We start from the raw sequence: 111187 nt of genomic DNA on the forward strand, positions 1-111187 counted from the left end.
TGCGAGGAGACCGAGCCCAGCACCGCCGCCTTGAAACCGCTGTAGCCGCGGTCGCCGACGACCAGCAGGCTGGCGCCCTTGGCCTGGTCGATCAGGGCCTGGGCGGCGTTGCCGCCGACGACGGTGCGGGTCACCGTGGCGGCGACCTCGGGGGTGAGGGCCTGGTCGACGGCCTGCTTCAGGATCTGCTTGGCGAGCCGCTCGGGGTCGAACTCCGGCGGGACGCCCGGCATCAGCGTCGCCCAGGAGGCCGGGTACTCCCAACTGATCACGGTCTCCAGGGAGTCCCCGGTCAGGGCGGCCTGTCCGGCCGCCCACTTCAGTGCCTTCAGGGACGGCGCCGAGCCGTCCACGCCCACCACGATCCTGCCGCCGGCCATCGCCGACCTCCGTTCGTCGTACGGGCCCCGGAGGCTCGCGTCGCCTCCGGGAAGCTCCGTACCAAACGTAACAAACCGATCATTCGGATCGGATGACGCGGATCGGATGACACGTATCGGGCCATGTGGATCGGATCCGGTCGGATCCGGTCGGATCCGGTCGGGTCAGTCGAAGCGCAGGTCCGCCAACTGCTTCTCGAACGGCACGACCTCGTCCACCTCGGCCGACCGCTCGGGCCGGGCCGCCACCAGCAGCGCGAACTCCGCGCCCGCCCGGTCGATCCGGGCCGGCAGGCCCTCGGTGTACTCGTCGCCGCCGCTGCCCCAGTCCTCCGACGCCGCGTAGACGGCGGTCGGCGCGACCGTCGCCCGCAGATAGCCGAAGAGCGGGCGCAGCGCGTGGTCCAGGACCAGCGAGTGCCGGGCGGTGCCGCCGGTGGCGCCGATCAGCACCGGGGTGCCGGTGAGCGCCGCCGGGTCGATCAGGTCGAAGAAGGACTTGAACAGACCGCTGTACGAGGCGGTGAAGACGGGTGTCACCGCGATGACGCCGTCCGCGCCGGTCACCGCGTCGATCGCCGCCTGGAGCTTCCCGGACGGGAAGCCGCTGACGAAGTTCTTCGCGATGTCGACGGCCAGGTCGCGCAGCTCGACCACCTCGACGTCGACCGCGTACTCCTGCTCGGCCAGCCGGTAGCGGGCGGCCTGCAGCAGCCGGTCGGCGAGCAGCCGGGTCGAGGACGGCGAGCTGAGGCCCGCCGAGACGGCGACCAGCTTCACGGTGCGCATGGTCAGACCTCCTGCTTCTGCTGGACGGCCGCGGTGGCCTGCGTGGCCTGCGTGGCCTGGACGGCCTGGACGGCGGGGTGCAGTGGGGCGGTGGCGGGGACGTCGGCGGGGCGCAGGTTCTCGAACTCCTTGCGCAGCACCGGGACGACCTCCTCGCCGAGGGTGTCGAGCTGCTCCAGGACGGTCTTGAGCGGCAGTCCCGCGTGGTCGACGAGGAACAGCTGGCGCTGGTAGTCGCCCACGTAGTCGCGGAACGACAGGGTGCGCTCGATGACCTCCTGCGGCGAGCCGACGGTCAGCGGGGTCTCGCGGCTGAACTCTTCCAGGGACGGGCCGTGCCCGTAGACCGGCGCGTTGTCGAAGTACGGGCGGAACTCCCGTACCGCGTCCTGCGAGTTCTTCCGCATGAACACCTGGCCGCCAAGGCCGACGATGGCCTGCTCGGGGGTGCCGTGGCCGTAGTGCGCGTACCGCTGGCGGTAGAGCCGGACCATCTTCTCGGTGTGCTGCTTGGGCCAGAAGATGTGGTTGGCGAAGAAGCCGTCGCCGTAGTACGCGGCCTGTTCGGCGATCTCGGGGGAGCGGATGGAGCCGTGCCAGACGAACGGCGGGACACCGTCGAGCGGGCGCGGGGTGGCCGTGAAGCCCTGGAGGGCGGTGCGGAACTTGCCCTCCCAGTCGACCACGTCCTCCCGCCACAGCCGGTGGAGGAGCGCGTAGTTCTCGATGGCGAGCGGGATGCCCTGGCGGATGTCCTGGCCGAACCACGGGTAGACCGGGCCGGTGTTGCCGCGGCCCATCATCAGGTCGACGCGGCCGTCGGCGAGGTGCTGGAGGGTCGCGTAGTCCTCGGCGATCTTCACCGGGTCGTTGGTGGTGATCAGGGTGGTGGAGGTGGAGAGGATCAGGTTCTCCGTGCGGGCGGCGATGTGCCCGAGGAGGGTGGTCGGGGAGGACGGCACGAACGGCGGGTTGTGGTGCTCGCCGGTCGCGAAGACGTCCAGGCCGACCTCCTCGGCCTTCTGCGCGATGGCGACGGTGTTCTTGATCCGCTCGTGCTCCGTGGGGGTACGGCCGGTCGTGGGGTCGGCCGTCACGTCGCCGACGGTGAAGATCCCGAACTGCATCGTGCTCACCTCTCGAAGGTCCGCTGGGCGCGGTGCGCTTTTGGTTGAATCTTAAACTGTCACCGTCAACGGCGCCACCCCGCGCCCTATTCCCCCGCACCCACGTAGAGTCCCGCACGTGAACGACGGGACAGGCGTGGCAGGCGCGATAGCCGGAGTGGGCGCGATAGCCGTGGTGGGGATCGGGGCCGACGGCTGGGACGGGCTCGCCGTGGCCTCCCGCCGCACCCTGCGCGCCGCCGAGGTGCTGATCGGCGGCCCCCGCCAGCTGGACCTGCTGCCCGCCGCCGACTGCCCGGGCGAGCGGGTGCCCTGGCCGAGCCCGCTGCGGCCCGCAGTGCCCGGCCTGCTCGCCGCCCACGCCGGGCGCCGGATCGCGGTCCTGGCCAGCGGCGACCCGATGTTCTACGGCATCGGCCGCACCCTCGCCGAACTGCTCGGCCCCGACCGGCTCGCCGTCCACCCGCACCCGTCCTCCGTCGCGTACGCCTGCGCCCGGCTCGGCTGGCCCCTGGAGGCCACCGAGACCGTCTCGCTCGTCGCCCGGCCGCTCGACGCGCTCACCGCCGCCCTGCACGACGGACGGCGGCTGCTGGTCCTCGGCGAGGGCCCCGGCACCCCGGCCAGGGTCGCCGCGCTGCTGCGCGACCGCGGCTGGGGCGGCACCCGGATCCGGGTCCTCGAACAGCTCGGCGGACCGGCCGAGCGGCTGCTCGACGGGACCGCCGCCGACTGGCCGTACGAGAGCACCGACGCGCTGCACGTGCTCGCGCTCGACTGCGTCCGCGACCCGGGCGGCGTGCGGCTCGGCGTCACGCCGGGGCTGCCGGACGCGGCGTACGAGCACGACGGGCAGCTCACCAAGCGGTACGTGCGCGCCGCGACGCTCGCCGCGCTGGCACCGGCCCCCGGCGAACTGCTCTGGGACGTCGGCGGCGGCTCCGGTTCCATCGGCATCGAGTGGCTGCGCGCCCACCGCACGGCCCCGGCCTGCCGGGCGATCGCGGTCGAGCGGTCGGCCGAACGGGCGGACCGGATCGCCCGCAACGCCGCCGCGCTCGGCGTCCCGTCGCTGCGGGTCGTCACCGGGGCCGCGCCCGCCGCGCTCGCCGGACTGCCGACGCCCGACGCGGTCTTCGTCGGCGGCGGCCTGACCGCGCCGGGACTGCTCGACGCCTGCTGGGACGCGCTCCCGGCGGGCGGCCGGCTCGTCGCCAACACGGTGACCCTGGAGTCCGAGGCGCTGCTCGCCCGCTGGTACGGCCTGCACGGCGGCGAACTGGTCCGGCTCGCGGTCGCCGCGGCGGTGCCGGTCGGCGGTTTCACCGGGTGGCGGCAGGCCATGCCGGTCACCCAATGGTCCGTAACGAAGGGTTCGACCCAGTCATGACCGTCTTCTTCATCGGCGCGGGCCCCGGCGCCGCCGACCTGATCACGCTGCGCGGCGCGCGGACCCTGGCGCGGTGCGGGGTGTGTCTGTACGCGGGGTCCCTGGTGCCGCGCGAGCTGCTCGCCGAGTGCCCGCCGGACGCCCGGCTCGTCGACACGGCGCGGCTCGACCTGGACGCGATCGTGGCGGAGATCGTCGCGGCGCACGAGGCGGGCCAGGACGTGGCGCGGCTGCACTCGGGCGACCCGTCGGTGTTCAGCGCGATGGCCGAGCAGATGCGGCGGCTGGACGCGGTGGGGATCCCGTACGAGGTGGTGCCGGGGGTTCCGGCGTTCGCGGCGGCGGCGGCCGCGCTGAAGCGGGAGCTGACCGTGCCGACGGTCGGCCAGACCGTCATCCTGACCCGCATCGCCCAGCAGGCCACCCCGATGCCCGCGGGCGAGGACCTGGCGACCCTGGGCCGCAGCGGCGCGCTCCTGGTGCTGCACCTGGGCGCGCGGTACGTGGACCGGATCGTCGGCGAGCTGGTGCCGCACTACGGCGAGGAGTGCCCGGCGGCGGTGGTGGCGATGGCGAGCCGCCCGGACGAGCTGGTGCTGCGCGGGACGCTCGCGGACATCGCGGAGCAGGTGAAGGCGGCGGGGATCACCAAGACGGCGGTGATCGTCGTCGGCCGCACGCTCGCCGCGTCCGAGTTCCGCGACAGCCACCTCTACGACCCGGCCCGCGACCGCCACGTCTGCTGAGGCGGCCCCGGGCCGGTGGTCGGGGGTGGAGCGGGTGCTGCGAGGTGGAGCGGGTCCTGCGGGGTGGGGGCCCTTAGGGCGTGCCCTAGGTGTTGGGCCGCTTGCCGTGGTTGGCGCCCTTCTTCTTCCGCGCCCGCCGCTTGTTGCCACGCTTCGACATCGGGGTCTCCCTCCGGGGGTGGGGTCCTGGGGACCTGGGGCCCTGCCCTGGCAAGCCTAGGTTCGGTCCGTCCGGCGCGCACGCGGCGAGCCCGGTAGGAACCGGTAGGAACATGTCGTACATGGAGATCACGGCGCGTGAGTTCAACCGGAAGTCCTCGCGGATACTGGCCGCCGCCGAGGGTGGGGAGACCGTCACCGTGACGAGGAACGGGGTCGCGGTGGCCCGCGTCGTGCCGATCGGCGCCGGCGTCCCGCCGTACCCGACCGATCCGATGGGCGAGATCGACCTGCCGGTCCTCGACCTGCCCGATCTGGCCGATCTGAGTGCTCCCACCGACCTGGGCGGTCCCGAGTGATCGCGATCGCGGTCGCCGAGGGCTACGCGAACGCGGACGCGGACGGCGGCAAGGGGCATCGGCCTGGCCGACGCCATGAACGTGGCCCTGGCCGTGGCCCACGGCACCGACACCCTCTTCACCTCGGACCGCCACTTCCGCATGATCCGTCCCCTGACCGGCCCCCCGGCGTTCCGCCTGCTGCCGGAGGACCTGTAGGGCTCAGCCCCCCCCCGCGTCCCGGAGGGCGGTTACACCGTCGTGGTGTGGGTGAAGCCGAGGGAATCGAGGCCTTCGGCCTGGCACAGCCGGTCGGAGGGGCCGTCGACCTCGGTCTGGAGGAGTTGATAGGCAGCGCCGTGGGTCTGGCCCCAGTGCATCGCCGCCCGCCACAGGACGCGGCCGAGGCCCTGGCCTCGGACCTCGGGCAGAACAGCGAAGTACTGGGGCATGAGTTGAGGGCTTCCGACGGCATCGGGGAGCACCTCCAGGGGGCCGATCGCGCCCACGATGCGGTCCTCGACGACGGCGGCGAGGACCGGGCCGCACCGACCGGTCTGCATGTGGGTGTGGAGAAAGGCCAGGCCATCGCCTGCCATGGCCTCGGCGAACGGGGCGAAGGTCTTCTGCACGGCGACCGGCCAGGCGGTGACGGACCGGACCGGACCTCCCGGGTCGGGGCAGGGGTCGACGGTGAAGTCCTTCAGCTGGATGCGGGTGCCGTGAGGGTGTGTGGTCTCGGGGCAGAGGGGGCGTACGACCCGGGCGCCCGCCACCTCGTGCGCGACGGCGAGCTTGGCGGCCAGCTCGGCGGCCTCCTCCACGCCGCTGTCGCGGAGCCCGTAGGCGAAGACCTTCACCGTGCCGCGTCCGCGACGGGTCAAGGTGGGGATGAGAGTGTGCGCGGGCTGGTGCACCACGTCCTCGCGGAGGACTTTCTCGTCCTTCTGTCCGCCCCAGCGCCGGTCCTTGTCGTAGGGCAGGAAGTCGCCCGTGTCGGCCGCTCGCAGGACGTCCTCGAAGATCCCGACGGTCAAGGCGTCGGGGTGGACGGGACCGAGAGTCGGCACGATCGGTGCGGCCAGTTGGGGCCTGAGCCAGTCCCAGCGGAAGAACATGAGCGGCACCCTAACGGTGAGCCGGTCAGGGCTCAGGCCCCGACGCGAGTACGCCGGGGCCTGAACGGAGTTGACCGGATCGTGGCGGTCAGTGGGGGTTGTCGTCACCGGCATCGCAGGAGCACTCCGCGCTCTCCACGATCACGTCGAGGTCCTGGACGGCGGTGATCGACGCGGTCGCGACGGGCGGGGCCGCGCGGCGGGCCGAGGTCGGCGGGCCGGGGAGGATGGTCACAGGTACGGGCGGGGTCATGAGGCGTTCTCCTTGTCTCCGTGTTGGCAGTAGCTGTGCAGCGGCGCCTTCGCCTCCTGGTAGTGCTTGGCCAGGGGGCGGCAGACCCGGCAGGTGCCGGACAGGGCGCAGCCTTCGCACCCACCGGTGCGAAGCATGAGGCGGTCGGCGATGGCGCCGAGCCGGGTGAGGCCGTCGATGCCTTCGGCCATCAGGTCGATCTGGTCGTCGCGGCCGACCTTGCAGATCGACACCTTGGCGTGCGGGTCGGCGTGGAAGAAGGTGTGTCCCGCGTTGCACCCGGCGAACGGCTTGCGCTGCCGCAGGTGGGCAGCGGACTGGGCGAGCAGCGGCTCTCCGCCGCCGTAGATCGTGGGCGTCATGTTCGTGTACGCGTGGTTCTCGACGTTCCACTCGTCGGCGAGGGCGGCCATCTCGTCGGCCTCGGAGGCGTTGTCCTCGGTCACCACGACGTTGATGCGCAGCGGCAGGCCAGCCTCGCGTGCGGCGTCCATGCCGCGCCGGAACGCCTTCCAGGCCCCGCGGCGCTGGGTGAGCGTGTCGAAGGACTCCTCGCTCGCCCCGTACATGCTGACCACCAGCCGGTACGGCGGGCAGTCCTGGAAGAGCTTGAGGAGGTCCGGCCGCCAGAGCAGCGAGCCGTTGGTGGAGATGGTGAGCATCATCCCGGCTTGCCAGGCGTACCGGTAGGCGCCCTGGAAGTGGGGGTCCATGGTGGGCTCGCCGCCGGTGATCTGGAGCCAGAGGACACCGGCCTCGCGCATGATGTCGAGCAGTCGCACCTTGTCCTCCCAGCCGAGGCCGGAGAACGGCCGCTCGCCGAGGTAGCAGTGCTTGCAGCCGAAGTTGCAGCCGAGGTTGATCTCCCAGGACGCCCGGCAGTAGCCGTACGGGGACGGCTCGCGGACCAGTACGGTGCCCTGCGCGGTCCGGCCACCCAGGTCCAGCCCCCACACGTCGGCGGCGGTCCGCACCGCCCAGGTGGGAAGCGAGTCACCGTCGGTGGCGGCCTGGCGCAGGCCCTCGAAGTGGTCGGCGGAGATGCGGGCACCGGCCCGTGCTCCCGGCTTGAGGAGAAGGTGTCCGTCGAGGAACGGGGAGGCGATCAGAGCGTGGGCCATCCGTGGCCCTCCTTCAGGTTCACGGAGCGGGACAGCGAACGGGACTCCTGGCGACCTGCGCGGCAGTGGATCTCGCCAAGGCCGTTGCAGGCGCCGCAGGTTCTTCCGGACGAGTCGGCACCGCTGCCACCGCAGTCCGCGCATCTCTCGTTGCGAGGCGAGCGACAGTGGCGGGTCTTGCGCGGGCTCGCGATCAGCTGGTGCATGAGACCTCCTCCAGGGCGTCTTCCCAGGTGTGCTGCTTGGCGTGGTCGGCGAACAGACAGCAGCCCTCACCGTCAGGACCAGGGGCGGTCACCGGGCAGTCCGGCAGCACGACAGGTTCCGCCTCGTCCGCCCCGTGCCAGCGGAGCCACAGCGCGGTTCCGTACGCGCCGGCGTCGGCGAGGAGACCGAAGTGCTCACCTTCGTGGTGCGAGGACAGCTGGCACTGCACGGCCCTGTCGATGTACGGGGCGGTCGACTTCTCCCGCGCTTCCCTTGCCAGGTCGACGGGCACCCGGCGCCAGTGCACGCACCGCATCACGACACCATCCGGAAGGAAGCGACGGAGTTCCGAGCCTGCTGCGAGCACCGGGGGCAGCCGCACGGCGGGTAGCGGCCCGGGTTCTCCGGGGCCACCGGGTCCTCACCCACGCGTACCTCCGTGAGCGGCCCCCACGTCTGGCCGGAGTCTCGGGAGACCCGCAATGTCATCCGGATGATCGCGCGCCGCTGCGACCTGACCCCGAGCCGAGTGGGCGAGGTGATCGCCGGACGGCGGCAGTTGCTGCACATGGACGTGATCGAACGGATCTCGGACGGACTGCGCATCCCAGGACACATGCTCGGGCTTGCCCGACGCTCCTGGGAGACGCCACCCAGCCTGACGGTCACGCCCCGTGAACCGGTCGAGGTGCCGACCTCGGCCGTCGAACCACTGGCCGCCGGACTACCGGGGGCGGACGTCGATAGCATCCTCGCCCTGGCGGCCGAGCGGGATCTCAGTGCCTCGACGCTGGACGCGCTGCATTCGTCGATCGCGGACTACTGGCGCCGGGACGACGAGCACGGCGGCGAGACCTTACGGCCGGCCGTCGTTGGACAGCTCCGGTACGTCGTCGACCTCCTCAAGGAGCAGCGCCCGGCTCCTCTGCGGGACGGCCTGCACGGCGTCGCGGCCGAGCTGGCCCGGCTCACCGGATGGACCTACTTCGACGCCCGCCAGTACCACCAGGCACGCGCCTACTTCACCGAATCCCTTGGTCTGGCCAAGGCCATCGACGACCGCCAGTTCATGGCCAACGTCCTCGCCTGCATGAGCCTTCAGGCCACCTACCAGGACAAGCCCGGCGACGCCCTCGCACTCGTCACGGCCGCCCAGGACCAGGCCCGAACGGCCGTGGGGACGACACCGCGCGTGCTGGCCATGCTCGCGATGCGCGAAGCCTTCGCTCACGCCACCCTCGGCAACCACGGCGCGACTCACACCGCGATCTCGGAAGCCCACACCCAGTTCGGACGGATCGGCACGGGCGATCCGGACCCGGCCTGGGTCGCCTACTTCGACGAACCCAAGCTGATCGTGGACACCGGCATCGCGCACGGCCGCCTGGGCGAAGCCGCCTTGGCCGAACCCCTCATCGCGGACGCCCTCCGGCGGGAACACGCATCGAACCACCGAGGTCGCGCCTTCCACGCCTTCTGGCTCGCCCGCACCCAGCTCCAACGCGGCAAACTCGACGAGGCGTGCCACACGGCCATGGATGCTCTGGCCCCGGCGGCGGCCGTAAGCTCGCAACGAGTCGCCGGACATCTGCGGGAGTTCTACGAGCAGTTGGAGCCCTTCCGTCGTGAACCGGCGGCGGTGGCCTTCGAATCCCGGCTCCGGGAAGCGCTGCCCCGTCAGATCAGCGGATCGCCTCGTCCATGAGCACGTAGAGCAGCCCGACGAGCGAGCCGCTGCTGACGATCTCCCGCCGGTCGATCATGCCCCGCACGTCGGCCAGCGGAATCCACTCGATCCGGTCCGACTCGTTCTTCTCGGTCGGCGGACCCTCATACGTCGCTCCGTCGGCCCGGAAGACGTGGTGCTGGGAGTCGGTGATGCCGTTGGCCGGCTCGGCGTAGATCAGCGGCCTGATCGATCCGGTCCGCCAGCCGGTCTCCTCCAGCACCTCACGGGCCGCCGCTTCGGTCGGCGTCTCGCCCTCCTCGACGAGACCCATGGGCAGCTCCCACGCCCAGGCGTCGGTGATGAAGCGGTGCCGCCACATCATCAGCACCTCACGCCGCTCGTTGACGACGGCGGCCACGGCCAGGTGCCGGAGCTTGACGACGTGGTGTTCCCAGCGGTTCCCGTCGGGTGTCTCGACGTCGGTGAGCCACAGGTTCACCCAGCTGTTCTCGTAGATCGGACGTTCCCCGTGGATCTTCCACTGCATCGCTGCGGCCCCTCTCGATCGGCCTCCAGCATCGCAGAGGACATGGGGCGAGGATCGACTCTTCGCGGCTCAGCCCACCACTCGGCCCCGCCCCGGCCCCGCCACCGCCGACCGTCCCACCACCACGCCCGCCCGGTCCACGCACACCACGTCCACCGCCACCGGCGCGCCCCGCAGCACCGACAGGGCCTCGTCGCGGGCGCGGGTGGCGACCAGGGTGCCGAGGGGGATCGCGGCGGATTCGGCGAGGCGGAGGGCGGCCAGGCCCGTGTTGGCCGTGGTGATCTCGGCGGCCAGGGACTCCGGCGCGCCGCCCGCGCGGGCCAGGTCCGCCAGGAACGCCTTGTCGACCTGGGAGCGGGCCGAGTGCAGGTCCAGATGGCCCGCCGCCAGTTTGGACAGCTTCGCGAAGCCGCCGCAGACGGTCAGCCGGTCCACCGGGTGGCGCCGCAGGTACTTCAGGACGGCGCCCGCGAAGTCCCCCATGTCGAGCAGGGCGATCTCCGGCAGGTCGTACAGGCTCCGGACCGTGCGCTCCGAGGTGGAGCCGGTGCAGCCGGCGACATGGGTGAGGCCGCCCGCGCGGGCCACGTCGACGCCGCGCCGGATCGAGTCGATCCAGGCCGAGCAGGAGTACGGCACGACGACCCCGGTGGTGCCGAGGATCGACAGGCCGCCGAGGATGCCGATCCGCGGGTTCCAGGTGGAGCGGGCGATCTCGGCGCCGTGGTCGACGGAGATCGTGATCTCGACGTCGGCCGCCGCCCGGCCGTGCGCCACGGCCACCGCCGTCACGTGCTCGCGCATCAGCTGCCGCGGCACCGGGTTGATCGCCGGTTCGCCGACCTCAAGGGGCAGCCCCGGCAGGGTGACCGTGCCGACGCCCTCGCCCGCCCGGAACACCACCCCGGAGCCGGGCGGCAGCAGCCGTACCGTCGAGCGGATCAGCGCCCCGTGGGTGACGTCCGGGTCGTCGCCCGCGTCCTTCACCACGCCCGCCATCGCCGCGTCCGCCGTCAGCTCCTCGGCGGCGAGCGCGAACGCCGGGGTCTGCCCCTTCGGCAGCGTGATCGTCACCGGGTCCGGGAAATCGCCGGTGAGCAGCGCCGTGTACGCGGCGGTCGTGGCCGCCGTCGCACAGGCACCGGTCGTCCAGCCGGGCCGCAGACCGGTGTGCTTCAGTTGGGCTTCCCGCCCGCCGTCCGTGCTCATGAAGGGGCTCCCATGGCCGCCACGCCCGCCAGGCCCGCCAGGCCCGCCACGAACGTGCCGTCCGTGCCGTCCGTGCCGCGCGTGCCGCACATCCTCATTCTCGGCGGCACCACCGAGGGCCGCGTCCTGGCCGGGCTGCTGCACGGGGAGCCCGGTGCGCGGCCCCCGCTCCGGGTGACCAGTTCCCTCGCCGGGCGGGTCGCCAGCCCCCGGCTGCCCGCCGGTGAGGTGCGGATCGGCGGCTTCGGCGGGGCCGACGGGCTCGCCGCCTGGCTGCGGGAGCACGCCGTGGACGCGGTCATCGACGCCACCCATCCCTTCGCCGAGCGGATCAGTTTCAACGCGGCCCTGGCGGCCGCCACCGCCCATGTTCCCCTGCTGGCGCTGCGCCGCCCCGGCTGGGTACCCGAGCCGGGCGACGACTGGCACTCCGTGCCCTCGCTCGACGCCGCCGCCCAGGCCCTCGACGGGCTGTGCCGACCCGACGGCCGGGTCTTCCTGACCACCGGCCGCCTCGGCCTCGCCGCCTTCGCCGACCGCCCCGAACACTTCCTGGTCCGCTCCGTCGACGCGCCCGGCGTGCCGCTCCCGGCCCGCGCCGAACTCCTCCTGGAGCGCGGCCCGTTCACCCTCGAAGGCGAGCGGGAGGTGCTCGCCGGGCACCGGATCGACGTGCTCGTCACCAAGGACAGCGGCGGCGCCGCCACCGCGCCCAAACTGCGGGCCGCCCGCGAGGCGGGCGTCCCGGTCGTCGTGGTCCGCCGACCGCCGGTCCCGGACGGCGTGCCGGCCGTCGAAAGCCCGGCCGAGGCCGCCGCCTGGGCCCAGCGCGCGACAGACCCGGCCGCAGGACTTTGAATGGAGACATGAGCACCGTTCGATGGCTTGCCGCGGCGGGACTCACGGCGCTTCTCGGCGTCACCGCCGCCGCCCCGGGACCCGCTCCCGGCCCCACCCCGGGCCCCACCCCGCCGCCCGCCCAGCCCCCGGCCCAGCTCGACGACGCCCAGGTGCAGCGGGCGGTCGACCAGCTCGACGGCGTGGTCGAGGCCGCGATGAAACGCACCGGAGTGCCCGGCGTCTCCGTCGCCGTCGTCCACGACGGCAAGGTGGTCAAGCTCCAGGGCTACGGCGTCCGCAAGGTCGGCGAGAACGCCACCGTCGACCCCGACACCGTCTTCCAACTGGCCTCCGTGTCCAAGCCGGTGGCCTCCACCGTGGTCGCGGGCGCCGTCGGCGTCGACGGCTGGACCAAGCCCATCGCCCCGAACCTGCCGGACTTCCGGCTGAAGGACCCGTGGGTCACCTCGCACATGACGGCCGCCGACCTGTTCTCGCACCGCAGCGGCCTCCCCGACCACGCCGGTGACCTGCTCGAAGACCTCGGCTACGACCAGGCGTACATCCTGTCCCACCTGCGCTACGAGCCGCTCACCCCGTTCCGGGCGAGCTACGCCTACACCAACTTCGGCCTGACCGCCGCCGCGGAGGCGGTGGCCAAGGAGAAGGGCGTCTCCTGGGACAAGCTGTCCGCCGACACCCTCTACAAGCCGGCCGGGATGAACCACACCAGCTCCCGCTTCCAGGACTTCGTGAACGCCTCCGACCGCGCCTGGGGCCACGTGAAGACCGCCGACGGCACCTGGAAGGCGCAGTACGTGCGCGACCCGGACGCCCAGACCCCGGCGGGCGGGGTCAGCTCGTCCGCCCGTGACATGGCGAACTTCGTGAAACTGCAGCTCGGCGACGGCAAGCTGGACGGCAAGCAGGTCATCGACGCCGAGGCCCTGCAGCGCACCCACTGGCCCGAGGCCATCTCCAACCCGCCGCACGCCCCCGCCGCCAGGACCGGCTTCTACGGCCTCGGCTGGAACGTGAGCTACGACGACGCGGGCCGCCTGAAGCTGTCGCACACCGGCGGGTTCGCGCTCGGCGCGCACACCAACGTGACGATGCTGCCCGGCGAACAGCTCGGCATCGTCGTCCTCACCAACGGCTCGCCGGTCGGCGTCGCCGACGCCGTCGCGCTCGACTTCTTCGACATCGCCGAGCAGGGCAAGGTCAGCCGCGACTGGATCCCGCTCGTCAACCAGTTGTACGAGGCGCAGACGGACGCGCTCCGCTCGAAGACCGACTTCGCCCACCCGCCCGCCGGTGCCGCGCCCGCGAAGGCCGCCGACACCTACGCGGGCACGTACCGCAACGACTACTACGGCCCGGCGGAGGTCCTGTCCGCGGCCGACGGCACCCTCACCCTGCAACTGGGCCCGAAGCACCAGTCGTACCGCCTGACGCACTACGACGGCGACACGTTCAGCTTCGAGACGGCGAACGAGAACGCCATCGGCCCGACCGGGGTCACCTTCACCCCGGACGGCAAGTCGTTCACGGTGGAGTACCTGAACGCGGAGGGCCTCGGCACCTTCACCCGTTGAGAGACTCTGATGTGACGGTACGTCAGACCCGCCAGGTCCCCTGAGGGGCTCGGCGGGTCAGCCGTACCGGCGCGGCGTCCACGCGATCGTCGATCCGTCCGCCCGCTCCGTCACCCGGGTCTGCGAGGAGCCGATCAGGAGCAGGGTGCGCATGTCGACCTCGGTCGGGTCGAGGGTGCCCAGGGTGAGGATCCGTACCGACTGCTCCGGGCCGCCGACATCGCGGGCCACCACCACCGGGGTTTCCTGCGGCCGCAGTTCGAGGAGCAGTTCGCGGGCCGCGGCGACCTGGTGGGTGCGGCTGCGGGAGCCCGGGTTGTAGATGGCCAGGACCAGGTCCGCCTCGGCCGTGGCGCGGAGCCGGCCCGCGATCACGTCCCACGGCTTGAGCCGGTCGGACAGCGAGACGGTCGCGTAGTCGTGGCCGAGCGGGGCGCCCGCCGCCGCGGCGGCCGCGTTGGCCGCGGTCACGCCCGGCAGCACCCGTACCGGCACATCGGCGTACGCCGGTTCCGCCGCCACCTCAAGGACGGCCGTGGCCATCGCGAAGACGCCCGGGTCGCCGCCGGACACCACCGCCACCCGCCGCCCGCGCCGGGCCAGTTCGAGCGCGAACTCGGCGCGCTCCGACTCCACCTTGTTGTCCGAACCGTGCCGCCGCTGACCGGCCCGCAGCACCGGCACCCGGTCCAGATAGGTGGTGTAGCCGACCAGGTCGTCCGCGTTGACCAGCGCGCCGCGCGACTCCGGGGTCAGCCAGGGCGCCCCGGCCGGGCCGGTGCCGACCACGACGACCTCGCCCTTCTCCCGTACCGGCGGCTGCTCGTCGATCCGCGACGGCAGCACGGCGACGGCGAAGTACGGCACCGACTCCGGGTCCACGTCGGTGAGGCGCCCGGTGCGCTCGCCCGCCATGAACGCCCGCTCCACGTACCGGGCGTCGTCGAGCCGCCCGGCCCGCTCCAGGGCCCGCTTCACGGTCGGGAAGGTGCGGCCGAGCTTCATCACGACCGCCGAGTCGGTGCCCGCGAGGCGCGCCGTCAGCTCGTCCTCCGGCAGCGTGCCGGGCACGATCGTCAGCACCTCCTCCGCCTCGCACAGCGGCTCGCCGAGCCGCGCGGCGGCGGCGCTCACCGAGGTGACACCGGGGATGACGGTCGTCTCGTAGCGGTGCGCGAGCCGCTTGTGCATGTGCTGGTACGAGCCGTAGAACAGCGGGTCGCCCTCGGCGAGCACGGCGACCGTGCGGCCCGCGTCGAGATGCGCGGCGAGCCGTTCGGCGGCCTCCGCGTAGAAGTCGTCGAGCGCGCCCCGGTAGCCGCCGGGGTGGTCGGTGGTCTCCACCGTGAGCGGGTACATCAGCCGCTCCTCGATCTGCTCCGGCCGGATGTGCCCGGCGGCGATCGAGCGGGCGATGGAACGCCCGTGCCGGGCCGAGTGGTACGCGACGACGTCCGCGCCCTCGATCGCCCGCACCGCGGCGAGCGTGAGCAGCTCGGGGTCGCCGGGCCCGAGCCCGACCCCGTACAGCCTGCCCCGCGCCGAATTCTGTTCCGTCGCCGGTTCCGTCGCCGGTTCCGTCCCCGGTTCCGTCCGCGTGCTGCTCACTGCTGGATCTCCGCTTCGTGCGCGAGGGCGTTGAGGGCCGCCGCCGTCATGGCGCTGCCGCCGCGACGGCCGCGGACGACCAGGAAGTCGAGGCCGAGGCCGTTCTCGGCGAGGGCGTCCTTGGACTCGGCGGCGCCGATGAAGCCGACCGGGATGCCGAGGACGGCGGCGGGCTTCGGCGCGCCCTTCGCGATCATCTCCAGGAGGTGGAAGAGCGCGGTGGGCGCGTTGCCGATGGCGACGACCGAGCCTTCGAGGCGGTCCCGCCACAGTTCGAGCGCGGCGGCGGACCGGGTGGTGCCGAGCTCGGCGGCGAGCGCGGGCACCGCCGGGTCGGAGAGCGTGCACAGCACCTCGTTGTCGGCGGGCAGCCGCTTGCGGGTGACGCCGCTGGCGACCATCCGCGCGTCGCACAGGATCGGCGCCCCGGCGCGCAGCGCGGCACGGGCGGCGGAGACGACGCCGGGGGAGAAGGCGAGGTCGGTCACGAGGTCGGTCATGCCGCAGGCGTGGATCATCCGCACCGCGACGGTGGCGACGTCGTCGGGCAGGCCCGCGAGGTCCGCCTCGGCGCGGATCGTGGCAAAGGAGCGGCGGTAGATCTCGGCGCCGTCCTTCTCGTACTCGAACATCCTGGTGCTCTCGCTCATCTCGTGTGGGGAACGCGGGCCGCCGCGACGGTCTCGAAGAAGGCCTCGAAGGAGGGATCGGGATCCGGGTCGTACGGGGTGGGGGCGCCGTCCACCTGGTAGGCGCCGTCGCCGAGCGCGAGGACGTCGACCCAGGCGCCGTGCGGATGTCCGCAGCGCCGCTCGCACCCGGAGAAGTGCACGGGCAGCGCGATCAGCGGGCCGGTCACGGGGCCGGTCCCGGCGGCGACCGCCCGGACGTCGTCGAGCGCCTTGCCGCACCCGGGCCGCCCGGTGCAGGCGGTGACGCCGACGCCGGGGGCGCCCGGGTCGGTGAGCAGGCCGAGCCCGGCGAGTGCGGTGAGGGCGGCGGCCCGGTTCTCCGGCCCGGCGTCCGGGTGCGGGTGCGGGTGCGGGTGCGGGACGACGACCGCACCGCGCCACGGCGTGAACCGCACCTCGGCCGCGGGCAGCAGCCCGCGCAGCTGGGCGGCGGTGAGCCGGCCCAGCGGGGCCAGGACGTGCAGGGCGTGTGCGCCGAGGTGCCCTGGCGGCAGCGGCGGGGCGGCGGGCGGGTGCGTGTCGGGGTGGGTGTCCGGGTGCGCGTCGGGGTGGGTGTCGGGGTGCGTGTCCGGTACGGGCTCCGCCGGGACGCCCGCCGCCGTGAGCGCGGCCACCAGGCCGGTCTCCGTCCCTGCGGGAAGCTCCCGTACCCGCCAGGCGCCGTTGCCGGCGACCTCGGCCGCCGCGAGGAACGCGAGGGCGGCGGCCAGCGCGGCGCGGGGCGCGTCGGCCGCCGCGATCCGCAGGGTGCGGGCGCCGACCCGGAGCAGGGCCGCGCCCGGCTCCTCGGCTGCGAGCAACGTCACATCGCCGCCCAGGCCCGCCACGTCCCCGCGCCCGTCGTCCAGGACGAACAGGAACCGGCCCGAGAGAGCCGCCGCGCGCGGCTCCGCGCACAGCAGCGCGTCCAGCTCGCGCACCCACAACTGGGCGTCCGCGTGGCCGAGTCCGTCGAGCCCGGCCGCCGGGGATGCGACCAGATTGCGCACCCGCTCATGGCTCGGGGCGGGCAGCAGACCCACCGGGGCGAGCCGCTCGGCGAGGGCGGCGGCGCAGTCCTCCGCGAGACCGCGCAGCTCCGCGTTGCCGCGCGAGGTGATCGAGACGCCGCCGTCGCCCAAATCCTCGGCCGCGGCGGCCAGGACCTCCACTTGACGCTCCGTCAATCTTCCCCCGGGCAGCCGGAGTCGGGCGAGGAAGCCGTCGTCGGCGCGGTGCAGCCGGAGTGCCCCGGGGCAGGCGTCGCCGCGGTCCCGTATGAGCGGTTCGTCCCGTTCGGGCGAGGTGTGTCGGGTGGCGGGCATGGCGGCGAGCATACCCACGCCCCTGCCCCCGGCCGAGGGCCGACAGGGACCCCCACCGAGCCTCCCGTGGCTCCCGCCGGGACGCCCCGGACCTCGTCGCCGGGCCTCCGGTGGCTCCCCGCGACCCCCGCCGCGCCGCCACCCCCGCTGTGATCCGGCCGACCCCCGCGTCCACCCCCACCCCACCCCCTCACGATCGAGGGCCTGCCCGGTGGATCATGGCCGGGGCCGGGGCGTCTGGCACGGCACCTCGCCGCGTTGCCGAACCGCCCCGATAGCTCCGCTATCGAGACGCTCCGGCGCCTTGCGATGCACCGCACCAGACGCCCCGGCCTGCCCGACCCTGATCCACCGGGCAGGCCCTAGGATGCAGACCGGCATGGGGTCCCAGGACCCCGGGGAGGAAGCCCGGTGAGAATCCGGCGCGGTCCCGCCACTGTGAGCCGCGCCCCGGGCGACCGGGGCCGGTGAGTCAGGAACTCCCGCCGTCCATACGACCACCCGGGGCGCGGACAACCCCGAGGAAGGGCCTGAGCCTCGCCATGCTCCTGCTGCTGTCGCACTCCGACACCGACCTGCTCAGCGCCCGCGCGGCGAACGCCGCCGCCGCGGCCGTCCCCGCCGACGAGTCCCCCGCCTGGCGCTTCGCCAACCCCTCCCGGCTGCCGCTCGCCGACCTCGACGCCCTCCTCGACGGCGCCGAGCTCGTCGTCGTCCGTCTCCTCGGCGGCCTGCGCTCCTGGCAGGACGGCCTCGACGCGGTCCTCGCCGCCGGAAAGCCCGTCGTCGTGCTCAGCGGCGAACAGGCCCCCGACGCCCAGCTGATGGGCTCCTCCACCGTGCCCGTCGGCGTCGCCACCGAGGCCCACGCCTACCTCGCGCACGGCGGCCCGGCCAACCTCGCCCAGCTCGCCCGCTTCCTCTCCGACACCGCGCTGCTCACCGGCCACGGCTTCGAACCCCCGGCCGCCGCCCCCACCTGGGGCCCCCTTGAGCGCACCGCGCGGCAGCTGCCGGACGGCGCGCCGACCATCGCCGTGCTTTACTACCGCGCCCACCACATGAGCGGGAACACCGGCTTCGTCGACGCCCTCTGCTCGGCGATCGAGGACGCGGGCGCCCGCCCGCTGCCGCTGTACGTGGCCTCGCTGCGGGCCCCCGAGGCGGAGCTCGTCGACACCCTCCGTACCGCCGACGCCCTCGTCACCACCGTCCTCGCCGCCGGTGGCACCAAGCCCGCCGAGGCGCAGGCGGGCGGCGACGAGGAGGCGTGGGACGCGGGCGCGCTCGCCGCGCTCGACGTGCCGATCCTGCAGGCGCTGTGCCTGACCGGCTCGCGCGCCGCCTGGGACGAGAACGACGAGGGCCTCTCGCCGCTCGACGCCGCGAGCCAGGTCGCCGTGCCCGAGTTCGACGGCCGCCTGATCACCGTGCCGTTCTCCTTCAAGGAGATCGACGAGGACGGTCTCCCGGCGTACGTGGCGGACGCCGAGCGCGCCGCCCGGGTCGCGGGCATCGCCGTCCGGCACGCCCGGCTGCGGCACATCCCGAACGCCGAGAAGAAGCTGGCGCTGGTCCTCTCCGCGTACCCGACCAAGCACGCCCGCATCGGCAACGCCGTCGGCCTCGACACCCCCGCGTCCGCCGTCGCCCTGCTTCGGCGGCTGATCGCCGAGGGCTACGACTTCGGCCCCGTCGAGTCCATCCCCGGTCTGGTCTCCGGCGACGGCGACGAGCTGATCTACGCCCTGATCGAGGCCGGTGGCCACGACCAGGACTGGCTCACCGAGGAGCAGCTGGCGAAGAACCCGGTCCGGATCCCGGCCGCCGACTACAAGCGCTGGTACGCCGAACTCCCGGCCGAGCTGCGCGAGCAGGTCGAGGAGCACTGGGGCCCGGCGCCCGGTGAGATGTTCCTGGACCGTTCGCGGGTCGGGCGGGGCGGCGACCCGGAGGGCGACATCGTGCTCGGCGCGCTGCGCCGCGGCAACCTGCTCGTGCTCATCCAGCCGCCGCGCGGCTTCGGCGAGAACCCGATCGCGATCTACCACGACCCCGATCTCCCGCCGTCCCACCACTACCTCGCCGCCTACCGCTGGATCGCCGCGCAGACGGCCGACGGCGGCTTCGGCGCCGACGCGATGGTGCACCTGGGCAAGCACGGCAACCTGGAGTGGCTGCCCGGCAAGAACGCCGGCCTGTCCGCCGCCTGCGGCCCGGACGCGGCCCTCGGCGACCTGCCCCTCGTCTACCCGTTCCTGGTCAACGACCCGGGCGAGGGCACCCAGGCCAAGCGCCGGGTGCACGCCACCCTGGTCGACCACCTGGTGCCGCCGATGGCCCGCGCCGACTCGTACGGCGACATCGCCCGCCTGGAGCAACTCCTCGACGAGTACGCCCAGATCAGCTCCATGGACCCGGCGAAGCTGCCCGCGATCCGGGCGCAGATCTGGACGCTGATCCAGGCCGCGAAGCTCGACCACGACCTTGGCATGGCCGACCGCCCCGAGGACGACGGCTTCGACGACTTCCTGCTGCACGTCGACGGCTGGCTGTGCGAGGTCAAGGACGCCCAGATCCGCGACGGACTGCACGTCCTCGGCGGCGCGCCGACCGGCCCCGAGCGGGTCAACCTGGTCCTGTCCATCCTGCGCGCCCGGCAGATCTGGGGCGGCACCCAGGCGCTGCCCGGGCTGCGCGAGGCGCTCGGTCTCGACGAGTCCGCCGCGACCCGGATCACCGCCGACGAGGCGGAGGCGAAGGCCCGCGCGCTGGTCGAGGCGATGGAGGCGGCGGACTGGGAGGTGGCGGCCGTGGCCGGGGTCTGCGGCGACGCGTACGGCCCCGACGTGGCCGCGGTGCTGCGCTTCGCCTGCGAGCAGGTGGTGCCGCGGCTCGCCGCCACCACCGACGAACTCGCCCACTCCGTCCACGCGTTGAACGGCGGCTTCGTCCCGGCGGGCCCGTCCGGCTCGCCGCTGCGCGGCCTCGTCAACGTGCTGCCGACCGGCCGCAACTTCTACTCGGTCGACCCCAAGGCCGTGCCGTCCCGGCTCGCCTGGGAGACCGGCCAGGCCCTCGCCGACTCGCTCCTGGCGCGCTACCGCACCGACAACGGCGAGTGGCCCAGCTCCGTCGGCCTGTCCCTGTGGGGGACGAGCGCGATGCGCACGGCGGGCGACGACGTCGCCGAGGCGCTGGCGCTGCTCGGCGTCCGGCCGGTCTGGGACGACGCCTCGCGCCGGGTGAAGGGCCTTGAGGCCATCCCGCTGGCCGAGCTCGGCCGCCCGCGCGTCGATGTGACGCTGCGCATCTCCGGCTTCTTCCGTGACGCGTTCCCGCACGTCATCGGGCTGCTCGACGACGCCGTCCGGCTGGTCGCCGGGCTCGCCGACGAGTCCGCCGAGGACAACTACGTCCGCGCCCACGCGCAGGCCGACCTCGCCGAGCACGGCGACGAACGCCGCGCCACCACCCGCATCTTCGGCTCCCGGCCCGGCACCTACGGCGCCGGTCTGCTCCAGCTGATCGACTCCCGGGACTGGCGCACCGACGCGGACCTCGCCGAGGTGTACACGGTGTGGGGCGGCTACGCGTACGGCCGCGGTCTCGAAGGCCGCCCGGCGCGCGCCGAGATGGAGACGGCGTACAAGCGGATCGCGGTCGCGGCGAAGAACACCGACACCCGCGAGCACGACATCGCCGACTCGGACGACTACTTCCAGTACCACGGCGGCATGGTGGCGACCGTGCGCGCGCTGCGCGGCACCGCGCCGGAGGCGTACATCGGCGACTCCACCCGCCCCGAGACGGTCCGCACCCGCACCCTGGTCGAGGAGACCTCCCGGGTCTTCCGGGCCCGGGTGGTCAACCCGCGCTGGATCCAGGCGATGCGCCGGCACGGCTACAAGGGCGCGTTCGAGCTGGCGGCGACCGTCGACTACCTCTTCGGCTACGACGCCACGACCGGTGTGATCGCCGACTGGATGTACGACAAGCTCACCCAGGAGTACGTCCTCGACCCGGAGAACCAGGCGTTCCTGAAGGACGCCAACCCGTGGGCCCTGCACGGGATCGCGGAGCGGCTCCTGGAGGCCGAGTCGCGCGGCATGTGGGAGAAGCCGGACCCGGAGACGCTGGCCGCGCTGCGGCAGGTGTTCCTGGAGACGGAGGGCGATCTGGAGGACGACGGGTCCGGGGACGAGGCCGGGGCCGGGTCCGACGCCTGAGTTAGGCTCGCGGTTCGTTCGAGAGCTCACGAGAGCTGATCAGGGGTACGGGGTGGGGTCGATGGGTCTGCGTGGGCGCGGGATCGTGGTGGCGTCGGTGGTGCTGGGCCTCGGCCTGACGCTGGGCGCCTGCGGGGGCTCGGACGGGGACGGCGACGGCGGTACGGGGCCGACGCCCGGCGCCACGGCCCCGGCGACGCCCACCGCGACGCCCACCGCGTCGGACGCCCCGACGGACGGCCCGACGGACGGCCCGACCGGTACCGCGACCGGCACCCCGGACGGGACCCCGACCGCCGGGCCCTCGGCCCGGCGGACCCCGCCGACCATGGGCGGCCGGTCGCTGAAGCCGTACGCGCCGCCGACCTCGGCGGCGACGCCGAGCCCGTGACCGGGACGCCTCACGCGGGGCACGGCACGTCGGCGTCCCACGGCGCCAGGTCGATCCGTCGCCCCCGGAAGCCCGCGCGGAGCCGCCGGTCGTGGCTGACCAGGACCACCGTGCCCGGGTAGTGCGCGAGGGCCGCGTCCAGCTCCTCCACCAGACCGGGGGAGAGGTGGTTCGTCGGCTCGTCGAGCAGCAGCAGATCGGCCGGGGCGGTGACCAGCCGGGCCAGCTCCAGGCGACGGCGCTGGCCGGTCGACAGGGCACGGACCGGGACCGTGAGGTCCCGCTCGGCGAACAGGCCGAGCGCGCGCAGCAGTTCGGTGCGGTCCGCCCCGAACGCCTCGGCGACGGTACGGGGATCGGTGGCCGCGCCGGTGTCCTGCCGGAGCAGGCCCACCCGGTCCGGCGTCGTGCTCACGGCCACCGTGCCGCTGTTCGGGGCGAGTTCGCCCGCGAGCAGCCGCAACAGGGTCGTCTTCCCGGCCCCGTTGCGGCCGGTGACGAGGAGCCGTTCGCCCGGGGCGAGGTGGAGCGCGTCGAGCCGGAGCCGTCCGGCGACCCGGACGTCCGCGAGCTCGACCCCCGCCGCCGCGCCGGATCCGGTCCCTGTCCCGGTCCCTGTTCCGGTCCCTGAGCCGCTGCCGCTGCCGCCCGGGAACCAGGCGGTGAACCGCAGCGGTTCCGGCGGCCTCGGCACCGGGTGCGCGGCGAGTTCCGCGAGCCGGGTGCGGGCGGCCCTGATCCGGCTCATCGCGCCGTGCGCCCGCGAGCGGGCCCGGAACGCGCCCGCCCCGCTGAACGCGGCCGGGGCCTTGCGCGGGATCGCCGAGAACCGGTCGATGGCGCTGTCGGCGAGCGCCGCGTACCGCGCCCGTTCGGTGCGCCACTCCTCGTGCTCCCGCACCCGGCGGGCCCGGTCGGCGGCCCGTCCGGCCAGATAGCCGGGGTAGCCGTCGCCGTGGCGCCGTACCGTCCGGGTCTCGTGGTCGACCTCGACGACCGCCGTGGTCACCCGGTCGAGGAAGGCCCGGTCGTGGGTGACCGCGACCACCGTGCCCCGGTGTCCGCGCAGCCGCTCCTCCAGCCAGGCCACGGCCTCGTCGTCGAGGTCGTTGGTCGGCTCGTCGAGCAGCAGCAGTTCGGGGTCGGCGGCGAGCACCCCGGCAAGCGCGAGCCGGGACCTGCGCCCGCCGGACAGGGTGCCGAGCGGGCGGTCCCGGCCGGCCGGGGCGGCGAGCGGTGCGCGTTCGCCGAGCCGCCGCAGCACGTCGGCCACCCGCCGGTCGGCGTCGGCGCCGCCGCGCGCCTCGTGGGCGGCGAGCAGCTCGGCGTACCCGTCGAGGTCGCCGGTGACGGTGCCGTGGTCGGGGGTCTCCTGCCCGGCGAGCAGCCGCAGCAGGGTGGACCTGCCGGATCCGTTGTCGCCGACGACGCCGACGCGTTCGCCGGGTCGTACGGAGAGCGAGATCCGTCGCTTCGCCTTCACCGTACGCCCCCGGCACCACCCCCCCTCGCAAGACGTTTCGTCTCGCGAGGGGGTGAGGGGAGGTGGGGAGTGCTTCAGGACTTCAGGTCCTTCGCGGCCTTCACGGCCGCCGCCGCGTCCACGTTGCCGAGTCCGAGCTTCGCCTGCTGCTGCGGGTTGCTCGCGGTGTCCTGGATGGTCTTCATGATCTGCGCCGGGTTCAGGCCCTGCTGGTGCAGCAGCGCGGCGACGGCGGAGACGTACGGCGAGGCCATCGAGGTGCCGGAGAGCGTGCCGTAGCCGGAGGTGTCCTTCAGGGTCTCCTTGGTCGTGTACGTCGGCAGCGTGGACAGGATGTTCACGCCGGGCGCGGCGACCGCGTTCTGCGCGCCGAAGTTGGTGAAGGAGGCGGGCGCGCCGTTCTCCCCGGCCGCGTTGACCACGAGGACCGGGGTGTCGATCTTGTACGGCTGGAGCAGCGTCGAGTCGTTGCCCGCCGCCGCGACGACCACGGCGCCCTTGCTGTTGGCGGTGGCGATGGCCTGGTTGAGCACCCCGCCCTTGAGCAGCCGGGCCATCAGGCCGGACTCGCCGAGGGAGAGGTTGATGACGTCGGCGCCGTGCTGGGCGGCCCAGACGATGCCCTTGGTGATGTTCTCGTTGGTGCCGCTGCCGTCCGCGCCGAGCACCCGGACCGGCATGATCTTGGCGCCGGGGGCGCCGCCCGCGACCCCGATGCCGTTGTCCGTGTGGGCGGCGGCGATCCCGGCGACATGGGTGCCGTGGCCGTTCAGGTCCTTGGGCTGGTCGTCGTTGTCGACGAAGTCGTGCCCGGCGACCAGGCGGCCCTTCAGGTCGGGGTGGTCGAGGTCGATGCCGGTGTCCACGACCGCGATGATCGTGTCGTCGCCCTTGCTGGTGTCCCAGGCGGTCGGCAGCTTCAGCGCGTCGAGGGCCCACTGCTGCCCGCGCATCGGGTCGGCCTTGTCGTCGTCGTCGCTGCCGCAGGCCGTGGTCAGAGCCGCGGTCAGGGCGGTGAGGGCCGTGAGGGCGACGAGAGTGCTGCTGGGCCGACGGCGCATGAAATTCTCCCCATTTGTACGCATTCCTGGTGCATCCGCACCAGTCAAACGGCAGTCGGGGTCCCCCGCATCCCGAGCGGCTCCGACCGTGCGGCCGCCGGGGCAGGCGGCGACGGCCGGGACGACGGCCGGGGCGACGGGGCGATCGGTCGCGGGCGGCCCGTCAGTCCCCGGTGAGCGGCGCCCCGATCCGTACGTTCCAGCGCCCCGCCCGGCCCGACAGCTCCACCGTCTCCAACGGCCGTACGTCCAGGCGCCAGAAGCTCTCCTGCGGCGCGCCGAGCGCCTCGGCGACGGCCGCCCGGATCACGTCCGGCTCGGCGAACACCACCAACCGGCCGGAGGGGCCGGTCAGTTCGGGCGAGGTGAGCCAGGCCGCGACCCGGGTCCGCAGCGCGCGCAGCGACTCGCCGCCGTGCGGGGCCGCGTCCGGGTCGGTGAGCCAGGCGGCCACCGACTCCGTTTCCCCGGAGCCGAGTTCGGCGAGTTCGGCGAGCGTACGGCCCCGCCAGCGGCCCATCGCGCAGCCCGCGAGGGCCTGCTCCACCTCGGCGTCGGGCACGCCGAGCGCCGTCGCGGTGGCCGCGCAGCGACCGGAGGGCGAGCGGAGCACCCGTACCCCCGCGGGCAGTTGCGGCGGGTCGGCGACCGGCTCCACGGGACCCGCGTCGTCGAACCGGGCCTGGCGCAGCGCCGCGGTCAGAGCGGGCGCGATCAGCGAGAGCCGGACGGTCATGGGTGATACATCCCTCAGCGTTTCGGACACTCTTGGCGGGGAGTGTGCGGCGCGGTACCTTCAGTCGACATTTTCAGAGAACGACGACGGCGAGACGGAAGTCCGGTGAGATTCCGGCACGGTCGCGCCACTGTGAGCTGCCTCGGACCCACCGGGGCGGTGAGTCAGACCCGACGACCGTCGTCGCGCACCACCGTATGGGACGCGAGTTCCCCAGGAGGTTCCACCATGGCCGAGGCCATAGCTTCGCCCGTCACGTCCGTGCCCGCCGTCGCCCCGCTCTCGCTGCCGGTCCGCGCGGTGCTCCCCTGGGCACTGTTCGCCGGTGTCCTGATGCTGGTCGCCCTGTACTTCGTCGGTGCCGAGCAGGGGGCGACCTCCCTGTTCGCGGGCAGCGACGTGCACGAGTGGGTCCACGACGGACGCCACCTGCTCGGTTTCCCCTGCCACTGACGACCGAGGGGCCACCAGCGCACATGTCTGACACCACCATGCCCACGAGCGCGCCCACCGGCTCGCTCGTGGGCAGACTTCTGCTCCGCGGCATGCTCGCGGGTCTCATCGCCGGACTCTTCGCCTTCGGTCTCGCGTACGTCGCGGGCGAGCCGTCCGTCAACGCCTCGATCGCCGTCGAGGAGGCCACCGCCAAGGCCGAGGCGGCGAAGGAGGCCGGGCACGACCACGGCACCGAGGCCGCGGCGGGCCACGACCACGGCGGCCAGGCGGCCGAAGAAGAGGAGGAGATCGTCAGCCGGGACCTCCAGTCCACGGCGGGTCTCGCCACCGGCGTCCTCGTCTACGGCGTCGCCCTCGGCGGCATCGCGTCCCTCGCGTTCTGCTTCGTCCTCGGCCGGGTCGGCCGGTTCACGGCGAAGGCCACCGCGGCGCTCGTCTCCGCGGCGGCGTTCACCACGGTCTACCTGGTGCCGTTCCTGAAGTACCCGGCGACCCCGCCGGCCGTCGGCAACCCGGACACCATCGGGAAGCGCACCACGCTCTTCTTCCTGATGATCCTGCTGAGCGTGCTGCTCGGCGTCGCCGCGGTCATCGTGGGGCGCAGGCTCGCCCCGCGCCTCGGCAACTGGAACGCCACGGTCGTCGCGGGCCTCGGCTTCACCGCCGCGGTCGTGCTGGCCTGCGCGGTCCTGCCGGACAACGAGGACGCAGTCGCCGCGAACTTCCCGGCCGCCGTGCTGTGGGACTTCCGGCTCGCCACCCTCGGCATCCAGGCGGTCCTGTGGGTGGTCTTCGGGCTCGCCTTCGGACTGCTCGCGGAGCGGCTGCTCGCCCCGGCGACGGCCGGTGCCCGCGCGGTACGGACGGCCGAGGCCGCCTGACCCCGTACCCGCCGCACGATCGTGCCGCCTCGTCGGCCCCGTACCCCGCCCGGCGGGGGCACGGGGCCGACGGCGTTCCCGTACGCGCGTACGCCTCAGGCAGGCAGGGCCAGTTCGCGGACCGGGGTGCCGTCGAGCCAGCCCGCGATGTCCTCGACCGCCCCGCCGAAGTAGCGGGCGTAGTTGGCCCGCGAGACATAGCCGAGGTGCGGCAGCGCGAGGACGTTCGGCAGGGTGCGCAGCGGGTCGTCGGCGGGCAGCGGCTCCGTCTCGTACACGTCGAGGCCCGCGCCCGCGATCCAGCCCTCGCGCAGCGCCCGCAGCAGCGCCGGTCCGTCGACGAGCCCCGCGCGGGAGGTGTTCACCAGGTACGCGTCCGGGCGCATCGCCCGTAGTTCGCGCTCCCCGAGCAGCCCGCGGGTGCGGTCGGACAGCACCAGGTGGACCGAGACGAAGTCGGCGGCGGCCAGCAGTTCGGGCAGCTCGGCGGCGCGTCGTACGCCGTGCTCGGCGGCGCGCGCGTCGGTGAGGTGCGGGCTCCAGGCGACCACGTCCATGCCGAACGCGAGGCCCACCCGGGCCACCCGGCCGCCGATCTTGCCGAGACCGACCAGGCCCAGGGTGCGGCCCGCGAGGTCGGCGCCGACCGTCGACTGCCAGGGCCCGCCGTCCCGCATCGCCCGGCTCTCGACGTGCGTCTGCCGGGCGAGACCGAGCAGCAGCGCCCAGGTCAGCTCGGTGGGCGGGGTGGAGCCGCTGTCGGTGCCGCAGACCGTGACGCCCCGGGCGCGGGCGGCGGCGAGGTCGATGGAGGCGTTGCGCATCCCGGAGGTGACGACGAGTTCGAGCCGGGGCAGCCGGGCGAGCAGCGCCGCGTCGAGCGGGGTCCGCTCGCGCATCACGACGAGGATCTCGCAGTCGCCGACGGCGGCGACCACCGCGTCCTGGTCCGCGAGCCGCTCGCGGATGGTCCTGACCTCCACTCGGCCGTCGAGCGCACTCCAGTCGGCCGAGGCGAGGGCCACACCCTGATAGTCGTCCAGTACCGCGCAGCGCTTCATGCCCCGCATGATCGCCCATGGAGCGTACGGGCGGGGGCGCGGGGCCGCCCGTCGGGCGGGGCGGACGGGTGAGGGCGCCGGTGGTCGCGGCTCCCGGTGCGACAAAGGCGGGGCGCCCGCCCAGAATCGGGATGATCCACCGAGCCCGGGAGGTGCGCCTCGCGGAGCCTCGCGGAGGAGGAGCCCGCCCATGACGACGCCCGATCCCGCAGAACCCACCAGTCCCACTGGCCCCACCGGCGCTGCCGGTCCCGGTCCCGGTCCCGGTCCCGGTCCCGACGAGGTGGCCGCCCTCCGGGCCCGGATCGCCGCCCTCGAAGCCGCCGCGGGACCGGAGCGCCCCGCGCGGCCCCCGCACCACCGCTGGCGCGCGTTCTTCGCCGCGCTCCTCATCGTCGTCGGCTGCGTCCTCGCGCCGCTCGGTCTGGTCGCCGCATGGGCGGCGGACGAGATCGGCGACACCGACCGCTATGTGGCGACCATGGCCCCGCTCGCCGCCGACCCCGACATCCAGGCGGCGGTCGCGAACCGGGTCACCGACGCCGTGATGGACCACATCGACCTCGCCGACCTGCTCGAAGGCGTCGCCCCCGACCAGCGCCCGCTGCTCGCCAAGGCGCTCGGCAAGCTGGGCGGTTCGCTCGAAGGCGCGGTGCGCAGCTTCGTGCACGACAAGGCGCAGGACTTCGTGGCCTCCGACGCGTTCGGGACGGTGTGGGAGGAGGCCAACCGGGCCGTCCACACCTCCCTCGACCGGGCCCTGACCGGCAGCGACGACGGCGCCGTGAAGATCGAGCAGGACACCGTGACGCTCGACCTGGCGCCGGTGGTGGACCGGGTCAAGCAGCGCCTGGTCGACTCGGGGCTCACGGTGGCCGGGAAGATCCCGGAGGTGCACACCGACTTCACGGTGGTGCGCGCGGACGACATCGGCAAGGTCCGCACCTACTTCGGGCTGCTGCAGAAGGCGGGCTTCTGGGTGCCGGTGCTCGCCGTGCTGTGCGTGGCGGCGGGCGTGCTCCTCGCGACCCGCCGCAGGCGCACCCTGATCGCGGCGGCGCTGGGCTTCGCGGTGGCGTCGCTGCTGCTCGGGATCGGCCTGACCGTGTTCCGTACGGTCTATCTGAACGCCCTGCCGAGCGGTGTCTCGCCCGCCGCGGCCGGGTCCGTCTACGACGTCCTGGTGCGCTATCTGCGCACCTCGGTACGGGTGTTCGTGACCCTCGGCGTGGTCTTCGCGCTGGCGGCCTGGCTGTCCGGTCCTGGGCGGTGGGCGACGCTGGTCCGCGGGGTCTGGCACGCGGGCATCGCGGCGACCCGCGCCGCCGCCGACCGCGCGGGCCTGCGCACCGGCCCGGTCGGGCCGTTCGTGCGCCGGTGGCGGCGCTGGCTGACCTGGCTCCTGGTGGCGGCGACGGTCGTGGGCTACATCTGGTGGCCGCACCCGACCGGCTGGGTGGTGGTGGGCCTGGCGCTCGCCCTGCTGTTCGCGCTCGCGGTGACGGACTTCCTGGCCGCGGAGTCCTCCTCCGGGTCTTCCGGTGCGGCGGTCGGGTGACCGCGGGCGCACTCCGGGCGCCGTCGCTCGGCCTGCTGGCGGCGGCGCTGACGCTCGGCCTGGCGGCGCGGTCGGCGGGACGGCGGGGGAGAGAGTGGGGGACGGGCGCTCGCCCACCACTTGGCACAGGTCCTGGCACAGGAGTTCCGTTTCTTTGCCGCGGGAGCGATGAGTTCTTCGGGCGCCCCGGGTCTACCTCCATGACAACGACGCGCACGTGACAGCACCGCGCGAGCCCCGTGCCGACGCCCCGAGGAGACCGTCATGACCGCCACGCTCAGCACCCCCCGCCTCGCCACCGCGCCCCGTACCGCTCCCCGCCGGGCGCTGGTCGCGGGGACGGTCGCGGGCCCCCTGTTCCTGGCGACCGGACTGGTCCAGGGCCTCAGCCGGGAGGGCTTCGGCTTCGGCCGGAACGCGATCAGCCAGCTCGCACTCGGCGACCTCGGCTGGATCCAGACGATCAGCTTCCTGGTCACCGGGGCCCTGCTGCTCGCCGGCGCGGCCGGACTGCGCCGGGTGCTGCGCGGTGAGCGCGGCGGAACCTGGGCCCCGGCCCTGGTCGGGGTGTTCGGCGCCTCGTTCTGGGCGGCGGCGGCGTTCGACGCCGACGCCGGAGCGGGCTTCCCGGTGGGCGCCCCGGACGCGGCCACGATGACCGGGCACGGCGCCGCCCACATGGCCGCCGGGATGATCGGCTACCTGTCGCTCTGCGTCGCCCTGCTGCTCCTGGCCCGCCCGCTGGCCGCCCGGGGCGACCGGGCGTTCGCCCGGGCCACCCGGATCGCGCCGGTCTTCGTGCTCGCGGGCTTCATGGCCTCGGCCGCGTCGGTCATGGCCTTCACGGCGGGCGCGGCGCTGGGCCTGCTGTGGCTGTCGGCGGTGCTGTACCGGCTGAACCGCCCGGGTGCGGCCGTCTGAGGGCTGGTCCGTGGGGGTTCTCCGGCGGGGCGCGTCACGCGCCCCGCCGGAGCCGTGTCCGGCGGACGATGGCGTTCGGACGCGGTGCGGTGCGACGGTGGAGACGAGGTGCGGGCCATGTGGGCGAGCGGGGCGGCGTACGAACCGTACGTGGGCCGGTGGAGCCGACTGGTGGCCGACCGGTTCGTCCGGTGGCTGGCCGTCGGACCCGGTGGCGGCTGGCGGGACGTCGGCTGCGGTACGGGGGCGGTGACCCGGGCCGTCCTGGCCGCCGCCCAACCGGTGGCCGTCGTCGGTGTCGACCGGTCACCGGAGTATGTGGCCCACGCCCGGGCCCGGGTCGACGATCCGCGGGCCCGGTTCGTCGTGGGGGACGCGACGGAACTGCCGTTCCCGGACCGTACGGCCACGGCGGCGGTCAGCGGACTGGTCCTCAACTTCGTCCCCGACCCGGCCCGCGCCGCCGCCGAACTGACCCGGACCGTCGTCCCCGGCGGCCGGGTCGGGGTGTATCTGTGGGACTACGGCGACGGCGGCATGGAGGCGATCCGCGCCTTCTGGGACGCGGCGATCGAACTCGACCCGCAGGCGGCGGCCCTTGACGAGGCCGTACGGTTCCCGCTGTGCGCCCGGGGCCCGCTGGGCGAGCTGCTGCGGGGCGCGGGTCTCGTGGACGTCGAGGTCACCGGCATCCGGGTGCCGACCCGCTTCGCGGACTTCGACGACTTCTGGACCCCCTTCCTCGGCGCCCAGGGCCCGGCCCCCGCCTACCTGGCCACCCTCCCGCCCCCGCACCGCACCGCCCTCCGCGACCGCCTCCGCACCACCCTGCGCCGCGCCCCGGACGGCACGATCCGCCTGCACGCGCGCGCGTGGGCGGCACGGGGGACGAGACCGGGGCGCTGAGCCGTCCCGGCTCCCTTCGCTTCGTGGCGCGAGGGCGGTGCGAGGCCGACGCAAAGCCTGGTGTGTGGGGGCGGGCGGACCGGGTAACGTCGTTGTCATGTTCTTCCAGGCGCTGATTCACGGGTGAGAGCGTGACGGGCCCTCGCCGACGTCCCTCGTCGGCCCGCCCGTCCCCCACCGTGAACCCGTAGACCACTTCACCTCACCACCCGGGAGAACCCGTGACCGACAGCAAGAACATCAACAACCCCGTGGGCCAGGGCGGCGGCCAGCGCAAGCGGCAGTCCCGCGCCGAGCGGCAGAACAACGGCCCGCACCGCAACCTCGACCGCCAGAACGCCGCCGACCGGAAGGCGGAGCTGGTGCGCAAGATGAAGGAGAAGGCCCTCGGTGCGAACGCGGCCGAGGCCGGGCAGACGGACGGCGACACCGCCCGGAGCTGATCCACCGCAGGCGCGGGGCGCCGCTGGACAACGATGAAGGCCCAGGTCTCTGACCTGGGCCTTCGTCGACGAGCGGATGACGGGAATCGAACCCGCGCCATGAGCGTCGTGTACCTGGACTGGAAAGGGCTGTCTGGCTCCGGTATGCCGCGACCTGGCACGGCGGCGGCCCTACAACTTGCTCATCTTGGCGTACGGGCTCAGGATCCGCTCTTGCGTCGAGCCGAAATCCACGACCGCCGCGATCCCGCTCTCGATGGCGATGACCCGGCCGAGCCCGTACACGTCGTGCGTGACCTGGTCGCCAACGGCGAACTGCTGGGGAGGCCGCGTGACGGGGGCCTTGAAGGGGCTGGTGGGCAAATGGCGCTTCGGTGCACTGGGCTTCGTCATTGCAGCCAGTATGCGCCCGCGCGTGTCTGTTCGTCGCGGCTGTCCACCTCCGCGATGCGAGGGAGCTGAGACAGGTCTGGACATCGACGAAGGCCCAGGTCTCTGACCTGGGCCTTCGTCGATGAGCGGATGACGGGAATCGAACCCGCGCTATAAACGGCGTCGGCCAGACGACCCCGCCGACGGTCTTCGGGGGCACGACTTGTTCACGGTTGCCTACCCCAGCTTGCCGCGGTTACAGTTATTTCAGATGACTGCTTTGCTGGGTCCGTGAATGGGAGGTCGACATGGCTCGAACGAGCGTTCTAGCCCGTGCTGAGAAGGTCGAGCCGAACCCCTCGCATCAGGGCGCGCTCGCCGCGACCGCCCGGATGGCGCCGGAGCAGGTCGAGGTAGTGGTCCGCACCCCTGACGGAGTCGAGCTGGCGTTGCCGGCGGAACTGGTCCGGGTTCTTCTCGCTTCAGCCGGCGAGCTGGCCCGGGGGCATGCAGTCACGGTGCTGGCGTCCGAGGTGCAGCTGTCGCCCGCTGAGGCTGCTGAGCTTCTGGGCTTGTCTCGGCCGTTCGTCGCGCGCCTGCTTGATGCCGGTGATATCCCTTCGATGAATCTGCCCGACAGTAGTCACCGAGTGGTGCGTCTCGCGGACGTGCTGGCGTTCCAGCAGCGGCGCGAGCGTCGCAGGGAGGGGCGTCGCCAGATCGCTGATGTGCTTGACGATGCCGGGCTGCCGTACTGATCTCGATGGCGCGGTAAGTGTCGAAGGGGAGGAAGGGCGAACGTGGCGGCACGGGCCTTCGTGGACACCAACGTCCTGTTTCCGTTCTCGGTGATGGACGTCATGCTGGCCCTTACAGAGGATTCCATCCACGAGATCGTGTGGTCCGAACGACTTCTGGCGGAGTGGGAACGGGTCATCGTCCGGGAGGGAAGGCGTTCTGCTGACTCGGCTGCCGCTGTTACTCGCGCCATCCGACGGTTCTTCTCCGACTGCGAGATCCCGGCAGCGGCCTATGCGCACCTTGTGGACGAGCCCGCCTTGCGAAGGCGGGTGTGCCACGCTTCGCCGACCTCTTGGCCGGGCATCTCGGGTAGCGCGCGGCTTCCGAATCGGTGTAGACAACGACGAAGCCCCAGGTCGCTGACCTGGGGCTTCGTCCGAAGAGCGGATGACGGGAATCGAACCCGCGCTATAAGCTTGGGAAGCTCATGTTCTACCATTAAACTACATCCGCAAACGCCGCTGAAGATCGACGCGGCATCGTTGCACACTGTACCCCATCCCGCATCCGCGCCGAAGCGCGAGACGGCGGAGTGCCCCCGGAGTGCCCTCCACGAGGTGGGGGGAGTGAGCGTCTAGTGTGGCTGTCTCGTCCACCAGTTGTGTCGGGGAAGGGACTTGATGGCTTCGATGGAGCGCACCGTCGTCCGTTGTGCCGAGGGGCACGTGTTCAGTACCGCTTCGTTTCCGCTCGCGCGGCTCGGGGCCGGGCGGATCGGGCCCGGGCGGTTGATCCGGTGTCCGCGGTGTGCGCGGCTGAGGCACGCCGTGCCCGTGGAGCCCGTGCAGCAGCGCTGACGTGCGGATGACTTCCGGGGCGCGGGGTCTGCCCGATTGGGGCAGCTCCGTGCCCTCTGCGTATCGTGGGACCGTGCTTCTCTCAGACAAGGACATCCGGGCCGAGATCGACGCCGGACGGGTCCGTATCGATCCGTACGACGAATCCATGGTGCAGCCCTCGAGCATCGACGTGAGGCTTGACCGCTTCTTCCGGGTGTTCGAGAACCACCGCTACCCCCACATCGACCCCGCCGTCGAGCAGCTCGACCTCACGCGCGAGGTCGAGCCCGAGGGCGACGAGGCGTTCATCCTGCATCCGGGCGAGTTCGTGCTCGCGTCGACCTACGAGGTCATCTCGCTGCCCGACGACATCGCGTCCCGCCTGGAGGGCAAGTCCAGCCTCGGGCGGCTCGGGCTCGTCACCCACTCCACCGCCGGGTTCATCGACCCCGGGTTCTCCGGGCACGTCACCCTGGAGCTGTCGAACCTCGCCACCCTGCCGATCAAGCTCTGGCCGGGGATGAAGATCGGCCAGCTGTGCATGTTCCGGCTGAGCTCGCCCGCCGAGTTCCCGTACGGGAGCGAGCGCTACGGCTCCCGGTACCAGGGCCAGCGGGGGCCGACCGCCTCCCGCTCGTACATGAACTTCCATCGGACCCAGGTGTGAGGCGGTAGCCGGAATGACTGAAGTACGCGAGAACCTGACGTACGAGGGCTTCGGGCACGCCGTCCGCGAGCTCGCCCAGACCATCGCCGACGACGGCTACGAGCCCGACATCGTGCTCTCCATCGCCCGCGGCGGCGTCTTCGTCGCAGGCGGTCTGGCCTACGCCCTGGACTGCAAGAACATCCACCTCGTGAACGTGGAGTTCTACACCGGCGTCGGCACCACCCTGGAGATGCCGGTCATGCTGGCGCCGGTCCCGGACGCCATCGACTTCAGCGACAAGAAGGTGCTCATCACCGACGACGTCGCCGACACCGGCAAGACCCTCAAGCTGGTCCACGACTTCTGCGTCGACCACGTCGCCGAGGTGCGCTCCGCCGTCATCTACGAGAAGTCCCACTCCCTCGTGAAGTGCGAGTACGTGTGGAAGAAGACCGACGAGTGGATCAACTTCCCCTGGTCGGTCGAGCCGCCCGTCGTCCGCCGCGAGGGTCAGGTTCTCGACGCGTGACCCAGGACGAAGAGCAATAGGACGTACGAGGAAGGGCCCCGCCGGTACCCGAGGCGGGGCCCTTCCTCGTACCGGCTCCGTCCTACAGCGTGCCCAGCTTGATCAGGCTCAGCAGCGCCACCAGCTGGATCGCCGACGCCCCCAGCGCCTTCGGCCACGGCAGGTCGTGCGAGCGGCTCACCATCATCGTGAGCAGTGCGCCCGCCGCCAGCCAGGTCAGCCAGCCGACCACCTGGACCAGGCCGTTCTCGCCGCCCAGGAACAGGGCGAAGATCAGCCGGGGCGCGTCCGTGATCGACATGATCAGCATCGACAGGCCCACCGTCGGCTGCCAGCTGCCGTCGCCGCCCAGCTGGCGGGCGAGCGTGTGGGTCACCACGCCGAGCACCAGGCCGCCGATGACGAAGCCGACGCCGGTGAGCAGCACGTACGGGATCGCCGTCGACAGGGTCGCGTTGATCGCGTCCTCGCGCGCCTGGTCGAAGCCGAACAGCGCGAGCAGCCCGTACAGGAAGGTCACGACCAGCGCCGGGCCCCACACCGCGTGGTCCCGCATCCGCAGGAAGGTGTCCGCGGGGCGCAGGACGATGCCGCTGAGCAGGGCCTTCCAGGGCAGCCGCGGGCCGACCGGGGCCGGGGCCGTGCCCGCCTGGTACGTGGCGCCCGCGCCGTACGGGTCGTCGTGGACGCTGAACACCTGGGTGTGGCCCGGGTTGTTGTCCGCGTAGTGCTGTTGCGGGTGCTGCTGCTGCGGCGCGTACGGGTCGCCGAAGTACTCCGGCTCGCCGTGCGGCGACCGGCCGCCGCCCTGCTGCTGCGGTGCCCACTGCTGCTGCCCGGGCGCCTGGCGCGGGTACTGCTGCCCGGGCCCCTGTTGCGGGTAACCGGGCGGGGGCGCGTCGTACCCGTACGGCGCCTGCTGCTGCGGGTGCTGCGGTTGCCGCGGGTGCTGCGGTTGCTGTTGCGGGGGGCCACCGGCCCGGCCGCGTCCGTTCCTGAATCCAGCCACGTCAAGAACGTACCCGCTCCCGCTGTGGACGGCTGCCCCGGCCGCGTTGTGCGGCAGAGCTGTGACATCCCCTAGGGGATGCTCATGGGATTCCTTATGGGGTTACGCAGCCGCGCCCCAGCCTTGTGGCGTCCGTTACATATCCGACGGAATATGCACACATCGGGCTCCTACCTTGGATTTGTCGCCGAACAAGCCAGGCAAAAGGAACTTTCCCATGCGAATCACCCGCCGGACCCTCCGTACCGCCGCTGTCGCCACCAGCACCCTCGCCGTCCTCTCCCTCCCGGCCACCGCCGCCTTCGCCGCCGACGGCGCCGCGACCGGCGACCAGACCCAGGGCCAGGGCCAGGGCCAGGACCAGGGCCAGACCCAGGAGGAAGGAAAGCAGGACCAGGGGCAGGACCAGGGGCAGGACCAGACCCGGAAGGACGAGGACCAGGGTCAGGACCACCAGGACCCGCAGGTCCTGCCGCCCGTCGAGCGGGTCTTCGTCACGTCCGTGAAGCTCGTCGACGGCTCCGTCGCCAAGGTCTACAAGACCGGCGACAGCGCCTACGCCGCCGAGATCTGGGCCGGCGGCAGCCTGCTCGACACCCTCACCACCACCGGCAAGCCCGCCTACGGCCAGAACAACGGGATGCACGTGGTCCTGAACCCGGACGGCTCGGTCCGCTCCTGGATGGACAAGACCCCGGACACCAAGCCCACCCCGAAGCCCAAGCCCAAGCCGACCACCAAGCCGAAGCCGGCCGGTCACCAGGCGCACGCCAAGATCACCATGCCGGACGGGCGGATCGCCAAGTTCTACCAGGGCAAGAACGGCCCGAGCGTCGAGTTCTTCATGCCGAACGGCAACTACCTCGGCAAGATCGACCTCAAGAACCTCTCCACCGTCAACGACGGCTGGACCTACAAGATCGTCCCGCAGGGCAAGGGCGTCTACCGCTTCGTCGTCATCGACACCCCGAAGCAGGGCGGCAACAGCTGGGTCTACGACTTCAACGGCAAGCTCCTGAAGACCTACAAGGCCGAGAAGACCGTCCACGGCAAGGAAGGCACCAAGAGCAAGGTCGTCGTGCCCCGCGGCACCGTCCCCAAGGGCGCCGTGAAGGCCGGTGCCGAGGGCGTCGCCGACGTCTCCGGCGGGCACGACGAGGCCGCCCTGATCGGCGTCGGCGGCGGCATGGCCGCGCTCGGTGCCGCCGGTCTCGGCTTCGCGCTCTACCACCGCCGCTCCGAGCAGGGCTGAGCCGCCGAAGCAGCGGACCCCGACCCGGACGGAGTACGGGATACGGGATACGGGATACGGGAAAGGGCCGCCCCCGCGTGAATCGCGGGAGCGGCCCTTCCGTGTGCCGTCGGTCAGCGGGAGTTACGCGGCGGGCTCCGGCTCCGGCTCCGTCGCGGGCTCCTCCGGCTCGGGCTCGGCCGGGGTCTTCACCGAGTCGAGCAGCAGCTGGGCGACGTCCACCACCTGCAGGCTCTCCTTCGCCTTGCCGTCGTTCTTCTTGCCGTTCACCGAGTCGGTGAGCATGACCAGGCAGAACGGGCAGGCCGTCGACACGATGTCCGGGTTGAGGGACAGCGCCTCGTCGACGCGCTCGGTGTTGATGCGCTTGCCGATCCGCTCCTCCATCCACATCCGCGCGCCACCGGCGCCGCAGCAGAAGCCGCGCTCCTTGTGGCGGTGCATCTCCTGCTGGCGCAGGCCCGGGACGGCCGACATGATCTCGCGCGGCGGCGTGTAGACCTTGTTGTGGCGGCCCAGGTAGCAGGGGTCGTGGTAGGTGATCAGGCCCTCGACCGGGGTGACCGGGATCAGCCGGCCCTCGTCGATGAGGTGCTGGAGCAGCTGGGTGTGGTGGATGACCTGGTAGTCGCCGCCGAGCTGCGGGTACTCGTTGGCGATGGTGTTGAAGCAGTGCGGGCAGGTCGAGACGATCTTCTTCGCCGACTTCGGCTTCTTCGTCGACTCGTCCTCGTCGTCCTCGCCGAACGCCATGTTCAGCATGGCCACGTTCTCCTGGCCGAGCTGCTGGAACAGCGGCTCGTTGCCCAGGCGGCGCGGGGAGTCACCGGTGCACTTCTCGTCGCCGCCCATGATCGCGAACTTGACGCCCGCGATGTGCAGCAGCTCGGCGAAGGCCCGGGTGGTCTTCTTGGCGCGGTCCTCCAGGGCGCCGGCGCAGCCGACCCAGTAGAGGTAGTCGACCTCGCTGAGGTCCTCGATGTCCTTGCCGACGATCGGGACCTCGAAGTCGACCTCCTTGGTCCACTCGACGCGCGCCTTCTTGGCCAGACCCCAGGGGTTGCCCTTCTTCTCCAGGTTCCTGAGCATCGTGCCCGCCTCGGACGGGAACGCGGACTCGATCATCACCTGGTAGCGGCGCATGTCGACGATGTGGTCGATGTGCTCGATGTCGACCGGGCACTGCTCGACGCAGGCGCCGCAGGTGGTGCAGGACCACAGCACGTCCGGGTCGATGACGCCGTTCTCCTCGGCGGTGCCGATGAGCGGGCGCTCGGCCTCCGCGAGGGCCGCGGCCGGGACGTCGGCGAGCTGCTCGGGGGTGGCCTTCTCCTCGCCCTCCATGGTCTTGCCGCCGCCCGCGAGCAGGTACGGCGCCTTCGCGTGCGCGTGGTCGCGCAGCGACATGATCAGGAGCTTGGGGGAGAGCGGCTTGCCGGTGTTCCAGGCGGGGCACTGCGACTGGCAGCGGCCGCACTCGGTGCAGGTGGAGAAGTCGAGGATGCCCTTCCAGGAGAACTGCTCGACCTGGGAGACGCCGTAGACGTCGTCCTCGCCCGGGTCCTCGAAGTCGATCGGCTCGCCGCCGGAGGTCATCGGCTGGAGCGCGCCGAGCGCGGTGCCGCCGGTCGCGTTCCGCTTGAACCAGATGTTCGGGAAGGCGAGGAAGCGGTGCCAGGCGACGCCCATGTTGGTGTTGAGCGACACCACGATCATCCAGATGAACGAGGTGCTGATCTTCACCATGGCGGTGAGGTAGATCAGGTTCTGCAGGACGCCGGTGCTCAGCCCCTTGAAGGCGAGGACCAGCGGGTACGAGGCGAAGTACGCGGCCTCGTAGTGCTCGACGTGGTGGATCGCGCCCTCAAGACCGCGCAGCACGTAGATCGCGAGGCCGATGGTGAGGATGACGTACTCGACGAAGTACGCCTGGCCCGCCTTGGAGCCGGCGAAGCGGGACTTGCGTCCGGCCCGGCCGGGCAGGCTGAGCAGCCGGATCGCCATCAGGACGAGGATGCCGAGGATCGTCATCACGCCGATGAACTCGATGTACAGCTCGAACGGCAGGAAGCCGCCGATCACCGGGAGCGTCCAGTCGGCCTTGAAGAGCTGGCCGAACGCCTGCGCCAGGGTGGGCGGCAGGGTCAGGAAGCCGACCGCGACGAACCAGTGGGCGACGCCGACGATGCCCCAGCGGTTCATCCGGGTGTGGCCGAGGAACTCCCGGACCAGCGTGACGCTGCGCTGGTAGGGGTTGTCGGTCCGGGTGCCGGCCGGGACGGGCTGACCCAGCTTGAAGTACCGGACGAACTGACCGATGGCGCGGGCGAGCAGGGCGACGCCGACCACGGTCAGGGTCAGCGACACGATGATCGCGACGAGTTGCATGACGGGCTCCTCGGGCGGGCCCCGCAGCGGGCCTACTAAGCGGTAACTTATTGAGTCCGTGCCGAGATTACCCGTTCGCGGCGTCGCACTGTAGCGGAGCTCACGGTGATCTGTGTCGCTCAGGCAACCCTTGCCGCGGGTACCGGCGTCCGCGCGGCCGCGCGACGTTTACGGACTGCTGGCAGCGTACGCGCCAGAATCACCAGGTCCATGCCGAGCCAGTGGTGGTCCACGTAGTGGAGGTCCAGCAGCTCGCGCTCCTCCCACGGCAGGTCCGACCGCCCGCTGATCTGCCACAGGCCGGTGATCCCGGGCCGTACGGTGCTCCGGCGCCGCCCGTCCCCGGCCGCCTCCCGGTGTCCCGGCGCCAGCGGGCACGGCCCGACCAGGGACATCTCGCCGCGCACCACGTGCAGCAGCAGCGGCAGCGAGGCCAGCGGGCCGCGGGTGCGGAAGGTCAGCATCGTGAAGACGCGCTCGCCCCGGCCGGCCACCGGGCGGCGGCGCAGCGGGCCCGCCGGGCTGCTGGTGCCGAGGGTGACGGAGAGCGCGACGGCCGCGATCAGCGGGGCGAGCAGGGTGAGCAGCAGGACCCCGCCCGCGAGGTCGACCCCGCGCTTCACGGCCGCGCCCCTCATCCGCGTACGCCCCTCATCCGCGTACCCGTCGTCCGTGAACGCCCGTCATGCGCGAACACCCTCCGGAGAGAATCATGGGATTTGTCCGGACTCTCTCATGGGTGCGTGCCCGGTTCGGGGAGCGACGCGCGCCCGGAGGCTCGTTCCAGCGGGCTCCGGGGGCGTCTTTGAGCCGCCTGAACATCGGAGAGTTGAGTCGAGCCCACTCAGGTCTGTTGACTCTCGTCCCGGGCTGGTGCATCCTTGAGTCAGTTCCACTCAAGTCAGTCAGCTGGAGGAATCGAAATGGCACGTGCGGTCGGCATCGACCTGGGCACGACTAACTCCGTCGTCAGCGTTCTCGAAGGCGGCGAGCCCACCGTCATCACCAACGCCGAGGGCGCCAGGACCACGCCGTCCGTCGTCGCCTTCGCCAAGAACGGCGAGGTGCTCGTCGGCGAGGTCGCCAAGCGTCAGGCGGTCACCAACGTCGACCGGACCATCCGGTCCGTGAAGCGTCACATGGGCACGGACTGGAAGATCGAGCTCGACGGGAAGACCTTCAACCCGCAGCAGATGTCCGCGTTCATCCTGCAGAAGCTGAAGCGCGACGCCGAGGCGTACCTGGGCGAGAAGGTGACCGACGCGGTCATCACCGTCCCCGCGTACTTCAACGACTCGGAGCGCCAGGCCACCAAGGAGGCCGGTGAGATCGCGGGCCTCAACGTCCTGCGCATCGTCAACGAGCCGACCGCCGCGGCCCTCGCGTACGGCCTCGACAAGGACGAGCAGATCATCCTCGTCTTCGACCTCGGTGGCGGCACCTTCGACGTGTCCCTCCTGGAGATCGGCGACGGCGTCGTCGAGGTGAAGGCCACCAACGGTGACAACCACCTCGGTGGTGACGACTGGGACCAGCGTGTCGTCGACTACCTGGTGAAGCAGTTCGCCAACGGTCACGGCGTGGACCTGTCCAAGGACAAGATGGCCCTCCAGCGCCTCCGCGAGGCCGCCGAGAAGGCCAAGATCGAGCTCTCCTCCTCCACCGAGACCACGATCAACCTGCCCTACATCACGGCTTCCGCCGAGGGCCCGCTGCACCTGGACGAGAAGCTCACCCGCGCCCAGTTCCAGCAGCTCACCGCGGACCTGCTGGACCGCTGCAAGACGCCGTTCCACAACGTGATCAAGGACGCCGGCATCTCGCTCAGCGAGATCGACCACGTCGTCCTGGTCGGTGGCTCCACCCGGATGCCCGCCGTCGCCGAGCTCGTCAAGGAGCTGACCGGCGGCAAGGAGGCCAACAAGGGTGTGAACCCGGACGAGGTCGTCGCCATCGGCGCCTCGCTCCAGGCCGGTGTCCTCAAGGGCGAGGTCAAGGACGTCCTGCTGCTCGACGTCACCCCGCTGTCCCTCGGCATCGAGACCAAGGGCGGCATCATGACCAAGCTGATCGAGCGCAACACGACCATCCCGACCAAGCGCTCCGAGATCTTCACGACGGCCGAGGACAACCAGCCGTCCGTGCAGATCCAGGTCTACCAGGGCGAGCGCGAGATCGCGGCGTACAACAAGAAGCTCGGCATGTTCGAGCTGACCGGCCTTCCGCCGGCCCCGCGCGGCGTCCCGCAGATCGAGGTCTCCTTCGACATCGACGCCAACGGCATCATGCACGTGACCGCGAAGGACCTGGGCACGGGCAAGGAGCAGAAGATGACCGTCACCGGCGGCTCCTCGCTGCCGAAGGACGAGGTCAACCGGATGCGTGAGGAGGCCGAGCAGTACGCGGAGGAGGACCACCGCCGCCGCGAGGCCGCCGAGACCCGCAACCAGGGCGAGCAGCTCGTCTACCAGACCGAGAAGTTCCTCAAGGACAACGAGGACAAGGTCCCGGGTGACGTGAAGACCGAGGTCGAGGCGTCCCTCACCGAGCTGAAGGAGAAGCTCAAGGGCGAGGACACCGCCGAGATCCGCACCGCCACCGAGAAGGTCGCGGCCGTCTCGCAGAAGCTCGGCCAGGCGCTCTACGCCGACGCCCAGGCCGGTCAGGCCGCGGGCGGCGACGCCGGTGCCGGTCAGGCCCAGGCCGCCGACGACGACGTCGTCGACGCCGAGATCGTCGACGACGAGAAGCCGAAGGGTGGCGCTGTCTGATGTCGGAGGAGACCCCGGGCTTCGAGGAGAAGCCCGACGTCCCCGCCGACGGCACGCCCGAGGAGACCGAGGCCGCCGACTCCGCCGCTGCGGCGGAGGACGCGGCCCCGGCCGGGGACGCCACGGACGTGGCACTCCTGGCGCAGCTGGACCAGGCCCGTACGGCGCTCGGCGAGCGCACCGGTGACCTCCAGCGGCTGCAGGCGGAGTACCAGAACTACCGTCGCCGGGTGGAGCGGGACCGGATCACGGTCAAGGAGATCGCCGTCGCGAACCTCCTGACCGAGCTCCTGCCCGTGCTCGACGACATCGGCCGGGCCCGGGAGCACGGCGAGCTCCTCGGCGGCTTCAAGTCGGTCGCCGAGTCGCTGGAGACCACCGTCGCCAAGATGGGTCTGCAGCAGTTCGGCAAGGAGGGCGAGCCCTTCGACCCGACGATCCACGAGGCCCTGATGCACAGCTACGCGCCGGACGTCACCGAGACGACCTGCGTGGCGATCCTGCAGCCGGGGTACCGGATCGGCGAGCGTACGGTCCGCCCCGCGCGGGTGGCCGTCGCCGAGCCCCAGCCGGGCGCGGCTCCGGCCGCGAAGGAAGACAAGCAGGCCGACGAGGAGAACGGTGGCCCCGACGAGGGGTGACGCCGTGATCGTCCGAGAGGAGGGACGTCGATGAGCACGAAGGACTTCGTCGAGAAGGACTACTACAAGGTCCTCGGCGTCCCCAAGGACGCCACCGACGCCGAGATCAAGAAGGCGTACCGGAAGCTCGCCCGCGAGAACCACCCGGACGCCAACAAGGGCGACACCAAGGCGGAAGAGCGCTTCAAGGCGATCTCCGAGGCGAACGACGTCCTCGGCGACCCGAAGAAGCGCAAGGAGTACGACGAGGCCCGCGCCCTGTTCGGGAACGGTGCCCTCTTTAATCAGGGGGGCCGGGCCGGCGGTCCCGGCGGTGCGGGCGGGTCGTTCAACTTCGACCTGGGCGACCTCTTCGGGGGCGCCCAGGGCCAGGGCGGCGCCGGGGCCGGCGGCTTCGGCGGCGGCCTCGGGGACGTCTTCGGCGGCCTGTTCAACCGGGGCGGCGGGGGCGGCACCACCCGCACCCAGCCGCGCCGCGGCCAGGACATCGAGTCCGAGGTGACGCTCAGCTTCACCGAGGCCATCGAGGGCGCCACGGTGCCGCTGCGGATGTCCAGCCAGCAGCCCTGCAAGGCGTGTTCGGGCACCGGCGACAAGAACGGCACCCCCCGGGTGTGCCCGACCTGCGTCGGCACCGGGCAGGTCTCGCGCGGCAGCGGCGGCGGCTTCTCGCTGACCGACCCCTGCGTCGACTGCAAGGGCCGCGGCCTGATCGCCGAGACCCCCTGCGACGTCTGCAAGGGCAGCGGCCGGGCCAAGTCCTCGCGCACCATGCAGGTCCGCATCCCGGCGGGCGTCTCCGACGGGCAGCGGATCCGGCTGCGCGGCAAGGGCGCGCCCGGTGAGCGCGGCGGGCCGAACGGCGATCTGTACGTCGTCGTGCACGTCGACGCCCACCCGGTGTTCGGCCGCAAGGACGACAACCTCACCGTCACGGTGCCCGTCACGTTCGACGAGGCGGCGCTCGGCGGCGAGATCAAGGTGCCGACGCTCGGCGGCCCGGCGGTGACGCTGAAGCTGCCCGCCGGCACCCCCAACGGGCGCACCATGCGCGCCCGCGGGAAGGGCGCGGTCCGCAAGGACGGCACCCGCGGCGACCTGCTCATCACGGTGGAGGTCGCGGTTCCCGCGGAGCTGGGCGACAAGGCGCGCGAGGCTCTGGAGACGTTCCGCGAGGCGACCGCGGGCGAGGACCCCAGGGCAGAGCTGTTCCAGGCCGCGAAGGGAGCTTGAGGACATGGATGGGCGCCGCCGCAACCCGTACGAACTGACCGACGAGAGCCCGGTGTACGTCATCTCGGTGGCGGCACAGCTGTCGGGTCTGCATCCGCAGACGCTGCGTCAGTACGACCGGCTCGGTCTGGTCTCGCCGGACCGCACGGCCGGCCGCGGCCGCCGCTACTCGGCCCGGGACATCGAGCTGCTCCGTCAGGTGCAGCAGCTGTCCCAGGACGAGGGCATCAACCTGGCCGGGATCAAGCGCATCATCGAGCTGGAGAACCAGGTCGCCGCGCTTCAGGCGCGGGTGGCCGAGCTGTCCAGCGCGGTCGAGGGCGCGGCGGCCGCGATGCGGCAGCGCGAGGCCCAGGTGCACGCCTCGTACCGGCGCGATCTGGTGCCGTACACGGATGTGCAGCAGGCCAGCGCGCTGGTGGTCTGGCGGCCCGGCCACAAGCGCGGCGAGTAGCGCCCGTCCGCCCTTCGCTCCTTCGGTTTCCCCTTCCGTACGTCGTGAGGCCCCCTCCACAGCTGTGGAGGGGGCCTCACGACATGCCGCGGGCAGGGGTGTTCAGTCGTCGCGTTCGAGGATCCCGGACTGGGCGATGAGATAGCCGAGCTGGGCGCGGCTGCCGCTGCCGAGGGAGGCGGCGAGCTTGGCGATGTGCGCCCGGCAGGTGCGGACGTTCATGCCGAGCCTGCGGGCGATGGCCTCGTCCACATGGCCCTCGACGAGGAGTTTGGCGATGGAGCGCTGCACGCCGCCGATGCCCTCGACGGACGGGGTGTACGGCACTTCCTCGTGCCACGGCACGCCGTACAGCCAGAACTGCTCGAAGACGCCGACGAGATACTGCACCAGGCCCTCGTGGCGCAGTTCGAGGGCGACCCGGCGGTCGCTGCGGGCGGGCACGAACGCCACCTTGCGGTCGACCACGATGAGCCGGTCGATGATCTCCTCGAGGGTGCGCACCTCCAGGCCGTACGGGCTGATCCGCTCGACGTACCCCATGGTCGCGGAGTGGTGCCGGGCGGTGTGCTGGTAGAGCGTGCGCATCCGGATGCCGCGTTCGAGCAGCGGCTCGACCCGGCGCAGTCCGGCCTGCACCACCTCGGGCTTGCGGCCGCTGCCGGGCTGGATGGTGAGCAGTTCCTCGGTGCACTCGTTGATGACCCGGTCGAGCGTGGCGTTGATCAGGCTGAGCCCTTCGAGCACCGTGATGGCCTGCGTCGCGGAGGGGTCCGGCACGTTGATGGTCATGAACGGCTCGAACGTGTCGGCGAGGGCGATGGCGTGCTGCCGGCGCTGCTGGATCTCCTGCTCGATGGGGTGGATCAGCTTGTTGAGCGCGATCGACGGGGACACCGGACGCAGCCACTGGCTGTCGTCCGGATCGGCGTGCAGCAAGGACAGTTCGATCAGGCAGGGGACGGGTTCCGCGTCGGCTCGGGCGATCCGGCCGGCCCGGAGCGCCTCGGCATAGAGGCGTTTTCCGGCTTCACACAGCTCACCAGGGCCATGCCCGTCGAGACTTTCACCCCGTTGTGTCTCCATTTGCACCCCCCTCAGGGTCCTGAATTACAGGAACATGATGCCTGGCACCGCTGGTGGAAGGGTTCGGAGTGAGTCATCGTCTTATTCGCGGGGGAGGAGGTAGTGATCAAAAGAGGTGGAGATCGGCCATGACCAGGAAGATTCGCGCACTCGGCGCCATAGCGTTTGCTGCAGCGGCTGCCCTCGGTGCCTTCGCCGCCCACGGCGAGCCCACATGGGACACGCCGCCCGCCAACGCCGTGGTCGCGGCGCCGGGTGAGCCCACGTGGGACCTGCCCGCGCAGCGCAGTGAGCCCACCTGGGACCTGCCCGCGCGGGGCGGCGAGCCCACCTGGGACTTCGTCGCGAAGCGGGTGACCGAGCCGACGTGGGACACCGCGCCGGCGGACACGGGCGCATGACCGTCCCGCCGGACGACCGGTCCTTCCGACGGGAGATGGCCTCGGCCTACCGCTCCGGGTGGCACTTCATCGATCTCGTCACGGCCATCCCCCACCGTGGCGACTCGTTGATGGTGACCCTGTTCGGGGAGCCGATCGTGGTCGCCCGTGAGCAGGACGAGGACGTCCGCGCCTACCGCTGTCTGCGCCGTCCCCGCGGCGCGCCGCAGCCCGTCCGCTGTGCCATCAGGTACGGCATGATCTTCGTCAATCTCGATCAGCGCGACCACCAGCTGGTGGAGTCGCCGCTGGTCGACACCGGAACCATCACCGCCACCCCCCGCAGTGCCTGAACGATTCCCCCGTCGTTGTAGATCGTTCAGGTGCTTCCCCCACACAGCGGCGCCATCGCGGACCTGAAACGCGATGGCGCCGCTGTGCGTGCCGGGACTTTTCCCTGTGCCGGGACTTTTTCGGCTGATTAGCGCCCCTCCGGAGCGCCCCGCCGGGGGCGCCGCCCCCGGCGGCCGCCCTAGGGGGGTGTCCGGCGGATCATGGCCGGGGCCGGGACGCCTGGCACGGCACCTCGCCGCGTTGCCGAACCGCCCCGATAGCTCCGCTATCGAGACGCTCCGGCGCCTTGCGATGCACCGCACCAGACGCCCCGGCCTGCCCGACCCTGATCCGCCGGACACCCCCTACGCGCGGCCCATCGCGCGGGTCAGCGCGATCTCGATGACCACCCGGTCCGGGTTGGGCGCGGGCGTCCGCCCGTACCGCGCCGCGTAGCGGTCCACCGCGTCCGCGACCGTCTCCGCCTCGGTGCGGATCCGCGCCACGCCCTCCAGGGTGGCCCAGCGCCCCTTGTCGACCTGGCAGACCGCGACCCGTGCGCCGTCCGGGCCCGCCGCCAGGACGTTGGCGACCTTGCGGCTGTGCTTGTTGGTGATGACCCGGGCGATGCCCTTCGTGCCGCCCTCGGGGTCGTAGGTGACGCCGACCGCCACCACGTGCGGGGTGCCGTCCGGGCGCGGGGTGGTCAGCGTGCACATGTGGTACTCGCGCCAGAAGCTGAGATACGAGTCGCCGGGCTTGCTCGGGTCGATGGCCATGCCCCGGAAACTACCGCCGGAACGTATCCCTTCGGTACCTTGAGCGGAATAGACTCAACTTTGTGTACGTTGGACGAGTCAGAGAAGAGCTGTCGACCCCGACATCCCTGATCTCCGCACCCTGACATCCGACCCCCGGAGGAGACCCCGCACGTGGACGCCGAACTGACCAACAGGAGCCGGGACGCGCTGAACGCGGCGAGCAGCCGCGCCGTGTCCCAGGGGCACGCCGATCTGACCCCCGCGCATCTTCTGCTCGCGCTGTTGACCGGTCAGGACAACGAGAACCTCGTCGACCTGCTCGTCGCCGTCGGCGCCGACCAGGCCGTCGTACGGGCCGGGGCCGAGCGGCTGCTCGGCGAGCTGCCCAGCGTCACCGGGTCCACGGTCGCGCCCCCGCAGCCCAACCGCGAGCTGCTCGCGGTCATCGCCGACGCCGCCGACCGGGCCAAGCAGCTCGGCGACGAGTTCCTCTCCACCGAGCACCTGCTCCTCGGCATCGCCGCCAAGGGCGGCCAGACCGGCAAGCTGCTCGACCAGCAGGGCGCCACCGCGGCCCGGCTCCAGGACGCCTTCGTGAAGGCGCGCGGCAGCCGCCGGGTGACCACGCCCGACCCGGAGGGCTCGTACAAGGCCCTGGAGAAGTTCGGCACCGACTTCACCGCCGCCGCCCGCGAGGGCAAGCTCGACCCGGTGATCGGCCGCGACCAGGAGATCCGCCGGGTCGTCCAGGTGCTGTCCCGCCGCACCAAGAACAACCCGGTGCTGATCGGCGAGCCCGGCGTCGGCAAGACCGCCGTCGTCGAGGGCCTGGCCCAGCGGATCGTGAAGGGCGACGTCCCCGAGTCGCTGCGCGACAAGCGGCTCGTCTCGCTCGACCTCGGCGCGATGGTCGCGGGCGCCAAGTACCGCGGCGAGTTCGAGGAGCGCCTGAAGACCGTCCTGTCCGAGATCAAGGAGAGCGACGGCCAGGTCATCACCTTCATCGACGAGCTGCACACCGTCGTCGGCGCGGGCGCCGGCGGCGACTCGGCGATGGACGCGGGCAACATGCTGAAGCCGATGCTGGCCCGCGGCGAGCTGCGGATGGTCGGCGCCACCACCCTCGACGAGTACCGCGAGCGGATCGAGAAGGACCCCGCCCTGGAGCGCCGCTTCCAGCAGGTCCTGGTCGCCGAGCCGAGCGTCGAGGACACCGTCGCGATCCTGCGCGGCCTCAAGGGCCGGTACGAGGCCCACCACAAGGTCCAGATCGCCGACTCGGCCCTGGTCGCCGCCGCCACCCTGTCCGACCGGTACATCACCTCCCGCTTCCTGCCCGACAAGGCCATCGACCTGGTCGACGAGGCCGCGTCCCGGCTCCGGATGGAGATCGACTCCTCCCCGGTCGAGATCGACGAGCTGCAGCGCTCCGTCGACCGGCTGCGGATGGAGGAGCTCGCGCTGTCCAAGGAGACCGACGAGCCCAGCCGCCGGCGCCTGGAGAAGCTGCGCCGCGACCTCGCCGACCGCGAGGAGGAGCTGCGCGGCCTCACCGCCCGCTGGGAGAAGGAGAAGCAGTCCCTCAACCGGGTCGGCGAGCTGAAGGAACAGCTCGACGGGCTGCGCGGGCGGGCCGAGCGGGCCCAGCGCGACGGCGACTTCGACACCGCCTCCAAGCTGCTCTACGGGGAGATCCCGACCCTGGAGCGGGAGCTGGCCGAGGCCACCGAGGAGGAGCGCGAGGCCGCCAAGGACACCATGGTCAAGGAGGAGGTCGGCCCGGACGACATCGCCGACGTGGTGGGCGCCTGGACCGGTATCCCGGCGGGCCGCCTCCTGGAGGGCGAGACGCAGAAGCTGCTGCGCATGGAGGACGAGCTGGGCCGCCGGCTGATCGGCCAGAGCGAGGCCGTGCGGGCCGTCTCGGACGCGGTGCGCCGCACCCGGGCCGGGATCGCCGACCCCGACCGGCCGACCGGGTCCTTCCTGTTCCTCGGCCCGACCGGCGTCGGCAAGACCGAGCTGGCGAAGGCGCTCGCCGACTTCCTCTTCGACGACGAGCGGGCCATGGTCCGCATCGACATGTCGGAGTACTCCGAGAAGCACTCGGTGGCCCGGCTGGTCGGCGCGCCCCCCGGCTACGTCGGCTACGAGGAGGGCGGCCAGCTCACCGAGGCCGTCCGGCGCCGCCCGTACAGCGTGGTGCTGCTCGACGAGGTGGAGAAGGCGCACCCCGAGGTCTTCGACATCCTGCTCCAGGTCCTCGACGACGGACGGCTCACCGACGGCCAGGGCCGCACGGTCGACTTCCGCAACACGATCCTGATCCTCACCTCCAACCTGGGCAGCCAGTACCTGGTGGAGCCGCTGACCAGCGCCGAGGAGAAGCGCCGCCAGGTGCTCGACGTGGTGCGGGCCAGCTTCAAGCCGGAGTTCCTGAACCGGCTGGACGAGATCGTGGTCTTCGCCGCCCTGGAGCAGGCGGAGCTGGCCCGGATCGCCCGGCTGCAGATCGACCGGCTGGCCCGCAGGCTCGCCGACCGCCGGCTCACCCTGGACGTCACGCCGGAGGCGCTGGCCTGGCTCGCGGAGGAGGGCAACGACCCGGCGTACGGTGCCCGGCCGCTGCGCCGCCTGATCCAGACGGCCATCGGCGACCGGCTGGCCAGGGAGATCCTGTCCGGCGAGGTCAGGGACGGCGACACGGTCCGGGTGGACCGCTTCGAGGACGGCCTGATCGTGGGCCGCGCCGAATAGCGGGGCCGGTACGGGCACCCCGCCGCGGGCGGAGATTCCGCGAGTCCGTCGGGATTCCTTCGGGATTCTCTCGGGATTCCTTCGCGATTCTTTCCGCCCGCAGCGGATACCGGCCGGTCGCACCGGGTGGGGGTTGCCACGGACCGGCCGCCATGGGGGAGGATGGCGTGCATCCGTACGAAGGGAAGAACCCGGTGAGCATCGACCCGTCCTCGATTCCGAATTTCGGGGCCCAGCCCCAGCCGCAGGCCGGTGGACCGGCGGGCCCCGTCGTTCCCGACCAGGACCTGGTGAAGCAGCTTCTCGACCAGATGGAGCTGAAGTACGTCACCGACGACGAGGGTGACCTCGCGGCGCCGTGGGAGGAATTCCGCACGTACTTCATGTTCCGTGGGGAGGGCGAGCAGGAGGTCTTCTCGGTCCGCACGTTCTACGACCGTCCGCACGCCGCGGACGACCGCGCCCGCGTCCTCGACGCGATCGACGACTGGAACCGCCGCACCCTGTGGCCGAAGGTCTACACCCACCTGCACGAGGACGAGGACGGCGCCGCCACCCTCCGTCTCATCGGCGAGGCCCAGATGCTGATCGGCACCGGTGTGTCGCTGGAGCACTTCGTGTCCTCGACGGTCAGCTGGGTCCGCGCCTCCATCGAGTTCGACAAGTGGATCGTCGAGACGTTCGGTCTCGAGTCCCCGGAGGACAAGGAGTCCGGCGACTCGGAGTAGTCACCGGACCCACGCCGTCCCTGCCGGTCCCCGCCGTCCCTCACAGGGCCATGCGGGCGAGCGTCAGCGCGTACGGCGCGTAGGCGAAGGAGAGCCCGGCCAGGCCCGCGATCACCACGATCGCGGCGCCCGGCCGGGCTCTCGTCATGGCGCGGGCGAGCGGCAGCAGCAGCGGGAACGCGGGCAGCAGGAAGCGCGGTTTGGACTCGAAGAAGCCGGAGCCGCCGACCGTGATGAGGACGAGCACCGCCGTGTAGACGAGTACGGGAAGCGGCGGCCGTTCCCCGTACGCGAGCAGCGCGAACAGCAGCACCCCGGCCGCCGTGATCAGCAGCGCCATCGTGAAGCCGAACTGGGTCGGCCCCCGCAGCATCTCCCGGACGAACCGCAGCGCGCCACGGCCGAAGTCGAAGCGCGAGGTCCAGCCGTCCTGCACGGCGAAGTAGCCGCCCAGCAGATCGCCGCGCCGGGCGCCGACCCACAGCAGGTACGACAGCCAGCCGACCGGTGCGAGCGCCCCGCCCGCCCAGATCCGCCAGGGCACCCGGCCGCGCCGCCGCCACAGCTCCAGGGCGACGGCCGCGAGCACGGCGGCGGCGATGGCGACGCCGTTCGGCCGGGACAGACCGGCGAGCGCGGCGAGGGCGCCCGCCCACAGCCAGCGGCGGGTGAGCAGCGCGTACAGCGCCCAGGCCGCGAAGGCGGTCATCAGCGGTTCGGTGTACGCCATGGTCAGCACGATCGAGTGGGGCAGCAGGCCCCACAGGAGCACCGTGAGCACGGCGACCGGGCGCCCGCACAGCCGCTCGGCGACCAGGAAGATCCCCCAGGCGGCGACCGCCGCCGCCGTCCAGGACAGCAGCAGCCCGGCGGTGCCGCCGCTGACCGGCAGGACGGTGGTGACCGCCCGGACGAGCCCCGGGTAGAGCGGGAAGAACGCCAGGTCCGACTGGACCACGCCGTGGCCCCAGGTCAGCGTGTGCCCGTAGCCGTGCGCGGCGATCCGGGTGTACCAGTCGGAGTCCCAGGACTTGGCGAGCAGCGCCCGCGGGGAGCGCCCGATGTGCCAGGCCCACAGGGCGAGCACCAGTATTCCGGTGAGCCGGGCGGCGGCGAAGAGGCCGAGCGCCGGAGCGGCCCGGTGCAGCGAGGCCCGCCAGCGGGGCACCCGCCGGACGGGGGCGGCGGTGGCGGACGCCGGGCGTTGCAGAGTCTCGGCGGACAAGGGGCACCTCCGTGCGCGCGGGAAAACCGGTCATGACCCGACAAGTCGGTTTACCTGACCGGGCCCGCGGCACGGCGGGGGCGCGCCCGTCAGAACCGGCGGATCACCCGCAGCTTCTCGGTGTACAGCTCACCGGGGTTGCCGTTGAGCACCGACCGGCCGCCGACGTCGCCGATCGTCGGACCGTTCGGCGTCCTGCGGCTGGAGGCGAACCGCTGGTTGCCGTACTGGTCGTACCCCAGGTAGATGCCGGTGTGGTCGGCGACCTCGTCGGTGCCGGTGGCGTCGAAGAACACCACGTCGCCGATCCGCATCGCGGCGAGCGACGGGGCCTGGGCGGACTCCTGCGCGACGACCACGCCGGGGCCGTACGCCGACTGGAACTTGGAGGTGCGCGGCAGGTTCACGCCGTCGTGCCCGGAGTCGAGCATCGGGATGCCCATCCGGTGGCCGTACACCATCCGCACGAAGCCCGAGCAGTCCATGCAGCCCTTGAACTTCTCCTCCGCGGGCACGGTCACCCCGGTGACCGGGAAGGTCCACGGCACGCCCAGGTACTCGTGGAAGTCCGCGCCGACGTACCGCAGCCCGGCCGCGTCCACCTTGCTGTACCCGGCGGCGCCGAGCACCTGCTGGTCCGGCTGGGCGGGATCGGTGACCTTGGGCGCGTGGGCGCGGAACATCGCGGTGTACGCGAGGGCGTCCGGCGTGGTGTCGGCGGCCCAGGCGCGGATCCGCTGCTCCATCGCCGCCGTCCAGGCGCCGTCGAAGGGCGCGGGCAGCACCCGCACCCAGGTGTCGTGGTGCACGACCGGCGGGTCCACCCACAGCGCCGAGTCGACGGCGAAGTCGTAGACCCGGCCCTGCAGGGCCGCCGTGCCGCCGTTCGACAGGAGCCCGCGCACGCCGACCGCGCCCTTGCGGAACACCCGCTCCGGGTCCGGCTCCAGGTCGTACAGGCTGTGGTGCCAGGTGTCCTCGGGCTCGGCGACGCCGTGCTTCCAGGTCCTGGCCCGCAGCAGGTCGCCGCGCTTCTCGACGCGCACCCACCAGTGGTCGAACGGGGCGAACGTCCCGGGCAGCGTGATCGGCGCGCCGAGCACGGTCAGTTCGTCCACGCACTCCTTCTCCAGGGAGAACGAGAGCTGGCCCGCCGGGCTGAGCGTCAGCCGGGCCCGGTAGTGGTTGCTGACGTTCTCGGCGCCGAACACGAGGGCGAGCGCGACGGGCGCGCCGGCCGGCAGCTTGTCGAAGGAGAACCGGGCCCGGACGGAGACGTCGCCGATCTCCTCGTCGGGCAGCAGGGAGTAGCGGGACTTCCCGGCGTTGCCGGGGCCGAAGGCGATGTACGCGCGGCCGTCCTCAAGGCCGTACTCGCTGGTGGCGCCGTTGTGGTGGGACCAGGTGCCGCCGCCGGGCGAGGAGCCCCAGCCGCTCGGGACGGTCCGCGCGAAGCCGTCGGCGAACGGCTTCTTCTGCTCGCTGAACCAGCGCTTCGGCCCGCGCAGGGTCACCGTGCGCGCCCCGGTGGTGAGGGTGGCGAGCACCCCGGCCTGGTCGGACACCTGGAGGAGCCCGCCCGCGAGGGTGCGGGTGGTCAGCGCGCCCGCCGGGTGCGGGGCGAAGTGCCAGGCGTCGGTCGGGTCGACGGCCATCGGCAGCCGCCCGTCGGGCCCGGCGGCGAAGGCGCGCACGGGCCCGGCCGGGGGCGCGGTGTCGGTCGGCCCCACCATGCCGACGGCGGGCACAGCGGCGGCGGCGGGCGTCGCCGCGACGACGGGCAGCGCCCCGGCGGCGGCCACCCCGGCCAAGGTGCCGAGCATGGCTCTGCGGCTCGGCCGGAACTCTCCTGCGGACATGCGGATCCCCCCTGGGAGTACGGGCGCCGGATGTTCGAACGCCGGTGCAGGACCCTAGCGGGGGCCCTGGTCAGGGCGCTGACCAGGGTCTGGGCTGGGGGAGTGGGGGCGCGGGAGGCTCGTCAGGTCAGGCGCTTGAGGCGGTCCACCGCCTCCGCGAGGACGTCCGTCCGCTTGCAGAAGGGCAAGGTGTGCGCACAGGGCGCTCGCACGACCCTGGCAATCAGAACACAATCTGAGTACAGTCTGAGTATGAGCCTTGCTTACCTGGGAGCCGAGCCCGAGTCGGTTTCGTTCACGGATCTGTCCAGAAACCCGAAGGCTGTAGCTGCTCGGGCTGCCGCCCTGGGTGCTCTGCGCGTCACTCATCGGGACGCACCCGACATGGTGCTGACGACCGCCGTGCACGCGGAGCGCACCGAGGAGAACCTCACGACGGCGTCACGGCTCTTCCTCGCGCTCATGAAGCACGATGACGGGGCCCGGTCGCTTCTGTTGGCGCTGCCCGACGTATTCCCATGGGTGCGGCACCTGGACGACGAAGAGATGCGCGCGTTCACCGTCGAGCTCCTGGAAGCGCTTTCAGATGCGGCGGAGCTGGGTGCCCGGGAGGCTGTGCACCGCGCGCTCGTCTCCTGGAGGGCGACGGCTCGTATCCATGCCGATCCGGAGCAGCTCAAGGAAGCTCTGCGTCCGCTCGACGGGGATGACCTGGGTCCGGTCGAGGTGGGCGGGTGAGCCCGAAGAAGGGCGATCGTGTCAGCGTTCCGCCGCTGAGCGGATGGAACGTGGTGTTCGGGACCACAGAGGCGGTGACCGGCTGGGAGGAGCTGTGCCGGGTGGCGCTTTCAAGCGCTCACCGTTGCCTGGAGGCGCTGCGTACCGACCCGGTGTCGCGTGAGCACTGGAACCGTCAGCACCAGCTTCGCGGGCGGCTCGCCATGAAGGAGTGGAAGGGTTCCGCGCTGGAACAATGGGAGTACGAGATCACGAGTGGTGGCAGGGTCCGCTACCTCGTCAGCCCGGAGACTTCGACCGTCATTCTGGTCTACGCATCCACTCGGCATCCCAAGGACACCGAGTAGTTCACCCTCGGAGGCAGGGCCCAGCCGAGGCAGGCCCTGCTCCCGAACTTCCACCTGGCGCGCCTGTCAGCGAGTCAGGCGCTTGAGGCGGTCCACCGCCTCCGCGAGGACGTCCGTCCGCTTGCAGAAGGCGAAGCGCACGAACGGGGCGCCCTCCTCGCGGTGGTCGTAGAAGACCGCGTTCGGGATGGCCACCACGCCCGCCCGCTCCGGCAGCGCCCGGCAGAAGGCGAAGCCGTCGTGCTCGCCGAGCGGGCGGATGTCGGTGGTGACGAAATAGGTGCCGGCCGGGCGGTGGACGCCGAAGCCGGCCGCCGTCAGACCCTCGGTCAGCAGGTCGCGCTTGGCCTGGAGTTCGGCCCGCAGGCCGTCGGTGAAGCTGTCCGGCAGGCGCAGCGCCTCGGCGACCGCGTACTGGAAGGGGCCCGAGGCGACATAGGTGAGGAACTGCTTCGCCGAGCGGACCGCGCTCGTCAGCTCGGGCGTGCTGGTGATCCAGCCGACCTTCCAGCCGGTGAAGGAGTACGTCTTGCCCGCCGAGCCGATCGTCACGGTCCGCTCGCGCATGCCGGGCAGGCTCGCGATCGGCACATGCTCGGCGCCGTCGAAGACCAGGTGCTCGTACACCTCGTCGGTGACCACCAGCAGGTCGCGCTCCTGGGCGAGTTCGGCGACGGCGGTCAGCTCGGCTCGGCTCAGCACCGTGCCGGTCGGGTTGTGCGGGGTGTTGAGCAGGATCAGCCGGGTGCGGTCGGTGACCGCCGCGCGCAGCTCGTCCAGGTCGAGGGCGAACGCGCCGTCGTGCGGCCGGAGGGTGACCGGGACCCGGGTGCCGCCCGCCATCGCGACACAGGCGGCGTACGAGTCGTAGTACGGCTCCAGGGCGATCACCTCGTCACCCGGTTCGACCAGTGCGAGCAGCGCCGCCGCGATCGCCTCGGTGGCGCCCGCGGTGACCAGGACCTCGCTGTCGGGGTCGTAGGACAGGCCGTAGCGGCGCAGCTGGTGCTCGGCGATCGCGGCCCGCAGCTCGGGCACGCCCGGGCCCGGCGGGTACTGGTTGCCGCGCCCGTCGCGCAGCGCCCGGACGGCGGCCTCGCGGATCTCCTCCGGGCCGTCGGTGTCGGGGAAGCCCTGGCCGAGGTTGATCGCACCGGTCCGGGCGGCGAGCGCGGACATCTCCGCGAAGATCGTCGTACCGAACTCCGCGAGGCGGCGGTTGAGCAGCGGTCGTGTCATGACCGCCATCCTGGGCCGAAGCTCTGGACTTGCTCAAGTGCGCTTCGGCCCGTTCCGGGGCGGGAATCCCCCTCGCAGAGCACGCGCCCGGAGCGCGCGCGGCTCCTCTCACTTCACTCACGGGGGAACGACATGTCCATCTTCCTGGTCCTCGGACTGATCATTCTGGTGATCATCGGATTCTCGGCCGCCTCGGGCGGCGGTTCGCGCAACCGGCGGCGCCGTCGCCGGGGCCGCTGGTCGAGCGGCGGCGACGGCGGGGGCGGCTGCTCCTCCTCCTCGTGCGGTTCGTCGTCCTGCGGCGCCTCCTCGTCCTGCGGTGGCGGGGGCTGCGGCGGGGGCGGCGACTGAGCGGACCCGGGGCGGGCGCGTCCTCGCGCAACGCTTGCGGAGGACGCGTCTGTTGGGCGTTTGTGGGAACCACGCGATCGATTCCGACTGAACAGTTGAACCGTGGGGCCCCCGAGGGGATGGAAACCACGTCAAGTTGGGTAAAAACGCTGTGGGCTGCCCACGGTTCATGATTCCCTCGCTGTCGAGAACATCCAGCCCTCGGACCGTGTGTGGAACCGAGCCGGCGATCCCCACTCCCGGTCGAATCCGTTCACCGGGACGCCCCCGGCCCACCCGTCAAACCGTGTTTGCGGAGCCGATCCATGCTCACCACCCTGAAGACCTCCTACACCGACACCCGCGCGGCCGACCTGGCCTGGGCACTGGGCCGTGACCCGTTGCCGGCGCTCGCCGTGCTCGACCTCGAACTCGCCGGAGCGAAGCTGCAGTTGCGGCTGCTCGGCGCCTCCCACCAGGTGCTCCTGGAGGAGGCCGACCGCAGCTGCTCGGAGACCGTCGCCTGCATGCCCGGCAGCAGCACCCCGCTGCCGCTGGGTGTGTCCAAGCGGGTCGGCGAGTGGGAGTACGAGTTCGCGGCCCGCGTCGAGACCCTGACCCAGGGCTCGTTCGCGGGCCGCGCCCAGGAACTCCTCGCCCTGGTCGCCGACCATCCGCACGGCCTGGCCGGGACCTTCCCCGGCTCACCCCACGCCTTCACGGCGATGCTCGCCCAGCGGCACGAGGGTCAGGTGCGCTGGCGCACCTGGCACGCGTACCCGCAGGAAGGGCAGTTGGTGGTGACCCGCACCAGGATCGGGGCGCGTATGCCCGCTTCGCTCTGACCCGGCGCGCACGCGACCATGCGCGTACGCCTCAGGTGCACTCGTGTGGGTGACAAACGGCGATACGTGCGTGACGTAGCGTTACGAACATGATCGACCCGCCCCTGACCCTGCCCCGACCGCCCAAGCGGGCGGCGCGGCTGCCCGAACGGCCTGGTGGGGTGCGGTATCCGGTCCTGGCGGTGGTGTTCGTCTGCGCCGCGTGCGGGCTCGTCTACGAGCTGGAACTGGTCGCGCTCGCCTCGTACTTGATCGGCGATTCGGTCACCCAGGCGTCCGTCGTGCTGTCCGTCATGGTCTTCGCGATGGGCGTCGGCTCGCTGCTCGCCAAGCGGCTGCGGCCGCGCGCCGCGGCCGGGTTCGGCCTGGTCGAGTGCGGGCTCGCGCTGGTCGGCGGCACCTCGGCGATGGTGCTGTACGCGTCCTTCGCCTGGTTCGGCGAGTCCCGCTGGGTGCTGGTGGCGTTCTCGCTGACCATCGGGGTGCTGATCGGCGCCGAGATCCCGCTGCTCATGTCGCTGATCCAGCGCGCGGACGGGAGCGGGAGTGCGGACGCCCCCGCGGGCGGGACGGCGGGCGCCGGGCGCGGGCGCGGCGGGCAGGACGCCGCCGGGACCGTCGCCGACCTGTTCGCCGCCGACTACGTCGGCGCGCTGGTCGGCGGGCTCGCCTTTCCGTTCCTGCTGCTGCCCTGGCTCGGCCAGCTCACCGGCGCCCTGGTCACCGGCGCCGTCAACGCCGTCGCGGGCGGCGGCCTGGTGCTCTGGCTGTTCCGGCGCGATCTGACCGCCCGCTCCCGGACGCTCCTCATCGGCGCCAACGTCTCGGTGCTCGCGGTCCTCGGCACCGCCACCGTCCTCGTCGACGACTTCGAACAGGCCGCCCGGCGCGCGGTGTACGGCGACAGCATCCGGGTCGCCGTGCACACCGACATCCAGGAGGTGGTGCTGACCGGCGAGCGCGGCGGCCCGCCCGACCTGTTCCTGGACGGCCGGCTGCGGGTCGGCGGCCACGACGAGTACCGCTACCACGAGGCCCTGGTGCACCCCGCGATGAACGGGCCGCACACCCGGGTGCTGATCCTCGGCGGCGGCGACGGCCTCGCCGCCCGCGAGGTGCTGCGCTACCCGGACGTCCGCGCGGTCACCGTCGTCGAGCTCGACCCCGGGGTGGTCCGGCTCGCCCGCACCGACCCCGACCTCGCCGCGCTCAACCGGCACGCCCTCCGGGACCCCCGGGTGACCGTGGCGTACGGCGACGCCTTCTCCTGGCTGCGCGGTTCGCGGCCCGTGCAGGAACGGTACGACGTGGTGATCTCCGATCTGCCCGACCCCGGGATCACCCCCAGCGCCAAGCTCTACTCGGAGGAGTTCTACGGGCTCGCGCGGGGCGCCCTCACGGACGGCGGGCGGCTCGTGGTGCACGCCGGTTCCGCCGCCGCCCGGCCCCGCGCCTACTGGACGGTCGACGCCACCCTGCGCGCGGCCGGGCTCGCCACCCGGCCGTACGCCGCCGGGGGCCGCACCTCCGGGCTGACCGCGGGACCCGACCGGGCGGGGCGCGGGCCCGGCGACGGGCCGCCGGGCGAGGGGGAGTGGGGGTTCCTGCTCGCGGCGGTGCCGGGCGGGGGCGGCGGAGATGCGGATTCCGGCTCGGGATCGGGTGCGGGCTCGGGTGCGGGCTCCGGTACGGGTGCGGGCTCCGGTACGGGTGCGGGTTCGGCGGCCGGGTTCGGCGTGGACCGGGGGGCGCCGGTGCTGGGGCTCGACCCGGCCGCGCCGCCGCTGCGCTCGCTGTCCCCGCGGGTGCTCACGCTGGCCGCGGCCCGGATCGAGGAGACCAGGACCGGAGCGGCGGCGGCCGATCTCCCGCCGTCGACCCTGGTCCACCCCCGCTACTGACCGGCGCCACCGACCGGGCACCGACCGCGCCACCGCCCGCGCGGCTCCGCCGGGACGGGCGACGGGCGGGCCGGGCCTGAGTAGGCTCGGCTTCCATGGAGCATGAGGTGTTCGTCCCGGTCCCGGCCGAGGTCCTGCGCGCCACTCTGACGGACCCCGCGCGGGTGGCCCGCTGTGTCCCCGGCTTCCAGCAGGACGCCGACGGGGCCGGGCCGCTGGCGGGCCGTCTGAAGGTCCGCGTCGGCGGCAACACCATCACCTACCGGGGCGTGCTGCGGATCACCGGGCACGGCGCCCGCTTCGCGGTCGTGGGCGAGGGGATGGAGGTGCGGGGCAAGGGCACCGCCGCGCTCGACCTGACGCTCGCCCTCACCCCGGTGGCCGAGGGCACCTCGATCGGCTTCGGCGGCGCGGTCACGGCGTCCGGGCGGCTCGCCGAGACGGACCCGGAGGCGCGCGCGGCGGCGGGCGCACGGCTGCTCGACCGGTTCGCGGAGGCGCTGGTGGCGGTCGCCGACGTCGAGGCGGAGGTCGCGGCGGAGGCCGACGCGGCGGCGGACGCCGAGGGCGAGGCCGGTGACGTCGACGCCGATGCCGACGCCGATGTCGACGACGACGGGGTGGACGACGGTGTCGAGGAGCCGGGCGGGGCCGGTGCGGCGGGAGGCGGTGGGCGGGGCTCGGTCTTCGACGCGCCGGTGCCGCCGCCGTCCCTGGACCGGGACGCCGACGCGGAGTTCGACGACGAGGACGGGGCCGACGCCGATGCCGACGACGGGTCCGACGCCGACGCCGACGACGAGGCCGATGACGAGGAGGCCGGGCCGCGCGCGGACGCCGTCGGGCGCGGCTTCGGCAGCGGCGGACAGCCCGCCGAGGCCGCCCACGCCCGCCGGACCATGATCGGCCGCAGCGCGGAGGAGGTCGACCACGCCCCGCCGCGCGGCCGGTACGCCCCCGTCCCCGCCGTCGAGGCGTCGAGCGCCGCCACCACGCTCCGCTGGATCGCCCCGGCCGCCGCGCTGGCGCTCGCCTCCGCCGTGGTCGTCGGCCGCGCCTGGCGGCGGCGCCGCTGACGCCGCCGCTGAGGCGCCGCAGGACACGGACCGGTCAGGCCATAAGGTCGGAGGGTGACCACTCTGACGCGACTGACGGCCGGTGACGCCGAGTTGACCCTCGATCCGGAGCACGGCTGCCGGATCGACAGCCTCCGCATCGGGGGCACCGAACTGCTGCTCCAGGGGCCCCGGTTCGGCTGCTTCGTGATGGCGCCGTGGGCGGGCCGGACCGGCAACGCGCGGTTCCGCGACGGCGCCGTCGAGCACGTGCTCCCGGTCAGCGAGCACGCCGCCCCGCACGCCCTGCACGGCACCGTGCGCGATGTCGCCTGGAAGACCGTCCAGGCCACCGGGTCCACCGCCGCGTTCACCGCCGAACTGACCGACCCCTGGCCGTACCGGGGCACCGTCACCCAGGTCGTCGAGCTCACCGAGGACGCGCTCACCCTGCGGCTCGGCGTCGAGACGGCGGGGGTGTCGTTCCCGGCGCAGGCGGGCTGGCACCCCTGGTTCCGCCGCAGCGTCGACGGCGGCCCCGAGGTCGAGCTGGACTTCCACCCGGCCTGGCAGGAGGAGCGCGGCGCCGACCATCTGCCCACCGGGCGCCGGATCGAGCCGCTGCCGCGCCCCTGGGACGACGCCTTCGGCATGCCGGACGGCGTCGACGTCACCCTCACCTGGCCGGGCAGCGTCGAGCTGAAGCTCACCAGCCGTGCCGAATGGGTCGTCGTGTACGACGAGCCGGCCGACGCGGTCTGTGTGGAACCGCAGTCCGGGCCCCCGAACGGCCTGAACACGCTGCCGCGCCTGGTCACCCCGATCGACCCGCTGGAGGTCGAGACCACCTGGCGCTGGCGCCGCCTCTAAGCTTCTGGGCATGACTGACGTACGCGCTGACCTGCTCCAGCAGATCAAGGACAAGGCCGTGGTGCACGGCAAGGTGACCCTCTCCTCGGGTCTGGAGGCCGACTACTACGTCGACCTGCGCCGGATCACGCTGGACGGCGCCGCCTCGCCGCTGGTCGGCCAGGTCATGCTCGAACTGACGAAGGACCTCGACTTCGACGCGGTCGGCGGCCTCACCCTCGGCGCCGACCCGGTCGCGACCGCGATGCTGCACGCCTCCGCCGCGCGCGGCGAGCGCCTGGACGCCTTCGTGGTCCGCAAGGCCGCCAAGGCGCACGGCATGCAGCGCCAGGTCGAGGGCCCGGACATCAAGGGCCGCCGGGTCCTGATCGTCGAGGACACCTCCACCACCGGCGGCTCGCCGCTGACCGCCGTCGAGGCGGCCCGCGCGGCGGGCGCCGAGGTCGTCGCCGTGGCGACGATCGTCGACCGCGCGACCGGCGCGGGCGAGAAGATCAGCACGACGGCCGGGGTTCCGTACCGCTACGCCTTCGCGCTCGACGAGCTCGGTCTGGCCTAATCGGACCCTGCTCCTCAAAGTCGTGACTTAGGTCCCGGGAGCGGGTGCGGATCGCTTCTGACCTGCGACTTTGATGAAAGTCGGGGTGTTTCACGTGAAACACCCCGGCCCAGGTCGTGGAACGGCCATGGGACCTCGCACAGGAGTCTGGAAAGATGGGGGCGACGATGACGTCGCCCCCAGGTCAGGGCTCAGCACGTACATACCCGCACATCACAAGGAGCGGACGAATGCCCATCGCAACCCCCGAGGTCTACAACGAGATGCTCGACCGGGCGAAGGCAGGCAAGTTCGCCTACCCGGCCATCAACGTCACCTCGTCGCAGACGCTCCACGCCGCCCTGCGCGGCTTCGCGGAGGCCGAGAGCGACGGCATCATCCAGATCTCGACCGGTGGCGCCGAGTTCCTGGGCGGCCAGTACAACAAGGACATGGTCACGGGCGCCGTCGCCCTGGCCGAGTTCGCGCACATCGTCGCCGCGAAGTACGACATCACGGTCGCGCTGCACACCGACCACTGCCCCAAGGACAAGCTGGACACCTACGTCCGGCCGCTGATCGAGGTCTCCGCCGAGCGCGTCGCGCGCGGTGAGAACCCGCTCTTCCAGTCGCACATGTGGGACGGCTCCGCCGAGACCCTGACCGACAACCTGGCCATCGGCCAGGAGCTGCTGGCCAAGGCCGCCGCCGCCCGGATCATCCTCGAGGTCGAGATCACCCCGACCGGTGGCGAGGAGGACGGCGTCACCCACGAGATCAACGACGAGCTGTACACCACCGTCGACGACGCGATCCGCACCGCCGAGGCCCTGGGCCTGGGCGAGAAGGGCCGCTACCTGCTCGCCGCCTCCTTCGGCAACGTGCACGGCGTCTACAAGCCGGGCAACGTCGTGCTCCGCCCCGAGCTGCTCAAGGACCTCCAGGCGGGCGTCGCCGAGAAGTACGGCAAGGCGTCCCCGTTCGACTTCGTCTTCCACGGCGGCTCCGGCTCCACCGCCGAGGAGATCGCCACCGCGCTCGAGAACGGCGTCGTGAAGATGAACCTCGACACCGACACCCAGTACGCCTTCACCCGCCCGGTCGTGGACCACATGTTCCGCAACTACGACGGTGTCCTGAAGGTCGACGGCGAGGTCGGCAAGAAGTCCACCTACGACCCGCGCACCTGGGGCAAGCTCGCCGAGGCGGGCATGGCCGCGCGCGTGACCGAGGCGTGTGTCGCGCTGCGCTCCGCCGGTCAGAAGATGAAGTAAGCAGTTGCCCGCGGGCAGCTGAAGCAGGTCTTGTCGTTCGACGGGTCCGGTACCACCCTCGTGGTGCCGGGCCCGTCGTCGTGTCCGTCCGTCTCCGAGGGGGGAATTCCAGGTGTCCGACGCATTCCAGGTGTCCGAGGTGTCCGAGGTGTCCGAGGTCTTCGACTTCGACCGTGCGACCGACCGGCGGGGCACGGCCTCGGTGACCTGGGACGGGCTCCCGGACCGCTTCGGCGTGCCGGACCTGGTCCCGTTCACCGTCTCCGACATGGACTTCCCGTCCCCGCCCGCGGTCCTCGACGCGCTGCGCGCCCGGGTGGACCACGGCGTCTTCGGCTACACCGACTGGCGGCTCGGCGAGTTCCGGGAGTCCGTACGGGACTGGTACGCCGACCGGCACGGGGTCGCCGTCGACCCGGAGTCCATGGTGTTCGCGCCCTCGGTGCTCTCCCAGCTCTCCCAGCTGCTGCGGATGTGGACCGCGCCGGGCCAGGGCGTGGTCGTGCACAGTCCCACGTACGACGGCTTCCGCAAGGTCGTCACCGGTCTCGGCCGGGAGCTGCGCGAGGTGCCGCTCGACGACCCCGAGGCGCTGGAACGCGAGCTGGCCAGGCCCGACAGCCGGATGCTGCTGCTCTGCTCGCCGCACAACCCGACCGGGCGGGTGTGGCGGGAGGCGGAGCTGAAGGAGTTCGCGCGGCTCGCCGAGCGGCACGGCACGGCCGTCGTCAGCGACGAGATACACGCCGACCTGACCGGCGCCGGGCACCGGCACACCCCGTGGACGGCGATCGCCGAGCCGGGCCGGGGCAGCCGCTGGGCGCTGCTGACCTCCGGCTCGAAGACCTTCAACTTCCCCGCGCTCTCCGGCTCGTACGGCTTCCTCGGCGACCCGGACGAGCGGGTCGAGTTCATCCGGCGGATGGAGACCGGCGAGGGCCTCGGCTCGCCGTCCGCGCTCTCCCTCGCCGCCCATGTCGGCGCCTACCGGCACGGCGCCCGCTGGCTGGACGCGCTGCGCGGCTATGTCGCCGGAACCCTGGAACTGGCCAGGGAGCAGCTCGCCGCCGGACTCCCCGAGGTCCGCTGGACCCCGCCGCAGGCCGGCTATCTGGCCTGGATCGACCTGCGTCCGCTCGGCATCGAGGAGGCCGCGCTCCAGGAGGAGCTGGTGAGCCGGGAACGGGTCGCCATCGCGCCGGGCGGCACCTACGGCGCGCCCGGCTTCGTCCGGCTCAACCTCGGCTGTCCGCGCGCCAAGGCGGAGCGTGGAGTGGCCGCGCTGGTGGCGGCGGCGCGGCGACTGGCCGCCTGACCGCTGGCCGCCTGACGGCCTCCCGTCCGGCCGCTCACCGGCCGCTCACCGGCCGGTCGCGGGGCTGCGCCCGGCGCCGGATCGCGGGACCATGCAGGCATGACCGACACGGCAGGCCCGGGCGGGGACAGGGACCCGGGCAGCGACGCGGGTACGCCCCCGGCTCCCGCACCGGCCCCCGCTCCCGCACCGGCTCCGGCCGCCGCGCCGACCGCCGCCCCGGCCGCCGCGCCGACCGGCGGCGGCATGGGGATCCGGCTGGCCTCGGGCACCGGGCGGTGGATCGTCCTCACCACCGTGCTCGGCTCCGGGATGGCGCTGCTCGACTCCACCGTCGTCAATGTCGCCCTGCCGCACATCGGCGAGGACCTGGGCACCGACCTCGCGGCGCTGCAGTGGACCGTCAACGCCTACATGCTCACCCTGGCGGGCCTGATCCTGCTCGGCGGCGCCCTCGGCGACCGCTACGGGCGGCGCCGGGTGTTCGTGATCGGCGTGGTGTGGTTCGCGGCGGCCTCGCTGCTGTGCGGGCTCGCCCCGAACGCCCCGGTCCTGATCGCCGCCCGCGCCCTCCAGGGCGTCGGCGGCGCACTCCTGACGCCGGGCTCGCTGGCGCTGATCCAGGCCAGCTTCCACCCGGACGACCGGGCCAAGGCGGTCGGTCTGTGGTCGGGCTTCGGCGGTGTCGGGGCGGCGATCGGGCCGTTCGTCGGCGGCTGGCTGGTGGACGGGCCCGGCTGGCGGTGGGTGTTCTTCCTGAACGTGCCGCTGGCGCTCGTCTGCGTACCGGTGGCGCTGCGGCACGTGCCGGAGTCCCGGGACGAGGTCCGGCACGGCCGGTTCGACGTGCTCGGGGCCGTCCTCGGCGCGGCGGCGCTGGCCCTGGTGACGTACGCGCTGATCGGCAAGACCTGGTGGGCGGGGGTGGCCGGGGTCGCGGTCGGGGTCTGGTTCGTGGTGGTGGAGCGGCGGCGCGGCGAGGACGCGATGATGCCGTCGTCGATCTTCCGGTCCCGGATGTTCACCGCCGTCAACCTGGTGACGCTGTGCGTGTACGCGGCTTTCGGCGGTTTCTTCTTCCTGGCCGCGCTCCAGCTCCAGGTGGTCTCCGGCTATTCGGCGCTGGCCGCGGGTACCGCGCTGCTGCCGACGACCGTGCTGATGCTGCTGTTCTCGGCGAAGTCGGGCGAACTGGGCGAGAAGACCGGGCCCCGGCTGCCGCTGACCGTGGGGCCGCTGCTGTGCGCGGCGGGGATGCTGCTGATGCTCCGGGTCGGCGAGCACGCCTCGTACGTCAAGGACGTGCTGCCCGCGCTGCTCGTGCTCGGCCTGGGCATGACGACGCTGGTGGCGCCGCTGACGGCGACGGTGCTCGCCTCGGTGGACGTGTCCCGGTCGGGGCTCGCCAGCGGCATCAACAACGCGGCGGCCCGGGCGGCGGGCCTGATCGCGGTGGCGGCGCTGCCGCTGCTCGCCGGGATGGGCCCGGAGACGTACCGCTCGGCGGACGAGTTCGGGAGCACCTTCCAGCGGGCGATGCCGATCTGTGCCGGGGTCCTGGTGGCGGGCGCGGTGCTCGCGTTCGCGACGCTGCGCACGCCGGACGCGGTGACGGCGGCGGCCGCCGCGCATCCCGAGTGCAAGGTGCACTGCGGGGTGACCGCGCCGCCGCTCGACCCGGGCGACGTGGCGGCGCCCCGGCCGGGCGAGCCCGCCGGGGACGGGCCCGGCGCGCCCGCGACCGGCTGAGGCAGACTGGGGCCCATGGCCATCCACGAGAACCTGCTGGGGGGACCGTCCCCCACCCACCTGCCCGACGACCCGGAGCCGCGTGAGCTCCTGGCGGCGGGCACCGCGCCGGCCGACGTCGCGGCGAAGTACCCCACCTCCTCGCTCGCCTGGGCGCAGCTCGCCGACGACGCGTACGAGGGCGGCCGGGTGATCGAGTCCTACGCGTACGCCCGTACGGGTTACCACCGCGGCCTCGACGCGCTGCGCCGCAGCGGCTGGAAGGGCCATGGCCCGGTGCCGTGGGAGCACGAGCCGAACCGGGGCTTCCTGCGCGCCCTGCACGCGCTGGCCCGCGCGGCCGGTGACATCGGCGAGAAGGAGGAGTACGAGCGCTGCACGACGTTCCTGCGCGACTCCTCGCAGACCGCCGCCGACACCCTGGGCTGATCCTCCGCCCGCCCGGAACCCTTCTGGAACCGCCCGCACCCGCCCCGGGTGCGGGCGGTTCTGTTCGCGAAGGGTCTGTACGATCCTGCGGACCGGGCACAGGGGGAGAGGTCGGTCGTGGCGAGGAGCGGGACTGCGGGGCGCCGTCGGCGCGGGGGAGCGGCCCGGCGGCGGCGCTCGCTGCTGATGGTCGTGCTCGGGCTGATCGTGGTGGCCCTGGGCGGCGGGGCCGCGCTGGCACAGTTCGACGGGCTCGATGGGCTCGACGGGCCCGACGCGCTGGGGGCCGCGGCGGACACCCCGACCCCGACCCCGCCGGCGGCCTCCGGGTCGGTCCGGACGCCGAAACCCACGCCGACACCCCCGCCCACCACGAAGCCGAAGCCGAAGCCCAAGCCGACGCCGGGCGCCGCGCACCGGCCGGTACGGGTCCTCCAGCGCGGCGCGGGCACCTTCACCACCGCCGAGGCCACCGGCGCGCCGGTCGGCAGCGGTGGCGCGCTGCGCCGCTACCAGGTCCAGGTGGAGAACGGCGTGGACATCTCGGCCCGGGACGCGGCCGTGGAGATCCAGGCGATCCTGGCGCATCCGCGCGGCTGGGCCGCGCACGGCAGGGGCCGTTTCCAGCTCGTCACCGACGACGCCGACTTCGTCATCAGGATCGCCACCCCGGACACCGCCGACAAGCTGTGCGCCGTCAGTGGTCTGCGCACCCGCGGTGAGCTGAACTGCGAGACCTCGGCGGGTGTCGTGGTCAACCTCAAGCGCTGGACGCTCGGCTCGCCGACCTTCGCGGGCCCGCCCACCGAGTACCGGCACCTGATCATCAACCATGAGGTCGGCCATGAGATCGGGCTCCGCCGGCACCTGGGCTGTGCGGGTCCCGGGAAGGCCGCGCCGGTCATGATGCAGCAGATCAAGGGCTTGAACGGCTGCCGTTCGAACGCGTATCCGTATGACGAAGACGGGGGCTACATCACCGGTCCGATCGTGTCATGATGCGCTTGGGAGCCCGCGCGACGCAGCGTGCCTCCCGAGGGGACCGGAGCTCCCGTGCCGGATGTGCCGGACGAGAGGAGCGGACCGCTACCCGGTAGTTCGTATCGAGGAGACAGAAATGTCAGCCTTTCCCGATGCCTCCGGAGCCGGTGCGGTCGCCGACAGCGCGCCGAACCTCGACTTCGCGGGCACCACTCCGTACGAGGACTACGTCCAGGCGGACGTGCTCACCCACCTCCAGCACCTGCGCTCGGACGACCCGGGCGAGATGGTCTTCCTGGTCACCACCCAGGTCATGGAGCTGTGGTTCACCGTCATCGTGCACGAGTGGGAGACCGCGAGCCGCGCCCTGCGCGGCGACGACGTGCCCACCGCCATGGACGCCCTGAAGCGGTCCGTGCGCGAGCTGGAGGCCCTGAACCACTCCTGGCGCCCGCTGGCCCAGCTGACCCCCGCCCAGTTCAACTCCTACCGGGCCGCGCTCGGCGAGGGCTCCGGCTTCCAGTCGGCGATGTACCGGCGGATGGAGTTCCTGCTCGGCGAGAAGTCCGCGTCGATGCTGGTGCCGCACCGCGGCGCGCCCCGGGTGCACGCCGAGCTGGAGAAGGCGCTCCAGGAGCCCGGCCTGTACGACGAGACGCTGCGGCTGCTCGCGCGGCGCGGGCTGCCCGTACCGGCCGAGGTGCTGGACCGTGATCCGGCGCGGCGGTACGAGCCGTCCGCCGAGGTCGAGCGGGTCTGGGCCGGGATCTACGCGGACCCCGACCAGAACGCCGAACTCGTCCGGCTCGGCGAGGCGTTGAGCGATGTCGCCGAGCTGATCTGGCGCTGGCGCAACGACCATCTGGTGGCCACCCGGCGGGCCATGGGCGCCAAGACCGGCACCGGCGGTTCGGCGGGCGTCGCCTGGCTGGAGAAGCGCGCGCAGAAGAACGTCTTCCCCGAGCTGTGGACGGCGCGCAGCCATGTCTGACGACCTGCGGGAGCGGGCCTCCCGACTCGACACCACCGACGAACTCGCCAAGCACCGTGAGCGGTTCGCCCTCGACGACACCGTCTACCTGGACGGCAACTCGCTCGGCGCGCTGCCCGCGCACGTGCCGGACCGGGTCGCCGACGTCGTCCGCCGCCAGTGGGGCGAGCTGCGCATCCGGTCCTGGGACGAGTCCGGCTGGTGGACCGCGCCGGAGCGGATCGGCGACCGGATCGCGCCGCTCGTCGGCGCCGCCGAGGGCACGATCGTGGTCGGCGACTCGACCAGCGTGAACGTCTTCAAGGCGGTCGTGGCGGGCGCCCGGCTCGCCGGGCCCGGGCGCGGCGAGATCATCGTCGACGCGACGACCTTTCCCACGGACGGGTACATCGCGGAGTCCGCGGCGCGCCTCACCGGTCACCGGATCGTGCCGCTCGACCCGGTCGACATACCCGGCGCGGTGACCGGACGCACCGCGCTCGCCCTGGTCAACCACGTCGACTTCCGCACCGGGCGGCTCCAGGACCTGCCCGGGATCACCGCCGCGCTGCACGCGGCGGGCGCCCTCGCGGTCTGGGACCTGTGCCACAGCGCGGGCGCGCTGCCGGTCGGGCTCGCCGCGCACGGCGTGGACCTGGCGGTCGGCTGCACCTACAAGTACCTGAACGGCGGCCCCGGTTCGCCCGCGTACCTGTTTGTCGCCGAGCGCCACCAGGAGCGGTTCGACTCGCCGCTGCCCGGCTGGAACTCGCACGAGGACCCGTTCGGGATGACCCCGGGCTACCGGGCCGCCGACGGGGCCGTGCGCGGCCGGGTCGGCACCCCGGACATCCTGTCCATGCTGGCCCTCGAAGCCGCCCTGGACGTGTGGGACGGGGTGCGGATCGAGGACGTCCGGGCCAAGTCGCTGGCCCTGTCCGACTTCTTCCTGGAGTGCGTACGGGCCTACGCCCCCGAGGGCCGGGTCGTCTCGATCACGCCCGACGCGCACGCGGAGCGCGGCAGCCAGGTGGCGCTGAGCTGCGCCGAGGCCCCGGCGGTCATGGCGGAGCTGATCCGGCGCGGGGTGGTCGGCGATCTGCGCCGCCCCGATGTGCTGCGGTTCGGCTTCACCCCGCTGTACGTCGGCTTCGCGGACGCCGAGCGGGCGGCCCGGGTGCTCGGCGAGGTGCTGCGGGAGATCCCGCCGGGGGCCTGAGGGGCAGCCCTGGCCGGCGGTCGGATGATCGCCTGATCGACTGATCCGCGGGTGGCGGACGCCTGGTACCGTCCCCGCAGGTCAGGCCAACCGGCCGCGCCTGAGGAGAGGTTGGAAGCACCATGCCGGACCCCGCCGCGCGCGATGCCGCCGAAGAGGCGTCGGCCTTCTCGCACCCGGCCGTCGCCCCTGACGTGACCGCCGCCTACGGCGCGCACCCCGATCAGGTGGTCGACTTCTACGCGCCCCGCGACGGGCGCGCGGACGGCGGGCGGGAACGCGTGCCGCTGGTCGTCGCGCTGCACGGCGGCGCCTGGCGGGGCCCGTACGACCGGGCTCACCTGACCCCGTTCGTGGACTTCCTGGCCCGGCGCGGCTTCGCGGTGGCCAACGTCGAGTACCGGCGCGGCGGCCCGATCCCCCGGCAGGGCGGCGCGGCGCCGGTCGCCGGTCGCTGGCCGGAGACCTTCGACGACGTGGCGGCGGCGCTCGACGCGCTGCCGGAGCTCGCGGCGGCGCACCTGCCGCAGGCCGATCCGCGCCGGATCGTGCTCACCGGCCACTCCGCCGGGGGCCACCTGGCGCTGTGGGCCGCCGCCCGTCATCTGCTGCCGGCCGGGTCGCCGTGGCGGCTGCCGTCCGCGCCGGGCCTGCGCGGGGTGGTGGCGCTCGCGCCGATCGCCGACCTCACGTCGGCGGTGGAGCTCGGTGTGTGCGGTGGTGCGGTACGTGAACTCCTGGGCGCCGGACCGGAGTTCGCGGAGCGGATGGCGTCGGCGGACCCGTCGGCGCTGCTGCCCACCGGGATCGCCACCACCGTGGTGCACGGCCGGGACGACATCGTGGTGCCGCCGGCGGTCGCCGAGGCGTTCGGGGACGCGGCGGCGAAGGCGGGCGAGCCGGCCGGTCTGACGTTCCTGGAGGAGGTCGGGCACTTCCCGCTGATCGACCCGGCGGCCGACGCGTGCGCGGTGGTCGCGGAGGAGATCGCCCAGCTCGCCTGGTAGCCCCGGGGGCGCGGGTCCCGGCCCGGCCCGGTCCGGGCCCGCGCCCCCGGCCGGGTAGTCCTCAAGGCGGACCCGGCAGGATCCCCATCAGGCCGGACGACCGGCCCCCGGGGCGCCCGTACCGTGGAGAGCGTGAATTCGACGCAGACCACCGACCCGAGCCGCAGTCCGGAGCTCCGCCTCACCATGAAGGCGGTCGACGGCCTGCGCGCGGACCTCTTCCATGATGCCTTCGCCTACCGTCCGCTGGCCCCGATGGACGTGACCCGGGGCATGACCCGGCACCTGCCGCAGCGGATACGCCCCTACGCGGCCTTCCTGCCGCACCTCACGGTCGCCGGGACCGCGCTGATCGTCTTCATGATCGGCTTCGCCAGCGGGGAGCTGGGCTACCGGGGCCTGGTCAGCCTGGTCTTCTCGGCCGTGCCCGCCGTGGCCGTCCTGATGACCCTGGTCCGGCCGGTGCTCGCCTTCTGGGTGTCGCTCGGCGCGACCCCGTTCCTCGGCTACCTCGGGTCCTTCTCGATGAACTGGCCGTGGGGGGCGAACGTCTTCGCCGCCCACCTCGCCGTCCTGGTGATCGTCGCGATGCGCACCGGGCCCCGGGTCGCCGCCGGGATGTGGCTGGTCACCGCCGGGTACGCGTTCTTCGCCAGCTTCCTCTTCGGCCGCGGCCTCGGCTACGACAACGACGCCCCGCAGATGCTGTTCGCCGCCGCCCTCCTGCTGCTGGTGATCTCGCTGCGCCAGGTCCGCCGCGACGCCGCCCGCGAGGTCACCGCGCAGGCGTCCGAGACCGCCGTCGAGCGCGGCCGGCGCACCCTCCTGGAGGAGCGCACCACCATCGCCCGTGAGCTGCACGACGTGGTCGCCCACCACATGTCGGTGGTCGCGATCCAGGCCGAGGCCGCCCCGTACCGGGTGGAGAACCCGCCGCCGGAGCTGGAGCAGGCGTTCGTCACCATCCGCGAGAACGCGGTGGCCGCCCTCACCGAGCTGCGCCGGATCCTCGGCGTGGTCCGCGCCGAGGACTACGAGGCCCCCGAGGCGCCCCAGCCGACCCTGGCCGACCTGGACGGGCTGATCGGCAACGTCCGCGAGGCCGGTCTCGACGTCACCAAGACGGTCACCGGAGCGGTCCGCGAGCTGCCGCAGGGCGTCGAGCTCTCCGCGTACCGGATCGTGCAGGAGGCCCTGTCGAACGTGCTGCGGCACGCGCCCGGCGCCGCCGCCCAGGTCGAGGTCAGCTATGTGCTCGGCGGCCTCGGGGTGCGGATCGCCAACGGTCCGGCCCGCGGCCTGGTCAAGCCCTCGCCGGGCGCGGGCCACGGCATCACCGGGATGCGCGAACGTGTCACGATGCTCGGCGGCGACATGACCGCCGACCCCACCGACGACGGGGGCTACGAAGTGGCCGTCTTCGTCCCCGTCAGCCGTGAGGAGCCGCAGCCGTGATCCGTGTGCTGATCGTCGACGACCAGATCATGGTCCGGGAGGGCTTCTCGGTGCTGCTCGGCGCGATGCCGGACATCGAGGTCGTGGGCGAGGCGGTGGACGGCCGCGAGGCGGTCGCCCAGGTCGCCGCGCTCCGCCCCGACGTGGTCCTGATGGACATCCGGATGCCCGAGATGAACGGCATCGACGCCACCCGCGAGATCGTCGCGGCCGACGCCGACGCCAAGGTGCTGGTCCTCACCACCTTCGACCTCGACGAGTACGTGTACCAGGCGCTGCGCGCCGGGGCCTCCGGCTTCCTGCTCAAGGACGCCTCGGCCCGGCAGCTCGCCGAGGGCGTGCGGGTGGTCGCGGGCGGCGAGGCGCTGCTCGCGCCGACCGTCACCAAGCGGCTGATCACCGAGTTCGCCAAGGCCGCCGACAGCTCGCCGAGGCCGCCCGCGATCGCCCAGATCGGGGAGCTGACCGAGCGCGAGACGGAGGTCCTGGTGCTCATCGCGCAGGGCCTGTCGAACGCCGAGATCGCCGACCACCTGGTGGTCGCCGAGTCCACCATCAAGACCCATGTGAGCCGCGTCCTGGTGAAACTGGGGCTGCGGGACCGGACGCAGGCCGCCGTGTTCGCGTACGAGGCGCGTCTGGTGCAGGTCGGCGGGTAGCGTCCGGTCATGGACGCCGACCACGCCTTCGACCCCTGGTCCCCCGAGTTCGTCGCCGACCCCTATCCGGCCTACGCGGCCCTGCGGGAGGCCGGCCGGGCCCACTGGTACGCCCCCACCCGGCAGTGGCTGGTCCCGCACCACGAGGACGTGTCCGCGCTGCTCAGGGACCGCCGCCTGGGCCGGACCTACACCCACCGGTTCAGCCACCGGGAGTTCGGCCGGGACGCCCCGGACGCGGCCCACGAGCCGTTCCACACCCTCAACGACCACGGGCTGCTCGACCTGGAGGGCGCCGACCACGCCCGGATCCGGCGCCTGGTGTCGAAGGCGTTCACCCCGCGCACGGTGGAACGGCTCGCGCCGACGGTACGGACGCTGGCGGCCGGCCTGGTGGCGGAGCTGGTCGCGGCGGGCGGCGGCGACCTCCAGGCCGTCGTCGCCGAACCGCTGCCGGTGGCGGTGATCGCCGAGATGCTGGGCGTCCCCGCCGAGGACGAGGAGCGGGCGATGCTGCGCCCCTGGTCGGCGGCGATCTGCGGGATGTACGAGCTGAACCCGACGGAGGAGACGGCCCGCCGCGCGGTCCGTGCCTCCGTCGAATTCTCTGACTATCTGCGGGAGTTGATCGCCCGGCGGCGGCGCGCACCGGGCGAGGACCTGATCTCGGCGCTGATCGCCGTCGAGGAGCTCACCGAGCAGGAGATGATCTCCACCTGTGTGCTGCTGCTCAACGCGGGCCACGAGGCGACCGTGAACACCACGGTGGGCGGCTGGTGGACGCTGCTGAGCCATGACGTCCGCCCCGATCCCGATCCGGAAAAGTTGTCCACAGCTGTGGACGAACTGCTGCGCTACGACACCCCGCTCCAGCTCTTCGAGCGCTGGGTCCTCGACGACATCGAGCTGGGCGGCACCGTCATCCCGCGCGGCTCCGAGGTCGCCCTGCTCTTCGGCTCCGCCAACCGCGACCCGGCCCGCTTCGGCCCCACCGCCGACACCCTCGACCTCGGCCGCGCCGACAACCCCCACGTCAGCTTCGGCGCGGGCATCCACTACTGCCTCGGCGCCCCGCTCGCCCGCGTCGAACTCACCGCCGTCTTCGGCGAGTTGCTCCGCCAGGCCCCTGGTCTTCGGCTCGCCGCCGAACCGCGCCGCAAGCCCGGCTATGTGATCCGCGGCTTCGAGGAACTGCTCGTGGAGGTGTGAATTCGCCCCGGGGCCCGGTCAGTTCGCCAGGTCCCGGCGGCGCAGACCTGTGAGTCCCGCCGCCGTCAGGACCGCCGCCAGCGCGGTCAGCGCGAGCACCGGGCCCCAGGCCATCGGCTGCCCGGGCAGCTTCGGCAGGTGCCCGAACGGCGAGAGGTCCAGCACGGCCTGCGGCAGGTCGAGCGCCGGGCCGACCCAGCCGACCGCCAGACACAGCCCGGCCACCGCCCAGGCACCCGCCGCCGCCCTCGGGACCGCGCCCCACAGCAGCACCGCGAGCCCCGCCAGGGTCCACACCGCGGGCAGCTGCACCAGCACGGCGCCGAGCACCGGACCGCTCTCCTTCCCGTACGCCAGGGCCAGCCCGGCCCCGCCGAGCAGCAGGATCAGCACCGGGCCGCCGAACGCGACCGCCAGATGCCCGGCCGCCCAGCGCAGCCGCCCGACCGGCGCCGCGAGCAGCGGCTCGGCCCGCTGCGAGGTCTCCTCGCCGTGCAGCCGCAGCACCGCGCCGACCGCGAACAGCGCCGCGATCATCCCGAACAGGCCCGTCATGGTGGCCAGGAACGCCCCGGTCAGGGCGGACTGCCCGCCCATCCGCTCGAAGATCCGCCGGGCCTGCTCGTTGTCCCCGACGATGTCCGCCGCGCCCTCGACCATCCCGCCGAAGACGAGCCCGGCGAGCAGGAAACCGAGCGACCAGCCGAGCAGGGTGCCCCGCTGGAGCCGCCAGGCCAGCGCCCCCGCCGACCCGAGCCGCCCCGCCGCCGGGCCCGGCCGGGTCGGCAGGAAGCTCATGCCGACGTCACGGCGGGCGGTCAGCCCGTATGCCACGGCCGTCTGCGCCAGCACGGCGGCGGGTATCAGCAGCAGCGGCAGCCACCAGCGCTCACCGGCGAAGGCCCGGGTGTGCTCCGCCCAGCCGACCGGCGAGAGCCAGGTCAGGACGGAGTCCCCGGACGCCGTGCCTGCGTCACCCGCCGCCCGCAGGGTGAAGGCGACACCGAGCAGACCGGCGGTGAGGCCCTTGGCGAGCCGGGCGCTCTCGGTGAGCTGGGCGACGATCGCCGCCAGGGTCGCGAAGACCATGCCGGTGCCGCCGATCGCGAGCCCCAGCGCGAGCGCCCCGGCCGGGCCCTGCCCCGCGAGGCCGACCGTCACGATCAGGGCCACCGCCGCGTTCGCCGCGAGGGCGGTGAGCAGCGCCGCCGTCAGCGGTGCCCGGCGCCCCACGGCCCCGGCGGACAGCAGCTCCTGCCGGCCCGTCTCCTCCTCCTCGCGGGTGTGCCGGACCACGATCAGCAGACTCATCACGGCGGCAAGGACGGCCGCGAAGGTGCCGAACCGCCAGGCCACCAGGGCGCCCAGGGAGTCGTCGAAGACCGGCCCGTAGAGCGAGCGCATCGAACTGTTGGCGTTCATGGCGGCGGCCAGCTCGGCGCGCTGCGCCGCCGTCCCGTACAGGCCCTGGAGGGTCCCGGCGCCGCTCGCGACCAGACCGCCGGTGACCAGCGCCCAGACCGGCAGCATCAGCCGGTCGCGGCGCAGCGCGAGCCGGGTCAGCCCGCCGGTGCCCGCCAGGCTCAGCACGGCGCTCACCGGGAGACCGCCGCATCGGATGTGGCGTCGGAGGCCGTCCCGGGCGCGTAGTGCCGGAGGAACAGCTCCTCCAGGGTGGGCGGGGTGCTGGTCAGGCTGCGGACCCCGGTGGCGGTGAGCGCCCGCAGCACCGCGTCGAGCTTGTCGGTGTCGACCTGGAGCCTGACCCGGTGGCCCTGGACGTCCAGGTCGTGCACCCCGGGCAGCCCGGCGAGCCCCCGCGGCGCCCCGGCCAGCTCGGCGGCGACGCTGGTGCGGGTCAGATGGCGCAGCTCGGCGAGCGAACCGGACTCCACGGTCCGGCCCGCGCGGATGATGCTGACCCGGTCGCACAGCGCCTCCACCTCGCTGAGCACATGGCTGGAGAGCAGGACCGTGCGGCCCTGGTCGCGGGCTTCCTCGACGCAGCTCTGGAAGACCTCCTCCATCAGCGGGTCCAGGCCGCTGGTCGGTTCGTCCAGGACGAGCAGGTCGACCTCGGAGGCGAAGGCGGCGACCAGGGCGACCTTCTGCCGGTTGCCCTTCGAGTACGTCCGGCCCTTCTTGGTGGGGTCCAGCTCGAAGCGCTCGGTCAGCGCGGCCCGCCGGGCCGGGTCCAGGCCGCCGCGCAGCCGCCCCAGCAGGTCGATGACCTCGCCGCCGGACAGATTGCGCCACAGCGTGACGTCACCGGGGACGTAGGCGATCCGCCGGTGCAGCTCCACGGCGTCGGACCAGGGGTCCTTGCCCAGGACCCGTATCGCGCCGGAGTCCGCGCGCAGCAGTCCGAGCAGGACCCGGATCGCGGTCGACTTCCCGGCCCCGTTGGGCCCGAGGAAGCCGTGGACCTCGCCGGTCTCGACGGTGAGGTCGAGGCCGTCCAGTGCATGGGTGCGCCCGAACGTCTTGTGGAGTCCGGCGACAGTGATGGCCTTCATCATGGTTCCGAACATACACGAGTTTCACAAAGTTGTGAAGATGGCGAAGAGTGGAAACCCGATGGGATAGTGGGTGCCATGACGACGACCAACGAAGAAGCCACCGCGCGCTTCGTCGAGCGCTTCGCCGCCGAACTGACCGACGCCGGGATGCAGCGGATGGCCTCCCGGGTCTTCGCCGCGCTCCTCGCCTCCGAGTCCGCCTCGATGACCTCGGCCGAGCTGGCCCTGGCCCTGCGGATCAGCCCGGCCGCCGTCTCCGGCGCCGTCCGCTACCTCAACCAGGTCAACATGGTCAGCCGCGAGCGCGACCCCGGCACCCGGCGCGACCGCTATGTGCTCCACGACGAGCTCTGGTACGAGACCTTCACCCGCCGCGACCAGATCCTGACCCGCTGGGAGAAGATCCTGCGGGACGGCGCCGAGAGCCTCGGCCCCGACACCGAGGCCGGCCGCCGCACGGCCCGTACGGCGGACTTCTTCGCGTTCCTGCAGAACGAGATGCTGGGCATGATGGACCGCTGGCGGGCCCACCTGGACGCCCAGGACGCCGCCCAGGACGCCGCCGAGGCACCCACGGCCTCCGCCTAGACCCCCGGAACGGCGGCCCCCGGCAGCTCCCGCGGCAGCGTCAGACCCCACGCCCCCTCCCGTACCGTCCAGGTCCGCCGCCGCACCGGACCCGACACCGCCGCGTCCGCCCGGTAGCGGAAGTCGGGCCCGGCCACGGTCAGCGTCCGCGCCGTGGCGTGCACAGGACCCGTCCCCGGGGGCCCCGACGGCAGCAGCGTCAGCGCCAGCGCGCCGCCGAACGCCCGGGCGGTGAGCCCGGCCAGCGGGGTGTCGAGGTCGCTCAGGAGCTGCCCGTCCGCCTCCACCCGCAGCCGGTGCGGGTGCGGCCCGGCGGCCGGGGACGGCCGCACCAGGGTGCGGACCAGCGAGCGGCAGGTGTCCCAGACGCTCGGCGGGGCGCCCACCGGCACCGGACCGCCCCGGTGGGCGGGCTCCGCGAGCCGCGAGGCGGGCACCTCAAGACGGTCCAGGACCACCCCGCCACTGTCGTCGACCAGCAGGTCGAGCCGCCGCACCGCCCCGTCGAGGACCGCGCGCGCGGCGGCCACGATGCCCGGCGGCACCCCCAGCGCGCGGGCCGTCGTCACCCGCTCGGCCGCACCCACCGGGACGAGCGAGAGGGACCCGCCGAGAGCCCCGCCGAGAGCCCCGCCGAGAGCCCCGCCGAGACCCCCGTCCGGCCCTACGACGAGGCCGCCGCCCGGTGGCCCCGACTCGCGCTGCAGCAGGGTCACCGTGCGCAGCAGCGCACGGTCGTCGCCCAGCACCACCGGGTGCCGGGAGCCCCGCCGCGCCAGGGCCCGGGCGAATTCCTCCGGCCCGTCCGGCAGGCAGATCTTCGCCTCGGCACCGGCCGACAACACATCTTTCGCGATCCGCACGGACTCGCCGTCACTTCGGCGGGCGACCGGGTCGATGATGACCAGCAGCTGGTCGTGAGCCGACACCTCGGTCCTTCCTCGGGTAGTCTCTTTGTGCAAGAGCCCCTTGCGCTATTGCGCCAGGGGCTTCGTCTATTCCGGGGCACACCGGTGAGGCGGCGTCGGCCCCCTGACCTTGGACATGCCCCGCCCGGAAGGGGTGTACGCCTGTGCCCGCACTTGTGCTGCTCGGTGCTCAGTGGGGTGACGAGGGCAAGGGAAAGGCCACCGACCTGCTCGGTGGGTCCGTTGACTACGTGGTGCGTTACCAGGGCGGCAACAACGCCGGCCACACGGTCGTCGTGGGCGACCAGAAGTACGCGCTGCACCTGCTCCCTTCCGGAATCCTCTCGCCGGGGTGCACCCCGGTCATCGGTAACGGTGTCGTCGTCGACCCGGCGGTCCTGCTCTCCGAGCTGAGCGGGCTGAACGAGCGCGGCGTGGACACGTCCAAGCTCCTGATCAGCGGCAACGCCCACCTGATCACCCCGTACAACGTCACCCTCGACAAGGTGACGGAACGGTTCCTCGGCAAGCGCAAGATCGGCACCACCGGTCGGGGCATCGGCCCGACCTACGCCGACAAGATCAACCGCGTCGGCATCCGGGTCCAGGACCTGTACGACGAGTCGATCCTCACCCAGAAGGTCGAGGCGGCGCTCGAGGGCAAGAACCAGCTGCTCGCGAAGCTCTACAACCGTCGCGCCATCGACGCCGCGCAGATCGTCGAGGAGATGCTCCAGTACGCGGAGCAGATCAAGCCGTTCGTCGCGGACACCACGCTGATCCTGAACCAGGCGCTCGACGACGACAAGGTCGTGCTCTTCGAGGGCGGCCAGGGCACCCTGCTCGACGTCGACCACGGCACGTACCCCTTCGTGACCTCCTCGAACCCGACCGCCGGCGGTGCCTGCACCGGTGCGGGCGTGGGTCCGACGAAGATCAGCCGGGTCATCGGCATCCTGAAGGCGTACACCACCCGCGTCGGCGCCGGTCCGTTCCCGACCGAGCTGTTCGACGAGGACGGCGAGGCGCTGCGCCGCATCGGTGGCGAGCGCGGTGTCACCACCGGCCGTGACCGCCGCTGCGGCTGGTTCGACGCGGTCATCGCCCGCTACGCGACCCGCGTGAACGGCCTCACCGACTTCTTCCTCACCAAGCTCGACGTGCTCACCGGCTGGGAGCAGATCCCGGTCTGCGTCGCGTACGAGATCGACGGCAAGCGCGTCGAGGAGCTGCCGTACTCGCAGTCCGACTTCCACCACGCGAAGCCGATCTACGAGATGCTGCCGGGCTGGTCCGAGGACATCACCAAGGCCAAGACCTTCGCCGACCTGCCGAAGAACGCGCAGGCGTACGTGAAGGCCCTGGAGGAGATGTCCGGCGCCCCGATCTCCGCGATCGGCGTGGGCCCGGGCCGTACCGAGACGATCGAGATCAACTCGTTCCTCTAGTCGGTACGGACAGCACGCATCCGTACGGGGAGGGCCCGCGCACCGGCATCGGCCGGGGCGCGGGCCCTCGCCGCATCCTTGTCCGGAGGACGCGGCCTAGTCCCGGACGAACTCGCCCGGTTCCCCGTCCGCCGACATGTCGTACATCTGCAGCAGCTCCTTGCCCTTGTAGTGGACGAGCCGCAGATTGCTGGATCCGTTCTCGACGCAGTCCGGGTCCCAGGTGTCCGGGTCGCGCGTCTGCGGGCCGATGACCAGCAGGTTGCCGACGCCGCCGACCACCGAGGTGGCCGTGCAGTTCACGGAACCCGACAGCGCGTTGCCCTCGCTGTCGGTGCGCGGGTAGCTCTGCTCGAAGCGGATCAGGGGGGCGCCGATCGGGCCCTGGGTGATGGTGACCCGGTACGTGAAGCGGTCGGCGTCCGGCTGGGTGATGGTGTCCGGGGCCTGCTCCCAGGAGCCGACGAAGCTCGCGGGCACCACGCTGGTGCCGGTCCGGACCCGCTGGAAGGTGCTGCGGGCCACGCCCGAGCTCCAGGCCACCACGTTGTCGGAGGTCAGCCTGAGGGTCTGCCGGGCGGCCGGGGTGCAGCGCTCGGCGGGCACGCTCGCGGTGATCTCGGCGTCGCCGAGGACGAGTTCACCGTCCTTCGCGGACAGCAGCACCGCCCGGCCGATGCACAGCCGTTCGCCCGTCACATGGGTGTAGACGGCGGCGCGGGAGCCCGCCGGGCCCTGGCTGATCTCGATCCGGCTGATCTCGCCCGGGTTGTCGGCCGAGCCCTTCAGGACGCCCTCCCAGGCGCCGATGAACGCGGCCGGGACGATCCCGGGGGCGCGGGACGGTGCCGTGCCCGTGCCTGTGGGCGTACGGCCCTTCCCGTCGGCCCCGGTGCTCGTACGGGCCCCGGTGTCGTCCCGGTCGCCGGACGGGCCGAGCGGCCCGTACAGGTACGCCGCCGTCGCCAGTCCCGCCACGGCGAGCGTGCCGAGCGCGGTGACCAGGGCGATCAGGCCCCGGCGGCGCCCGCGCGGGCGGGCCGTGGCCGTCGCGGGCAGCGGGGTGGCGGGCGTCGGATCCCCGGCCCGCCCGGCCCCGGCCCCCTGGCCGGTACCGGCACCGACCCCGGCCGCCGCCTCCAGCGCCTCCGTCTCCGCCTCCAGGAGCCGCGCCGCGTGCCGTCCCAGCCGGGCGAGCACCTCGGCGGGCAGCCACGGGTCGGTGACCTGGAGCGTCCCGGCCAGCTCGGCGGCCGACGGACGGGCCGCCGGGTCCTTCGCGAGGCAGGCCCTGATCAGGCCGGTCAGCTCGGGCGCGACCCCGGTCAGGTCCGGCTCGTCGTGCGCGATCCGGAACATGGTGGCGTGCACCCCGCTGTCCGCGCCGCCGAACGGGGACTTCCCGGTCGCCGCGTACGCGAGCACCGTGCCCAGGCAGAACACGTCGGACGCGGCCGTCAGCCGGTCGCCGCGCACCTGCTCCGGCGACATGAAGCCGGGCGAGCCGACGACCGCTCCGGTGCTGGTCAGTCCGCCGTCGGTGACGGTGTCGAGGGCGCGCGCGATGCCGAAGTCGATGATCTGCGGGCCGTCGACGGTGAGCAGCACGTTCGACGGCTTCAGGTCGCGGTGCACCAGGTCCGCGCCGTGGACATGGGTGAGCGCGCGGGCCAGTCCGGCCGCCAGGGTGCGGACGGTGTCGGGCGGCAGCGGCCCGTACTCCTCGCCGACCACCGTGCGCAGCGAAGGGCCCGGCACGTAACCGACCGCCACCCAGGGCCGTTCGGCCTCGGTGTCGGCGCCGAGCACGGGTGCGGTGCCGTGGCCGCCGACCCGCTCCAGGGCGGAGACCTCGCGGGCGAACCGGCGCCGGAACTCGTCCTGGGCGGCCAGTTCGCCGTGCACGACCTTCACGGCGACGGCCCGGCCGCCCGCCGACCTGGCCAGGTACACCCGGCCCATGCCGCCCACGCCGAGCCGGCCGATCAGCCGGAACGGACCTATCGTGACCGGGTCTTCCGCGTTCAAGGGATCCACGACGCAAGAGAATGCCAGACGGCCCCCGGCACCGGGCTCCGGAGAAAGCCCCCCGGCCCCGGACGGCCCCGCGGGCCCCCGCCCCGGACCGCCCCTCACCCCTCCCCGCAGATCCGCAGCCCCTTGGGCGTCGCGCACGGCAGATGGCCGTGGACGCTGATCACGTCCTGGCCGGTGCCGCGCTCCAGATAGGTGAGGAAGCTGGCGGTCAGCGAGCCGGGCCTGGGCAGGCCGTAGGTGTACGCGTACTCGATCTCCCGGTACGGGTAGGTCGAGGTGCCGAGTTCGTCGACGTGCGGCACCCGGCCGTCGATCGCGATCCGGTGCAGGCCCTTCAGGCCGATGCCGGTGCGGAGTTCGGTGTAGCCGATGGCGCCGGGCTGGGCGGCGACGGTGGACAGGACCTGCTGGGTGGAGTCGAGTTCGCAGCGGATCACCGGGGCCTCGCTGTCGTCCTTGACCGCGCAGTTGCGGGACGAGTTGGCGGGCTCGTTGCGGCCGAGCACCCGCCGCTGGAACACCTCGCGGGTGCCGGAGTTGGCGTCCCGGCTGATCAGCCGGACCGGCAGGTCGGGGCCGCCGAGGGTGCGCCAGTTGGTGATGTCGCCGCGGTAGAGGGCGCGGATGTTCTCCAGGGTGAGGTTGTCCAGCTTCACCTGGTCGTTGAGGACCAGGGTGAAGAGGGAGACGGCGACCCGGCTGTCGCGCAGTTCGGGGTAGCCGTCGGGCTTGGGGCCGTCGGCGAGCGCGATGAGCGCGGGCGGGCCGCCCTTGCCCTTCTCCTCGCCCTTCGTCCCGGCCTGCTCGGCGCCGGCCTCGGCCAGCTCCCGGATGCCCGCCGTGGAGCCGTGCGCGTCCACGATCACCGTGGCGCCCTCGCAGTCCTTCTCGTACTGCCGGGCGGTGTCGCTGAGCACCGGCTCGAAGGCGGTGGAGCCGGTGACGGTGAGGGTGCCGCGGGCGCAGCCGATCGGCGGCGGAACGTCGTCGCGCATCACGATGATCGCGGCGAGCGCGACCACGCAGACGGTGAGCACGATGCTGATCCGGCGGGCCGCCCGGCTGAACAGCGGGGGCTTCTCGTCGAAGGTCGCGCTGTGGTTGACGTGGACGCCGCCGTCCCGGATCGAGCCGGTGACGGTGATCCCGTCGTCCGGCCCGGCTCCGGTCAGGAGCACCAGGACCTTGAAGAACTCGCCCGGGTTCAGCGGGGTGCGCGGCAGCACGATCTCGTGTTCGGAGAGGGTCATCAGCTCGGTGGCGAACGACGCCTCCGAGGCGGCGGCGGCCTCCACCTTGCGGTGCGCGAAGTGGATCGTCAGACCGTGGTGGTCGTCGTTGTAGTCGTCACGGCCGATGGACACCCCGCCGTCGTTCTCGATCCGCAGCAGGACGAGGGTGGCGTCGGCCATGTCGCTGCGCCCGTTGAACAGCCGGGTGACCCGGTCACCGACCGGAGTGTTCAGCTGCACGCGGTAACCGATGCGCTTGCGGCGCGGGATCCGGCGTTCGATCACGAGCACGGCGAAAGTGACCACCACACCGACCAGCGCGGTGAGGACGGCGATGACGTTCTCGGGGCTGACCCAGTCCACGCAAGCCACCGTACGGACGTGTGTACGGGTCCGGGGGTCCGTTGGTTTCCGGCCATCTGAAGTTCGTCCGTCCGCCAACCGACGGGGTCGGACCGCCCCCTGTTGCCGGGGGTGCCGGGCGTGGGTCTAATGGCCCCGAGGGGGCTTCCGCAGGAGGAGACCCGATGCGTGTCGTCGAAGTGACCGCCTACGGCGGACCCGAGGTGCTGAGCATGGCCCGCCGCCCCGAGCCGGAGGCCGGTGCGATGCCGGGGAAGGTACGGGTGCGCCTGAGGGCGGCCGGTGTGAACGTGGCCGACCTGCGCATCCGGGCCGGTCTGTACGTCGACCAGATGGGCGAGCTGCGGCCCCCGTTCGTCCTCGGCACGGACTTCGCGGGCACCCTGCTCGACCCGGCGCCCGGCCCGCGGGGCAGTCTGCCCGCCGGCACCCGGGTGGCGGGCTTCGTGCCCTGGTACGAGCTCCTCGACGGCCAGGGCACCTACGCGGAGGTCCTGTGGGCGGACCCGGAGTGGCTGGCGCCGCTCCCGGACGACGTGGAGTTCACCGCCGCCGCGTCCGTACCGCTGGCCGCGATCACCGCCCGGCAGGGCATCGACCAGCTGGATCTGGCCCCCGGGGCGACCCTCCTTGTGACCGGTGCCAGCGGGGTGGTGGGCCGGTTCGCGGTGCAGCTCGCCGCGGCGGCCGGGCTGCGGGTGATCGCCGTGTCCTACGAGGGCGACGAGAGCGAGCTGAAGGTCCTCGGCGCCAAGGAGTGCGTGCCGCGCGGCGAGCCCGTCGACGTGCTCCGGCAGGTCCGTGAGCTGGCCCCGGACGGCGTGGACGGCGTCTTCGACGGCGCCCTGGTGGGCACCCCGATGCTGGCCGCCGTGAAGGACGGCGGGGTCTTCGTGGCCATCGCCCCCGACCGGGTCCCGGCCGCCGAGCGCGGGGTACGGGTCGAATTCGACCGGGCCCGCCCGGACGCGAGCCGCCTGGCGGAGGTCTTCGACCAGGTCGCGGCCCGTGAGCTGGTCACCCGGGTGGCCGATGTGCTGCCCCTGGAGGAGGTCGCCGAGGCGCACCGCAGGGCCGAGGCAGGCCGCAGGCCCGGCCGGATCATCCTGATGATCTGACCGGGCCTGCGGGCCTGCGGTGGGTGGCTCCGGGGCGACTACTCGGCGTAGAAGCCCTGCACGTCGGCGATGAGGTCGACGGTGCCCGCGTGGTTGTAGAAGGTCACCTTGCCGTCCTTGACCGGGACGATCACCAGGTTCGGCACCGTGCCCTTGGCCGGCACGTTCAGGCTGGACGCGGCGGTGCGCGTGGTGCCGTAGGGGTAGGCGGTGACGAAGGTGTTCGCGGTCGGGTTGGTCGCCGTCACGTTCATGACGACCGCGGTGACGCCCTTCTCGGGCACCCCCAGCGTGCCGCCGACCTTCAGGGTGACGGTACGGCCCGCGCCGACCTTGGCCTTGGCGGCGCCGGTGCCGTTACGGGTGTCCAGGACGCGGTTGCCGTACGGGATCTCGCTGTACAGCGAACCGGTCCGGTCCGAGGTGTAGTACCCGGCCACGTCGGCGATGAGGTCGACGGTGCCGGAGTGGTTGTAGACGTCGACCCCGCCGTCCTTGACCGGGACGACCACCAGGTTGGAGCGGGTCTCGCCCTTCAGCGGGTTGAGGTGCGAGCCGGTGACCGGACCGCCCTTCGGGAGGGCGGCGACCACGGTGGGGCCGCTGACGTTGGTCGCGGTCACGTTGAGGACCACGGCCGTCACGTCGGCGCCGCCCACGGCGGTGCCCTTGAAGGAGATGTGGGCCCGGGAACCGCCCTTGACCTGCGCCTTCGGCGCGCCGAGGCCGCTGCGGGTGTCGAGCGCCCGCCACGGGGTCATCGGGCGGTAGAGCGAACCGGTGTCACCGATCTTGTGCACGCCGGACAGGTCGGCGATGAGGTCGACCGTGCCGCTGTGGTTGTAGAAGGTGACCTTGCCGTCCTGGATCGGGACGATCATCAGGTTGGAGACGGTCTTCCCGGCGGGCACGTTCAGGTTCGACGCGCTCGGGCGGGTGAGGGTGTCCGCCCCGTATCCGGTGACGACGGTCCCGGAGGTCGCGTTGGTCGCGGTCACGTGCAGCGCCACCGAGCGGTTCCAGGCGGTGCCGATGCCGGGCACGCCCGACAGGTCGAGCGTGACCTTCTGCCCGGCGCCGATCTTGCCCTTGCGGACGCCGGTGCCGTTGCGGGTGTCGAGCACCCGCTGCTGCGGCAGGCTGGTGAAGCTGGTGTGGGCGTCGGACTGGCCGTTGTGCAGCCGGACCTCGCCGGACAGCGTGACCGGGGCGCCGGAGGCTCCGTCGGGCCGCGCGGTCAGCGTCCAGGTGTACCTGCCGTTGCCGAGCAGAGTGCCGTTCTTGTCGCGGCCGTTCCAGCTCGGGCGCAGGATCTGGTCGCCGGTGCCCGAGGACAGCTCGCTGACCTGGCCGGTGGTGTGATGGCGGGCCGTCAGGGTCCAGGCGCCGAAGGCCCGGGACCCGGTGATCACGCTGAGCGTCTGCGGCTTGTCCTGGTGCGTGATGCCGTCGACGACCGCGTCCTTGGTGTCCTGGCGGTCGAGCACGGCCAGCGGGCGCGGCGGGATGCCGCTGGTCACGACGTGGACCCGCTGCTCGGCGTCGGCGAAGGCGAGGGGGCCGCCGTACTTGTCGACGTTCCAGCGGACCCGGCGCTGGGAGGTGCCGGTGTCGGGCAGGTCGCCGACCACGCGGCTCGCGGGTCCTTCGGCGGCGGCGCCGGTGAGGACGAGCTTCCCGGCGGCCTTGTCGTGGGTGACGACATAGCCGTCGCCGAGCAGGGCCTCGCCGGACGGCACCGTACGGGAGGACTTGGCGATCCGGTCGTAGACCCCGGCGGGACCTTCGGCGCCGCAGCTCCAGTAGAGCCAGTTGCCTGCGGCCTGGAGCTCGTTGGGCACGCAGGGCGCGCCGGTGTCGACGCTCTCCAGGGCCTTGCCGGTCTTCAGGTCCTTGGCGGTGACCAGGCCCTTGTCGGCACTGGCGCTCCACAGCACGGCGTTGCCGAGGGCGGCGGCCACCGGGGCCCGCTCCTCCACGACGACGGCGTCCTCGGCCTTCTCGGCGAGCCGCACGACGGACTGGCGGGTGCCGCCCTTGTTCTCGTGGATCAGGTAGGAACCGGCGACGTCACGGACGCGGGCGTCCTTGCCGAGGTAGGCGGTGCGGTAGGGGCTGCCGTCCCAGCTGTGGGCGACGACGTAGCCCGAGTCGCCGCCGAGGCGGCCGAGGAAGCCGCCGTCGCCGGTGGCCCAGTACTCCTGGCAGGCGAGGTCGTCCGCCGGGCAGGGCTCGAAGAGGGTCTTGCCCTCGGGCTCCCGCTCGCCGACGGTGAGCGGACCGCTGCCGCTGAGCTTGCGGGCCCATGCCTTGACGTGGGACGAGGCGTCGTCGCTGTGGTCGGCCACCACGAGTCGCCCGTTGCCGACCGCCAGGCGCTCGACCGCGACGGGCGTGCCGGGCAGGGGCAGCACGGTGGTGATCACCGGCTTGCCGCCGGGGCCCGCCGTGATCCGCCGGACCGCCCAGTCGGCGCTGTCGGGGCCGCCGACGAAGATGGCGCTGCCGTCGGTGCCCGCCCGCAGGCCGTTGCGGGTCTCCCCGTCGAACAGGTCGACCGGCGTGCCGCCGGTCACCGGGAGGGCCTGGACCTTGCCGTACGTGGAGGTGTGGACGATCCAGTCGCCGACGAGGGCCGCGTTGTCGCCGTACACCGGGAGCTGTACCTCGGCGAGCGGCGCGGAGAGCGCGGCGCGCGCGCCGACGAGCACGTTCTTGTTGGTGTAGTCGCCGTAGAGCAGCACGTGCTTCGGCGAGAGCCGGACCCGGGTGATGCTCGCGGGCACGGCGGGGAGAGCTCCCAGGACCTTGCCGGTGGTCGTGTCGACGAGGGTGTGGACGCGCTTTCCGGCGGTCTCGGCGCTCTGGAGCACGACGGTGGTGCCGTCGCCCGCGACGGGCGTGCCGAGGGCGGTGCCCGCGGGCTCGTCGACGGTCAGGTCGGCGGTGGTGCCGCCGGTCCCGGCCGACAGGATGTGGAGGCGGCCGTCGGCGCCCCGGCCGACGACCCGCTCGCCGTACACCTTCGGGCCGGTCAGGCCGCCCGAGGGGAGCGTGAGGGTGGTCACCGAGCCGTCGGTGCGGCGCAGTTCGACGCGGTTCTCCGTGACGAAGGCGAGGGCGTCGGTGCCGGTGCCGTGGCTCAGGCCGGGGGCCGAGCGGATGCCGGGGATCTCGAAGCGCTTGCCGTCGGAGTAGCGGATCCAGACCGGGTCGAGGCCGCCGTCCTCGTTGAGGAAGACGCCGTCGGTGCCGACCGCGTCCAACTCGCCGTACTCCGGCCCGTAGAGGCCGGGCACGGAGTCCGTGCGCTGGGTCTTCTTGACCGCGGCCGGGACCACGAACTCCTGCGGTGTCCCGGGGCCCTGCTCCGCCGCCGCCGCCGGTCCGGCGAGCGGGATCAGGCCGCCCGCGCCGACCGCGAGTCCGAGCGCGGTGACGGAAACCCTCCGCGCGAGGGCATGGCGTATCACGTGTGGTGTTCCCCCCTGTGTCCCGGACGTGGATGTGTCCGGCGTTCCCCTTGCTGCCGCCGCCGTTCTGGTCATGTACGGCGCAGCCTGTCCGGAGCCTAACAGGCTGGTCAGCACCCACTCGACCATTTTCGAACTCGTTCACTTCTGGCGTGTCGCGAGCCCGTGCCGGTCAGCCCACGCGGTGATCGCCCCGGCTATCGCGAGCGGTTGGTCCTCCGGGGCCTGATGGCCGGCCGGGCCGCAGGCCACCGTCTCCAGAGCGGTGGCATGACGCTCGCACCAGGCGACGGCGGCCGGGTCGACGATCAGGGTGGGGGAGCCCTCGAAGGTCAGCAGCAGCTTGGGGACGTCCGGGCTGGTGGCGAGCCAGTCGCCGTAGGCCGTGACGCGGTCGACCACGGCGGGCGGGTCACCGGCGATCGGCATGGACCTGGCCCAGGCGAGGAGCGGGCGGCGGGACTCAGGAGTGGGGTAGGGGGCCCGGTAGGCGGCGAGGTCGGCGTCGGTGAGCCCGCCGAGGACGGTGTGGGCGAAGGACTCCGCGAAGGCGTCCTGCTCCAGGACCATCGTCTCGCCCACCCCGGGGGTCTTGATCCTGGTCCAGCGCTCGCGGGCCTGCTCCGGGAACTCCGCCCAGCTCACCGGCCGCAGGATCGTCTCCATCAGCGCCACCCCCGCCACCCGGCCGGGCAGCCGGGCCGCCCGGTCCAGGGCGAGCGAGCCGCCCCAGTCGAGACCGACGAGCACCGCCCGCTCGATCCCGAGCGCGTCGAACCAGGCGTCCAGGTAGCGGGCCTGGTCCGCGTAGAACCCGGCGGGGGAGAAGTCGAGCTCCGGCCTGCCGGAGCGGCCCATGCCGATCAGGTCCGGGGCGAGCAGGCGCCTGCCGCCGCCGACGGCGGGCAGCACATGCCGCCAGACGTGCGACGAGACCGGGTTGCCGTGCAGGAAGACGAAGGGGAGGCCGGGGTCGGCGCCGCCGTCCGGGGCGCGGTCCGGGGCGCCGCCCTGGGTACCGTCCGGGGCGGTGAACTCCGCGAAGTACAGGGACGAGTCGAGCACGTCGATCACGGGCATGGTCATGCACTCCTCTAACGTTCGGATCACTAACGTTCGATGCACTAACGACGTTAGATCGTTCGTCCCCCTAACGCAAGAGGTAATCTGCCCCGCATGAGCGAGACCCCCGAGCCCGCCGGGCCGAGTGAAACCACCGCGCACACCGAGTCCTTCGAGACCCCCGAGCGCCTGCGCGCCCTGCCCAGCCGACTGCTCGGGCTCGCCGCCGCCCGGGCCGACCGCGCCGTCGGCGAGCGGCTCGCCGCCGAGGACGCCCGCAAGTGGCACTACGCGGCCCTCGCCGCCCTCGCCGAGCGCGGCCCGGTCAGCCAGGCCGAGCTCAGCCGTCGCACCGGCGTCTACCGCAGCGACCTGGTCGCGGTGATCAACGAGCTGGAGGAGCGCGGCCATGTCGCCCGCACCCCCGACCCGGACGACCGCCGCCGCAACGTCGTCACCCTCACCCCCCGGGGCCGCGCGCACCTCAAGAAGCTCGACAAGGTCCTCGCCCAAGCGCAGGACGAGCTGATGGGGCCGCTGTCCGTCGCCGAACGGGCCCTGTTCGTCCAGCTGTTGGAGCGTGTCATCGGCCGCTGAGCGGGGCGGGGGGCGGATGGTCGCGGCAAGGGAATTGGTCCAGACCTAGCTATTGACAGGTCCAGACCAATCGCGCTTCCGTGGAACCACCCCCACCGGAAGGACGAGTTGCATGTTGCGACGTCTGCTCACCCTCCTCGCCGCGATCTGTACGGTCGTCGGCCTCGCCGTACTCCTGCCCGCATCGCCCGCCGCCGCGGCCCCCGCCTGCGCGGGTGCCTGGAGCGCGGGCGCCGTCTACACCGGCGGCATGACCGCCTCGTACAACGGCCACAACTGGCTGGCCAAGTGGTGGACCCAGAACGAGACCCCCGGCACCACCGGTGAGTGGGGCGTCTGGGCCGACCAGGGTGCCTGCGGCGGTGGCGGCGGGACGGACCCGGGCAATCCCGGGACCGGATTCGTCGTCTCCGAGGCGCAGTTCAACCAGATGTTCCCGGGCCGGAACTCCTTCTACACGTACTCCGGCCTGACCGCCGCGCTCAGCGCCTACCCCGGCTTCGCCAACACCGGCAGCGACACGGTGAAGAAGCAGGAGGCCGCGGCCTTCCTCGCCAACGTCAGCCACGAGACCGGCGGCCTCGTCTACATCGTGGAGCAGAACACCGCCAACTACCCCCACTACTGCGACGCGACCCAGCCCTACGGCTGCCCGGCCGGCCAGTCCGCCTACTACGGCCGCGGCCCGATCCAGCTGTCCTGGAACTTCAACTACAAGGCCGCCGGTGACGCCCTCGGCATCAACCTGCTCGCCGACCCCTACCGGGTCGAGCGCGACGCGGCCGTCGCCTGGAAGACCGGCCTCTGGTACTGGAACACCCAGAACGGCCCCGGCACCATGACCAGCCACAACGCCATGGTCAACGGTGCCGGGTTCGGCGAGACGATCCGCTCCATCAACGGCTCGCTCGAATGCAACGGCGGCAACCCCGGCCAGGTGCAGAGCCGCGTCACCAAGTACCAGCAGTTCGCGCAGGTGCTCGGTGTCCCGACCGGGGCCAACCTGTACTGCTGACCTCGTACTGCCGACCTCGTACTGCCGACCGCCGAGGACCGCTAGCGGATCTCGGCGCAGCGGCTCACGAACGCGGCCCAGGCGGACGGCTCGACCGTGAAGGTCGGGCCGTCCTGCACCTTGGAGTCACGGACGTGGACGGAGTGGCGGCAGGTGGCGACCTCGACGCAGCTGCCGCCGCCGTCGTCGCTGTACGAGGACTTGTGCCAGTCGTAGCCCACCTCGACACAGTTCCCGCCGCCGCTGTCGCTGTAGCTCGACGTGCGCCAGCCGAAGGCGACTTCGACGCATTCGCCGCCGCCGTCGTCGCTGTAGCTCGACTTGAACCAGTGCAGGGTGTCGCTCATCTCTGTGCTCCCGCCAACCGCTCGATGAGGCCAAGGGACGTGCGCGGATCCAGGGCCTGGGCGCGGATCTTCGCGTACCGCTGTACGAGCTTACTCACCTTGGCGCGGTCGGTGAGGAGCACGCTCTCGCCCTGGATCTCCAGGTAGACCGCGAGGTTGTGGTCCGGGGTCTCGACCACGCTCAGATTGCCTCGGGCGCCCGCGTACTCGCCGCCCAGGCCCGCATCCAGCGGCAGGACTTGCAGGTTGACGTTCCTGCGACGGGCACAGTCCGCCAGGTGCAGCAGCTGCTCGCGCATGATTTCCGGGCTGCCGATCGGGCGCAGCAGCACCGACTCGTCGAGGATCAGCTCGATCTCGCAGGTGGGCTTGCGGTCGAACAGCCGCTTACGGGCCATCCGGCCGATGACCAGCTCCTCGGCGCGCTCCGGCGTCGGCTCCGGGAAGCCGCCCGCGATCAGCGCCCGCGCGTACGCCTCGGTCTGGAACAGTCCGTGGACGATGTGGTTCGCATACAGCCACAGTGCCCTCGCCTTCTGCTCGATCACTGAGTAGTCCCGGAACAGCTCCGGCAGTTTCTCCAGGCTCACCGGCACTCGCAGTTCCTCGAAGACGCCGAGTCCGTCGCCGAGTACATCCTCCAGTTTCACCAGCATCTCGTCGCTCACCGGGTGGACGAAGCGCTCCATCGCGCTGATCGCCGCCCCGGTGTAGCCCATGAGCGCGCCTTCCTTCGCCTGAGTGAGCCCCTTTCGCAGGCGTAGTTTCTTCGCGAGCGTCGCTGCCATTCGGGCCATCGGGCCCACCGGCTCGCGGGTTTCCTCACGTTCCATTTGCACTCCCCGATCGAACTCAACCGGACTCAACCGGTCTCAACTGCTCCCCGCCCAATTCAACTGCGAGCAAGGCGCATTGGCGCAGGTCGAGGGAATACCGACGCACCTTCGCAGTCGCGGAAAACGCTAGCGTCGATGCGGGACGATGGTCCGGTGAATTCCTCAAAGAGTGAGCGGAAAACGGCTTTCTGTGGTTGGCTTCCCCATTCGGGTTTCCAACTCCGCAAGGCCGGAGTGCAATTCGACGCCGTGCGCGTCGACGGTGACGAGGGCCGCCGCCTCGCCGATCTGATGGCGCTGCTGACCGGGGGCGACCCGGGGCCCGTGGTCCTGGAGGAGAACGGGCGGCGCGGGGTCTACTTCCTGCTGCCGCCCGGCTCCACCGCCCACCGCCCGTGGCCCGCCGGGGTCACCCGCTTCAACGCGGGCCCGGGTCTGGTGAGTTATGTGCCGGTGCCCGCGCTGACCGGCAACACCTGGCCGCTGACCTGGCGCTTCCGTCCGACGGAGCCGGGGCGGTTCGTGCACCCGCTGCTGCTGCGCAGCGCGCTGCGGGAGCTGCTGGCGTCCCAGGAGGCGTCCTAGGAGGCGTCCAGCGGGGTCCTGGCCCGGTAGCGGGCGAACTCCCAGGCCGTGTAGCCGCAGAGCAGCGTCGCGGCGATCGGCAGGCTCTGCCAGGGCAGCCCCAGCCAGCCGAGCAGGAAGGCCGGGACGGCGGAGCCGATCGCCGCGAGGATCAGCATCGGCCTGCCGTAGCCGCGCCAGCCGAAGCGCTCGTGGTGCGGCGGCCTGGCGAGCCGGACCAGGCCGAGGCCCGCCATCAGGGCCGCGAGCAGGCCGGCGAAGGTGCCGAGGGTGGCGATCCCCATGGCCTGGCTCTCGCGGGGGGCGTCGGCGGTGTCCTGCCGCACGCCGTCCTTGGCGACCGTCGTGACGGCGCCGTGCCAGACGGTGCCGGTGACCTGGTCGCCGGGCCGCAGGGTCTCCACGAGCGGGCGGGGGTCGCCGAAGGACAGCTTGCGCTGTCGGGCCCCCTGCCCCTCGCCCGCGCTGCCCGGGGCGGCGGGACCGGGGTGCACGAGTGCCCAGTACGAGTCGCCCTTCCGGCCCTGCGCCTCGGCGCGGTCCACGGTGAAGGTGACCGTCCGCAGACAGTCCGCGTCCCGCTGCGCGTCGCGCTGCGCGGTCCGCTCCGCGTCCGCCTCCGTCGGGCAGGGCCGGGCGGCGGCGTAAGCCCCGTACAGGCTGGTCTCCCGCGGGATCTGGACGGTGAACGCGAGCGCCGAGACCAGCCCGGCGAGCAGCGCCCCCGAGATCAGCAGGACGCCCACCGCCGACGTCCGGCCCGCCCCGGCCGAACCGTCCCCTGAACTGTCCCCCGAACCGTCCTCCGCCCCGTCCCCCGTGTCCGGCATGTCCGCCCTTCGTGTCATTTCCCCCATGAGGGCAGTCTGCGCGCCGCCGGACCCGGCGGGCAGGGGTCGAGGGCGGCAATCGTCCGGCGCCCGTCCTGCCGGGGTCCGGCAGGCGGCACGGGCCCCGAGCGGCAATCTGTCTCGTCCGTTCGGGTCTCGATGGACAAGATGGTGATGGCCCGTCCGACCTGCGGTTCCTTACCCTCGACCCATGACCCCTCATGTCGTACCCGACCCCCAGGCCGCAGCGGCCGTCAAGGCCGCCGACCGCGCGCACGTGTTCCACTCCTGGTCCGCTCAGGGCCTGATCGACCCGCTCGCCGTCGCCGGCGCTGAGGGCTCGTACTTCTGGGACTACGACGGCAACCGCTACCTCGACTTCACCAGCGGCCTCGTCTACACGAACATCGGCTACCAGCACCCCAAGGTCGTCGCCGCGATCCAGGAGCAGGCCGGGAAGCTCGCCACCTTCGCGCCCGCCTTCGCCGTGGACGTCCGCTCCGAGGCCGCCCGGCTCATCGCCGAGCGCACCCCCGGCGACCTGGACAAGATCTTCTTCACCAACGGCGGCGCCGAGGCCGTCGAGAACGCCGTCCGGATGGCCCGTCTGCACACGGGCCGCCACAAGGTGCTCTCGGCCTTCCGCTCGTACCACGGCGCCACCTCCACCGCGATCAACCTGACCGGCGACCCGCGCCGCTGGGCCTCCGACACGGGCTCCGCGGGCGTCGTGCGCTTCTGGGCGCCGTTCCTCTACCGCTCGCCCTTCTACGCCACCACCGAGGCGGAGGAGTGCCAGCGCGCCCTCGCCCACCTCGAGGACACCATCGCCTTCGAGGGACCCCAGACGATCGCCGCGATCATCCTGGAGACCATCCCCGGCACCGCGGGCATCATGACCCCGCCGCCCGGCTACCTCGCCGGTGTCCGCGAGATCTGCGACAAGTACGGCATCGTCTTCGTCCTCGACGAGGTCATGGCCGGCTTCGGCCGCACCGGCAAGTGGTTCGCCGCCGAGCACTTCGACGTCGTGCCCGACCTGATGACCTTCGCCAAGGGCGTCAACTCCGGCTACGTGCCGCTCGGCGGCGTCGCGATCAGCGAGAAGATCGCGGCCACCTTCGAGACCCGCCCGTACCCCGGCGGTCTGACCTACTCCGGGCACCCGCTGGCCTGCGCCGCCGCCGTCGCCACCATCGAGGTGATGGAGGACGAGAAGGTCGTCCAGCACGCCGCCCACATCGGTGAGAACGTGCTCGGCCCCGGCCTGCGCGAGCTGGCCGAGCGCCACCCGTCGGTCGGCGAGGTCCGCGGCCTCGGTGTCTTCTGGGCGCTCGACCTGGTGAAGAACAAGGAGACCCGCGAGCCGCTGGTCCCGTACAACGCGGCGGGCGAGGCCAACGCGCCGATGGCCGCCTTCGGCGCCGCGGCGAAGAAGCACGGCCTGTGGCCGTTCGTGAACATGAACCGCACCCACGCCGTCCCCGCCTGCAACGTCAGCGAGGCGGAGGTCCGCGAGGGCCTGGCGGCCCTGGACACGGCGCTCACCGTGGCGGACGCCCACACGGTGTGACCCGAGTCGGGTACCGGGACCGTCCGGTGTGATCGGAGCCGTGCGATCCACCGGGCGGGCCCGTCCGGTGTGGTCTTTTCTGCCCCCCTCCCGAGCGGCTGGCCTGGACTAGGGTGTCCGGAAGTCGTACGGAGGGGGCCGAGGAGCATGCCCGCGAGCGGAGCTGTCACCCGCAACACCCTTCGTCAGCAGATCGCGGACGCGCTGCGTGACGAAGTGCTCGCGGGCCGTCTCCAGCCGGGCGAGGAATTCACCGTCAAGCAGATCGCCGAGCAGTACGGGGTGTCCGCGACACCCGTGCGCGAGGCCCTGGTCGACCTCTGCGCGCAAGGGCTGCTCGACTCCGACCAGCACCGCGGCTTTCGGGTCCACGAGTTCTCGGTGGACGACTACCGGGGCATGGTCGAGGCCCGGATGCTCGTCGTGGACGGCATATTCCGCCGCCACGCGCCCCGTACCGTCCCCGTGCCCGCGGTCCCGTCCGCCGCTCCCGGCGCCTCGCCGGACGTCTCGCCCGGGGTGGCGCTCGTGTCGATACGGCGCCGCGGCGAGGCCGCCGCCCGCGCCGCCCGCGCCGGTGACCTGGACGTCCTGATCGGCTACGACATCCGCTACTGGCGCGAACTGGGCCGCCTGGTCGCCGCCAACGACTACATCGCCGACTTCCTGCACCGGCTGCGCGTGCAGGCATGGGTGTTCTCGGTGCCCTATCTGCGCTCCGACCGCGATCTCCTCGGCTGGCTGTGGAGCGGACACGTCGACCTGGTCGACGCGATCACCCGGGGCGACGCGGAGGACGCGGTCACCGTCGTCCAGGCGTACAACAACCGCTCCCTGGCGTGGGCGGACCGGCTGGACGGCCGCGCCGCCGCCGACACCGCCCTCACCCCCTAGGTCGTGCCCGCCCCTGATCCGCCGGACACCCCCTAAGGGCCCGGATACGGGTGGGGCCAGGGTCGCGCCCCGGGTTGAGGGGCCGCCCGGCCGGGCAGTCACCCCAGGGGGGCGCGGGACCGGCACAACCACCGGACCCGGCGGGTGTGCGCCGCCCGGCGGCCGGACTACCCTGGCCGTCCCGCGGCGGATCCCCGGTTCCCCGGGCCCGTCCGCCCGCCCCACCCGCGCAACTGACGGAGAGCGAGCCTGTCTTGGCCTGTGACCTGTGGCTGGTCCCCCTCGTCGACGTGCTGTGCCACAGCCCCGACAACCCCTTCGCCGAAGAGATCGCCGTCTACGACCAGGCGCTGACCGCGGCCGGTCTGCCCACCGTGCCCGTCTACGCCTACATGCCGGGCCTCTCCGGCGACGTGGCCCCCATCGCGGGCTTCGACTACGAGGCCCTGCACTTCCTGCGCCGCGCCTACCTGCTCCAGATGTGCGGGCTGCCCGTCGAGCCGGTCGGCGAGCTCGGCGGGGACTACGAGCAGCTCCTGGAGATGTTCGAGGCGACCGCCCAGCAGTCCCACCTGGTCTGGCACTACGACCACGCCGGGGCCTATGTGCCGGTCGACTTCCCGGCCCCGCTGTCCAACGACGACCTGCTCGCGGGCGGCGGCCCGCTCGGCTCCTCGCACGGGCTGCTGCGCGAGCTGGAGTTCGTGGCGCCCGCGATCGGCATCGACCCGGGCAACCCGCCAGCCCCGCCCCGGCCCCCGGAGCGGCCCACCGCCCTCGAAGAGCCCGCCGCGCCCGTCCCGCACCAGGAAGCCGGTCCTTTCGCCCGGGAGCGGCACGTCTGGCTCGGGCTGCACGCGGCGGCGACCCGCAGCCTCGGCCAGGGCTCGATGATCATCCTCAGCTAGGACGGGCGTCAGCCAGGACGGGCGTCCTGGCCGCCGGTACGGCGCCGCCGCCCCCGGGGCGCGCTCAGCTCGGCTCAGCGCGGCTCCGGCGGGCGCTGGCGCGGCATGTTGGGCCGGGTGCCCGGCGGCAGCGGGAAACGGCCGGAGGGGTGGCCGCTCTCCGGCCGGGGCTGGCTGACCCCCACCGCCTGCAGGGCCAGCGGCGCGGGCCCCGAGCGGAATTCGACCATCCAGTCCGCGGTCTCCGCCCGTACCAGCTCCGTCACGTCCTCCGAGAAACGGCGCAGCACCCCGAGGCAGCGCTCGGCGGCCTCGCTCGCGGTGCCCTCGGTGGGGCCGAGCACCTCGCGGACGCTCTCCGACGCCCAGTCGAACTGGAGCGCCTGGAGCCGCCGCTGCACGGCCTGGGCCGTGGCCACGTTCCTTATCCAGCCCGAGGTCAGGCCGAAGTAGCGGTCGCAGGCGAGGCAGGCGGCGCCCAGGAGCAGCGACAGATAGCCCCAGCCCGCCGTGCCCTCGGCGACCCCGGTCAGGTCGAGCAGCGGCAGGGCCGCGCCCGCGATCACCCCGAGGGCCGTGCCCATCCGCAGCGCGCGGGCGCAGCGGCGCTTCCAGACCCGGTCGGAGAGGTACCACTCGGCGGTGCGCAGGGCCTGGGACTCGACCCAACGGTAGAGCTCGTCGAGACGTTCGGCGGGCTCGCCCCAGTCGCCCATCGGGAAGGGGGCGCCCGTCAGATCGCGGTGGGCGGCCGGACCTCCGGCGGGCTTCTCGGGATTCCCCGGCTGCGGCTGCATGTCCGGCTGCTGGCTCACCGGGGAACTCCTCTGCTCAGCTCAGCGCTCGTGTGCTGTTGTGACGTGCGGTGCTGTGACGTGCGGTGCACGTGGTGCCTGCCCTTCCTACCGCCGAATGGTGGGCCGCGGGCCCGTATCCCGGGGATTTCCGCCCGCAAGAGGGTGTTGATCAGGTAGAGGAGCCCGCAGTTTCTCACTCGAAAGAGTTGCGTCGGCGGTCAGGTCGGGGACCACGTAGGCTCGGTTCACCAAGTTCCGAGACTGAGGAGTGACCGTGATCCCCGGTGGTGGCCAGCCCAACATGCAGCAGCTCCTCCAGCAGGCGCAGAAGATGCAGCAGGACCTCGCCCGCGCCCAGGAGGAGCTGGCGGCGACCCAGGTCGAGGGTCAGGCGGGCGGCGGTCTTGTGACGGCGACGGTGACCGGTTCCGGCGAGCTGCGCGGCCTCGTGATCGACCCCAAGGCGGTCGACCCGGAGGACACCGAGACGCTGGCCGACCTGATCGTGGCCGCCGTGCAGGCCGCCAACGACAACGCCCAGCAGCTCCAGCAGGCCAAGCTCGGTCCGCTGGCGCAGGGCATGGGCGGGATGCCGGGCCTCTTCTGAGGTTTCTCTGAGGCTCCTCGGTTCCACCGGGGCTTCTAAGGCTGGATTCCAGCCACTACCGTAAGAATCAAGCACCTCGGAGAAGGGCGTTCCGTTGTACGAAGGCGTGGTTCAGGACCTCATCGACGAACTGGGCAGACTGCCCGGCGTCGGTCCCAAGAGCGCCCAGCGGATCGCCTTCCACGTGCTCCAGGCCGAGCCGACCGATGTGCGGCGGCTTGCCCAGGCGCTCCTGGAGGTCAAGGAGAAGGTCCGGTTCTGCGCGGTCTGCGGCAACGTGGCGCAGCAGGAGCTGTGCAACATCTGCCGTGACCCGCGCCGGGACCTCACCGTGATCTGTGTGGTCGAGGAGCCCAAGGACGTGGTGGCGATCGAGCGGACCCGTGAGTTCCGCGGCCGGTACCACGTGCTCGGTGGCGCGATCAGTCCGATCGAGGGCGTCGGCCCGGACGACCTGCGGATCCGTGAGCTGCTCGCGCGGCTCGCGGACGGCTCGGTCACCGAGCTGATCCTGGCCACCGACCCCAACCTGGAGGGCGAGGCCACCGCCACTTACCTGGCCCGGATGATCAAGCCGATGGGCCTGAAGGTGACCCGGCTGGCGAGCGGTCTGCCGGTCGGCGGTGACCTGGAGTACGCCGACGAGGTCACCCTGGGGCGTGCCTTCGAGGGGCGGCGACTGCTAGATGTATGACGACAGGTCCGGGTACGACGACAGGTCCGGCCCGACCTCCCGGACCCGAGCAGGAAGGCTCCTCGATGTCTGACGCCACGCTGCACTCCGTCACGCAGGACCCGGACGACTTCGCCGTCCAGATCGCGGACTCGATCGAGAGCTTCATCGTCGCCACGACCGAGGTCGCCAAGGGCGACGAGCCGGACAGCGCCGTGCCCTTCCTGCTCCTGGAGGTCTCGCAGCTGCTGCTCGCGGGCGGTCGCCTGGGCGCCCACGAGGACATCGTCCCGGACGAGCGCTACGAGCCGGACACGGGTCCCGACCTGGACGTGGACGAGCTGCGGATGGGCTTCGCGACGCTGCTCGAACCGGTGGACGTGTTCTCCGAGGTCTTCGACCCGTACGAGCCCCGCAAGGCGCCCGTGCCGGCCCGGATCTCCGACAACCTCGCCGACATCGTCACCGACCTGCGGCACGGCCTCGCCCACTACCGGGCGGGCCGCACCAGCGAGGCGCTGTGGTGGTGGCAGTTCTCGTACTTCTCCAACTGGGGTCCGACGGCCTCGGCCACCCTGCGGGCCCTCCAGTCGCTCGTCGCGCACGTGCGCCTCGACCAGCCGCTCGCGGACCTGGCGGGCCTCGACACGGACGAGGACATCACCGAGGACGACCTCGCGGAGGAGGCCGGCCGGGTGATGGCCGAGGAGCTGGGCGGTCTGGGCCGCCCGCTCGCCTGAGCCCGTATTCGTATTCGTACTCGTACGACCGTCCCTGAAGGCAGTGGGTCTACAGGCGGCCGGCCTCGACGATCCGGGAGAGGAAGCGGCGGGTCCGTTCGTGCCGGGGCGCGCCGAACACCTCGGCCGGGGTGCCGCGCTCCAGGACCACCCCGTCCGCGAGGAAGCAGACCTGGTCGGCGACCTCGCGGGCGAAGCCCATCTCATGGGTGGCGACGACCATCGTCATGCCGTCGGCCTTCAGGTCCCTGATCACGTTCAGGACCTCGCCGACCAGCTCCGGGTCGAGCGCCGCCGTCACCTCGTCGAGCAGCAGCAGCCGCGGCCCGCTCGCCAGCGCCCGGGCGATCGCCACCCGCTGCTGCTGGCCGCCGCTGAGCCGGTCCGGGTACTCGGCGGCCTTGTCGCCGAGTCCGAGCCTGGCCAGCAGCTCCCGGGCCCGCTCCTCGGCGTCCTTCCGGGCGACGCCGTGCACCCGGCGCGGGGCGAGCGTGATGTTGTCGAGCACGCTCATGTGCGGGAACAGGTTGTACGCCTGGAAGACCACGCCGACCCGGCGGCGGACGGCGTCCTGGTCGGCGCGCGGGTCGGTGATCTCCGCGCCGTCGAGGAAGACGGCCCCGTCGTCGATCTCCTCCAGGAGGTTGGCGCAGCGCAGCACCGTCGACTTGCCGGAGCCGGACGCGCCGATCAGGACGGTGACGCTGTGCGCCGGTACGTCGAGATCGACCGCCTTCAGGACCAGTGAGCGCCCATAGGTCTTCCGTACCGCCTCGAAACGCAGCACGGGCGGCTCGGCGGGGGCGTCGGCGCCGGTCCCGGCGGGGGCGGGGACGGCGTCCTTGGGGCTCATGGGGCTCATACGGTGCCTCCCTGCGACTGGCGGCGGTTCATCCGGGCGGTGACCCGGTCGGTGAGCCGGGTCATCGGCACGGTCAGGGCGACGAAGACGAGGCCCGCGACGACGTACGGGGTGTAGTTGAAGGTCTTGGAGGCGAGGATCTGCGCCGCGTACACGGCGTCGACCGCGCCCGCGATCGAGACCAGACCGGTGTCCTTCTGGAGCGAGACCAGGTCGTTGAGCAGCGGCGGCACCACCCGCCGTACGGCCTGCGGGAGCACCACGTACCGCATGGCCTGCCCGCTCGACAGGCCGAGCGAGCGGGCGGCGGCGCGCTGGCTGGGGTGGACGGACTCGATCCCGGCCCGGAAGACCTCCGCCAGATAGGCGGCGTACGTGAGGACGAGCGCGGCGCCGCCGAGCACCACCGGGTCGGTCGGCACGCCCTGGAGGCGCAGCGCGGGCACCCCGAAGATCACCGCGAGCAGGCAGATGATCAGCGGCAGGCCCCGGAAGAAGTCCACGTACGCGGTGGCGAGCGCGCGCAGCGGGAAGAGCGCCGGGCCGCGCACGGTCCGCGCGACCGCGAGCAGCAGCCCGAGCAGCAGGGCGAGCGCCCCGCAGATCAGCAGCAGCCGGAGGTTGAGCCAGAGTCCGTCGAGGACCTTGGGGAGCGCCTGGCGGGCGTACTCGGCGCTGAAGAAGGTCTCGCGGGTGCGGGGCCAGCCGGGGGAGCGGACGACGAGCAGGCCGAGCACGGTGAGCGTGACGACGGTGCTGAGCGCGGCCACGGCCGCCGCCCGCCGGGTGCGGGCGCGGTGGTGGCGCTCGCGGGCGAGGCGGCGGGCGGAGGGCGTGTAGCCGTCGTCGTCCTGCCCGGGCCCGGCGGCTCCGGAGGGGCCGTCGGGGCCATCGGGGCCGTCGGCGGACTTCGTGAGCTGCGGGATCACTTGAGCACCGGGGCGCCGACGGCGTCCGACAGCCAGCGCTTCTCCAGGGCGGCGAGGGTGCCGTCGGCGCGCAGCGCGTCCACGGCGGCGGAGACGCAGGGGGTGAGCGCCGAGCCCTTGTCGAGGACGAGGCCGAACTGTTCGGCCGTGGTGGATGTGCCGGTGGGGGCGAGCTGGCCGACGACCTTCGCCTCGGGGACCTCGGCGCCGGTGATGTAGAAGGCGGTGGGCAGGTCGACGACGATCGCGTCGACCTGGCGGTTGCGCAGCGCGGCCTTGGCGAGGTCGTTCTTCTGGAAGACGGCCGCCGGGGTGCTCGGCCGGATCCGCTCCTCGATCACGTCGAGGCTGGTGGATCCGACCTGGGCGCCGAGCCGGACCTTCGACAGGTCGGCCAGGGTGGTGGCCTTGGCGGCGGGGGAGTCCTTGAGCGCGATGACGGCCTGGCGGACGTCGTAGTAGCCGGAGGACAGGTCGACGGCCTTGCGGCGGTCGGCGCTGACCGACACCTGGTTGATGTCGAAGTCGAAGGTCTTGGCGCCGGGGGCGAAGGCGTTGTTGAAGGCGACCTTCTGCCAGACCACGTCGGCGGGCGCGAAGCCGAGCTTCTTGGCGACGGCGTAGGCGACGGCCGACTCGTACCCCTTGCCGTTGGCCGGGTCGTCGTCCTGGAACCAGGGCGCGTAGGCGGGCGTGTCGGTGCCGACGGTGAGCTTGCCGGTGGCCTTGGTGGCGAGCCCGCCGGGCGCGCAGGACGCGGTGGCGGGCTTCTCCTCCCGCTCCTGGGGCGCACAGCCGGTGAGCGCCGTCAGCGTGGTCAGCGCGAGCAGCGCGAACAGGGGTACGGAGGCTGACGTGGCGGCCCGGGGGCGGCGCGGGGCGGAAGATCGCATGGCGGGAGGGTGGCAGCAGGACCCGGGGCTGTCCAGACCCCCTCGGGGGCCCGCGGGGCCGCCCGGAGGGGTGCTCCCGGTGGTGCGCCTGGGACGACGGTGATCACTTTTTGAGCAGCAAATCTCATCATCTGATATCACCGTGGCCTTTTTCCTTCGCTCGTTAGACTGAGCCGACCGCAGTGCCAGCTGCGGCGAGGACTGAGCGAGGAGCGCACGTGGGCCTTGTCGTGCAGAAGTACGGAGGATCCTCCGTTGCCGATGCCGAAGGCATCAAGCGCGTCGCCAAGCGGATCGTGGAAGCCAAGAAGAACGGCCACCAGGTGGTCGTCGTGGTCTCCGCGATGGGCGACACGACGGACGAGTTGATCGATCTGGCCGAGAAGGTGTCTCCGATGCCGGCCGGCCGCGAGTTCGACATGCTGCTGACCGCCGGGGAGCGGATCTCCATGGCGCTGCTCGCCATGGCGATCAAAAACCTGGGCCACGAGGCCCAGTCCTTCACCGGCAGCCAGGCCGGTGTCATCACCGACTCGGTCCACAACAAGGCGCGCATCATCGATGTCACGCCGGGCCGGATCCGTACCGCGCTCGACGAGGGCAACATCGCCATCGTCGCCGGTTTCCAGGGCGTGTCCGCCGACAAGAAGGACATCACCACCCTGGGCCGCGGCGGTTCGGACACCACGGCGGTCGCGCTGGCCGCCGCGCTCGACGCCGAGGTCTGCGAGATCTACACGGACGTCGACGGCGTCTTCACCGCCGACCCGCGCGTGGTGAAGAAGGCGAAGAAGATCGACTGGATCTCCTTCGAGGACATGCTGGAGCTCGCGGCCTCCGGCTCCAAGGTGCTGCTGCACCGCTGCGTCGAGTACGCCCGCCGCTACAACATCCCGATCCACGTCCGCTCGTCCTTCTCGGGACTGCAGGGCACCTGGGTCAGCAACGAACGCCCTGAGCAAGGAGCCCAGCCGGTGGAGCAGGCCATCATCTCCGGTGTCGCCCACGACACCTCCGAGGCGAAGATCACCGTCGTCGGCGTCCCGGACAAGCCGGGCGAGGCCGCGGCGATCTTCCGGGCCGTCGCCGACGCCGAGATCAACATCGACATGATCGTGCAGAACGTGTCCGCGGCCTCCACGGGCCTCACGGACATCTCCTTCACCCTCCCCAAGGCCGAGGGCCGCAAGGCCATCGACGCTCTGGAGAAGGCGAAGGGCGCGATCGGTTTCGAGTCGCTGCGCTACGACGACCAGATCGGCAAGATCTCGCTGGTCGGCGCCGGTATGAAGACCAACCCCGGGGTCACCGCGGACTTCTTCCGCGCGCTGTCCGACGCGGGCGTCAACATCGAGCTGATCTCCACCTCGGAGATCCGCATCTCGGTGGTCACCCGCGCCGACGACGTCAACGAGGCCGTCCGCGCCGTGCACACCGCCTTCGGCCTGGACAGCGACTCCGACGAGGCCGTCGTCTACGGCGGCACCGGCCGCTGAGTCACCTCATGAGCGGCAAACCGACGCTCGCGGTCCTGGGCGCCACCGGGACCGTGGGCGAGGTGCTGCTCCAGACGCTCACGCACCACGCGGACGTCTGGGGCGAGATACGGCTGCTCACCCACGAGCGGGGCGGTGCCGGCCGCACCCTGACCGTGCGGGGCGAGGAGAGCGAGGTCCGCGCCCTCGACGAGGACGCGCTCGACGGCGCCGACGTGGCGCTGCTGCTCGTGCCCGAACCGGTCGCCGCCCGCTGGGCGCCGATCGCCGCCGCCAAGGGCGCGGTGGTCGTCGACACCTCGGCCGCCTTCAGGGGCGACCCGGACGTGCCGCTCGTGGTCCCCGAGATCAACGCCTGTGCCGCCCGGGTCCGCCCGCGCGGCATCGTCGCAAGCCCCGGCTGCGCCACCCTGTCGCTGATCGCCGCCGTGGGCGCGCTGCACGCCGAGTACGGGCTCGCCGAGCTCGTCGTCACCGTGCAGCAGGCGGCGAGCGAGGCGGGCGCGGCGGGCGTCGCCGCGCTGCGCGAACAGCTGGCCCTGGTCACCGGCAGCGAGCTCGGCACCCGCGCCGGTGACGTCCGGCGCGCCGTCGGCGACCGGACCGGGCCCTTCCCCGGGCCGCTGGCCCTCAACGTGCTGCCGTGGTCCGGCGAGCCGGGCCCGGACGGCTGGTCCTCCGACGAGCTGGCGGTCCGCGAGGAGACCCGGAAGATCCTGGACCTGCCGCGGCTGCGGGTGACCGCGACCTGCGTCCGGGTGCCCGTGGTGACCGGGCACTCCGCCGTGGTGCACGCCCGCTTCGAGCGGTCGGTGGACGTGGGCCGCGCCCACGAGATCCTGGCCACCTCGCCGGGCGTGGTCGTGTACGACGCCCCCGCGAGCGGCGACTATCCGACGCCGGCCGACGTGGTGGGCACCGACCCCACCTGGGTGGGGCGGCTGCGCAGGACCCTGGACGACGAGCGGGGCCTGGAGTTCTTCGCGTGCGGGGACAACCTGCGCAAGGGCGCCGCGCTCAACGCCGTACAGATCGCGGAGCTCATCGCCGCCGACCGGTGAGCCCGCGGCCCGCTGGGGGCGGGCCCCGGCGCCGGTGCGGGTGTCCGGAAATCGGCCACGCGACACCGTTCAACTTTGTAGGATCTGTGAACACCTTGTGAGCAAATCGGCGTCAGAGGGCTCTTGATCAGGTCAGATGTCCTGAACGACGATGTTCCTACCTCCCGATCGCAACCGGTGGGTGGGGCGGGGGCGTCTTCGCGTGCACCCACGACCAGGACGCGGAGGACGCCGCACAAAGCGGGGCATCGGGGGAGAACGGTTACGCATGAGGGCAAATGTCGCACCGGCAAAACCGGGGCCGTACGCGTACAACCCTGACGGGGGGAAGCGTGTCCAACAGGCGTGGCAGAGGTACTCGACATGGCGGCGGTCATCCCGTTGCGCGGCACCGTGGTGCGACCGCTCAGGCGGCCGCGCCCGGCCGGCGGCATGCCGGTGATCGCGCCCGTGCCCATCGGAGCGAGCCGCCCGCCCACCATCGCCGGCATCCCGGCGCCCCGCGAGGGCGCTGACGACGCGATGGCAGCGGGCACCACCGTCGACCACCTCACCGAGACCTACCGCGCGCACTACCGCTCCCTGCTCGGTCTCGCCGCGCTGCTCCTCGACGACACCGCCTCCTGCGAGGACGTCGTCCAGGAGGCGTTCATCCGGGTCCACTCGGCCCGCAACCGGGTCCGCGACCCCGAGAAGACCCTGGCCTATCTGCGCCAGACCGTCGTCAACCTGTCGCGCTCCGCGCTGCGCCGCCGCATCCTCGGCCTCAAGCTGCTCTCCAAGCCCATGCCCGACATGGCCAGCGCCGAGGAGGGCGCGTACGACCAGCTGGAGCGGGACGCGCTGATCAAGGCGATGCGCGGACTGCAGCGGCGGCAGCGTGAGGTCCTGGTCCTGAGATACTTCGCGGACATGACAGAAGCGCAGGTCGCCGAGGTCCTCGGCATCTCCCTCGGCTCCGTGAAGGCATACGGCTCCCGTGGCATCGCGGCGCTGCGCGTCGCCATGGAGGACGGCTCATGAGCGGGCCGTGGGAGCGGGACCAGCACGGTGACCGGGACGACCTGAGTGGATTCGGGATGGTGAACCAAGCGCCGCACGACGGCGGGCCGGGCGACGGCACGCGCTTCGACGGCACGCGCTTCGACGGCGGGCCGGGCGACGGCAGACGTTTCGACGGCGGACGATTCGACGGCAGGCCGCACGAGGGCGGGGCGGGCGAGGGCGGTCCTGGCGAGGCCGGGCCGGAGGTGCCGGACGAGCAGGCGCTGCGGCTGCTGTTCCAGGGCGCGGTGGCCGGACTCGAACCCGCCGACGGCGCGCTCGACCAGCTGCGCCGGGCCGTGCCCGCCCGCCGGGCCCGCAAGCGGCAGGCGCTGGTCGGCGTGGCCGCCGCGGTCGTCCTGGTCGGCACCGCCGTCCCGGCCCTGGTGCACGTGGCCTCCTCCGGCGGGATCTCCGCCGACAAGGCCGTCAACGCCGGGCACGGCGAACAGGCCCAGGGCGGCACCGGCACCGAGACCGGCGTCGAGGGCGGCGGCAGCCATGACGCCACCCCGTCGCCCGGCACCACGGTCCCCAGCCACGGCGAGGCCGAGGGCGGCGCGGCGGGCAAGCCCCCCACCCCCACCCAGAGCGGCACCGGCGCGGGCACCGGCCACGCCACCCCGTCCACCGGCGCCCCGGCCGCCCAGCCCGCCTGCGAGGCCGGACAGCTCGGCATCAGCTCCGTCGCCACCGGCGCGCCCGACGCGACGGGCAAGGTCTACGGGGCCTTCCGGATCGCCAACGTCTCCGGGCGCGAGTGCGTGGTCGGCGGCGCGGGCACAGTCGGCTTCGCGGCCCGCGGCGCCGCCGACGGCGCGCGGATCGCGGTCGTCGCGCACACCAGCGGCGACCCGGCGAGCGGCCTGCCGGACCCCGCCAAGGAGGCGGCCAAGCTGCTGCTCACCCCGGACACCGCCTACGAGGTGCGGTTCGCCTGGATCCCCAGCGAGACCTGTCCGACCGTCACCCCGCCCAGCCCGACGCCCACCCCGACCCCGTCCACCGGCGGCGCCGGGGGCACCACGACGGGGACCACCTCGGGCTCCACCGGGAGCGGCCAGACCGACAGCGGGGCGAGCACCCAGCTCGGCACCGACGGCACCCCGGCGGACGGCAGCGTCGAGGTCACCCACACCGCCGACCCGGGCGGCCCGGTCGCCGCCGCGACGATCCCCAACGCCTGCGCGGGCACCATCTACCGCACCGGGGTCCTCGAAACCTCGTCCTGAGGCGCCCCGGGGGCCTCAGGGGCCCTGGGGCCGGGTCCGGGGCCGTTGGGTCCGGGGCCCTTGGCGGTCTCCCGGAGGCCCCGGCGGGCCCGGCGGGCCTCAGAGGCCCAGTGCCTCGTCCCGGGACGCCTCCGCCTCGCGGCGGAACAGCCGGAACCACATGAAGAGCACGAACCCCGCGAAGACGAACCACTCGGCGGTGTAGCCGAGGTTCTGGAACGCCTTCATGTCCAGACCGGTGCCCGCGGCGGCCTGCGCCGGGACCGGGACGAGCCCGCGCGGGGAGTCGGTCAGGGTGATCCAGGCGTCGTAGACGTCGTCCGTCACCACGTTCACCAGGGACGCGGCGCTGATCATGCCGAGCTGCCCGGCGGGCAGCCCGCCCGCCGCGCTCACGCCCTTGGTGCCCGCGCTCTCGGACGCCTGGAGCGCGCCCGTCACCTGCACCTCACCGGTGGGCGGGGCGGGCGCCGCGGCGCCCCGGGGCAGCCAGCCCCGGACCACCGGCAGCGCCTTGCCGCCGTCCGTACGCAGCAGGGTGAGGACGTACGCGCCGGAGCGCCCGTCCAGCTCCCGGTCGGGGACCAGGAACTGCTCGCCGTACCGGCCGCTCGCCCGGGCCAGCCGGCCCGAGGTCTCCTGGTCGACCGGGAGCAGCGAGTCGAGCGCGGCCGCGGCCTCCGTGGCGGGGTCGGGCCGCTGCTCGGCCTCCCGGTGGGAGTCGACGCGGTCCTCGAACTTGCCCAGCTGCCAGGTCCCCATGAACACGCAGAACGGGATCGCCAGCAGGACGAAGACGTTGATCCCCCACCAGCGGGGCGTTCTCAGGAACCGGTACACCCCCCCACCGTACGCAAGCGGACTCAGCCCTCCGTCGGCCGGGTCCCCGGCGTCCCGAGGTGACGGGCGGCGAAGTCCAGGTCGAGCGCGACCTGCTTGATCCGCTCCTCCACGACCAGCGAGCCGTGCCCCGCGTCGTACCGGTAGACCTCGTGGACCGCGCCCCGGGCGGCCAGCCGGTCCACGTAGTTGTCGATCTGCCGGATCGGGCAGCGCGGATCGTTCACCCCGGCGGAGATGTGCACCGGGGCCTGCACCGCGTCGACGTAGCTGATCGGGGAGGAGGCCGCGTACCGCTCGGGGACCTCATCGGGCGAGCCGCCGAGCAGGGTGCGGTCGAGCGCCTTCAGGGCCTCCATCTCGTCCTCGTACGCCGTCACGTAGTCCGCGACGGGCACCGCGGCCAGGCCGACCGCCCAGGCGTCCGGCTGGGTGCCGAGGCCGAGCAGGGTGAGATAGCCGCCCCAGGAGCCGCCCGACAGGACCAGCTTCGCCGGGTCGGCGAGGCCGCTCGCCACCGCCCACTCGCGGACCGCCGCGATGTCCTCCAGCTCGATCAGGCCGACCCGGTGCTTCAGGGCGTCGGTCCACTCCCGCCCGTAGCCCGTGGAGCCGCGGTAGTTGACCCGCACCACCGCGTATCCGTGGTCGACCCAGGCGGCCGGGCCGGCGGCGAAGGCGTCGCTGTCGTGCCAGGTCGGACCGCCGTGCACCTCGAACACGGTCGGGAACGGGCCCTCGCCTTCGGGGCGCTGCACCAGGGCGTGGACCCGGCCGCCCGGGCCCTCCACCCACACGTCCGCCACCGGCACCGACGGCGGTGCCTCGGCGCCCGGCGGGTCGAGGACGACGGAACCGTCCGTGGAGCACACCACCGGGGGCCGCGCGGCCGACGACCACAGGTACTCCACGGTGCCGTCGGGCCGGGCCGTGGCGCTCGACACGGTGCCCGCCGGGGTGTCCACCCGGACCAGGGCGCCGGTGGCGATCTCGTACCGCCAGAGCTCGCTGCGGGCCTCGAAGCCGTGCACCACGAGCAGCCCGGTGCCGTCCGGGTACCACTCGGCCGACACGTCGCCCGGCAGGTCGAGCCGCAGATCGGTCTCCGTGCCGGTGGCCACGTCCCACAGCATCGGCTCCCAGCGGCCGCGCCGCTGGTGGCCGACGAGCAGCCGGGTGTCCCCGGCGAGCGGCGCGAAGCCCAGCACGCTCAGGCCCAGCTCCTCGGTGCCGCCCTTGGTGTCGTCGAGCTCGGCGACGACCGAGGCGTCGGCGGCCCGCAGCACCCGGATCGCCGAGTGCATCGCGTCGCCGTGCTCGGTGTGCTCGACGGCGATCAGGGTCGCGTCGTGCGACAGGTCGCCGACCCCGGCCGACTCGCGGTGCCGGTAGACCTCCACCGGGGCGTCGGCGCCGGGGCGCAGCAGGTGCACGGTGGAGCCGTCGTCGTCGGTGGACCGGCCGACCACCACGGTGCCGTCCCGGCCGAGGACGAGCCCCGCCGGATAGGACGCGGCAAGGCCGGGCACCGCCTCCTCGTCCCCGCCGGGGGCACCGGCCGCGCCGTCGGCGGCCCCGGCGCCGTGGAAGGGCTGGCGCATCCAGACGCCGAACTCGTCGCCGTCGGTGTCGGCGAACCACCAGATCCACTGTCCGTCCGGGCTCAGGGCGCCGTCCGTCGTCCCGTTCGGCCGGTCGGTGACCTGGCGCTGCGCGCCGGTCGCGCGGTCCCACGCGTACAGCTCGAACGTCCCCGTCGCGTTCGACACGAAGAGGGAGCGGTCCGGGGCCTCCTCCGCCCACTCGGGCAGCGAGACCCGCGGCGCCCGGAACCGGCGCTGCCACGCCGGGGCGGCAGCCGGGTCCGGGGCCGGGGCGGAGGCCAGGGCGGAAGCCGGGTCCGCCGCCCGGCCGTCCGTCGCCCGGTCGTCCGCCGCCGTCCGCGCGGCGGCCGTGGTGCTCTGCTCGTCCTTGCTCTCAGTCATGGCCCCCATGATGCTCCGCCGGGCCGACAAACCGTTCGCGATGCCCACAGCCCTGTGGATAACCTCGTGACATGTACTCGGCGACGCCCCTTCGAGCTCCGATCAAGGCGATCAGGGCGATCAGGGCGATCAAGGCGACGAAAGACCGGGCACCGGGGGCGTAGCGGACCCCGAGGACCCAGCGGGCGCAGCGGGCATCCGGACGACGGCGCGGCCGCCCCTCAGGTCCACCGTGGTGCGGTGCGGCGGGGCGCCGTCCTCCTCGTCGTCGCGCATCACGAGGGCGCTCTGGCGCTCCTTCAGCTCGTTCTGCTTGCCCTGCGAGAAGGTGGCGTGGAGCTGCTCGAAGCCGGTCGACGACACCTGGCCGCCGCGCCGGCCGCGCCCGGTCGCCCGCAGGATCTGATCGGCGAACGCGATCACGGTCAGCAGGATGACGAGGCCCGGCAGCGTCACGAACACGGCGAACTCCATGCCGCCATTGTCACCACGGCCGCCGCGCCCAGGGAAGCGCCGGGAGTGGACGGCCGGGAGCGGACCGGGTGCGGGCGGACCCGGTGCGGGCGGACTCGGTGCGGGCGGGCCCGACGGCCCGGGGCCCGGCTCAGGTCAGGCGGCGCCAGGCGGGGTCCGCGTTCCTGATGTCCGGGCGTGTGTGGTGCGACCGCCGCCCGTCGGGCCCGATCACCTGCGCGCCGACCTTGTGCGCCCGCAGCGAGAGCGCCGTCGCGGTGATCCGTATCGACGGCGCCGCCCGCTCCATCCCGGTGGTGACCTCCCGCAGCTCGCCGACCGAGCGCAGCCAGGCGCCCACCGCCAGGTTGTGCCGCCCGGACACCGAGGTGACCAGCCGGGTGTGCCGCAGCCGTGACAACGCTGTCGCGGTGGCCGTGACCTCCAGAGCGGGCACATCGGCCTTGATCAGCGCCCACACCGGCCGCTCCGAGAAGCGCGGCGCGGGCACGCAGTGGTGGATCAGCGTCCCCGCCCCGAGCAGGGCGTCGAGCCGCCGCCGTACGGTCGACTCGCTCACCCCGCAGGTCCGGGACAGCTCGGCGGCGCTGCGCCGGGCGTCCCCGGCGAGTTCGAGCAGCAGCGCCTCGTCCAGTTCGCCGAGCCGCCGCGGCCGCCGGCTCGGACAGGCCGTGGCGGAGGCGCCGGGTCCCACCGCCGCCACCAGGTTCTGGACCTGACGCGGGGTGAGCTGGCCGAGCCGCCACAGATTCCGCGCGTTGTGCATCCCGGTCACCACATGGGTGCGGGACCTGAGCACGGCGGGCAGCCGCTGCACCCGGCGCGTCAGATAGTCGTCGAGCGCGCCGAGATCGGCGCAGAGCACCAGCATCACCAGATCGGAGTCGCCGGTCATCTGGTGCAGCCCGAGGGTGCACGCGTCGCCCGCGAGCGCGACCGCGGTCTCCTCCGAGTACCCGGCGGCGCAGTCCACCTCCACCCACGCGTACAGCGGCGTCTCCACCCCGAGGCGGCGCGGCAGGAACGCGGCCCACGCGTACCCCCCGCCGGCCAGATGCTCCCAGCGCCGTGCCAGGGTGTCCGGACTGGCGCCCAGGACCCCCGAAAGCTGGGTCCAACTGGCGCGGGGCGCGATCTGCAGCGCGTGAATCAGCGCCAGATCCGCCTCTCCCAGGACGGATTCCCCGGTGCGCATGAGCCTCCTTGGCCGATTTACGACATTCCCTCGGCCGGTCAGGCCGGGCGCCGGAGGATTTTGCCCCGGGGCATATGCATTCAAGCCGTAGATCAGGCACCCCACCATGAAGTCAGGCTTAAGTCACAGAAGTAGCGACGAACACCACGGGGCGGACGGGGGCAGATGGGTGCGAAACGGCCGATGAGCGGCTCGGACAAGGAACTGACGGTACTGCTCGGCAGGATCCGGGCGGGAGCGCGGCTGGTCACCCTGACCGGTCCGCCGGGCGCACCGAAGACGCGGCTGATCCGCGAAGTGCTACGACGTGAGGGCGTCGCCGCCAGATGGGAATCGGCCGACTCGCTCGGCCCCGAGCACCTCGCGCTCCTCGCGGAACGCGTCCGTACCGGCCTCACCGACCCGGCCGCGCCGCCCCTGCTCGTCCTCGACGGCTGGGAACGCCTCGGCCGCGGCGGTACGGCGCTGGTCGCCGCCCTCCTCCAGGAGACCCCGCCGGTCGCGCCCGCCGTCACCGTGCTGCTGACCGCCCTGCACCCGCTGCGGGTGGAGGGCGAGGCGGCGGTGCCGGTGCCGGGTCAGGACCTGGCGCAAGGTGCCATGGACCGGGCGGGCCTGCCGAGGGTGCCCGCGCCGCCCACGGTGCCCGTGCCGCCCACGGTGCCCGT

The 111187-nt window shown here is 72.8% G+C and carries 107 protein-coding genes, 1 tRNA gene and 2 riboswitches (2 of these 110 cut by a window edge); of the genes, 63 read left to right on the forward strand and 45 right to left on the reverse strand.

The window, feature by feature from the left end; translation table 11 throughout:
* The 3 genes from ACIPXM_RS22475 to ACIPXM_RS22485 form a co-directional block, all read right to left on the reverse strand.
* Positions 1 to 380: the 5' portion of a universal stress protein gene (locus ACIPXM_RS22475; RefSeq protein ID WP_401658054.1), read on the reverse strand. 70 nt of this gene lie to the left of the window's left edge; the window shows 380 of its 450 coding nt (coding positions 1–380); it begins with the start codon at positions 378 to 380; its stop codon lies off the left edge, out of view.
* Positions 381 to 545: 165 nt separating this feature from the next.
* Positions 546 to 1169, reverse strand: coding sequence for an FMN reductase (locus ACIPXM_RS22480; RefSeq protein ID WP_401658056.1), 624 nt, complete (start codon positions 1167 to 1169; stop codon positions 546 to 548).
* Positions 1170 to 1171: 2 nt separating this feature from the next.
* Positions 1172 to 2296 (reverse strand): LLM class flavin-dependent oxidoreductase, encoded by a 1125-nt coding sequence (locus tag ACIPXM_RS22485; RefSeq protein WP_401658489.1) that lies wholly within the window; start codon positions 2294 to 2296, stop codon positions 1172 to 1174.
* Positions 2297 to 2414: 118 nt separating this feature from the next.
* On the opposite strand from ACIPXM_RS22485, the gene cbiE reads away from it, so the two are divergent.
* Together cbiE and cobM are read left to right on the forward strand one after the other, a co-directional pair.
* The gene (gene cbiE / locus ACIPXM_RS22490) at positions 2415 to 3686 is read left to right on the forward strand and encodes a precorrin-6y C5,15-methyltransferase (decarboxylating) subunit CbiE (RefSeq protein ID WP_401658058.1); all 1272 of its coding nucleotides are present in this window, start codon (positions 2415 to 2417) and stop codon (positions 3684 to 3686) included.
* Positions 3683 to 4432, forward strand: a complete 750-nt coding sequence (cobM, locus tag ACIPXM_RS22495; protein ID WP_401658060.1) for a precorrin-4 C(11)-methyltransferase — start codon at positions 3683 to 3685, stop codon at positions 4430 to 4432. Before cbiE ends, cobM begins: the two co-directional genes overlap by 4 nt.
* Positions 4433 to 4517: 85 nt before the next feature.
* Here the strand turns inward: cobM and ACIPXM_RS22500 are convergent, their stop codons facing one another.
* Positions 4518 to 4592 (reverse strand): 50S ribosomal protein bL37, encoded by a 75-nt coding sequence (locus tag ACIPXM_RS22500; protein WP_372460710.1) that lies wholly within the window; start codon positions 4590 to 4592, stop codon positions 4518 to 4520.
* Positions 4593 to 4713: 121 nt separating this feature from the next.
* On the opposite strand from ACIPXM_RS22500, the gene ACIPXM_RS22505 reads away from it, so the two are divergent.
* Both ACIPXM_RS22505 and ACIPXM_RS22510 read left to right on the forward strand, forming a co-directional pair.
* Positions 4714 to 4950: a type II toxin-antitoxin system Phd/YefM family antitoxin gene (locus tag ACIPXM_RS22505; RefSeq protein ID WP_401658062.1), complete on the forward strand. Its 237-nt coding sequence runs from the start codon at positions 4714 to 4716 to the stop codon at positions 4948 to 4950.
* 75 nt (positions 4951 to 5025) lie between these two features.
* Entirely contained in the window at positions 5026 to 5148 is a 123-nt protein-coding gene (locus ACIPXM_RS22510; protein ID WP_401658064.1) for a hypothetical protein, read from the forward strand.
* 32 nt (positions 5149 to 5180) lie between these two features.
* Here ACIPXM_RS22510 and ACIPXM_RS22515 read toward each other — a convergent pair whose 3' ends face one another.
* From ACIPXM_RS22515 to ACIPXM_RS22530, 4 genes are all read right to left on the reverse strand, one after another.
* On the reverse strand, positions 5181 to 6047 hold the full coding sequence (locus ACIPXM_RS22515) for a GNAT family N-acetyltransferase (RefSeq protein ID WP_401658066.1): 867 nt from the start codon (positions 6045 to 6047) through the stop codon (positions 5181 to 5183).
* An 88-nt stretch (positions 6048 to 6135) separates the two neighbouring features.
* The gene (locus ACIPXM_RS22520; RefSeq protein WP_164494953.1) at positions 6136 to 6300 is read right to left on the reverse strand and encodes a hypothetical protein; all 165 of its coding nucleotides are present in this window, start codon (positions 6298 to 6300) and stop codon (positions 6136 to 6138) included.
* A complete protein-coding gene (locus tag ACIPXM_RS22525) occupies positions 6297 to 7421 on the reverse strand; it encodes a radical SAM protein (RefSeq protein WP_401658068.1) in 1125 nt (374 codons plus the stop codon). The genes ACIPXM_RS22520 and ACIPXM_RS22525 overlap by 4 nt, the downstream gene beginning before the upstream one ends.
* Before the next feature lie 193 nt (positions 7422 to 7614).
* Positions 7615 to 7944, reverse strand: coding sequence for a hypothetical protein (locus ACIPXM_RS22530; RefSeq protein ID WP_401658070.1), 330 nt, complete (start codon positions 7942 to 7944; stop codon positions 7615 to 7617).
* 177 nt (positions 7945 to 8121) lie between these two features.
* Here ACIPXM_RS22530 and ACIPXM_RS22535 point away from each other — a divergent pair, with 177 nt between their 5' ends.
* Positions 8122 to 9333 (forward strand): hypothetical protein, encoded by a 1212-nt coding sequence (locus ACIPXM_RS22535; RefSeq protein ID WP_401658072.1) that lies wholly within the window; start codon positions 8122 to 8124, stop codon positions 9331 to 9333.
* On the opposite strand, the gene ACIPXM_RS22540 is transcribed toward ACIPXM_RS22535, so the two are convergent.
* On the reverse strand, positions 9311 to 9844 hold the full coding sequence (locus tag ACIPXM_RS22540; RefSeq protein WP_401658074.1) for an NUDIX hydrolase: 534 nt from the start codon (positions 9842 to 9844) through the stop codon (positions 9311 to 9313). The two genes, ACIPXM_RS22535 and ACIPXM_RS22540, sit on opposite strands and share 23 nt — an antisense overlap.
* Before the next feature lie 69 nt (positions 9845 to 9913).
* Positions 9914 to 11056 (reverse strand): cobalt-precorrin-5B (C(1))-methyltransferase, encoded by a 1143-nt coding sequence (locus ACIPXM_RS22545; RefSeq protein WP_401658076.1) that lies wholly within the window; start codon positions 11054 to 11056, stop codon positions 9914 to 9916.
* Between the two features lie 12 nt (positions 11057 to 11068).
* Here ACIPXM_RS22545 and ACIPXM_RS22550 point away from each other — a divergent pair, with 12 nt between their 5' ends.
* Together ACIPXM_RS22550 and ACIPXM_RS22555 are read left to right on the forward strand one after the other, a co-directional pair.
* Positions 11069 to 11914, forward strand: a complete 846-nt coding sequence (locus ACIPXM_RS22550) for a cobalt-precorrin-6A reductase (RefSeq protein ID WP_401658078.1) — start codon at positions 11069 to 11071, stop codon at positions 11912 to 11914.
* Between the two features lie 8 nt (positions 11915 to 11922).
* Positions 11923 to 13491, forward strand: a complete 1569-nt coding sequence (locus ACIPXM_RS22555; protein ID WP_401658080.1) for a serine hydrolase — start codon at positions 11923 to 11925, stop codon at positions 13489 to 13491.
* Between the two features lie 57 nt (positions 13492 to 13548).
* Here ACIPXM_RS22555 and ACIPXM_RS22560 read toward each other — a convergent pair whose 3' ends face one another.
* From ACIPXM_RS22560 to ACIPXM_RS22570, 3 genes are all read right to left on the reverse strand, one after another.
* Positions 13549 to 15021, reverse strand: coding sequence for a precorrin-2 C(20)-methyltransferase (locus ACIPXM_RS22560; protein ID WP_401658491.1), 1473 nt, complete (start codon positions 15019 to 15021; stop codon positions 13549 to 13551).
* A gap of 74 nt (positions 15022 to 15095) precedes the next feature.
* A complete protein-coding gene (locus tag ACIPXM_RS22565; RefSeq protein ID WP_401658082.1) occupies positions 15096 to 15749 on the reverse strand; it encodes a precorrin-8X methylmutase in 654 nt (217 codons plus the stop codon).
* Positions 15746 to 17095, reverse strand: coding sequence for a cobalamin biosynthesis protein CobG (locus ACIPXM_RS22570; protein WP_401658084.1), 1350 nt, complete (start codon positions 17093 to 17095; stop codon positions 15746 to 15748). The genes ACIPXM_RS22565 and ACIPXM_RS22570 overlap by 4 nt, the downstream gene beginning before the upstream one ends.
* 400 nt (positions 17096 to 17495) lie before the next feature.
* A riboswitch (cobalamin riboswitch) is annotated at positions 17496 to 17577 on the forward strand.
* 60 nt (positions 17578 to 17637) lie between these two features.
* Here ACIPXM_RS22570 and cobN point away from each other — a divergent pair.
* Together cobN and ACIPXM_RS22580 are read left to right on the forward strand one after the other, a co-directional pair.
* A complete protein-coding gene (gene cobN, locus ACIPXM_RS22575; RefSeq protein WP_401658086.1) occupies positions 17638 to 21324 on the forward strand; it encodes a cobaltochelatase subunit CobN in 3687 nt (1228 codons plus the stop codon).
* A gap of 61 nt (positions 21325 to 21385) precedes the next feature.
* Positions 21386 to 21715 (forward strand): hypothetical protein, encoded by a 330-nt coding sequence (locus ACIPXM_RS22580; RefSeq protein ID WP_401658088.1) that lies wholly within the window; start codon positions 21386 to 21388, stop codon positions 21713 to 21715.
* A 10-nt stretch (positions 21716 to 21725) separates the two neighbouring features.
* Here the strand turns inward: ACIPXM_RS22580 and ACIPXM_RS22585 are convergent, their stop codons facing one another.
* The 3 genes from ACIPXM_RS22585 to ACIPXM_RS22595 form a co-directional block, all read right to left on the reverse strand.
* Positions 21726 to 23198, reverse strand: coding sequence for an ABC-F family ATP-binding cassette domain-containing protein (locus ACIPXM_RS22585; protein WP_401658090.1), 1473 nt, complete (start codon positions 23196 to 23198; stop codon positions 21726 to 21728).
* Between the two features lie 74 nt (positions 23199 to 23272).
* Complete coding sequence (locus tag ACIPXM_RS22590) at positions 23273 to 24259, reverse strand: S8 family peptidase (protein WP_401658092.1); 987 nt, start codon at positions 24257 to 24259, stop codon at positions 23273 to 23275.
* A 163-nt stretch (positions 24260 to 24422) separates the two neighbouring features.
* Entirely contained in the window at positions 24423 to 24995 is a 573-nt protein-coding gene (locus ACIPXM_RS22595) for a histidine phosphatase family protein (protein ID WP_401658094.1), read from the reverse strand.
* 96 nt (positions 24996 to 25091) lie between these two features.
* Positions 25092 to 25165, forward strand: a riboswitch (cobalamin riboswitch).
* A gap of 58 nt (positions 25166 to 25223) precedes the next feature.
* On the opposite strand from ACIPXM_RS22595, the gene ACIPXM_RS22600 reads away from it, so the two are divergent.
* Positions 25224 to 25448, forward strand: a complete 225-nt coding sequence (locus ACIPXM_RS22600) for a CbtB-domain containing protein (RefSeq protein WP_401658096.1) — start codon at positions 25224 to 25226, stop codon at positions 25446 to 25448.
* 23 nt (positions 25449 to 25471) lie between these two features.
* Complete coding sequence (locus ACIPXM_RS22605) at positions 25472 to 26332, forward strand: CbtA family protein (RefSeq protein ID WP_401658098.1); 861 nt, start codon at positions 25472 to 25474, stop codon at positions 26330 to 26332.
* Between the two features lie 95 nt (positions 26333 to 26427).
* On the opposite strand, the gene ACIPXM_RS22610 is transcribed toward ACIPXM_RS22605, so the two are convergent.
* Positions 26428 to 27393: a D-2-hydroxyacid dehydrogenase family protein gene (locus ACIPXM_RS22610; RefSeq protein ID WP_401658100.1), complete on the reverse strand. Its 966-nt coding sequence runs from the start codon at positions 27391 to 27393 to the stop codon at positions 26428 to 26430.
* Between the two features lie 190 nt (positions 27394 to 27583).
* On the opposite strand from ACIPXM_RS22610, the gene ACIPXM_RS22615 reads away from it, so the two are divergent.
* The 4 genes from ACIPXM_RS22615 (at position 27584) to ACIPXM_RS22630 (ending at position 31221) form a co-directional block, all read left to right on the forward strand.
* Positions 27584 to 28951, forward strand: a complete 1368-nt coding sequence (locus ACIPXM_RS22615; protein ID WP_401658102.1) for a hypothetical protein — start codon at positions 27584 to 27586, stop codon at positions 28949 to 28951.
* Positions 28952 to 29215: 264 nt separating this feature from the next.
* Entirely contained in the window at positions 29216 to 29872 is a 657-nt protein-coding gene (locus ACIPXM_RS22620) for a DUF998 domain-containing protein (RefSeq protein WP_401658104.1), read from the forward strand.
* A gap of 117 nt (positions 29873 to 29989) precedes the next feature.
* A complete protein-coding gene (locus tag ACIPXM_RS22625; protein ID WP_401658106.1) occupies positions 29990 to 30778 on the forward strand; it encodes a class I SAM-dependent methyltransferase in 789 nt (262 codons plus the stop codon).
* Between the two features lie 221 nt (positions 30779 to 30999).
* Entirely contained in the window at positions 31000 to 31221 is a 222-nt protein-coding gene (locus ACIPXM_RS22630) for a DUF6243 family protein (protein WP_401658108.1), read from the forward strand.
* A 171-nt stretch (positions 31222 to 31392) separates the two neighbouring features.
* Here ACIPXM_RS22630 and ACIPXM_RS22635 read toward each other — a convergent pair whose 3' ends face one another.
* Positions 31393 to 31614, reverse strand: a complete 222-nt coding sequence (locus ACIPXM_RS22635) for a hypothetical protein (protein WP_401658110.1) — start codon at positions 31612 to 31614, stop codon at positions 31393 to 31395.
* Between the two features lie 287 nt (positions 31615 to 31901).
* Between ACIPXM_RS22635 and ACIPXM_RS22640 the strand changes: the two genes are divergently transcribed.
* Positions 31902 to 32351, forward strand: coding sequence for a helix-turn-helix domain-containing protein (locus ACIPXM_RS22640; RefSeq protein ID WP_401658112.1), 450 nt, complete (start codon positions 31902 to 31904; stop codon positions 32349 to 32351).
* A 425-nt stretch (positions 32352 to 32776) separates the two neighbouring features.
* Here ACIPXM_RS22640 and ACIPXM_RS22645 read toward each other — a convergent pair.
* Positions 32777 to 32847: transfer RNA gene (locus ACIPXM_RS22645), tRNA-Gly, on the reverse strand.
* A 417-nt stretch (positions 32848 to 33264) separates the two neighbouring features.
* Between ACIPXM_RS22645 and dcd the strand changes: the two genes are divergently transcribed.
* Positions 33265 to 33840, forward strand: coding sequence for a dCTP deaminase (gene dcd / locus ACIPXM_RS22650; protein ID WP_365229171.1), 576 nt, complete (start codon positions 33265 to 33267; stop codon positions 33838 to 33840).
* Positions 33841 to 33853: 13 nt separating this feature from the next.
* Positions 33854 to 34351, forward strand: a complete 498-nt coding sequence (locus ACIPXM_RS22655; protein ID WP_401658114.1) for a phosphoribosyltransferase — start codon at positions 33854 to 33856, stop codon at positions 34349 to 34351.
* An 82-nt stretch (positions 34352 to 34433) separates the two neighbouring features.
* On the opposite strand, the gene ACIPXM_RS22660 is transcribed toward ACIPXM_RS22655, so the two are convergent.
* Entirely contained in the window at positions 34434 to 35360 is a 927-nt protein-coding gene (locus ACIPXM_RS22660; protein ID WP_401658116.1) for a Yip1 family protein, read from the reverse strand.
* A 217-nt stretch (positions 35361 to 35577) separates the two neighbouring features.
* Here ACIPXM_RS22660 and ACIPXM_RS22665 point away from each other — a divergent pair, with 217 nt between their 5' ends.
* Entirely contained in the window at positions 35578 to 36612 is a 1035-nt protein-coding gene (locus ACIPXM_RS22665) for a hypothetical protein (protein WP_401658118.1), read from the forward strand.
* A 123-nt stretch (positions 36613 to 36735) separates the two neighbouring features.
* On the opposite strand, the gene ACIPXM_RS22670 is transcribed toward ACIPXM_RS22665, so the two are convergent.
* Together ACIPXM_RS22670 and ACIPXM_RS22675 are read right to left on the reverse strand one after the other, a co-directional pair.
* The gene (locus ACIPXM_RS22670) at positions 36736 to 39000 is read right to left on the reverse strand and encodes a (Fe-S)-binding protein (protein ID WP_401658120.1); all 2265 of its coding nucleotides are present in this window, start codon (positions 38998 to 39000) and stop codon (positions 36736 to 36738) included.
* A 119-nt stretch (positions 39001 to 39119) separates the two neighbouring features.
* Positions 39120 to 39638, reverse strand: a complete 519-nt coding sequence (locus ACIPXM_RS22675; protein WP_401658122.1) for a sugar transferase — start codon at positions 39636 to 39638, stop codon at positions 39120 to 39122.
* A gap of 285 nt (positions 39639 to 39923) precedes the next feature.
* Between ACIPXM_RS22675 and dnaK the strand changes: the two genes are divergently transcribed.
* The 4 genes from dnaK to ACIPXM_RS22695 are packed head-to-tail and all read left to right on the forward strand — an operon-like array spanning position 39924 to position 44099.
* Complete coding sequence (gene dnaK, locus ACIPXM_RS22680) at positions 39924 to 41771, forward strand: molecular chaperone DnaK (RefSeq protein WP_401658124.1); 1848 nt, start codon at positions 39924 to 39926, stop codon at positions 41769 to 41771.
* Positions 41771 to 42412: a nucleotide exchange factor GrpE gene (gene grpE, locus ACIPXM_RS22685; protein ID WP_401658126.1), complete on the forward strand. Its 642-nt coding sequence runs from the start codon at positions 41771 to 41773 to the stop codon at positions 42410 to 42412. The genes dnaK and grpE overlap by 1 nt, the downstream gene beginning before the upstream one ends.
* Positions 42413 to 42442: 30 nt before the next feature.
* A complete protein-coding gene (gene dnaJ, locus ACIPXM_RS22690; RefSeq protein ID WP_401658128.1) occupies positions 42443 to 43645 on the forward strand; it encodes a molecular chaperone DnaJ in 1203 nt (400 codons plus the stop codon).
* A 4-nt stretch (positions 43646 to 43649) separates the two neighbouring features.
* The gene (locus tag ACIPXM_RS22695; RefSeq protein ID WP_401658130.1) at positions 43650 to 44099 is read left to right on the forward strand and encodes a heat shock protein transcriptional repressor HspR; all 450 of its coding nucleotides are present in this window, start codon (positions 43650 to 43652) and stop codon (positions 44097 to 44099) included.
* Between the two features lie 102 nt (positions 44100 to 44201).
* Here the strand turns inward: ACIPXM_RS22695 and ACIPXM_RS22700 are convergent, their stop codons facing one another.
* Positions 44202 to 45185 (reverse strand): helix-turn-helix transcriptional regulator, encoded by a 984-nt coding sequence (locus tag ACIPXM_RS22700; protein ID WP_401658132.1) that lies wholly within the window; start codon positions 45183 to 45185, stop codon positions 44202 to 44204.
* Positions 45186 to 45313: 128 nt separating this feature from the next.
* On the opposite strand from ACIPXM_RS22700, the gene ACIPXM_RS22705 reads away from it, so the two are divergent.
* Positions 45314 to 45586 carry a hypothetical protein gene (locus ACIPXM_RS22705; RefSeq protein ID WP_401658134.1) on the forward strand — a complete coding sequence of 91 codons (273 nt, stop codon included), beginning with the start codon at positions 45314 to 45316 and terminating at the stop codon, positions 45584 to 45586.
* Positions 45583 to 45918, forward strand: a complete 336-nt coding sequence (locus ACIPXM_RS22710; protein WP_401658136.1) for a (2Fe-2S)-binding protein — start codon at positions 45583 to 45585, stop codon at positions 45916 to 45918. Before ACIPXM_RS22705 ends, ACIPXM_RS22710 begins: the two co-directional genes overlap by 4 nt.
* 345 nt (positions 45919 to 46263) lie before the next feature.
* On the opposite strand, the gene ACIPXM_RS22715 is transcribed toward ACIPXM_RS22710, so the two are convergent.
* The gene (locus tag ACIPXM_RS22715) at positions 46264 to 46677 is read right to left on the reverse strand and encodes a pyridoxamine 5'-phosphate oxidase family protein (RefSeq protein WP_401658138.1); all 414 of its coding nucleotides are present in this window, start codon (positions 46675 to 46677) and stop codon (positions 46264 to 46266) included.
* A gap of 153 nt (positions 46678 to 46830) precedes the next feature.
* Between ACIPXM_RS22715 and clpB the strand changes: the two genes are divergently transcribed.
* Together clpB and ACIPXM_RS22725 are read left to right on the forward strand one after the other, a co-directional pair.
* Entirely contained in the window at positions 46831 to 49416 is a 2586-nt protein-coding gene (gene clpB / locus ACIPXM_RS22720) for an ATP-dependent chaperone ClpB (protein WP_401658140.1), read from the forward strand.
* Positions 49417 to 49610: 194 nt separating this feature from the next.
* Positions 49611 to 50144, forward strand: a complete 534-nt coding sequence (locus ACIPXM_RS22725) for a YbjN domain-containing protein (RefSeq protein WP_401658494.1) — start codon at positions 49611 to 49613, stop codon at positions 50142 to 50144.
* 40 nt (positions 50145 to 50184) lie between these two features.
* Here the strand turns inward: ACIPXM_RS22725 and ACIPXM_RS22730 are convergent, their stop codons facing one another.
* The gene (locus ACIPXM_RS22730; RefSeq protein ID WP_401658142.1) at positions 50185 to 51369 is read right to left on the reverse strand and encodes a glycosyltransferase family 39 protein; all 1185 of its coding nucleotides are present in this window, start codon (positions 51367 to 51369) and stop codon (positions 50185 to 50187) included.
* Between the two features lie 89 nt (positions 51370 to 51458).
* Entirely contained in the window at positions 51459 to 53228 is a 1770-nt protein-coding gene (locus tag ACIPXM_RS22735; protein ID WP_401658144.1) for a C40 family peptidase, read from the reverse strand.
* Between the two features lie 252 nt (positions 53229 to 53480).
* On the opposite strand from ACIPXM_RS22735, the gene ACIPXM_RS22740 reads away from it, so the two are divergent.
* Both ACIPXM_RS22740 and ACIPXM_RS22745 read left to right on the forward strand, forming a co-directional pair.
* A complete protein-coding gene (locus ACIPXM_RS22740) occupies positions 53481 to 53966 on the forward strand; it encodes a prevent-host-death family protein (RefSeq protein WP_401658146.1) in 486 nt (161 codons plus the stop codon).
* Positions 53963 to 54313, forward strand: coding sequence for a hypothetical protein (locus ACIPXM_RS22745; RefSeq protein WP_401658148.1), 351 nt, complete (start codon positions 53963 to 53965; stop codon positions 54311 to 54313). Before ACIPXM_RS22740 ends, ACIPXM_RS22745 begins: the two co-directional genes overlap by 4 nt.
* A 66-nt stretch (positions 54314 to 54379) precedes the next feature.
* Here ACIPXM_RS22745 and ACIPXM_RS22750 read toward each other — a convergent pair whose 3' ends face one another.
* Positions 54380 to 55561, reverse strand: coding sequence for a pyridoxal phosphate-dependent aminotransferase (locus tag ACIPXM_RS22750; protein WP_401658150.1), 1182 nt, complete (start codon positions 55559 to 55561; stop codon positions 54380 to 54382).
* 123 nt (positions 55562 to 55684) lie between these two features.
* Here ACIPXM_RS22750 and ACIPXM_RS22755 point away from each other — a divergent pair, with 123 nt between their 5' ends.
* The 17 genes from ACIPXM_RS22755 (at position 55685) to ACIPXM_RS22835 (ending at position 73358) form a co-directional block, all read left to right on the forward strand.
* The gene (locus ACIPXM_RS22755; RefSeq protein WP_401658152.1) at positions 55685 to 55903 is read left to right on the forward strand and encodes a hypothetical protein; all 219 of its coding nucleotides are present in this window, start codon (positions 55685 to 55687) and stop codon (positions 55901 to 55903) included.
* A gap of 305 nt (positions 55904 to 56208) precedes the next feature.
* Positions 56209 to 56727 (forward strand): DUF2617 family protein, encoded by a 519-nt coding sequence (locus ACIPXM_RS22760; RefSeq protein ID WP_401658154.1) that lies wholly within the window; start codon positions 56209 to 56211, stop codon positions 56725 to 56727.
* An 89-nt stretch (positions 56728 to 56816) separates the two neighbouring features.
* Complete coding sequence (locus ACIPXM_RS22765; protein ID WP_401658156.1) at positions 56817 to 58628, forward strand: polyamine aminopropyltransferase; 1812 nt, start codon at positions 56817 to 56819, stop codon at positions 58626 to 58628.
* 95 nt (positions 58629 to 58723) lie between these two features.
* The gene (locus ACIPXM_RS22770) at positions 58724 to 59704 is read left to right on the forward strand and encodes an SRPBCC family protein (protein ID WP_401658158.1); all 981 of its coding nucleotides are present in this window, start codon (positions 58724 to 58726) and stop codon (positions 59702 to 59704) included.
* Between the two features lie 54 nt (positions 59705 to 59758).
* Positions 59759 to 60553: an aldose 1-epimerase gene (locus ACIPXM_RS22775; RefSeq protein WP_401658160.1), complete on the forward strand. Its 795-nt coding sequence runs from the start codon at positions 59759 to 59761 to the stop codon at positions 60551 to 60553.
* Positions 60554 to 60563: 10 nt separating this feature from the next.
* Complete coding sequence (gene pyrE / locus ACIPXM_RS22780; RefSeq protein ID WP_401658162.1) at positions 60564 to 61112, forward strand: orotate phosphoribosyltransferase; 549 nt, start codon at positions 60564 to 60566, stop codon at positions 61110 to 61112.
* 230 nt (positions 61113 to 61342) lie between these two features.
* On the forward strand, positions 61343 to 62365 hold the full coding sequence (fbaA, locus tag ACIPXM_RS22785; RefSeq protein WP_401658164.1) for a class II fructose-bisphosphate aldolase: 1023 nt from the start codon (positions 61343 to 61345) through the stop codon (positions 62363 to 62365).
* 112 nt (positions 62366 to 62477) lie between these two features.
* Positions 62478 to 63680: a MalY/PatB family protein gene (locus tag ACIPXM_RS22790; protein ID WP_401658166.1), complete on the forward strand. Its 1203-nt coding sequence runs from the start codon at positions 62478 to 62480 to the stop codon at positions 63678 to 63680.
* A 246-nt stretch (positions 63681 to 63926) separates the two neighbouring features.
* Positions 63927 to 65429: an MFS transporter gene (locus ACIPXM_RS22795; RefSeq protein ID WP_401658497.1), complete on the forward strand. Its 1503-nt coding sequence runs from the start codon at positions 63927 to 63929 to the stop codon at positions 65427 to 65429.
* Positions 65430 to 65444: 15 nt separating this feature from the next.
* Positions 65445 to 65858, forward strand: coding sequence for a DUF3151 domain-containing protein (locus ACIPXM_RS22800; RefSeq protein ID WP_401658168.1), 414 nt, complete (start codon positions 65445 to 65447; stop codon positions 65856 to 65858).
* Between the two features lie 117 nt (positions 65859 to 65975).
* Entirely contained in the window at positions 65976 to 66857 is an 882-nt protein-coding gene (locus ACIPXM_RS22805; protein WP_401658170.1) for a DUF3152 domain-containing protein, read from the forward strand.
* 118 nt (positions 66858 to 66975) lie between these two features.
* Positions 66976 to 67830, forward strand: coding sequence for a tryptophan 2,3-dioxygenase family protein (locus ACIPXM_RS22810; RefSeq protein ID WP_401658172.1), 855 nt, complete (start codon positions 66976 to 66978; stop codon positions 67828 to 67830).
* Positions 67823 to 69028, forward strand: coding sequence for a kynureninase (gene kynU, locus ACIPXM_RS22815; protein ID WP_401658174.1), 1206 nt, complete (start codon positions 67823 to 67825; stop codon positions 69026 to 69028). Before ACIPXM_RS22810 ends, kynU begins: the two co-directional genes overlap by 8 nt.
* A 122-nt stretch (positions 69029 to 69150) precedes the next feature.
* On the forward strand, positions 69151 to 70035 hold the full coding sequence (locus ACIPXM_RS22820) for an alpha/beta hydrolase family protein (RefSeq protein WP_401658176.1): 885 nt from the start codon (positions 69151 to 69153) through the stop codon (positions 70033 to 70035).
* 123 nt (positions 70036 to 70158) lie between these two features.
* Positions 70159 to 71490, forward strand: coding sequence for a sensor histidine kinase (locus ACIPXM_RS22825; protein WP_401658178.1), 1332 nt, complete (start codon positions 70159 to 70161; stop codon positions 71488 to 71490).
* Positions 71487 to 72149 carry a response regulator gene (locus ACIPXM_RS22830; protein WP_401658180.1) on the forward strand — a complete coding sequence of 221 codons (663 nt, stop codon included), beginning with the start codon at positions 71487 to 71489 and terminating at the stop codon, positions 72147 to 72149. The genes ACIPXM_RS22825 and ACIPXM_RS22830 overlap by 4 nt, the downstream gene beginning before the upstream one ends.
* A gap of 9 nt (positions 72150 to 72158) precedes the next feature.
* Complete coding sequence (locus ACIPXM_RS22835) at positions 72159 to 73358, forward strand: cytochrome P450 (RefSeq protein ID WP_401658182.1); 1200 nt, start codon at positions 72159 to 72161, stop codon at positions 73356 to 73358.
* Positions 73359 to 73376: 18 nt separating this feature from the next.
* Here the strand turns inward: ACIPXM_RS22835 and ACIPXM_RS22840 are convergent, their stop codons facing one another.
* Positions 73377 to 74888, reverse strand: a complete 1512-nt coding sequence (locus ACIPXM_RS22840) for an ABC transporter permease (protein ID WP_401658499.1) — start codon at positions 74886 to 74888, stop codon at positions 73377 to 73379.
* Positions 74889 to 74953: 65 nt separating this feature from the next.
* Complete coding sequence (locus ACIPXM_RS22845) at positions 74954 to 75877, reverse strand: ATP-binding cassette domain-containing protein (protein WP_401658184.1); 924 nt, start codon at positions 75875 to 75877, stop codon at positions 74954 to 74956.
* A gap of 75 nt (positions 75878 to 75952) precedes the next feature.
* Between ACIPXM_RS22845 and ACIPXM_RS22850 the strand changes: the two genes are divergently transcribed.
* The gene (locus ACIPXM_RS22850) at positions 75953 to 76465 is read left to right on the forward strand and encodes a GbsR/MarR family transcriptional regulator (protein WP_401658186.1); all 513 of its coding nucleotides are present in this window, start codon (positions 75953 to 75955) and stop codon (positions 76463 to 76465) included.
* Here the strand turns inward: ACIPXM_RS22850 and ACIPXM_RS22855 are convergent.
* Positions 76462 to 77394 (reverse strand): diacylglycerol kinase, encoded by a 933-nt coding sequence (locus ACIPXM_RS22855; protein WP_401658188.1) that lies wholly within the window; start codon positions 77392 to 77394, stop codon positions 76462 to 76464. The genes ACIPXM_RS22850 and ACIPXM_RS22855 overlap by 4 nt on opposite strands.
* A gap of 143 nt (positions 77395 to 77537) precedes the next feature.
* Here ACIPXM_RS22855 and ACIPXM_RS22860 point away from each other — a divergent pair, with 143 nt between their 5' ends.
* A complete protein-coding gene (locus tag ACIPXM_RS22860) occupies positions 77538 to 78821 on the forward strand; it encodes an adenylosuccinate synthase (RefSeq protein ID WP_401658190.1) in 1284 nt (427 codons plus the stop codon).
* Positions 78822 to 78917: 96 nt separating this feature from the next.
* On the opposite strand, the gene ACIPXM_RS22865 is transcribed toward ACIPXM_RS22860, so the two are convergent.
* Together ACIPXM_RS22865 and ACIPXM_RS22870 are read right to left on the reverse strand one after the other, a co-directional pair.
* A complete protein-coding gene (locus tag ACIPXM_RS22865) occupies positions 78918 to 80858 on the reverse strand; it encodes a serine/threonine-protein kinase (RefSeq protein WP_401658192.1) in 1941 nt (646 codons plus the stop codon).
* A 95-nt stretch (positions 80859 to 80953) separates the two neighbouring features.
* Positions 80954 to 82453, reverse strand: coding sequence for a substrate-binding domain-containing protein (locus ACIPXM_RS22870; protein ID WP_401658194.1), 1500 nt, complete (start codon positions 82451 to 82453; stop codon positions 80954 to 80956).
* Positions 82454 to 82617: 164 nt separating this feature from the next.
* On the opposite strand from ACIPXM_RS22870, the gene ACIPXM_RS22875 reads away from it, so the two are divergent.
* Positions 82618 to 83571, forward strand: coding sequence for an NADP-dependent oxidoreductase (locus ACIPXM_RS22875; protein ID WP_401658196.1), 954 nt, complete (start codon positions 82618 to 82620; stop codon positions 83569 to 83571).
* 38 nt (positions 83572 to 83609) lie between these two features.
* Here the strand turns inward: ACIPXM_RS22875 and ACIPXM_RS22880 are convergent, their stop codons facing one another.
* Together ACIPXM_RS22880 and ACIPXM_RS22885 are read right to left on the reverse strand one after the other, a co-directional pair.
* Complete coding sequence (locus tag ACIPXM_RS22880) at positions 83610 to 87044, reverse strand: hypothetical protein (protein ID WP_401658198.1); 3435 nt, start codon at positions 87042 to 87044, stop codon at positions 83610 to 83612.
* A gap of 141 nt (positions 87045 to 87185) precedes the next feature.
* Positions 87186 to 88124: a haloalkane dehalogenase gene (locus tag ACIPXM_RS22885; protein WP_401658502.1), complete on the reverse strand. Its 939-nt coding sequence runs from the start codon at positions 88122 to 88124 to the stop codon at positions 87186 to 87188.
* Between the two features lie 96 nt (positions 88125 to 88220).
* Here ACIPXM_RS22885 and ACIPXM_RS22890 point away from each other — a divergent pair, with 96 nt between their 5' ends.
* Together ACIPXM_RS22890 and ACIPXM_RS22895 are read left to right on the forward strand one after the other, a co-directional pair.
* On the forward strand, positions 88221 to 88703 hold the full coding sequence (locus ACIPXM_RS22890; RefSeq protein ID WP_401658200.1) for a MarR family winged helix-turn-helix transcriptional regulator: 483 nt from the start codon (positions 88221 to 88223) through the stop codon (positions 88701 to 88703).
* A gap of 112 nt (positions 88704 to 88815) precedes the next feature.
* Complete coding sequence (locus tag ACIPXM_RS22895; protein WP_401658202.1) at positions 88816 to 89718, forward strand: glycoside hydrolase family 19 protein; 903 nt, start codon at positions 88816 to 88818, stop codon at positions 89716 to 89718.
* A gap of 41 nt (positions 89719 to 89759) precedes the next feature.
* Here the strand turns inward: ACIPXM_RS22895 and ACIPXM_RS22900 are convergent, their stop codons facing one another.
* Positions 89760 to 90065 carry a DUF397 domain-containing protein gene (locus tag ACIPXM_RS22900; protein ID WP_401658204.1) on the reverse strand — a complete coding sequence of 102 codons (306 nt, stop codon included), beginning with the start codon at positions 90063 to 90065 and terminating at the stop codon, positions 89760 to 89762.
* A complete protein-coding gene (locus tag ACIPXM_RS22905) occupies positions 90062 to 90898 on the reverse strand; it encodes a helix-turn-helix domain-containing protein (protein WP_401658206.1) in 837 nt (278 codons plus the stop codon). The genes ACIPXM_RS22900 and ACIPXM_RS22905 overlap by 4 nt, the downstream gene beginning before the upstream one ends.
* Before the next feature lie 138 nt (positions 90899 to 91036).
* Between ACIPXM_RS22905 and ACIPXM_RS22910 the strand changes: the two genes are divergently transcribed.
* Positions 91037 to 91486, forward strand: coding sequence for a hypothetical protein (locus tag ACIPXM_RS22910; RefSeq protein ID WP_401658208.1), 450 nt, complete (start codon positions 91037 to 91039; stop codon positions 91484 to 91486).
* On the opposite strand, the gene ACIPXM_RS22915 is transcribed toward ACIPXM_RS22910, so the two are convergent.
* The gene (locus ACIPXM_RS22915) at positions 91483 to 92316 is read right to left on the reverse strand and encodes a hypothetical protein (protein WP_401658210.1); all 834 of its coding nucleotides are present in this window, start codon (positions 92314 to 92316) and stop codon (positions 91483 to 91485) included. The two genes, ACIPXM_RS22910 and ACIPXM_RS22915, sit on opposite strands and share 4 nt — an antisense overlap.
* A gap of 211 nt (positions 92317 to 92527) precedes the next feature.
* Here ACIPXM_RS22915 and ACIPXM_RS22920 point away from each other — a divergent pair, with 211 nt between their 5' ends.
* From ACIPXM_RS22920 to ACIPXM_RS22930, 3 genes are all read left to right on the forward strand, one after another.
* Positions 92528 to 93889 (forward strand): aspartate aminotransferase family protein, encoded by a 1362-nt coding sequence (locus tag ACIPXM_RS22920; RefSeq protein WP_401658212.1) that lies wholly within the window; start codon positions 92528 to 92530, stop codon positions 93887 to 93889.
* Between the two features lie 147 nt (positions 93890 to 94036).
* Entirely contained in the window at positions 94037 to 94783 is a 747-nt protein-coding gene (locus tag ACIPXM_RS22925; RefSeq protein WP_401658213.1) for a GntR family transcriptional regulator, read from the forward strand.
* A gap of 254 nt (positions 94784 to 95037) precedes the next feature.
* Positions 95038 to 95691, forward strand: coding sequence for a hypothetical protein (locus ACIPXM_RS22930; RefSeq protein WP_401658215.1), 654 nt, complete (start codon positions 95038 to 95040; stop codon positions 95689 to 95691).
* A gap of 74 nt (positions 95692 to 95765) precedes the next feature.
* On the opposite strand, the gene ACIPXM_RS22935 is transcribed toward ACIPXM_RS22930, so the two are convergent.
* A complete protein-coding gene (locus tag ACIPXM_RS22935; protein WP_401658505.1) occupies positions 95766 to 96488 on the reverse strand; it encodes an SLATT domain-containing protein in 723 nt (240 codons plus the stop codon).
* Positions 96489 to 96762: 274 nt separating this feature from the next.
* On the opposite strand from ACIPXM_RS22935, the gene ACIPXM_RS22940 reads away from it, so the two are divergent.
* The 3 genes from ACIPXM_RS22940 (at position 96763) to ACIPXM_RS22950 (ending at position 98508) form a co-directional block, all read left to right on the forward strand.
* Complete coding sequence (locus ACIPXM_RS22940) at positions 96763 to 97095, forward strand: YbaB/EbfC family nucleoid-associated protein (protein ID WP_401658217.1); 333 nt, start codon at positions 96763 to 96765, stop codon at positions 97093 to 97095.
* Between the two features lie 94 nt (positions 97096 to 97189).
* Positions 97190 to 97789 (forward strand): recombination mediator RecR, encoded by a 600-nt coding sequence (recR, locus tag ACIPXM_RS22945; RefSeq protein ID WP_401658219.1) that lies wholly within the window; start codon positions 97190 to 97192, stop codon positions 97787 to 97789.
* Positions 97790 to 97854: 65 nt separating this feature from the next.
* Positions 97855 to 98508: a DUF5063 domain-containing protein gene (locus ACIPXM_RS22950; RefSeq protein ID WP_401658221.1), complete on the forward strand. Its 654-nt coding sequence runs from the start codon at positions 97855 to 97857 to the stop codon at positions 98506 to 98508.
* 49 nt (positions 98509 to 98557) lie between these two features.
* Here the strand turns inward: ACIPXM_RS22950 and ACIPXM_RS22955 are convergent, their stop codons facing one another.
* The 3 genes from ACIPXM_RS22955 to ACIPXM_RS22965 are packed head-to-tail and all read right to left on the reverse strand — an operon-like array spanning position 98558 to position 101192.
* Positions 98558 to 99361, reverse strand: coding sequence for an amino acid ABC transporter ATP-binding protein (locus ACIPXM_RS22955; RefSeq protein ID WP_401658508.1), 804 nt, complete (start codon positions 99359 to 99361; stop codon positions 98558 to 98560).
* Between the two features lie 5 nt (positions 99362 to 99366).
* Positions 99367 to 100299 carry an amino acid ABC transporter permease gene (locus ACIPXM_RS22960; RefSeq protein WP_401658223.1) on the reverse strand — a complete coding sequence of 311 codons (933 nt, stop codon included), beginning with the start codon at positions 100297 to 100299 and terminating at the stop codon, positions 99367 to 99369.
* Entirely contained in the window at positions 100296 to 101192 is an 897-nt protein-coding gene (locus ACIPXM_RS22965) for an ABC transporter substrate-binding protein (protein WP_401658225.1), read from the reverse strand. Before ACIPXM_RS22965 ends, ACIPXM_RS22960 begins: the two co-directional genes overlap by 4 nt.
* Before the next feature lie 218 nt (positions 101193 to 101410).
* Between ACIPXM_RS22965 and ACIPXM_RS22970 the strand changes: the two genes are divergently transcribed.
* From ACIPXM_RS22970 to ACIPXM_RS22985, 4 genes are all read left to right on the forward strand, one after another.
* Entirely contained in the window at positions 101411 to 102688 is a 1278-nt protein-coding gene (locus ACIPXM_RS22970) for an aspartate kinase (protein ID WP_401658227.1), read from the forward strand.
* A gap of 8 nt (positions 102689 to 102696) precedes the next feature.
* On the forward strand, positions 102697 to 103749 hold the full coding sequence (locus ACIPXM_RS22975) for an aspartate-semialdehyde dehydrogenase (RefSeq protein WP_401658229.1): 1053 nt from the start codon (positions 102697 to 102699) through the stop codon (positions 103747 to 103749).
* 345 nt (positions 103750 to 104094) lie between these two features.
* A complete protein-coding gene (locus tag ACIPXM_RS22980; protein ID WP_401658231.1) occupies positions 104095 to 104772 on the forward strand; it encodes a SigE family RNA polymerase sigma factor in 678 nt (225 codons plus the stop codon).
* Positions 104769 to 106025 carry a hypothetical protein gene (locus tag ACIPXM_RS22985; protein ID WP_401658233.1) on the forward strand — a complete coding sequence of 419 codons (1257 nt, stop codon included), beginning with the start codon at positions 104769 to 104771 and terminating at the stop codon, positions 106023 to 106025. Before ACIPXM_RS22980 ends, ACIPXM_RS22985 begins: the two co-directional genes overlap by 4 nt.
* Before the next feature lie 99 nt (positions 106026 to 106124).
* Here the strand turns inward: ACIPXM_RS22985 and ACIPXM_RS22990 are convergent, their stop codons facing one another.
* The 4 genes from ACIPXM_RS22990 to ACIPXM_RS23005 all read right to left on the reverse strand — a co-directional run bounded on the left by ACIPXM_RS22990 (position 106125) and on the right by ACIPXM_RS23005 (position 110519).
* On the reverse strand, positions 106125 to 106865 hold the full coding sequence (locus tag ACIPXM_RS22990) for an SURF1 family protein (RefSeq protein ID WP_401658235.1): 741 nt from the start codon (positions 106863 to 106865) through the stop codon (positions 106125 to 106127).
* A gap of 23 nt (positions 106866 to 106888) precedes the next feature.
* Positions 106889 to 108850, reverse strand: coding sequence for a prolyl oligopeptidase family serine peptidase (locus ACIPXM_RS22995; RefSeq protein WP_401658237.1), 1962 nt, complete (start codon positions 108848 to 108850; stop codon positions 106889 to 106891).
* 129 nt (positions 108851 to 108979) lie between these two features.
* Complete coding sequence (locus ACIPXM_RS23000; RefSeq protein WP_401658239.1) at positions 108980 to 109324, reverse strand: DUF6191 domain-containing protein; 345 nt, start codon at positions 109322 to 109324, stop codon at positions 108980 to 108982.
* A 130-nt stretch (positions 109325 to 109454) separates the two neighbouring features.
* Positions 109455 to 110519 (reverse strand): Lrp/AsnC family transcriptional regulator, encoded by a 1065-nt coding sequence (locus ACIPXM_RS23005; RefSeq protein ID WP_401658241.1) that lies wholly within the window; start codon positions 110517 to 110519, stop codon positions 109455 to 109457.
* 183 nt (positions 110520 to 110702) lie between these two features.
* Here ACIPXM_RS23005 and ACIPXM_RS23010 point away from each other — a divergent pair, with 183 nt between their 5' ends.
* Positions 110703 to 111187, forward strand: partial view of a hypothetical protein gene (locus ACIPXM_RS23010; protein ID WP_401658243.1) — the start only. Its footprint extends 1429 nt past the window's final position; 485 of the gene's 1914 nt are visible here — the first part of the coding sequence; the start codon lies at positions 110703 to 110705; its stop codon lies beyond the right edge, outside the window.

This window comes from Streptomyces sp. NPDC090025 (genome assembly GCF_044748125.1).
In the GTDB taxonomy this organism is placed as follows: Bacteria; Actinomycetota; Actinomycetes; order Streptomycetales; family Streptomycetaceae; genus Streptomyces.

Bases quoted from the DNA above. Each gene is read 5' to 3' on its own strand.
- ACIPXM_RS22480 (WP_401658056.1), bottom strand. From the start codon at position 1,169: ATGCGCACCGTGAAGCTGGTCGCCGTCTCGGCGGGCCTCAGCTCGCCG.
- ACIPXM_RS22485 (WP_401658489.1), bottom strand. From the start codon at position 2,296: ATGCAGTTCGGGATCTTCACCGTCGGCGACGTGACGGCCGACCCCACG.
- cobM (WP_401658060.1), top strand. From the start codon at position 3,683: ATGACCGTCTTCTTCATCGGCGCGGGCCCCGGCGCCGCCGACCTGATC.
- ACIPXM_RS22505 (WP_401658062.1), top strand. From the start codon at position 4,714: ATGGAGATCACGGCGCGTGAGTTCAACCGGAAGTCCTCGCGGATACTG.
- ACIPXM_RS22510 (WP_401658064.1), top strand. From the start codon at position 5,026: ATGAACGTGGCCCTGGCCGTGGCCCACGGCACCGACACCCTCTTCACC.
- ACIPXM_RS22515 (WP_401658066.1), bottom strand. From the start codon at position 6,047: ATGTTCTTCCGCTGGGACTGGCTCAGGCCCCAACTGGCCGCACCGATC.
- ACIPXM_RS22520 (WP_164494953.1), bottom strand. From the start codon at position 6,300: ATGACCCCGCCCGTACCTGTGACCATCCTCCCCGGCCCGCCGACCTCG.
- ACIPXM_RS22525 (WP_401658068.1), bottom strand. From the start codon at position 7,421: ATGGCCCACGCTCTGATCGCCTCCCCGTTCCTCGACGGACACCTTCTC.
- ACIPXM_RS22530 (WP_401658070.1), bottom strand. From the start codon at position 7,944: ATGCGGTGCGTGCACTGGCGCCGGGTGCCCGTCGACCTGGCAAGGGAA.
- ACIPXM_RS22535 (WP_401658072.1), top strand. From the start codon at position 8,122: ATGATCGCGCGCCGCTGCGACCTGACCCCGAGCCGAGTGGGCGAGGTG.
- ACIPXM_RS22540 (WP_401658074.1), bottom strand. From the start codon at position 9,844: ATGCAGTGGAAGATCCACGGGGAACGTCCGATCTACGAGAACAGCTGG.
- ACIPXM_RS22545 (WP_401658076.1), bottom strand. From the start codon at position 11,056: ATGAGCACGGACGGCGGGCGGGAAGCCCAACTGAAGCACACCGGTCTG.
- ACIPXM_RS22550 (WP_401658078.1), top strand. From the start codon at position 11,069: ATGGCCGCCACGCCCGCCAGGCCCGCCAGGCCCGCCACGAACGTGCCG.
- ACIPXM_RS22555 (WP_401658080.1), top strand. From the start codon at position 11,923: ATGAGCACCGTTCGATGGCTTGCCGCGGCGGGACTCACGGCGCTTCTC.
- ACIPXM_RS22565 (WP_401658082.1), bottom strand. From the start codon at position 15,749: ATGAGCGAGAGCACCAGGATGTTCGAGTACGAGAAGGACGGCGCCGAG.
- ACIPXM_RS22570 (WP_401658084.1), bottom strand. From the start codon at position 17,095: ATGCCCGCCACCCGACACACCTCGCCCGAACGGGACGAACCGCTCATA.
- cobN (WP_401658086.1), top strand. From the start codon at position 17,638: ATGCTCCTGCTGCTGTCGCACTCCGACACCGACCTGCTCAGCGCCCGC.
- ACIPXM_RS22580 (WP_401658088.1), top strand. From the start codon at position 21,386: ATGGGTCTGCGTGGGCGCGGGATCGTGGTGGCGTCGGTGGTGCTGGGC.
- ACIPXM_RS22590 (WP_401658092.1), bottom strand. From the start codon at position 24,259: ATGCGCCGTCGGCCCAGCAGCACTCTCGTCGCCCTCACGGCCCTCACC.
- ACIPXM_RS22595 (WP_401658094.1), bottom strand. From the start codon at position 24,995: ATGACCGTCCGGCTCTCGCTGATCGCGCCCGCTCTGACCGCGGCGCTG.
- ACIPXM_RS22600 (WP_401658096.1), top strand. From the start codon at position 25,224: ATGGCCGAGGCCATAGCTTCGCCCGTCACGTCCGTGCCCGCCGTCGCC.
- ACIPXM_RS22605 (WP_401658098.1), top strand. From the start codon at position 25,472: ATGTCTGACACCACCATGCCCACGAGCGCGCCCACCGGCTCGCTCGTG.
- ACIPXM_RS22610 (WP_401658100.1), bottom strand. From the start codon at position 27,393: ATGAAGCGCTGCGCGGTACTGGACGACTATCAGGGTGTGGCCCTCGCC.
- ACIPXM_RS22615 (WP_401658102.1), top strand. From the start codon at position 27,584: ATGACGACGCCCGATCCCGCAGAACCCACCAGTCCCACTGGCCCCACC.
- ACIPXM_RS22620 (WP_401658104.1), top strand. From the start codon at position 29,216: ATGACCGCCACGCTCAGCACCCCCCGCCTCGCCACCGCGCCCCGTACC.
- ACIPXM_RS22625 (WP_401658106.1), top strand. From the start codon at position 29,990: ATGTGGGCGAGCGGGGCGGCGTACGAACCGTACGTGGGCCGGTGGAGC.
- ACIPXM_RS22635 (WP_401658110.1), bottom strand. From the start codon at position 31,614: ATGACGAAGCCCAGTGCACCGAAGCGCCATTTGCCCACCAGCCCCTTC.
- ACIPXM_RS22640 (WP_401658112.1), top strand. From the start codon at position 31,902: ATGGCTCGAACGAGCGTTCTAGCCCGTGCTGAGAAGGTCGAGCCGAAC.
- ACIPXM_RS22655 (WP_401658114.1), top strand. From the start codon at position 33,854: ATGACTGAAGTACGCGAGAACCTGACGTACGAGGGCTTCGGGCACGCC.
- ACIPXM_RS22665 (WP_401658118.1), top strand. From the start codon at position 35,578: ATGCGAATCACCCGCCGGACCCTCCGTACCGCCGCTGTCGCCACCAGC.
- ACIPXM_RS22670 (WP_401658120.1), bottom strand. From the start codon at position 39,000: ATGCAACTCGTCGCGATCATCGTGTCGCTGACCCTGACCGTGGTCGGC.
- ACIPXM_RS22675 (WP_401658122.1), bottom strand. From the start codon at position 39,638: ATGAGGGGCGCGGCCGTGAAGCGCGGGGTCGACCTCGCGGGCGGGGTC.
- dnaK (WP_401658124.1), top strand. From the start codon at position 39,924: ATGGCACGTGCGGTCGGCATCGACCTGGGCACGACTAACTCCGTCGTC.
- grpE (WP_401658126.1), top strand. From the start codon at position 41,771: ATGTCGGAGGAGACCCCGGGCTTCGAGGAGAAGCCCGACGTCCCCGCC.
- dnaJ (WP_401658128.1), top strand. From the start codon at position 42,443: ATGAGCACGAAGGACTTCGTCGAGAAGGACTACTACAAGGTCCTCGGC.
- ACIPXM_RS22695 (WP_401658130.1), top strand. From the start codon at position 43,650: ATGGATGGGCGCCGCCGCAACCCGTACGAACTGACCGACGAGAGCCCG.
- ACIPXM_RS22700 (WP_401658132.1), bottom strand. From the start codon at position 45,185: ATGGAGACACAACGGGGTGAAAGTCTCGACGGGCATGGCCCTGGTGAG.
- ACIPXM_RS22705 (WP_401658134.1), top strand. From the start codon at position 45,314: ATGACCAGGAAGATTCGCGCACTCGGCGCCATAGCGTTTGCTGCAGCG.
- ACIPXM_RS22710 (WP_401658136.1), top strand. From the start codon at position 45,583: ATGACCGTCCCGCCGGACGACCGGTCCTTCCGACGGGAGATGGCCTCG.
- ACIPXM_RS22715 (WP_401658138.1), bottom strand. From the start codon at position 46,677: ATGGCCATCGACCCGAGCAAGCCCGGCGACTCGTATCTCAGCTTCTGG.
- ACIPXM_RS22735 (WP_401658144.1), bottom strand. From the start codon at position 53,228: ATGTCCGCAGGAGAGTTCCGGCCGAGCCGCAGAGCCATGCTCGGCACC.
- ACIPXM_RS22740 (WP_401658146.1), top strand. From the start codon at position 53,481: ATGAGCCTTGCTTACCTGGGAGCCGAGCCCGAGTCGGTTTCGTTCACG.
- ACIPXM_RS22750 (WP_401658150.1), bottom strand. From the start codon at position 55,561: ATGGCGGTCATGACACGACCGCTGCTCAACCGCCGCCTCGCGGAGTTC.
- ACIPXM_RS22755 (WP_401658152.1), top strand. From the start codon at position 55,685: ATGTCCATCTTCCTGGTCCTCGGACTGATCATTCTGGTGATCATCGGA.
- ACIPXM_RS22760 (WP_401658154.1), top strand. From the start codon at position 56,209: ATGCTCACCACCCTGAAGACCTCCTACACCGACACCCGCGCGGCCGAC.
- ACIPXM_RS22765 (WP_401658156.1), top strand. From the start codon at position 56,817: ATGATCGACCCGCCCCTGACCCTGCCCCGACCGCCCAAGCGGGCGGCG.
- ACIPXM_RS22770 (WP_401658158.1), top strand. From the start codon at position 58,724: ATGGAGCATGAGGTGTTCGTCCCGGTCCCGGCCGAGGTCCTGCGCGCC.
- pyrE (WP_401658162.1), top strand. From the start codon at position 60,564: ATGACTGACGTACGCGCTGACCTGCTCCAGCAGATCAAGGACAAGGCC.
- fbaA (WP_401658164.1), top strand. From the start codon at position 61,343: ATGCCCATCGCAACCCCCGAGGTCTACAACGAGATGCTCGACCGGGCG.
- ACIPXM_RS22795 (WP_401658497.1), top strand. From the start codon at position 63,927: ATGGGGATCCGGCTGGCCTCGGGCACCGGGCGGTGGATCGTCCTCACC.
- ACIPXM_RS22800 (WP_401658168.1), top strand. From the start codon at position 65,445: ATGGCCATCCACGAGAACCTGCTGGGGGGACCGTCCCCCACCCACCTG.
- ACIPXM_RS22810 (WP_401658172.1), top strand. From the start codon at position 66,976: ATGTCAGCCTTTCCCGATGCCTCCGGAGCCGGTGCGGTCGCCGACAGC.
- kynU (WP_401658174.1), top strand. From the start codon at position 67,823: ATGTCTGACGACCTGCGGGAGCGGGCCTCCCGACTCGACACCACCGAC.
- ACIPXM_RS22820 (WP_401658176.1), top strand. From the start codon at position 69,151: ATGCCGGACCCCGCCGCGCGCGATGCCGCCGAAGAGGCGTCGGCCTTC.
- ACIPXM_RS22835 (WP_401658182.1), top strand. From the start codon at position 72,159: ATGGACGCCGACCACGCCTTCGACCCCTGGTCCCCCGAGTTCGTCGCC.
- ACIPXM_RS22840 (WP_401658499.1), bottom strand. From the start codon at position 74,888: ATGCTGCCGGTCTGGGCGCTGGTCACCGGCGGTCTGGTCGCGAGCGGC.
- ACIPXM_RS22845 (WP_401658184.1), bottom strand. From the start codon at position 75,877: ATGATGAAGGCCATCACTGTCGCCGGACTCCACAAGACGTTCGGGCGC.
- ACIPXM_RS22850 (WP_401658186.1), top strand. From the start codon at position 75,953: ATGACGACGACCAACGAAGAAGCCACCGCGCGCTTCGTCGAGCGCTTC.
- ACIPXM_RS22875 (WP_401658196.1), top strand. From the start codon at position 82,618: ATGCGTGTCGTCGAAGTGACCGCCTACGGCGGACCCGAGGTGCTGAGC.
- ACIPXM_RS22885 (WP_401658502.1), bottom strand. From the start codon at position 88,124: ATGCCCGTGATCGACGTGCTCGACTCGTCCCTGTACTTCGCGGAGTTC.
- ACIPXM_RS22890 (WP_401658200.1), top strand. From the start codon at position 88,221: ATGAGCGAGACCCCCGAGCCCGCCGGGCCGAGTGAAACCACCGCGCAC.
- ACIPXM_RS22895 (WP_401658202.1), top strand. From the start codon at position 88,816: ATGTTGCGACGTCTGCTCACCCTCCTCGCCGCGATCTGTACGGTCGTC.
- ACIPXM_RS22900 (WP_401658204.1), bottom strand. From the start codon at position 90,065: ATGAGCGACACCCTGCACTGGTTCAAGTCGAGCTACAGCGACGACGGC.
- ACIPXM_RS22905 (WP_401658206.1), bottom strand. From the start codon at position 90,898: ATGGAACGTGAGGAAACCCGCGAGCCGGTGGGCCCGATGGCCCGAATG.
- ACIPXM_RS22910 (WP_401658208.1), top strand. From the start codon at position 91,037: ATGCGGGACGATGGTCCGGTGAATTCCTCAAAGAGTGAGCGGAAAACG.
- ACIPXM_RS22915 (WP_401658210.1), bottom strand. From the start codon at position 92,316: ATGCCGGACACGGGGGACGGGGCGGAGGACGGTTCGGGGGACAGTTCA.
- ACIPXM_RS22920 (WP_401658212.1), top strand. From the start codon at position 92,528: ATGACCCCTCATGTCGTACCCGACCCCCAGGCCGCAGCGGCCGTCAAG.
- ACIPXM_RS22925 (WP_401658213.1), top strand. From the start codon at position 94,037: ATGCCCGCGAGCGGAGCTGTCACCCGCAACACCCTTCGTCAGCAGATC.
- ACIPXM_RS22935 (WP_401658505.1), bottom strand. From the start codon at position 96,488: ATGCAGCCGCAGCCGGGGAATCCCGAGAAGCCCGCCGGAGGTCCGGCC.
- ACIPXM_RS22950 (WP_401658221.1), top strand. From the start codon at position 97,855: ATGTCTGACGCCACGCTGCACTCCGTCACGCAGGACCCGGACGACTTC.
- ACIPXM_RS22955 (WP_401658508.1), bottom strand. From the start codon at position 99,361: ATGAGCCCCAAGGACGCCGTCCCCGCCCCCGCCGGGACCGGCGCCGAC.
- ACIPXM_RS22965 (WP_401658225.1), bottom strand. From the start codon at position 101,192: ATGCGATCTTCCGCCCCGCGCCGCCCCCGGGCCGCCACGTCAGCCTCC.
- ACIPXM_RS22975 (WP_401658229.1), top strand. From the start codon at position 102,697: ATGAGCGGCAAACCGACGCTCGCGGTCCTGGGCGCCACCGGGACCGTG.
- ACIPXM_RS22985 (WP_401658233.1), top strand. From the start codon at position 104,769: ATGAGCGGGCCGTGGGAGCGGGACCAGCACGGTGACCGGGACGACCTG.
- ACIPXM_RS22995 (WP_401658237.1), bottom strand. From the start codon at position 108,850: ATGACTGAGAGCAAGGACGAGCAGAGCACCACGGCCGCCGCGCGGACG.
- ACIPXM_RS23000 (WP_401658239.1), bottom strand. From the start codon at position 109,324: ATGGAGTTCGCCGTGTTCGTGACGCTGCCGGGCCTCGTCATCCTGCTG.
- ACIPXM_RS23005 (WP_401658241.1), bottom strand. From the start codon at position 110,519: ATGCGCACCGGGGAATCCGTCCTGGGAGAGGCGGATCTGGCGCTGATT.